102 protein-coding genes and 1 tRNA gene (2 of these 103 running past the window's edge) are annotated in these 115,343 nt (G+C 39.5%); 11 read left to right on the top strand and 92 right to left on the bottom strand.

Features of this window, described 5'->3' with window-relative positions:
• A protein-coding gene (locus tag FE005_RS10640; RefSeq protein ID WP_138371756.1) for an ABC transporter ATP-binding protein crosses the window boundary here: on the bottom strand, positions 1 to 559 show its start. 1,157 nt of this gene lie to the left of the window's left edge; 559 of the gene's 1,716 nt are visible here — the first part of the coding sequence; its start codon is at positions 557 to 559; its stop codon lies off the left edge, out of view.
• 247 nt (positions 560 to 806) lie between these two features.
• Here FE005_RS10640 and FE005_RS10635 point away from each other — a divergent pair, with 247 nt between their 5' ends.
• Positions 807 to 1,538 (top strand): HAD family hydrolase, encoded by a 732-nt coding sequence (locus FE005_RS10635; RefSeq protein WP_138371755.1) that lies wholly within the window; start codon positions 807 to 809, stop codon positions 1,536 to 1,538.
• 83 nt (positions 1,539 to 1,621) lie between these two features.
• Here FE005_RS10635 and FE005_RS10630 read toward each other — a convergent pair whose 3' ends face one another.
• Genes FE005_RS10630 through FE005_RS10620 form a run of 3 tightly spaced genes read right to left on the bottom strand, consistent with a single transcriptional unit; the run spans position 1,622 to position 9,106 of the window.
• The gene (locus tag FE005_RS10630; protein WP_138371754.1) at positions 1,622 to 4,786 is read right to left on the bottom strand and encodes a DEAD/DEAH box helicase; all 3,165 of its coding nucleotides are present in this window, start codon (positions 4,784 to 4,786) and stop codon (positions 1,622 to 1,624) included.
• Positions 4,787 to 4,808: 22 nt separating this feature from the next.
• On the bottom strand, positions 4,809 to 7,988 hold the full coding sequence (locus FE005_RS10625) for an AAA family ATPase (RefSeq protein WP_138371753.1): 3,180 nt from the start codon (positions 7,986 to 7,988) through the stop codon (positions 4,809 to 4,811).
• Positions 7,970 to 9,106, bottom strand: a complete 1,137-nt coding sequence (locus tag FE005_RS10620; RefSeq protein ID WP_113849884.1) for an exonuclease SbcCD subunit D — start codon at positions 9,104 to 9,106, stop codon at positions 7,970 to 7,972. The genes FE005_RS10625 and FE005_RS10620 overlap by 19 nt, the downstream gene beginning before the upstream one ends.
• A 287-nt stretch (positions 9,107 to 9,393) precedes the next feature.
• On the opposite strand from FE005_RS10620, the gene anmK reads away from it, so the two are divergent.
• On the top strand, positions 9,394 to 10,569 hold the full coding sequence (anmK, locus tag FE005_RS10615) for an anhydro-N-acetylmuramic acid kinase AnmK (protein ID WP_003127023.1): 1,176 nt from the start codon (positions 9,394 to 9,396) through the stop codon (positions 10,567 to 10,569).
• A gap of 45 nt (positions 10,570 to 10,614) precedes the next feature.
• Positions 10,615 to 11,910, top strand: a complete 1,296-nt coding sequence (locus FE005_RS10610) for a PTS sugar transporter subunit IIC (RefSeq protein WP_003127022.1) — start codon at positions 10,615 to 10,617, stop codon at positions 11,908 to 11,910.
• A 249-nt stretch (positions 11,911 to 12,159) separates the two neighbouring features.
• Here the strand turns inward: FE005_RS10610 and FE005_RS10605 are convergent, their stop codons facing one another.
• Positions 12,160 to 12,513 (bottom strand): nuclear transport factor 2 family protein, encoded by a 354-nt coding sequence (locus tag FE005_RS10605; RefSeq protein ID WP_003127021.1) that lies wholly within the window; start codon positions 12,511 to 12,513, stop codon positions 12,160 to 12,162.
• A 255-nt stretch (positions 12,514 to 12,768) separates the two neighbouring features.
• Positions 12,769 to 13,398 carry a 1-acyl-sn-glycerol-3-phosphate acyltransferase gene (locus FE005_RS10600; RefSeq protein WP_003127020.1) on the bottom strand — a complete coding sequence of 210 codons (630 nt, stop codon included), beginning with the start codon at positions 13,396 to 13,398 and terminating at the stop codon, positions 12,769 to 12,771.
• A 135-nt stretch (positions 13,399 to 13,533) separates the two neighbouring features.
• Between FE005_RS10600 and FE005_RS10595 the strand changes: the two genes are divergently transcribed.
• Both FE005_RS10595 and FE005_RS10590 read left to right on the top strand, forming a co-directional pair.
• Positions 13,534 to 14,268: a tRNA1(Val) (adenine(37)-N6)-methyltransferase gene (locus tag FE005_RS10595; RefSeq protein WP_021151099.1), complete on the top strand. Its 735-nt coding sequence runs from the start codon at positions 13,534 to 13,536 to the stop codon at positions 14,266 to 14,268.
• On the top strand, positions 14,258 to 14,578 hold the full coding sequence (locus FE005_RS10590) for a GIY-YIG nuclease family protein (RefSeq protein WP_103299926.1): 321 nt from the start codon (positions 14,258 to 14,260) through the stop codon (positions 14,576 to 14,578). The genes FE005_RS10595 and FE005_RS10590 overlap by 11 nt, the downstream gene beginning before the upstream one ends.
• A gap of 48 nt (positions 14,579 to 14,626) precedes the next feature.
• On the opposite strand, the gene FE005_RS10585 is transcribed toward FE005_RS10590, so the two are convergent.
• The 20 genes from FE005_RS10585 to parE all read right to left on the bottom strand — a co-directional run bounded on the left by FE005_RS10585 (position 14,627) and on the right by parE (position 39,272).
• Positions 14,627 to 15,310: a hypothetical protein gene (locus FE005_RS10585; RefSeq protein ID WP_138371752.1), complete on the bottom strand. Its 684-nt coding sequence runs from the start codon at positions 15,308 to 15,310 to the stop codon at positions 14,627 to 14,629.
• 13 nt (positions 15,311 to 15,323) lie between these two features.
• Positions 15,324 to 15,677 (bottom strand): CrcB family protein, encoded by a 354-nt coding sequence (locus FE005_RS10580; protein WP_005472325.1) that lies wholly within the window; start codon positions 15,675 to 15,677, stop codon positions 15,324 to 15,326.
• A 2-nt stretch (positions 15,678 to 15,679) separates the two neighbouring features.
• Positions 15,680 to 16,048: a fluoride efflux transporter CrcB gene (gene crcB / locus FE005_RS10575; protein ID WP_138371751.1), complete on the bottom strand. Its 369-nt coding sequence runs from the start codon at positions 16,046 to 16,048 to the stop codon at positions 15,680 to 15,682.
• A gap of 65 nt (positions 16,049 to 16,113) precedes the next feature.
• Positions 16,114 to 16,674, bottom strand: coding sequence for an elongation factor P (gene efp / locus FE005_RS10570; RefSeq protein ID WP_003127013.1), 561 nt, complete (start codon positions 16,672 to 16,674; stop codon positions 16,114 to 16,116).
• 73 nt (positions 16,675 to 16,747) lie between these two features.
• The gene (locus FE005_RS10565) at positions 16,748 to 17,707 is read right to left on the bottom strand and encodes a cation diffusion facilitator family transporter (RefSeq protein WP_113849890.1); all 960 of its coding nucleotides are present in this window, start codon (positions 17,705 to 17,707) and stop codon (positions 16,748 to 16,750) included.
• 78 nt (positions 17,708 to 17,785) lie between these two features.
• Positions 17,786 to 18,355 (bottom strand): DUF2179 domain-containing protein, encoded by a 570-nt coding sequence (locus FE005_RS10560; protein ID WP_003127011.1) that lies wholly within the window; start codon positions 18,353 to 18,355, stop codon positions 17,786 to 17,788.
• A gap of 401 nt (positions 18,356 to 18,756) precedes the next feature.
• Positions 18,757 to 19,518 (bottom strand): hypothetical protein, encoded by a 762-nt coding sequence (locus FE005_RS10555; protein ID WP_138372210.1) that lies wholly within the window; start codon positions 19,516 to 19,518, stop codon positions 18,757 to 18,759.
• A gap of 102 nt (positions 19,519 to 19,620) precedes the next feature.
• Positions 19,621 to 22,047, bottom strand: a complete 2,427-nt coding sequence (locus tag FE005_RS10550) for a glycogen/starch/alpha-glucan phosphorylase (RefSeq protein ID WP_138371750.1) — start codon at positions 22,045 to 22,047, stop codon at positions 19,621 to 19,623.
• A 130-nt stretch (positions 22,048 to 22,177) separates the two neighbouring features.
• Complete coding sequence (gene glgA / locus FE005_RS10545) at positions 22,178 to 23,608, bottom strand: glycogen synthase GlgA (protein ID WP_005472317.1); 1,431 nt, start codon at positions 23,606 to 23,608, stop codon at positions 22,178 to 22,180.
• Positions 23,605 to 24,756 (bottom strand): glucose-1-phosphate adenylyltransferase subunit GlgD, encoded by a 1,152-nt coding sequence (gene glgD, locus FE005_RS10540; RefSeq protein WP_005472316.1) that lies wholly within the window; start codon positions 24,754 to 24,756, stop codon positions 23,605 to 23,607. The genes glgA and glgD overlap by 4 nt, the downstream gene beginning before the upstream one ends.
• Positions 24,746 to 25,888 carry a glucose-1-phosphate adenylyltransferase gene (locus tag FE005_RS10535; RefSeq protein WP_003127006.1) on the bottom strand — a complete coding sequence of 381 codons (1,143 nt, stop codon included), beginning with the start codon at positions 25,886 to 25,888 and terminating at the stop codon, positions 24,746 to 24,748. The genes glgD and FE005_RS10535 overlap by 11 nt, the downstream gene beginning before the upstream one ends.
• A 146-nt stretch (positions 25,889 to 26,034) precedes the next feature.
• On the bottom strand, positions 26,035 to 27,912 hold the full coding sequence (glgB, locus tag FE005_RS10530; protein WP_029486951.1) for a 1,4-alpha-glucan branching protein GlgB: 1,878 nt from the start codon (positions 27,910 to 27,912) through the stop codon (positions 26,035 to 26,037).
• Positions 27,913 to 28,216: 304 nt separating this feature from the next.
• Positions 28,217 to 28,627, bottom strand: a complete 411-nt coding sequence (locus FE005_RS10525; RefSeq protein ID WP_005472313.1) for a hypothetical protein — start codon at positions 28,625 to 28,627, stop codon at positions 28,217 to 28,219.
• A gap of 69 nt (positions 28,628 to 28,696) precedes the next feature.
• Positions 28,697 to 29,140 carry a hypothetical protein gene (locus FE005_RS10520; protein ID WP_138371749.1) on the bottom strand — a complete coding sequence of 148 codons (444 nt, stop codon included), beginning with the start codon at positions 29,138 to 29,140 and terminating at the stop codon, positions 28,697 to 28,699.
• Positions 29,141 to 29,327: 187 nt separating this feature from the next.
• Entirely contained in the window at positions 29,328 to 30,134 is an 807-nt protein-coding gene (locus tag FE005_RS10515; protein ID WP_138371748.1) for a DUF1803 domain-containing protein, read from the bottom strand.
• Between the two features lie 181 nt (positions 30,135 to 30,315).
• The gene (locus FE005_RS10510; RefSeq protein ID WP_103299920.1) at positions 30,316 to 31,242 is read right to left on the bottom strand and encodes a manganese-dependent inorganic pyrophosphatase; all 927 of its coding nucleotides are present in this window, start codon (positions 31,240 to 31,242) and stop codon (positions 30,316 to 30,318) included.
• Between the two features lie 86 nt (positions 31,243 to 31,328).
• A complete protein-coding gene (gene pflA / locus FE005_RS10505; RefSeq protein WP_003126995.1) occupies positions 31,329 to 32,084 on the bottom strand; it encodes a pyruvate formate-lyase-activating protein in 756 nt (251 codons plus the stop codon).
• Between the two features lie 191 nt (positions 32,085 to 32,275).
• Positions 32,276 to 34,504, bottom strand: coding sequence for a formate C-acetyltransferase (gene pflB / locus FE005_RS10500; RefSeq protein WP_003126991.1), 2,229 nt, complete (start codon positions 34,502 to 34,504; stop codon positions 32,276 to 32,278).
• 269 nt (positions 34,505 to 34,773) lie between these two features.
• Positions 34,774 to 37,236, bottom strand: coding sequence for a DNA topoisomerase IV subunit A (parC, locus tag FE005_RS10495; protein ID WP_138371747.1), 2,463 nt, complete (start codon positions 37,234 to 37,236; stop codon positions 34,774 to 34,776).
• An 11-nt stretch (positions 37,237 to 37,247) separates the two neighbouring features.
• Complete coding sequence (gene parE, locus FE005_RS10490) at positions 37,248 to 39,272, bottom strand: DNA topoisomerase IV subunit B (protein ID WP_003126988.1); 2,025 nt, start codon at positions 39,270 to 39,272, stop codon at positions 37,248 to 37,250.
• 278 nt (positions 39,273 to 39,550) lie between these two features.
• Between parE and plsY the strand changes: the two genes are divergently transcribed.
• Positions 39,551 to 40,180 (top strand): glycerol-3-phosphate 1-O-acyltransferase PlsY, encoded by a 630-nt coding sequence (gene plsY, locus FE005_RS10485; RefSeq protein ID WP_138371746.1) that lies wholly within the window; start codon positions 39,551 to 39,553, stop codon positions 40,178 to 40,180.
• Between the two features lie 64 nt (positions 40,181 to 40,244).
• Here the strand turns inward: plsY and FE005_RS10480 are convergent, their stop codons facing one another.
• From FE005_RS10480 to FE005_RS10370, 23 genes are all read right to left on the bottom strand, one after another.
• Positions 40,245 to 41,120: an aldose 1-epimerase family protein gene (locus FE005_RS10480; protein WP_138371745.1), complete on the bottom strand. Its 876-nt coding sequence runs from the start codon at positions 41,118 to 41,120 to the stop codon at positions 40,245 to 40,247.
• A gap of 11 nt (positions 41,121 to 41,131) precedes the next feature.
• Positions 41,132 to 41,923 (bottom strand): GTP-sensing pleiotropic transcriptional regulator CodY, encoded by a 792-nt coding sequence (gene codY / locus FE005_RS10475; RefSeq protein ID WP_003126985.1) that lies wholly within the window; start codon positions 41,921 to 41,923, stop codon positions 41,132 to 41,134.
• Positions 41,924 to 41,936: 13 nt separating this feature from the next.
• Positions 41,937 to 43,334: an ATP-dependent protease ATPase subunit HslU gene (gene hslU, locus FE005_RS10470; RefSeq protein ID WP_103299918.1), complete on the bottom strand. Its 1,398-nt coding sequence runs from the start codon at positions 43,332 to 43,334 to the stop codon at positions 41,937 to 41,939.
• 14 nt (positions 43,335 to 43,348) lie between these two features.
• Positions 43,349 to 43,891, bottom strand: coding sequence for an ATP-dependent protease subunit HslV (gene hslV / locus FE005_RS10465; protein ID WP_003126982.1), 543 nt, complete (start codon positions 43,889 to 43,891; stop codon positions 43,349 to 43,351).
• A 25-nt stretch (positions 43,892 to 43,916) separates the two neighbouring features.
• Positions 43,917 to 44,834 (bottom strand): tyrosine recombinase XerC, encoded by a 918-nt coding sequence (gene xerC, locus FE005_RS10460; RefSeq protein WP_138372209.1) that lies wholly within the window; start codon positions 44,832 to 44,834, stop codon positions 43,917 to 43,919.
• Positions 44,835 to 45,320: 486 nt separating this feature from the next.
• Positions 45,321 to 46,772, bottom strand: a complete 1,452-nt coding sequence (locus FE005_RS10455; RefSeq protein ID WP_113849899.1) for a flotillin family protein — start codon at positions 46,770 to 46,772, stop codon at positions 45,321 to 45,323.
• A gap of 13 nt (positions 46,773 to 46,785) precedes the next feature.
• Positions 46,786 to 47,211 carry a hypothetical protein gene (locus tag FE005_RS10450; RefSeq protein WP_103300097.1) on the bottom strand — a complete coding sequence of 142 codons (426 nt, stop codon included), beginning with the start codon at positions 47,209 to 47,211 and terminating at the stop codon, positions 46,786 to 46,788.
• 112 nt (positions 47,212 to 47,323) lie between these two features.
• Positions 47,324 to 48,631 carry an FADH(2)-oxidizing methylenetetrahydrofolate--tRNA-(uracil(54)-C(5))-methyltransferase TrmFO gene (gene trmFO, locus FE005_RS10445; RefSeq protein ID WP_003126978.1) on the bottom strand — a complete coding sequence of 436 codons (1,308 nt, stop codon included), beginning with the start codon at positions 48,629 to 48,631 and terminating at the stop codon, positions 47,324 to 47,326.
• Positions 48,632 to 48,867: 236 nt separating this feature from the next.
• Entirely contained in the window at positions 48,868 to 50,946 is a 2,079-nt protein-coding gene (topA, locus tag FE005_RS10440; RefSeq protein ID WP_103299915.1) for a type I DNA topoisomerase, read from the bottom strand.
• 144 nt (positions 50,947 to 51,090) lie between these two features.
• Complete coding sequence (gene dprA / locus FE005_RS10435; RefSeq protein WP_138371744.1) at positions 51,091 to 51,963, bottom strand: DNA-processing protein DprA; 873 nt, start codon at positions 51,961 to 51,963, stop codon at positions 51,091 to 51,093.
• 64 nt (positions 51,964 to 52,027) lie between these two features.
• Entirely contained in the window at positions 52,028 to 52,792 is a 765-nt protein-coding gene (locus FE005_RS10430) for a ribonuclease HII (protein WP_117474599.1), read from the bottom strand.
• The gene (gene ylqF, locus FE005_RS10425; protein ID WP_003126974.1) at positions 52,776 to 53,645 is read right to left on the bottom strand and encodes a ribosome biogenesis GTPase YlqF; all 870 of its coding nucleotides are present in this window, start codon (positions 53,643 to 53,645) and stop codon (positions 52,776 to 52,778) included. Before ylqF ends, FE005_RS10430 begins: the two co-directional genes overlap by 17 nt.
• 968 nt (positions 53,646 to 54,613) lie before the next feature.
• Entirely contained in the window at positions 54,614 to 56,059 is a 1,446-nt protein-coding gene (locus tag FE005_RS10420) for a family 1 glycosylhydrolase (protein ID WP_103299913.1), read from the bottom strand.
• 34 nt (positions 56,060 to 56,093) lie between these two features.
• Positions 56,094 to 57,947 (bottom strand): PTS beta-glucoside transporter subunit IIBCA, encoded by a 1,854-nt coding sequence (locus tag FE005_RS10415; RefSeq protein ID WP_138371743.1) that lies wholly within the window; start codon positions 57,945 to 57,947, stop codon positions 56,094 to 56,096.
• Between the two features lies 1 nt (position 57,948).
• Positions 57,949 to 58,785: a PRD domain-containing protein gene (locus FE005_RS10410; RefSeq protein ID WP_138371742.1), complete on the bottom strand. Its 837-nt coding sequence runs from the start codon at positions 58,783 to 58,785 to the stop codon at positions 57,949 to 57,951.
• A gap of 442 nt (positions 58,786 to 59,227) precedes the next feature.
• Entirely contained in the window at positions 59,228 to 59,776 is a 549-nt protein-coding gene (lepB, locus tag FE005_RS10405) for a signal peptidase I (protein WP_138371741.1), read from the bottom strand.
• A gap of 26 nt (positions 59,777 to 59,802) precedes the next feature.
• Positions 59,803 to 61,224: a S41 family peptidase gene (locus FE005_RS10400; RefSeq protein ID WP_138371740.1), complete on the bottom strand. Its 1,422-nt coding sequence runs from the start codon at positions 61,222 to 61,224 to the stop codon at positions 59,803 to 59,805.
• A 75-nt stretch (positions 61,225 to 61,299) separates the two neighbouring features.
• Positions 61,300 to 61,521 carry a YozE family protein gene (locus FE005_RS10395; protein WP_003126967.1) on the bottom strand — a complete coding sequence of 74 codons (222 nt, stop codon included), beginning with the start codon at positions 61,519 to 61,521 and terminating at the stop codon, positions 61,300 to 61,302.
• The gene (gene msrA, locus FE005_RS10390) at positions 61,514 to 62,035 is read right to left on the bottom strand and encodes a peptide-methionine (S)-S-oxide reductase MsrA (protein ID WP_003126966.1); all 522 of its coding nucleotides are present in this window, start codon (positions 62,033 to 62,035) and stop codon (positions 61,514 to 61,516) included. Before msrA ends, FE005_RS10395 begins: the two co-directional genes overlap by 8 nt.
• Positions 62,035 to 62,673, bottom strand: a complete 639-nt coding sequence (locus FE005_RS10385) for a YpmS family protein (protein ID WP_005472266.1) — start codon at positions 62,671 to 62,673, stop codon at positions 62,035 to 62,037. Before FE005_RS10385 ends, msrA begins: the two co-directional genes overlap by 1 nt.
• On the bottom strand, positions 62,673 to 63,602 hold the full coding sequence (locus tag FE005_RS10380) for an SGNH/GDSL hydrolase family protein (protein ID WP_285603985.1): 930 nt from the start codon (positions 63,600 to 63,602) through the stop codon (positions 62,673 to 62,675). Before FE005_RS10380 ends, FE005_RS10385 begins: the two co-directional genes overlap by 1 nt.
• A 280-nt stretch (positions 63,603 to 63,882) precedes the next feature.
• Positions 63,883 to 64,083, bottom strand: a complete 201-nt coding sequence (locus tag FE005_RS16855) for a hypothetical protein (protein ID WP_175413544.1) — start codon at positions 64,081 to 64,083, stop codon at positions 63,883 to 63,885.
• Positions 64,084 to 64,088: 5 nt separating this feature from the next.
• Positions 64,089 to 64,931: a DegV family protein gene (locus tag FE005_RS10370; protein WP_034704768.1), complete on the bottom strand. Its 843-nt coding sequence runs from the start codon at positions 64,929 to 64,931 to the stop codon at positions 64,089 to 64,091.
• A 126-nt stretch (positions 64,932 to 65,057) separates the two neighbouring features.
• On the opposite strand from FE005_RS10370, the gene FE005_RS10365 reads away from it, so the two are divergent.
• Positions 65,058 to 65,711, top strand: a complete 654-nt coding sequence (locus FE005_RS10365) for a hemolysin III family protein (RefSeq protein ID WP_113849906.1) — start codon at positions 65,058 to 65,060, stop codon at positions 65,709 to 65,711.
• A 63-nt stretch (positions 65,712 to 65,774) separates the two neighbouring features.
• Here the strand turns inward: FE005_RS10365 and FE005_RS10360 are convergent, their stop codons facing one another.
• The 14 genes from FE005_RS10360 to FE005_RS10295 all read right to left on the bottom strand — a co-directional run bounded on the left by FE005_RS10360 (position 65,775) and on the right by FE005_RS10295 (position 80,606).
• Positions 65,775 to 66,269 carry a dihydrofolate reductase gene (locus FE005_RS10360; RefSeq protein ID WP_003126959.1) on the bottom strand — a complete coding sequence of 165 codons (495 nt, stop codon included), beginning with the start codon at positions 66,267 to 66,269 and terminating at the stop codon, positions 65,775 to 65,777.
• Positions 66,270 to 66,272: 3 nt separating this feature from the next.
• Positions 66,273 to 67,025, bottom strand: a complete 753-nt coding sequence (locus tag FE005_RS10355) for a hypothetical protein (RefSeq protein ID WP_138371738.1) — start codon at positions 67,023 to 67,025, stop codon at positions 66,273 to 66,275.
• A gap of 28 nt (positions 67,026 to 67,053) precedes the next feature.
• Positions 67,054 to 68,001: a thymidylate synthase gene (locus FE005_RS10350; RefSeq protein WP_003126957.1), complete on the bottom strand. Its 948-nt coding sequence runs from the start codon at positions 67,999 to 68,001 to the stop codon at positions 67,054 to 67,056.
• A 14-nt stretch (positions 68,002 to 68,015) separates the two neighbouring features.
• Complete coding sequence (locus tag FE005_RS10345) at positions 68,016 to 69,920, bottom strand: ABC-F family ATP-binding cassette domain-containing protein (protein WP_138371737.1); 1,905 nt, start codon at positions 69,918 to 69,920, stop codon at positions 68,016 to 68,018.
• A gap of 121 nt (positions 69,921 to 70,041) precedes the next feature.
• The gene (locus FE005_RS10340; RefSeq protein WP_029486972.1) at positions 70,042 to 72,078 is read right to left on the bottom strand and encodes a sodium:proton antiporter; all 2,037 of its coding nucleotides are present in this window, start codon (positions 72,076 to 72,078) and stop codon (positions 70,042 to 70,044) included.
• A 3-nt stretch (positions 72,079 to 72,081) separates the two neighbouring features.
• Positions 72,082 to 72,363 (bottom strand): hypothetical protein, encoded by a 282-nt coding sequence (locus FE005_RS10335; protein WP_003126954.1) that lies wholly within the window; start codon positions 72,361 to 72,363, stop codon positions 72,082 to 72,084.
• A 305-nt stretch (positions 72,364 to 72,668) separates the two neighbouring features.
• Positions 72,669 to 74,789 (bottom strand): penicillin-binding protein 2, encoded by a 2,121-nt coding sequence (locus tag FE005_RS10330; RefSeq protein WP_081131318.1) that lies wholly within the window; start codon positions 74,787 to 74,789, stop codon positions 72,669 to 72,671.
• 298 nt (positions 74,790 to 75,087) lie between these two features.
• Positions 75,088 to 76,185 carry an LCP family protein gene (locus FE005_RS10325; RefSeq protein ID WP_138371736.1) on the bottom strand — a complete coding sequence of 366 codons (1,098 nt, stop codon included), beginning with the start codon at positions 76,183 to 76,185 and terminating at the stop codon, positions 75,088 to 75,090.
• 279 nt (positions 76,186 to 76,464) lie between these two features.
• Entirely contained in the window at positions 76,465 to 77,274 is an 810-nt protein-coding gene (locus FE005_RS10320) for an ABC transporter permease (protein WP_003126950.1), read from the bottom strand.
• Between the two features lie 46 nt (positions 77,275 to 77,320).
• Entirely contained in the window at positions 77,321 to 78,376 is a 1,056-nt protein-coding gene (locus FE005_RS10315; RefSeq protein ID WP_003126949.1) for an ABC transporter ATP-binding protein, read from the bottom strand.
• 168 nt (positions 78,377 to 78,544) lie between these two features.
• Entirely contained in the window at positions 78,545 to 78,946 is a 402-nt protein-coding gene (gene tagD, locus FE005_RS10310) for a glycerol-3-phosphate cytidylyltransferase (protein WP_003126948.1), read from the bottom strand.
• A 105-nt stretch (positions 78,947 to 79,051) separates the two neighbouring features.
• On the bottom strand, positions 79,052 to 79,252 hold the full coding sequence (locus FE005_RS10305; RefSeq protein ID WP_003126947.1) for a cold-shock protein: 201 nt from the start codon (positions 79,250 to 79,252) through the stop codon (positions 79,052 to 79,054).
• 226 nt (positions 79,253 to 79,478) lie between these two features.
• Positions 79,479 to 80,087, bottom strand: coding sequence for a superoxide dismutase (locus tag FE005_RS10300; RefSeq protein ID WP_003126946.1), 609 nt, complete (start codon positions 80,085 to 80,087; stop codon positions 79,479 to 79,481).
• A gap of 75 nt (positions 80,088 to 80,162) precedes the next feature.
• Positions 80,163 to 80,606 (bottom strand): GtrA family protein, encoded by a 444-nt coding sequence (locus FE005_RS10295; protein ID WP_081131315.1) that lies wholly within the window; start codon positions 80,604 to 80,606, stop codon positions 80,163 to 80,165.
• A 134-nt stretch (positions 80,607 to 80,740) separates the two neighbouring features.
• Here FE005_RS10295 and FE005_RS10290 point away from each other — a divergent pair, with 134 nt between their 5' ends.
• Together FE005_RS10290 and FE005_RS10285 are read left to right on the top strand one after the other, a co-directional pair.
• On the top strand, positions 80,741 to 81,550 hold the full coding sequence (locus FE005_RS10290) for a DUF1189 domain-containing protein (RefSeq protein ID WP_138371735.1): 810 nt from the start codon (positions 80,741 to 80,743) through the stop codon (positions 81,548 to 81,550).
• A gap of 80 nt (positions 81,551 to 81,630) precedes the next feature.
• Complete coding sequence (locus FE005_RS10285; protein WP_003126942.1) at positions 81,631 to 82,581, top strand: phosphoglycerate dehydrogenase; 951 nt, start codon at positions 81,631 to 81,633, stop codon at positions 82,579 to 82,581.
• 34 nt (positions 82,582 to 82,615) lie between these two features.
• Here FE005_RS10285 and FE005_RS10280 read toward each other — a convergent pair whose 3' ends face one another.
• The 18 genes from FE005_RS10280 to FE005_RS10195 all read right to left on the bottom strand — a co-directional run bounded on the left by FE005_RS10280 (position 82,616) and on the right by FE005_RS10195 (position 105,345).
• Positions 82,616 to 83,548 (bottom strand): glycosyltransferase family 2 protein, encoded by a 933-nt coding sequence (locus tag FE005_RS10280; RefSeq protein WP_003126941.1) that lies wholly within the window; start codon positions 83,546 to 83,548, stop codon positions 82,616 to 82,618.
• Positions 83,549 to 83,651: 103 nt separating this feature from the next.
• The gene (locus FE005_RS10275) at positions 83,652 to 83,948 is read right to left on the bottom strand and encodes a HesB/YadR/YfhF family protein (protein ID WP_138371734.1); all 297 of its coding nucleotides are present in this window, start codon (positions 83,946 to 83,948) and stop codon (positions 83,652 to 83,654) included.
• A 12-nt stretch (positions 83,949 to 83,960) separates the two neighbouring features.
• Positions 83,961 to 84,626 (bottom strand): TrkA family potassium uptake protein, encoded by a 666-nt coding sequence (locus tag FE005_RS10270; RefSeq protein WP_003126939.1) that lies wholly within the window; start codon positions 84,624 to 84,626, stop codon positions 83,961 to 83,963.
• A gap of 90 nt (positions 84,627 to 84,716) precedes the next feature.
• Entirely contained in the window at positions 84,717 to 85,346 is a 630-nt protein-coding gene (locus FE005_RS10265; protein WP_003126938.1) for a response regulator transcription factor, read from the bottom strand.
• 2 nt (positions 85,347 to 85,348) lie between these two features.
• Entirely contained in the window at positions 85,349 to 86,416 is a 1,068-nt protein-coding gene (locus tag FE005_RS10260) for a sensor histidine kinase (protein ID WP_003126937.1), read from the bottom strand.
• The gene (gene liaF, locus FE005_RS10255) at positions 86,413 to 87,144 is read right to left on the bottom strand and encodes a cell wall-active antibiotics response protein LiaF (protein WP_103299900.1); all 732 of its coding nucleotides are present in this window, start codon (positions 87,142 to 87,144) and stop codon (positions 86,413 to 86,415) included. Before liaF ends, FE005_RS10260 begins: the two co-directional genes overlap by 4 nt.
• Positions 87,145 to 87,294: 150 nt before the next feature.
• Positions 87,295 to 87,774, bottom strand: a complete 480-nt coding sequence (greA, locus tag FE005_RS10250) for a transcription elongation factor GreA (RefSeq protein ID WP_003126935.1) — start codon at positions 87,772 to 87,774, stop codon at positions 87,295 to 87,297.
• A 111-nt stretch (positions 87,775 to 87,885) separates the two neighbouring features.
• Entirely contained in the window at positions 87,886 to 89,250 is a 1,365-nt protein-coding gene (mltG, locus tag FE005_RS10245) for an endolytic transglycosylase MltG (RefSeq protein ID WP_138371733.1), read from the bottom strand.
• 104 nt (positions 89,251 to 89,354) lie between these two features.
• The gene (locus FE005_RS10240; RefSeq protein ID WP_138371732.1) at positions 89,355 to 91,127 is read right to left on the bottom strand and encodes a hypothetical protein; all 1,773 of its coding nucleotides are present in this window, start codon (positions 91,125 to 91,127) and stop codon (positions 89,355 to 89,357) included.
• Between the two features lie 108 nt (positions 91,128 to 91,235).
• A complete protein-coding gene (locus tag FE005_RS10235; RefSeq protein WP_138371731.1) occupies positions 91,236 to 93,725 on the bottom strand; it encodes a glycosyltransferase in 2,490 nt (829 codons plus the stop codon).
• Entirely contained in the window at positions 93,725 to 94,834 is a 1,110-nt protein-coding gene (locus FE005_RS10230; protein ID WP_103299896.1) for an acyltransferase family protein, read from the bottom strand. The genes FE005_RS10235 and FE005_RS10230 overlap by 1 nt, the downstream gene beginning before the upstream one ends.
• A 163-nt stretch (positions 94,835 to 94,997) precedes the next feature.
• On the bottom strand, positions 94,998 to 97,370 hold the full coding sequence (locus FE005_RS10225) for a CDP-glycerol glycerophosphotransferase family protein (protein ID WP_242387714.1): 2,373 nt from the start codon (positions 97,368 to 97,370) through the stop codon (positions 94,998 to 95,000).
• On the bottom strand, positions 97,367 to 98,101 hold the full coding sequence (locus FE005_RS10220) for a WecB/TagA/CpsF family glycosyltransferase (protein ID WP_175413574.1): 735 nt from the start codon (positions 98,099 to 98,101) through the stop codon (positions 97,367 to 97,369). The genes FE005_RS10225 and FE005_RS10220 overlap by 4 nt, the downstream gene beginning before the upstream one ends.
• On the bottom strand, positions 98,091 to 99,248 hold the full coding sequence (locus FE005_RS10215) for a CDP-glycerol glycerophosphotransferase family protein (protein WP_138371729.1): 1,158 nt from the start codon (positions 99,246 to 99,248) through the stop codon (positions 98,091 to 98,093). Before FE005_RS10215 ends, FE005_RS10220 begins: the two co-directional genes overlap by 11 nt.
• 223 nt (positions 99,249 to 99,471) lie before the next feature.
• The gene (gene asnS, locus FE005_RS10210) at positions 99,472 to 100,770 is read right to left on the bottom strand and encodes an asparagine--tRNA ligase (RefSeq protein ID WP_005472233.1); all 1,299 of its coding nucleotides are present in this window, start codon (positions 100,768 to 100,770) and stop codon (positions 99,472 to 99,474) included.
• Between the two features lie 42 nt (positions 100,771 to 100,812).
• Positions 100,813 to 102,006, bottom strand: coding sequence for a pyridoxal phosphate-dependent aminotransferase (locus FE005_RS10205; RefSeq protein ID WP_138371728.1), 1,194 nt, complete (start codon positions 102,004 to 102,006; stop codon positions 100,813 to 100,815).
• A 21-nt stretch (positions 102,007 to 102,027) separates the two neighbouring features.
• Complete coding sequence (locus tag FE005_RS10200) at positions 102,028 to 102,528, bottom strand: DUF5590 domain-containing protein (protein WP_138371727.1); 501 nt, start codon at positions 102,526 to 102,528, stop codon at positions 102,028 to 102,030.
• 54 nt (positions 102,529 to 102,582) lie between these two features.
• Positions 102,583 to 105,345, bottom strand: coding sequence for a helicase C-terminal domain-containing protein (locus tag FE005_RS10195; protein WP_113849918.1), 2,763 nt, complete (start codon positions 105,343 to 105,345; stop codon positions 102,583 to 102,585).
• Between the two features lie 228 nt (positions 105,346 to 105,573).
• Between FE005_RS10195 and FE005_RS10190 the strand changes: the two genes are divergently transcribed.
• A complete protein-coding gene (locus FE005_RS10190; RefSeq protein WP_003126921.1) occupies positions 105,574 to 106,344 on the top strand; it encodes an SDR family NAD(P)-dependent oxidoreductase in 771 nt (256 codons plus the stop codon).
• A 134-nt stretch (positions 106,345 to 106,478) separates the two neighbouring features.
• Here the strand turns inward: FE005_RS10190 and FE005_RS10185 are convergent, their stop codons facing one another.
• The 3 genes from FE005_RS10185 to FE005_RS10175 all read right to left on the bottom strand — a co-directional run bounded on the left by FE005_RS10185 (position 106,479) and on the right by FE005_RS10175 (position 108,972).
• The gene (locus tag FE005_RS10185; protein ID WP_005472230.1) at positions 106,479 to 107,111 is read right to left on the bottom strand and encodes an HD domain-containing protein; all 633 of its coding nucleotides are present in this window, start codon (positions 107,109 to 107,111) and stop codon (positions 106,479 to 106,481) included.
• A gap of 119 nt (positions 107,112 to 107,230) precedes the next feature.
• The gene (locus tag FE005_RS10180) at positions 107,231 to 107,431 is read right to left on the bottom strand and encodes a cold-shock protein (protein WP_003126918.1); all 201 of its coding nucleotides are present in this window, start codon (positions 107,429 to 107,431) and stop codon (positions 107,231 to 107,233) included.
• Between the two features lie 416 nt (positions 107,432 to 107,847).
• Positions 107,848 to 108,972 carry a hypothetical protein gene (locus tag FE005_RS10175; protein WP_138371726.1) on the bottom strand — a complete coding sequence of 375 codons (1,125 nt, stop codon included), beginning with the start codon at positions 108,970 to 108,972 and terminating at the stop codon, positions 107,848 to 107,850.
• A 180-nt stretch (positions 108,973 to 109,152) separates the two neighbouring features.
• Here FE005_RS10175 and FE005_RS10170 point away from each other — a divergent pair.
• Positions 109,153 to 109,224 (top strand) — tRNA-Arg (locus tag FE005_RS10170).
• 226 nt (positions 109,225 to 109,450) lie between these two features.
• Here the strand turns inward: FE005_RS10170 and FE005_RS10165 are convergent.
• The 8 genes from FE005_RS10165 to FE005_RS10130 form a co-directional block, all read right to left on the bottom strand.
• Complete coding sequence (locus tag FE005_RS10165; RefSeq protein ID WP_113849920.1) at positions 109,451 to 110,632, bottom strand: enhanced intracellular survival protein Eis; 1,182 nt, start codon at positions 110,630 to 110,632, stop codon at positions 109,451 to 109,453.
• A gap of 56 nt (positions 110,633 to 110,688) precedes the next feature.
• Complete coding sequence (locus tag FE005_RS10160; RefSeq protein WP_003126911.1) at positions 110,689 to 111,102, bottom strand: DUF3284 domain-containing protein; 414 nt, start codon at positions 111,100 to 111,102, stop codon at positions 110,689 to 110,691.
• Positions 111,099 to 111,287 (bottom strand): DUF3188 domain-containing protein, encoded by a 189-nt coding sequence (locus FE005_RS10155; protein ID WP_003126909.1) that lies wholly within the window; start codon positions 111,285 to 111,287, stop codon positions 111,099 to 111,101. Before FE005_RS10155 ends, FE005_RS10160 begins: the two co-directional genes overlap by 4 nt.
• Positions 111,288 to 111,340: 53 nt before the next feature.
• Positions 111,341 to 111,562, bottom strand: a complete 222-nt coding sequence (locus FE005_RS10150) for a hypothetical protein (RefSeq protein ID WP_003126906.1) — start codon at positions 111,560 to 111,562, stop codon at positions 111,341 to 111,343.
• Between the two features lie 118 nt (positions 111,563 to 111,680).
• Positions 111,681 to 113,117 carry a PTS sugar transporter subunit IIC gene (locus FE005_RS10145; protein ID WP_003126904.1) on the bottom strand — a complete coding sequence of 479 codons (1,437 nt, stop codon included), beginning with the start codon at positions 113,115 to 113,117 and terminating at the stop codon, positions 111,681 to 111,683.
• Positions 113,118 to 113,205: 88 nt separating this feature from the next.
• Entirely contained in the window at positions 113,206 to 113,523 is a 318-nt protein-coding gene (locus FE005_RS10140; RefSeq protein ID WP_003126901.1) for a PTS lactose/cellobiose transporter subunit IIA, read from the bottom strand.
• Between the two features lie 24 nt (positions 113,524 to 113,547).
• Positions 113,548 to 113,865: a PTS sugar transporter subunit IIB gene (locus FE005_RS10135; protein ID WP_003126900.1), complete on the bottom strand. Its 318-nt coding sequence runs from the start codon at positions 113,863 to 113,865 to the stop codon at positions 113,548 to 113,550.
• A 135-nt stretch (positions 113,866 to 114,000) separates the two neighbouring features.
• Positions 114,001 to 115,343: the final stretch of a sigma 54-interacting transcriptional regulator gene (locus tag FE005_RS10130; protein WP_138371725.1), read on the bottom strand. The gene runs 1,369 nt beyond the window's last position; only the last 1,343 of its 2,712 coding nucleotides appear in the window; its start codon lies off the right edge, out of view; the stop codon is at positions 114,001 to 114,003.

Below are 115,343 nucleotides of genomic sequence, written 5' to 3'. Positions count from 1 at the left end.
CATAGATCTCTGTATTGACTTTCGTCATTTTCTTATTGAAGAAAACCAGTGCAATCGTAATCAATGGAATCAGTGCAAAAGTAGCAAGTGCAAGTTGAACATGCATATTGAGCATCAGCAAGAATGAACCGATCAATGTCATGATCGTAATAAAGACGTCCTCGGGACCATGGTGAGCAACTTCTGATATTTCAAACAAGTCAGTCGTTAGCCGACTGATCAAACGTCCAGTTTTTTGATTGTCATAATATTCAAAAGACTGTGTCTGTAAGTGTCGGAATAATTCTTGACGCATATCTGTCTCGATATTGACACCCAATTTATGGCCATAAAAGACCACGATATATTGCAAGATCGTATTGACCAGATAAAATAAAAATAGCCCCAAACAAGCGAGCAAAATCAGCCGAAAATTGTTCTGCGGCATAATCTTGTCGATCACTTGATTCACGGCAACTGGAAAAACCAATTCAAGCAGCCCTGCAAAGACAGCACAAGTAAAATCTAAGACAAACAATGACCGGTATGGCCGATAATAGCTAAAAAACCTTTTTAACACACTTCCTCCTCCTTTTCATTAATCTACATTATAAGCAAGTCTTTCTGGAAAAGCAAAATGAGAAATCGATTGAAAAGGGTAAAATTCACTCAAATTTGAAAAAGCGATGAGACCAAGGATTTCTAAAATTAGTAAATAAAACCTTTATTTATCAAGCTTTAAGCCCTTTTTTTCTCTCAAGATATCCGCTATTATATGTTCGAAAACAAAATGAAAATTTTCACTACATTTGAAAGGCGTGTCTCTTTTGCTTAATGCGGTAATCTTTGATGTCGATGATACTTTATACGATCAACAACAACCATTTCGAAATGCGGTTACAACCATCATACCTGAAGTAGCAACAACAGATCTCCATCCTCTTTATATTCGTTTTCGCGTACATAGCGATGACCATTTTGGAAAAGTCATCTCAAAAGAATGGACATTAGAAGAATTTCGTACCTTTAGACTATGTCAGTCGCTGATTGATTTAGGCTACTCTCCTTTATCAAATGATGCTAGCCGATTGTTTCAAGCGACTTACGAGACAGAGCTAGACAACATCCAACTTCATCCAGCCGTAGAAGAAACTCTCAATACCTTGGCTTCATTACCTATCAAGCTTGGAATCATTACCAATGGCCCAACAGATCACCAACAAAAGAAAATCGATCAATTGGAATTGACTCGCTGGATCCATCCAGAATACATGCTGATTTCTCAAGTAACAGGGTACCAAAAACCGGATATTGAACTTTTTCAGCTTGCTGAAGAACGGTTTGATTTAGATCCCTCACGGACATTATACGTGGGAGATAACTTTGACAATGATGTCTTTGGCTGTAAACAAGCGGGATGGCAAGCCCTTTGGCTGAATCATCGCCGACGCCAAGCTCCCGAAATCAAAAATTGTCACCCTGACTGTACGTTAACTGCTTTTGAAGAGCTGACAGAGGGTATCTTATCCTTTACAGATGCAGTTGTGATGGCTCGCTAAAAACTAAGAGACAGCTATAGATGCAAATCTTCGCATCCTAGCTGTCTCTTGCTTTCGTATCAAGGGTTTTGTTTTCGCTGAATCTATTCTTCACCAATGCTTAAAATCAAGCGAATATCTTCTTCCGTCATTTGGTTCAGCTGGGCTTCATTCCCTTGGATGACTTTTTGGAATAGTTCCCGCTTTTCTTGTTGCAAAGCATCCATTCGTTCTTCAATGGTTCCTTCAGCGATCATTCGCCAAACTTCCACAACCTTTTTCTGACCGATTCGATGTGCCCGACCAGCGGCTTGTTCTTCCACTGCAGGATTCCACCATAAGTCATATAAAATGACCGTATCCGCCCCTGTCAGATTCAATCCAGTTCCGCCGGCTTTTAATGAGATCAAAAAGACATCTTTTTCTCCACTATTGAAAGCATCGACCATACTCAAACGGTCTTGAGGAGGAGTGCTTCCTCGTAAATAGAAGGTTTCAATTCCTTCTTGAGCAAGTTCTTCTTCAATGATCGAAAGCATGCTTGTAAACTGTGAGAATAAGAGCACACGGCGGCCGTTTTCTTTTGCTGCTTGAATCAGGTCTTTGACCTGTTCTAGCTTGCCTGATGTGCCTTCGTAATCTTCCACAAACAATCGCGGATCGCAGCAGATTTGACGCAAACGAGTAAGGCCAGCCAAGATGCTGATACGATTTTTGCGAAATGCTGCTGTATCCATTTGTGCGATTTCTTCCCGCATTTGGCGCAAATACGCAAGGTAGATTTTTTTCTGCTCTTCTGTCAGTACACTATAATAATTCGTTTCTAACTTCTCTGGCAGATCTTGAAGAACGGATTTTTTATCGCGTCGCAATATGAATGGCTTGATCATTTTTGCGATCTCTTGTGTCGTCAATTCTTTGTAGCGTTGTTTATTTGGGAAAAATCCCGGCATGATCATCTCAAATAAGGACCACAACTCTTCAAGATTATTCTCGATGGGTGTTCCACTCAATGCAAATCGATGGGGAACATTTAAAGAACGCAATGCTTGTGCTGTTTTGGTTCCGCTGTTTTTGACCATTTGCGCCTCATCCAAGATCAAATACGCTAAACCTAATTCTTGGTACTGGTCGATGTCCTGCCGTAAGCTGGCATAAGATGTGATGCGGACATCTGCCGGCAGCTGTAATTGGCTGCCGCGTTCCTCCCGAGAACCACTGATCACCACCGACTGGATCGTTGGTGCAAAGCGTTTGATTTCTTGCTGCCAATTATACGTCAAACTCGCAGGTGCAACGATCAGAGCATTCAACTGTTGCTTCTCTTGCTTTTCGGACAACAAGTAGCTGATTGTTTGAACTGTCTTCCCTAATCCCATTTCGTCTGCAAGTATGCCGCCAAATTGATACTGACTCAGCATCTTCAGCCAACGAAATCCGACTTCCTGATAGTGTCTTAATTGCGCTTGGAGCTGATGAGGCAATGGTGCAGAAAATTTTTCTGGATGAATCAAATCTGTCGTCATTTGTTTGAATCCTTGACTAAAAGTTGCTTGGTCAGCTAGTTCTTCTTGCAAATACAATCCTTGATTCAACGGAACTTGTAACGTACCTGACTGAGATACAAAGGCTGTCCGTAATTTTTTCAGCGCGGCGCTTGCTTCTTGAAAGGCTTCTGTTTCCAGTGAAAGAACTTGCCCATTTTCTGTCGTGTAAAAACGATCAGCCTGCAACAAACTCCGCAAGACAGCATCGATCTCCGATTCAGCGATCCCGCTGACATCAAAGTGAATATCCAGCCAGGAACCATTTTCTTCAATTTCGATCGTTGGACGGTGCTGCTGTGCATCTAAGTAAAGTTCCCGCAATTTTTTGCCGATACGTACTTCTCCTAGTTGGCGCAGTAAAGGAATTTCACGAGTGAAAAAGGCAAACAATTCTTCCCCTTCCGGTAGCGCTTTGAACCAATTTTTGATACTTTTTTGATACTTCATTCTTTCAACTACTTGTTCGATCCGCTTTTCCTGTGGGTAATCCCTTAAAATCTCTGGATGGGCCTCAGGAATCACTTGATGCTTTTCGTCAGTCGAAAAAGTCACTTCGCCATAATTGAAATCAATTTGCAAATCGATCTGACCTTTGATTTTACGCAGTGAAAAAACAACGGCTAACGGACTCTCTTGGATCTCTGCTCCGACCTCTTTTGTGATCTCTACCGTGCCGATCTTGCGTAAATGAGGCAAAACTTGCATAAATAAGTTGGACAGTTCCGCTTTTGGATAAATGATTCTTGGTTCTTCAAAGCGTTTGAATAATTGCTGCATCGTCAAATAGACTTCTTTTTGGTCCATCGTCAATTCAACGATCGTATCGCCTTGAAGGCCCCAATTGTAATAGCTCAGCAAGTGATCAAAATCCCTCGTCAAAGATAACGGAAATTGACCGTGTTCTTTTTGAACACGAAAATGCAGCGGCTTGCCTTCAGAAAAAGTCACTTGACGAAGTTTAGCGTTGCCAATCGTTAACTGCATATAAGCAGCGTTCATTTTCTCTAATAGTTCTTTCCCGTATTCAACAGGCAATAGCAAATACTTTTTGTCTAGTTTGCCTTTCACTTGGATGCCAGCTTGTCCAATCAGCTGCTGTGTCTGAGCAATGCCTAGTAAGCGGATCAGAATATCATTGTTGGTTTGGTCAAATGCTTCACTCGTTAAAAGAAACTCTGTTTGTTTGTTCGCCAGATAGCTCTTTTTTTCTTGATAGACTTGCAAAAATTTATAGATATTTTTGACGACATATGTCTTTGAAGTTCCCCGTTGACCGACTTTTAGTGAAATCCCTAGAACATCCATCTCCTGGTGGTAAGGGTTCGTGGTCAGATTTTCGACACGATATTCAATTTGCAAAGGAGTGATCGTCCGCTGTCCAGACTGCAATCGATTGAATCCCTGAGAAAACATCTCCGAAGCCGAAAATGCGGCTTTTGCTGGCTTTTTTTCTTCTGTGATTTGTCTTGTTTTACCTTGCTTTCGTAAATAAAGTTCAACAGCTATAGTGTGTTTACAATAGTGATGTTCTTCCCAATAGGGGCATTGGCAATAATCGATCTCTTTAGCCGTCGCATCAAGATCGACTAAATATAGCTCACTTCCCAAGACTTCCGCATGCCATACCTTTCTCTCTGGATCTGGAATAACCGATAGGACGCGACCTTCATTTAGATAGGTCCGACCTCTTTCAATGACTTTTTCTGGAATACTCCATTTCATATGCTTCTGATTCCTCCTTTCTCTAAAGTTTTGTACGAATTTTGCTTTGTCCGCTGCCATCTGTTTGAACAACGACTTGCTGCAAGATTCGCTCTCTTAATTCTCTTACATGACTAATGATCCCAATCATCCGCCCTTCATTTTCAATCATTTCTAATGCTTCCATCGCCATTTCCAACGATTCTTCATCTAATGAGCCAAATCCTTCGTCAATAAACAACGCCTCGATCTCGATGCCTCCCGAACGATTTTGGATCACATCAGCTAATGAGATAGCCAATGCCAGTGCGGCAATAAAACTTTCACCACCCGATAAGGTATGTGCTCGCCGCAGACTGCCAGCATTATCATCATAGATATCGATCTCCAACCCTGTCGAGCTTCGATAGCTCCCCACTTTGTCTGCCAACTCGAATTGATAACGTCCTCTTGTCAACCGAGCTAGGCGAACATTCGCCACTTCTAAGATCTCAGTTAAAAATCGTTGCAGAACATAGCGTTCCAAACTGGTCTTCTTTTCATTTTCTCCATTGATGACTTCTGATAGTTGCTGTAAATGGCTGATTTTTTCTAATTGCTTGGTGTTTTGTTGATAGATTATCTGCAATTCTTCAAGTAATCGCTGATTTTGCTTGATTTGTTCTTTTCCTCGGATTACTTGTTCTTGTAATTGTTCTCCCGCTGCTTCAGACTGATCTACTTGTTCTTGCAAGACTTCCAAGTCAGGCACAGCATTGTTTTGCAAAAATTGTGCCAGTTCAAGCTGTCGCTGTTGAACAAAACGTTGTTGTTGTTCATAGGTTTTTATCGTACTGCGTAGCTCCTGGCGTTCCTCAAGATCATTGAGCAGACTGCGCATCTGTTGTTCGGTACATGCCGCAGGCAAGACTTCTTCCAAGCGTTCTTGCGCTAGCTGAGCAGCTTGTTGCTTGTCGGCTAGAAACTGTTGCAGATTCCGTTGCTGCTCTGTCAGGATCGTATACTGTTCCTTCAAACGTTGCTCTTCCAACTGATCCGCTTCAATCAGAGCTGCTAAACGAGACGATTGTGCTGCTAGTTGCTCCTGTTCCTCGTTCAACTGCTCCAGAGATACTCCCTCCGTTTGCTCTTTTAGTGAGGACAGTTTTCCTTCTTCCAAACGTAAAGCGTCACTAGCAGTCTTGAGACTTGCTTCAAGTGCTGTCAATTCTTCTGTAAGATGTTGGCTGTTTGCTTGGACCTCTGTCAATTTCTGACTGTCTAGAGCAAATTGCTCTTTCAACTGCTGATTGATTTGTTGGCATTTGAAATAGGTGGTGGCAATTTCCTTTTCAGTCAATCCTTCTGCCAGCAATGGATCAGCTGGTTCCTTGCCAACTCCTTCTTTCAGGACTGTTTGACCTAGCATATTTTCCATCAACGGCTGGAGGATTTCTCGCAGTGTCTGATACGTTGTCTGTTGTTTTTCCTTCAACGCGCTCATTTTTTGTTTAATTGTTTGAAACTGGTCATTGACTTGTTCTAGCAGCAGCAAGTTCGTCGAACGGTCTTCACCAACTTGTTGCAGCTGATTCTCCAAAGATTCAAGTTGCTGCTCGCTATCAATGATTTCTTCATTACTATACTCTGTATGTTTTTGAGCAGCGGGGTGTTCAAAAGAGCCACAGACCGGACAAGGTTCCCCCTCCACCAATAAGAGACTTAAACGAGCAATCTGCATCTTGGCATTTCGACTTTTTTCTTGCACCAATTTTTCAGTTAACTCATCATATTTACTTACTAACTGCTGCTGCTCCTCTTGCAATTTCCGCTGCTGGTCTGTTAGTTGCTGTTGGGTATCAGTCAGCTGCTGCTCCTCTTTTTTCAACATCTGCCATTGGTACAATAGATTTTCTCCACGAACCAGTTGGACTTCCTGTACTTGGTAGATCGAATGCTTTTGGATTTCTTCTTTTAATCCTTGCTCCTGCTTCATAGTAAGATTTTGCTGTTCTTTCAGATGCTGCGCTTGTTTTTCCTGTTGAGTCACCGTTTCCTGCAAAGAAGCGACCTGTTTTTCTTGTTGCTGAACTTGCTCGGCTAATGGTTTTAACTGTGCCAGTATTTGTAAACGTTGCTTAGCTGCCGTATGTTCGTCCTTTCGATCTATCTGAACTTCTCGGCTTTTGTCCCATATCTCTTGAGACTCTTGCCATTGTTCTAATGATTGCTGATTGAATGTAAGTTGTTGAATAGCCTGTGCTACTTCAGCTGTCCGCTCATCTTTTTGGCGTAAGATTTCTTGATGCTCACTCGCCCAGTCTAGCTGCTGCAGCCGCAGTTTATCGTCTAAAATTTGACTTTCTTTCGCAGCTAGATTCGCTGCCTGTTGGCTGAGTCCCTGTTGCTCGGCAAGTGCTTTATGGATTTCTTTTGCCAAATAAAAAGCTTCCTGTGCGGTCTTTTTCTCTTGCTCCGCTTGGAATTTTTTTGCTTCAATTGTTTGCTGATGACTTCGTTGTTTCTCAAGATCTGTCTGCCAGTACGCTAATGTCTCAACCAACGAAACCGGAGTTGCCGGTTCGGTCCACTCAAAGCGTGTGACCAAATGATCCGCTGCCGTTTGTTGTTTTTCAATTTGTTTGGTTTGTTTTTTGACCTGTTCTTTCAGCCATTCATTGAAGCGCTGATACATTTCCGTTCCAAAAATATTCCGCAAAACTTTTTCTTTCTCATTACTGCTGGCGATCAAAAAATTGCGAAATTCTCCTTGAGGCAGCAAAATGATTTGGAAGAATTGTTTGGCATCCAATTGCAGCAGATCTTTGATGAAGATATCTACTTCATTTTTTTTGCTGATTTGTTTGCGCTCTTTTCCTTGCTGATCATAGATCGTCAACCGTACCTTAGCTGCTTGATTCGTGACTCCATCGCCGCGTTTTTTGGCTAAGACTTGTTCGGGACGTCGTTCGATCTCATAGTGCAAATGTTGATGGTCAAAGGAAAAACGGACACTCGTCTCTTCTGTGGGGGAAGCGAATGTCGAACGCATTTCTTTACCGGACCGCAAATTTCCGGAAGTTTCTCCAAATAATGCAAATGTCATTCCATCAAAGATCGTCGTCTTGCCAGCCCCGGTTTTCCCGCTGACTAGAAACAAACCACCTTCTTGAAAGTCGCCAAAATCCAGTTCCTCATGAATGTAGGGACCAAAGTTTTTCATGATTAATTTTCTTGGCTGCATGACTGCTCTCGCTCCTTCTCTCCACCCGCTGTCAAACCTGTGAGCCATTTTTGCTGCTGCTCATTTAACGGTTCTCCAGTCATTTCTTTATAAAAATGGGCGATCACCCGTTGCGGATCCTCCTCATCGGCTAATGTCAAATTTTTCTTGCTGACGGTTCGCCCACTTTGCCGCTCCACAGATAAAATTCGAGGATAGACCCGCCGTAATTGATTCATCATATTAGGAATTACGGCTCGATCCGTTAACGTGAAGTGTAAGAAGGCCTCTCGATCCACTTGCCGATAAAAGGCAGGATCAAGCAATGTTTCAAAAGAAGCAGTGTATTGCTGAAGATCTCTTTTCGGCCGCAACGGATAAAAATGCCGCTGGTCCTTTTGAGTATCTACGATATAAACACCTTTCTCATTGGTTATTTCAGACAATGAAAATTTCAACGGAGACCCGCTATAACGGATTCGTTCATGATTTAGCGCAGTATTTGCATGCAGATGTCCTAAGGCGACATAGTCAAACCCTTCAAAAGCCGTTGTCGGTACACTATCCAATCCGCCTACTTGAATTTTGGTTTCCGAATCCGTCTGGCTTGAACCAGCTACAAAAAAGTGAGTCACCAGGACTTGTTTTTTCGTAGAATCAAAATACTGCTTCATCTCTTGAAGGACCCGAGTCACCCCTTCTGCGATCGTTGTGATTTTTTCATCAAAAAACAAACGCGCTTCGATCGGTTCAAAATAAGGTAACAAGAAAAACTGGGTGTCAGAAAATTCAATCGGCTCAATACTTTCTTCAATGGAGGTCGTTAGGTAAAATTGCGTATTTTTGAACCATGGACTTCCAGTTTCAAGTCGTGTCGGACTATCATGATTACCAGAAATCGCTAGTAAAGGAAACTTTTTTTCTAAATTGATTTTCGCTATTTTCTCATTTAAACATTTCACTGCGTCAACGGCTGGCACCGTGCGATCATAAAGATCCCCAGCAATGATAATTGCATCTACTGATTGTTCTTCCGCCAGATCAATTATCTGGTCAATAATGTAACTTTGATCTTCGAGAAGATCATAGCCGTGTAATTTTTTACCTATGTGCCAATCTGCTGTATGTAAAAAACGCATATACCCACCCTCTTAAAAATATCCTTCCCATCATTATACCACTTTACGATTATGAATTGAATGTATCAACGTGATCTTCTCGTTCCCAGACAGTTGAGTCCTTCTTTTTCCAAACGGGTTCTCACACTGATTTGTCAAATTAATGAAATTAAATTTCCTTTTACAAAAAAATCATTGAAATGCAATTACACATACACTACAATAAAGACGAGGTTGAAACCGAATACATTTCTGCCCAAGTTCATCTAATTTGGTTTCGACAAACACAAAAGAAAGGAGGAGAAACAATGCTTGGAATTGGACTCATGTCTGGAACTAGTTTAGATGGTGTTGATGCCGCATTAGTAGAAATCGATAATCATTCACAGCCATCTATTCGTCTGTTGCATCTGACGACTACTGCTTTTTCCCCCGAGCTGCGCCAAAGAATAAAACAAGCCTGTGACCCGGAGGACTCTTCTGTTTCCTTGATCTGTCAGTTAAATGTTGAGCTAGGCTATGCCTTTCTCGCTGCTTGTCGTCAGGTCTGCCAAGAAACAGCAGTAACCGAAACTAGCATTGACTTTGTTGCTAGCCACGGACAAACTATTTGGCATGCACCCTCGGAAAACCCGCTTGTTTCCAGTACGTTTCAAATTGGAGAGCCGTCAATCATTGCCTACGGACTCGGAACAACTGTGGTTGCCGATTTCCGCGCGATGGATATGGCTGCTGGTGGACAAGGAGCACCGCTTGTACCTTATACTGATTATCTCTTGTATCGTTCCCCTGATAAAACCCGCTTATTGCAAAATATCGGTGGGATTGGAAATGTGACGGTCCTGCCGAAAAATGGCACATTAAGTGATCTTGTCGCCTTCGATACTGGTCCTGGAAATATGATCATCGATGAACTGATGCATCAATTATTCCAACTTCCTTACGATGCTGAAGGAAGGATTGCTCAACAGGGAACCATTATTCCTAAATTGCAAACACAATTAAGAAATCATTCCTATTTCGATCAAGCACCCCCTAAGAGCACTGGACGGGAACTATTTGGTCAAGCATTCAGTGATCAACTATTAGCAGATTTTTCTGCAGAAAAACCAGCAGACTTAATAGCAACAGTGACCGATTTTACTGCCTACTCGATTGCCGAGAGCTATCGGCGCTTCGTTTTCCCACTTGTTGAAAGCGGACCCATTGAAGTGATTTTAGCAGGCGGCGGCGCGCATAATTCAACACTAAAAAAAATGCTGGTCAACTACTTACCCGTTGAGATTACAGTGATTACCCAAAATGATTTAGGTTGGTCCAATGATGCGAAAGAAGCTATGGCATTTGCCCTTTTAGGATACGAGACCTTACAGGGACATAAAAATAATGCTCCTGCCGCGACTGGTGCCAAACAATCCGTGATTCTGGGAAAGATCATCCCAAATCCATTTGGTCCCATAGGAGAGCGGAATCACCCAACATAACTTTATCAATTCAACCATATGAACGTTTTCACAGGAGGTTAAAAAATGTTAGATAAATTTACACAGTTCATTGAACGTCACCTGGCTGGACCAATGGAAAAACTGGGGAGTCAACGGCATTTACGGGCGGTCCGCGATGGGATCGTCTCTACTTTGCCACTGATTATCGTCAGCTCATTTTTTATGATTTTAGCTTTTCCTCCCCTGCCACAAGACTGGGGAATCTATCAATTTCTTTCGAGCCATGCGACCACGATCTTGCTTCCTTACCGCATGACGATGTACATTATGAGTTTATATGCCGCATTCGGGATCGGCTTTAGCTTAGCCCGTTCCTATAAACTCGATGGTCTCTCTGGTGGTATCTTAGCCACCACAGCTTTTTTATTGACTTTCACGCCAATAAATATTCCCCCCGAAGCTTTGGAGGCTGCTGGTACAGCCGGATTTGTTTTACCAATGGCAAACTTGGGCAGTGCCGGGATGTTCGTAGCGATCATTACATCGATTTTAGCTGTCGAGATTTATCGTTTGACGGATAAATCTAAATTTAAAATCACGATGCCGGAACAAGTCCCTCCTGCTGTTGCTCGATCTTTTGAAGCTTTAACGCCAACATTGATCATTATTTTAGGTATGGGGGCAATCACCTATTACATTGGCTTTGACTGGCATACCATCGTAGCAAAAGTTGTTGATCCTCTAGTTAGCGCAGCCGATAGCTTGCCAAGTGTCTTATTGATCACTTTCTTAACGACATTCTTTTGGTCCTTTGGGATCCATGGTGCCTCGATCGTTGGTTCACTGGCACGGCCGTTATGGCTGCAATTATTGGAAGGCAACACCACTGCGTTAGCTTCTGGCGATGTGATTCCCAACATTGCTGCTGAGCCATTCTACCAATGGTTCATTTGGATCGGCGGCGCTGGGTCAACCATCGGTCTGGCGATCTTGCTTGCTTTTCGTACAAAATCCGAATTCGGATCAAAACTAGGAAAAACCGCATTGATCCCTGCTATTTTCAATATCAATGAGCCGCTGATTTTTGGGACGCCTATCGTCTTGAATCCAATTTTGATTCCGCCATTTATCATTGCACCATTAGTCAATGGTGTAATTGCCTGGGTAGCCACCTCGGCTGGTTTAGTCAACAAAGTGACCGTCAATGCCCCTTGGACATTGCCAGGACCAATTGGTGCCTTTCTTGCAACAGGCGGTGACTGGCGAGCAATCGTCTTAAACATTCTTTTGATTGTACTTTCCATCCTCATTTATTATCCATTTGTAAAAATCTATGACAAAAATGAATTGGAAAAGGAAAATCAACCAGTCACTGAATAACTCTTGATGAGCTAAAAAAGGAGCCTCTGTCTAACAGAGACTCCTTTTTAAAATTTTTTTGAGCATATCAATAAGGTGCTGCTTTTCCTAGGTAAGAAGCACGAAGCAACCCTACTTTAGAAATTAGAAATAAGACTATGTTTTAACGCAGTGTTACTATTCTAACAATCATTAAGGGAAATTATTATCCTTCCCTTAATGCACCTTTTAAGAAATTTACAAACTATTTATATAAGATATCTATTCATTTTATTCAATAGGCAAATTGTGCTGTTTCAAGAAAGATAGCTTATCCCAGTAGCCTCTTTGAAATAAAATTTTATTATTTACTATTTGAAAAAAACCGCAACCTCTCAAACCTAATGGGTCACGCCACTCTAAAATTGCCCATTGTCCATCTTCGAAAATGTTTTCAACGATACAAACCATTTCTGCGTTAGAGAAGTCTTGTTCAAACATTTTCTTTATAGCCTCTTTTCCAATAACTGGCTCATTGGCAACCTGATGGTTTATTGCATTGTCATCATATAATTCTGAAATAATTTCTACATCCGCATGATTAAATGCGTCAACCCATTGGCAAAGTATTTCTTTTGGCTTCATATCATTTTACCTCCTCGATGTGTAAAAATCTTCATTTTAATTTGCACTATAAAACAAGTATCTAATTGTATTTATATATTCTACTTTCACAAATAATTTTTGAACATCTGAAATCAAAGAATTACTATTTGCCCTAATAGGCCCTCTAAACCTTTAACTAATCCCTTGTTATTGATTATCTTATAGCATATCCTCAAAAAATTATCAAGTTCAATATTTATTTAAAACACAGTCAAAAATAAAAGAAGAAACGCATCAACGTTTCTTCTCTTCTACTTCATAAACAAAATTCGGATCTATTTCTTGGTCGAGCTTTGTAAAAGCACCTTGAATGCGGCGTTCCACTTCTGCTAACCCTTCTTTATCCATTTTCTTGATATCACTGATATCGATCGCCTCCCCAAAACGAACGGTTACTCGTCGACGTTTAAATAAATCTTTTAGCGTTAAGGGACCTTGATAAACAGAAGGAACGATTTTTACCTTCGCCATTTTGGCGATCAGTGCCATGCCACCCTTCAGCGCGGTCGAATGTCTTGTTCCGCTAGGAAACATAATGAGACTCAGATCTGTATCTTTTAAGATTTTCACCGGTGTTTTGACAGCACTCGGCCCTGGTTTGTCACGCTTTACCGGAAAAGCATTCGCATGAATCAAAATAAAGCGCAAGATTGGATTCTTAAACAATTCTTCTTTTGCCATAAAGCTGAACTTTTTGGGACGAGCAGCCACCGCCAGATACAACGGATCCCACCAGGTACGGTGAGGTGCAACCAATATGTAATTTTCATTTTGCGGCAAAGCCTCTTTGTTTTGATATCGGGCGTTCCCGTTGATCAAAAACAAAATGACCCGAACCACGCCTCGCATAAAGCTAAAAAACATACTCACTTTCCTTTCCAGTTTCTTTTATAAGTATGCAAAAAAACGCTTCAAATGACAAGCCTTTTTTGTCGTTTCCGATTATTCTTAATCGTAGTATAATACAAAGGAAATGAATTAGAACAGGAGTATGCTTTCATGTTGCAATCAAACGAACGCATAGATCAATTATATGCGGAAGATATCAAAATCATCCAAAGCAGCGAGGTCTTTTCTTTCTCCCTCGATGCCGTTTTGCTAGCTAACTTCCCAACGATTCCCAAACGGGGACGAATCGTTGATCTGTGTGCTGGAAATGGTGCAGTCGGCTTGTTTATCAGCCGTAAAACTTCGGCTCATATTTACCAGATCGAGCTGCAGGATCGGCTGGCTGATATGGCCCAACGCAGTGTAAGCTTGAATGGGCTTGAGGAACAAATAACGGTTTACCCAATGGATTTAAAAAACATCTTTACCAAAATCAAACCGGATTCGGTGGATCTCTTGGTCTGTAATCCGCCCTATTTCAAAAATGTTCCCACTGCTGTTAAAAATCCCAATCCTTATCTGGCGATTGCTCGCCATGAAATCGAGACCACATTAGACGAGGTGGTCCACACAGCCAGTAAAGCGCTGAAAATGAATGGGCGCTTTGCTATGGTTCACCGACCTGATCGTTTTTTGGATATTTTAGACTGCATGAGAAAATATCGGATCGCCCCCAAACGTGTCCGTTTCGTCTATCCCAAAGCAGGGAAAGACGCGAATATCCTATTGATCGAGGGCATCAAGGATGGTAAAGCTGATGGTTTCAAGATTGCCTCACCGCTGATCACTTATCATGCGGATGGGAGCTACAGTGAGGAAGTGAGTCGGATGCTTTATGGCAGCTGATACGCATTACTTCTATGTATTGCTCTGTAAAGACAATACCTTTTACGGTGGTTATACCACAGATTTGATACGCCGCCTGCATCAACACAATCAAGGCATTGGAGCAAAGTACACTCATCCAGCTAGTCGTCGCCCCTTACAAATGATCCATGCGGAAAGTTTTGCTACCCGTAGTGAAGCCACAAAAGCGGAAGCTGCCTTTAAAAAACTGGTGCGCAAACACAAAGAACGTTATTTGACTGAACAGAAAGAAAAAAATGTTTTGAATGCTCAATCTTCAATGGGAAGTAAAGACATCACAAAAGGATAGATGAATCGGATGATTCACCTATCCTTTTGTCTCATGTAATGACATTTTTTATTGGTTTCCAGGGACTGCCCAAGCTGTTTGACTTTTGCCAAACTCTTTTGGCAAGATCCCATCAATGGATTCATAGACTAACTCTTTTTTGCTCTCAGGCAAAACGATGGCTGTTAAATAATTGTTTGTTTCTGTAAAAAAACCGATGTCTGCAAAAGCGGACTCAATCAGATGGTATTGGACACCTTGCAGCTCAGCTTGTTCTTGTTTCGCAAAGATTGGCTCTTGGCGCAAATAGTAATACTGTTCTCCTAGTTTGAAATACACAGAGTTGTGCGCAATACCCAGAAATTGGATTTCTCGGCTAACCGGTTCTGCTTGATAGATCCCCAGAGAAGGAATGGCTTCACTTTGGATTCGCTGATAAGCCGCCAACGTGCTCTGATCATAATATTTATATTCGATAAAGCGTTTTTCCCGATCGCGGATATTTGGCGTAATTTGTGCATTGTCATTTTTAAAGTCGTGAAAAAAATGATCTCCTAACAAGAAACCGCCGCCGCAAAGCAACAAAACTACGACAGGCAGCCAGATCAAACCCTGCCGCCGATTCTCCCGATACAACAAAAGGATCAGCAAAAGTAAAAGCGCCACTAATCCAACGACTAATAAAACCGGAACGATTGAATAATAAAAAAACTCACTTTTAAGCCACATTTCTGCTGACATGAATGCAATCATCGTCTACTCCTTTTCAGTTCAAATAAGCACCTATCATCAACCCAATAAAACTAGCCGTCAATCCTACAATGTACGTACTGAAAAAATAAAGATAAAAGTACTGGCGATTGGTCTTTAGCAATGTAAATAATTCAATCGTCATTGTTGAAAAAGTAGTATAACCGCCCATGATCCCTGTTCCAAGCAAAAGATACAAGTGTTGATCAATCTGAAGACCGGCAAGAATCCCTAGTATCAACGCACCAGATAAATTAATCAGCAAAGTGGCTTTGGGAAAAGGATGTGGTCTTCGTTCAAAATAACGATTGATACCATAACGCAGGACAGCGCCCATGGCTGCACCAATTCCTACAACGATATATGCCATACTTACACCTGCTTTCTAACGAGGGCTTCGCCTAACCAGACAAAAAATAACCCGCCGCAAATCGACAGGATCAAATACCCCGCCGCTAATCCATAGGCTTGCTTTTGCAGCAACTGCACCGTGTCAAGTGCAAAGGATGAAAAAGTCGTCAAAGCACCGCAAAATCCGGTCCCCATGCCCAAGATCAAACGTCCATTCAAGTGTCTTTTCGTCATGATCTGCTTGACTAAAAAGCTAAAAATAAAACAGCCAATAAAATTAGCCAGTAATGTGCTTAAAGGGAAGATGCCCCAAGACGGCAATTCCGAAGCAAGAAAATAACGTGCCATGCCGCCAAAAAATGCAAAAAATGCCACAACAAGTACATTCATGTTGATCCTTCTTTCTAAAAGAAAAAGAACCAAGTTCATAAAACCTTGGCTCTTCTAGAAAATGATTATTTCGCGCGTTTGATGTACGTACCTTCAGAAGTATTGATTTCTAGAGATTCGCCTTCTTCGATAAAGTCAGGTACGTTGACGACCAAACCTGTTTCCATCGTTGCTGGTTTACCTGAGCCAGTCACAGTCGCACCTTTGATCGACGGTTGTGTTTCAACAACTTTCAAGATGACTGATGATGGTAATTGAACCCCAATCACTTCACTGCCGAAGAATTGGATCTTCACTTCCATGTTTTCCAGAATGTATTTCATTTCTTCTTCTACAACTTCAACCGGAATTTCATATTGTTCATAGGTTTCCAAGTCCATGAAGAACGCTGTATCGTCCATTGTATACAAATATTGAACAGCTTTCGTATCAATATGAGCTTTTTCAAATTTTTCTTCTGGACGGAATGTTGTATCATAGGTTGAACCTGAACGAACATCGCGCAATTTCATACGCATGACTGTATTCCCTTTACCAGGTTTGTGATGGCTGGCTTCTAATACCTTGATTAGTTTGCCGTCTTGCACGAATGTCATTCCTGCTCTTAAATCACTTGCATTGATCATAATGGTTTATTCTCCTTCGTCTTAGATAATCCTTGTCTATTGTATCAAAAAAACTGGCTTTGTTCTACAAAAATCAGTCTTGTGATCGGACAAGTTTTCGCCGTTTCTCCATATAATGAGGATCATACTCATCCGTTTCAATATAAATATACATTTTTTTATCCGGCATGAAGCTGCGGATCTTTGCTTCGATCTCGTTAATGATTTGATAACCGATCTCCTCTTGTTTTGCTGTGATATCAATTTTGGCAGCGACTAAGATTTCCGCAGGACCTAAATGAACGGTTTTGATATCCAATAATCGATCGACATCTGGACGATCAAAGGCTTCTTTGATCAGTACAAGATCTCTTTTCGTCACGCTTTCGCCAATCAATAAACTGTAAAATTCTCGTGCCAAAAAGATAGCAGCAATCATCAACAAAATACCGATCAGCAAGCCACTGAAAGCATCAAAAAACGCATTGCCAGTGACCATTGTCAAGATCGTTCCACCCATTGCCAAAATCAAGCCAATCACTGCACAAAAGTCTTCGGTAAAGATAATCAAGATCTCACTATGGCGACTTTCTTTCAAAAACCGATAAATAGGCTGCTTTTCTACGTTCAAGGTCCGAATTTCTTTGATCGCGATCCACAAAGAACTACCTTCTACAACTAAACCGAAAAGCAAAATACCAATCACTAGCCAAGTATTACCAACTTCATGAGCAGGATGCAGCAGCTTTTCAAAAGCTTCCATTACACCTAGAGCGCCCCCACCAAAAAACAGCATCATCGCTACGATCGTACTAAAGAAGTATTTCGCGCGTCCTTCGCCAAATTGGTGAAGTTCACTTTGCCCTTTCGTTGCTCGTTTATCACCGATCAACAGAAAGATTTGATTGCTGCAATCGACCACGCTGTGAATACTTTCATTCAACATCGCCGCACTGCCGCTCAATGCGTAGCCGACAAACTTGCTGATGGCAACTAAAATATTCGAGATGAGTGCTGCTATCACCGCCATCATACCGTTTGCTTGTTTTTCCATTCAAATTCGCTTCCTTCCAAACCAAATTCTTGCCTATTATATCTCAAAAAAGGACCCTCGCACAGGAGAGAAAAAGAGCTATTCCTTTTTTTGTTCTTTTTTGACCCGAGCTTCTCTCCGACTGATTTTCTTCGTCCAAAAGCCGCCAGAAATATATTTGGGCTCATAGCTAATGATAAAGGCCCGTTCTTCGATTTGTTTGATTTTTTGAAACAGTTTCTTCTCGCTTTTGCGTTGTGAGAGAATTTCAAGGATCAATCGCGGACCTTCTAATCCTTCTCCGTAACTTTGAGTAACACCATATCCTTCTTGGCGTAAAATTTTTGGCAAATTCTTTTCTTCATCTGTATTCGTCGGTAAAATCACCGTGACCATCGTATAGCCTAAAGCTAGCTGATCTTCGATTTTGATTCCAACACTAACTCCTGCAGCGTAACCTAATGCATAAAACAGTAGGTTCAATGGATTGTCTAAGCGATCCAATACCATCGACAATCCTAATATATAAATCGTGATCTCGACCATACTGACCAGCGGTGCAATCAGCCGATACCCTTTCATCGTCAATAAAAAACGTATTGTATTCAATGTGACATAAGCCATATTGATAAAGAAGATCATCGCTAACATTTGCAAATCAATTTCCATCCCGTATCCCTCCTCTTTTAAGAATAGCAAATGCTTCTCAAAAGTGAAAATAATTGAGAAGTTGCCACTGTTAGTCACCGTTTTCTTTCAACAAATAAAAACAAGGAGGACAGCTGCCGCTTCTTTAACGGAAATTGTCGCTTCAGCTTTCTTGATATTTTTTGAAAAGACTAGCGGTATTCTGAAGCACAAAACAACTATCCAAATCACAGATGATAGCGACTGGTTTTGTCAGCTTACTTCATCCAGCAAGCTAGCGCCACAGCTTCATCTACAATTCAGATAGTTGCTTTCTTTGTTGTTTAAATCATTATCCTTGTTTTATTAACGAATAACTCCCAACTGCTTGTTGAGCGAGAGATTCTCACGAGTGCCTTTGCTTATTTCAGTTGTCCTACTCATCAAGAGCGAAAGTAGCCATTTTTATTGCTTTCTGACTGCCCCTCTTCGATCATTCCTTCTAAGGAACGATCCAGAACAGCTCGCTTATCGCCGTTTTTTTTGTTCATGCCGCGAAATTCCCGCCGTGTCATGCCTACAGATTGCGGTCGATTGAACTTTCTGACCGTGGGATCATCGCCTTCTTTTACTTGGTAGGCTGCTGGCTCAGTATCAAAGAGCAAATAGGATTCGCGGGGTTTCTCCATTGAATCCATCAGTTCTTGTGAAGTGATCTCTTCTTTTTCTTGTTCAGGGATGATCGATGCAGGAATGTATTTGGGAACAAAATAAGATCGCCCAGAATACTCTTTCTTGGTCGGTGTTGGCGTTTCAGCCCGTTCTGCTTTACTCGTCACTTTATAAGAAGCACGTCGTTGATCATTGCCAAAAAGATTTGTTTTGCCGGTAGGTGTACTTTCCTGCAAAGGTCGTTTTCCATAGCTTGGTAAATTTGCCCGATGTTGCGCTAATTCTTCTTTTTGCCGCACACTATGACCGTAATTGGGGTGACTGGAAGGAATTTTCCGACGCAATGAGTGAGCAGAATCCTTTTCTTTGCTGCTCGTGCTAGGTTGATCCTTGATTTCTGTCAAAATCCAATCATCAGACTGACTGAAAACTTCCTTGTGTTCGGACTGCAGCTTTACACCTTCTTGATCATCATATGCTGGAAAACGGAAATGTTTGCGTTTCACATCTAAATAATTTGCCAATTCACTCATCCTCTGGTTGCGATTTTTTATAATCATATCATATTTCAGTGAATAATTCACGAAAGCTGTGGTGCCTTTTGGGAATATTCAATGACCAAGTGCAATAGATTATTACGTCAGACTAGCTGAATTTGGCTCTTTGACATGTGCATACAATGGTTCGATCTGCCAAATGTCATCAGCATAATTTTGAACCGTATAATCTGCGGAAAATTTGCCGGCATTCGCAATATTCATCAAGCTGATCGCTTGCCAGCGCTGTTGGTCTTTATAAGCTAAATCCACGCGATATTGGGCATCGCAATAAGATTTAAAGTCTTTCAACAAGAAGTATTCATCATTATATTTTAATAGTGAATCAAACACTTCCCGACCTTCTCTTTCTATATTTGGGATCGTTCCGTCAATAAATGCATTCACAACTCGTTGCAGCACAGGATCTTCTTCATAAAACGCATACGCAGAATAGTTTTGTTGGGCATAATAAGCATAGACCTCTTCTTCTGTTAATCCAAAAATGGCAATGTTCTCATCTCCGATTGCATCTCGAATCTCAATGTTCGCGCCATCCAATGTCGCGATCGTGACTGCCCCATTCAACATCAGCTTCATGTTGCTAGTACCGGAAGCTTCTTTTGATGCTAAGGAAATTTGCTCACTGACATCTGCTGCGGGAATGATCCGCTCAGCCAATGTGACATTGTAGTTTTCCAAAAAGACGACTTTCAGCTTATCATTGATTGTCGGATCATGATTGATCAGGTTAGCTACTTCATTGATCACTTTAATAATGGCTTTCGCATAATGATAACTAGGTGCGGCCTTCGCTCCAAAAATAAATACCCGCGGATGAATCGGTGCCTGAGGGTCATCTTTCAAGTCAAAGTAAAGTTTCAAAATATGCATCACATTCAGCAATTGTCGTTTATACGCATGGAGCCGCTTGATTTGGACATCAAATATCGCGGTTGGATCAACTTCGATCCCGGTTGTCTGCTGAATATATTCAGCTAACGCTTGTTTGTTGGTCAGTTTTGCATCTGCTAGACGTTGCAATACTGTTGGATCTTCTTGGTAATTTTTCAATAATTGCAAGTCTTGCGGGTTATGGCGCCAACTTTTGCCGATAGTCATATCAAGCACCTTTGATAAAGGTTGGTTGGCTAACTGCATCCAACGACGTTGTGCGATCCCATTGGTTTTATTATTGAACCGTTCTGGGAATATCAAATAAAAATCATGTAGGACAACGGATTTCAACAGATCAGAATGGAGCTTTGCGACACCATTGACACTATGGCTGCCAATAATCGCTAAATGCGCCATATGGACTTGGCCATCAATAATAATACGCGTCCGATTAAGAAGGGCAGCTTCGTGAACCTCTGCATACTCTTCAAGATAACGACGATCGATTTCTTCAATGATTTGGTAATTCCGAGGAATAACTTCTTTGAATAGATCAATCGGCCATTTTTCTAAAGCTTCAGCCATAATCGTATGGTTGGTATAGCTCATGACTTTCACTGTGATTGACCATGCTTGTTCCCATGGCAAATCATGATCATCTAACAATAACCGCATCAATTCGGATACACATAATGCAGGGTGGGTATCATTGATATGGATAGCAATTTTTTCACTCATCATCGTTAGCGGATGATTCAATTTTAAATAGTAGCGAACAATACTTTGAATGCCTGCTGAGACAAAGAAATATTCTTGCATAAGTCGAGTCTTCTTGCCTCGTTCATTAGAATCATCTGGATACAAGACAGCGGTCAGATCTTCTAGAGAACGACGAGATTCAATGGTTGCATAGTTGGCTTCTTCCGCTGCAGGAACCTCAACGCTCCACAAACGTAATGTATTGATCATATCATTTTGATAGCCAACCATTCCGGTATCATAAGGAACCGCACGCCAAACATACCCACCATGCCGTTCAGGACGCAGCCTCCCATTCTCGTCTTCAATCAAGTACACTTCGCCGCCATATTGGATATCCACGGCTTTACTCTCCTTTCGAACCTCCCAGACATTTCCGGCACGTAACCAGTCGTCAGGCAGCTCTACTTGATGCCCATCTACAAACTTTTGTTTAAAAAGGCCATAATTATAACGGATGCCGTTCCCATTTCCTGGCAACCCTAATGAAGCCAAAGAATCCATGAAACAAGAAGCTAATCGTCCCAGTCCACCATTTCCTAATGCCATATCTTTTTCAACTTCAGCAACTTCATCTAATGAAAAGGATAACTCTTCGAAGAGCTCTTCCGCAGTATCCAGCAACCCTAAATTCAGTAGATTACTTTTCAACAGTTTTCCAGGTAAAAATTCGATTGAGAAATAATACGCCTGTTTCTGCTGTTCAACGAGCAGATTTTTTCGTGTCTGGCTCCAATCATTCGCGTAGCAGCTCTTGACCACGTTAGCTAAAGCTAAAAACAATTCTTGCGGTGAAGCTTCTGCGATCTCGATCGAAAAAATATCTTTCAACCGGGTTTCTAATAATTCTTGCAAGGTAGCTTTCTCCATTACAATTCACTCCTTTATGACTATCAATTTGTATGAAAAAGGACAGAAGCACCAATCGCCCTTGTCGCTAGGTCGTTCTGTCAAACCCGCTCTACTTTCAGACTAATGAATACTTCTGTCTTATACTTGATTATACTTTGATCGCTTGGTAGAGATCAATATATTGATTGGAACTAATGTCCCAGCTAAAATCTTTATTCATGGCTTGTGCTTGCAAAGATTTCCACGTCTGCTGGTCGTCTTGATAAAGCAGGATTCCTTGTTTCACTGCATTCATCAAATAAAATGACGTGAACTCTTGGAAACCAAATCCGGTGCCTTGATGAGTGATTGGATTGTATGAATCTACCGTATCTTTTAGACCGCCAATCTCATGCACGACTGGCAATGTCCCGTAACGCATGGCGATCATTTGTGAAAGCCCGCAAGGTTCAAAAGCAGAAGGCATCAAGAACAGATCCGCTCCGGCATACATTTTTTGCGCCAGTCCAATATCAAAAGAAATCACCGCAGCACATTTTTCTGGATATTTTGCAGCAAAGTAACGGAATCCTTCTTCAAATTCCGGTTCTCCCGTTCCTAACAGCGCAAATTGAACATCAAATTGCAATAAGTTTTCCATTTCCGGCATTACAAGATGAAAGCCTTTTTGTGTAGTCAAGCGGCTGACCACTGTGATAAGAGGAACATCACGCGCTGGCAGCCCCAGCATCTTTTGCAATTCTTGCTTGTTTGCAGCTTTACCGGACATTTCATCGGAAGTAAAATGATAGGGCAGCAATGGATCTGTTGCGGGATCGTTGGTTTCATAATCGATTCCGTTCAATATTCCTTGCAGTTTCCCAGATTCCATTCTTAGAATGACTTCAAGTCCGCAACCAAATTCTGGTGTTTTGATTTCCTCACTATAAGAAGGACTGACTGTTGTGATACGATCTGCGTATAAAATACCTGCTTTCATGAAATTCAAACAGTCATTTAATCGCAATGTCCCGTCATCGTAACGCTCTGTCCCCATGCCAAACAAGTCCGGTAAAATATCTTTGCTATACCATCCTTGAAAGCCAATATTATGAATCGTCAAAACGGTGCGGATATTCTGATAAGCATTGATCCAATGATATTTTTCTTTCAGAAGAAAAGGAATCATTGCTGTATGGTAATCATTCACATGAATCACGTCAGGAATAAAATCGATTCTCTCCATCATTTCGATAGTTGCTAGTTGAAAGAAGGCAAAACGTTCGCCATCATCATAATAATCGTATAAATTATCACGACCAAAATAGTACAGATTATCGATAAAATAGTAGGTAACACGATTGAGAACTAGTTTCTTCAACCCACAATATTGCTTACGCCAACCCACATTGACTTCAAATGAAAAACAATCTTCCAGCTGTTCTTGATAGTCGGCTGACATTTTAGTAAAGAATGGCAGAACCACGACTGTTTCTACCCCTTTTTTGACAAGTTCTTTGGGCAATGCACCCACGACATCCCCTAGTCCACCTGTCTTGAAAAATGGCGCGCATTCTGCTGCGGCAAATAGTACCTTCATGCCGTTGCTCCTCCAATTAGATCTTCAGTGACATGGGTATTTTTTTTGACGACGATCGGTGCGTCACTGGTTCCTCTAACTTTGACACCTTCTGCGATCACAACATTTTTATCGAGAATAGCATAGGAAACTTCAGCACCTTCCTTGATTTCATTATTCCCAAAAATGATCGTGTCTTTGACATGGGCATTCGGATGAATCGTTGTTCTGCGGGCAACAAGTGACCGTTCGACAGATCCTTCTACGATACAACCAGAAGCAAAGTGACTATTTTTGACATCCGAAGTCTCAGCGTAATAGGTTGGCACTTCATTCTTCAGCTTGGTGTAGATCTTTTGATTTGAGTAAAGCAATGAGGTAAATTTGTGGACATCTAACATATCCATGTTGGTTTGGTAATAGGATTGAATATCATAAATATTGCTTAAATAACCAGTATATTCATACAAGCTAGTATTTTCGATAGAGATTCGTTCCCGCAAGAAACGACCTAGGTCTGGAGTAGCACCTACAGCTTGTCCTTCTTTTAAAGCTTGGATCAGGCGGTCTGTTTTGATGATGAAAATATCAGTACAAAGATTGACCATACTTTCTGTCTCGCATTTCTTCGCTTGGACAGCTTCATTCAAATGGCCTTCTTCGTCAACTGAAAAGATCAAGTCATTGTCACTTACGTTATCACTGCTGATTCGTTTATAAACGACCGTCATTTCTTTATTCTGTAACTGGTGGATTTTCAGCAACGCCCGCAAATCGATGTTGCACAAAATATTGCTGCCCATATAAACCGTATGCTCTGATTTAGATTTTTCCAAATAATCGATCACGTTATAGTAATACTCTTGACCAGCAGCTTGCTGTTTTAATGAGTCTTGGAACAAATGAATGAAGAAACGGTTTTGAACACCATCTAGATTCCATTCTTTCCCGCCACCGATATGGTCAAATACGGATTGTGTTTCTCCTTCATTAAAAATCATATACACTTGTTTGATATTTGCATTTTCAATACTTGACAAGTTGAAATCAAGCAAACGATATTTACAATCAAACAATAGCGTCGACAACGGACGACTTTCCGTTAAGGGCATCAGTTCTTTGTAGCGGTGCAAATTGCCTAAAATGGCACACATTTTATTAGTTCTCATCAATCGTCACTCCTATCACTTCAGAATAACCAACAACAGCAATTTCATCTGTTCCGTCTATGACTGCATCATCACCGATCACTGCATTTTCTCCAATGATCGCGCGTTTTAGTGTTACATTTTTCCCAATGACTGCTCCAGGCATGACCACACTATCTGTGATCTTGGTTCCTTCTTTGACTTGAACATTTTCTGATAAAATACTATGTTCAATATCTCCAGCAACATAGCAACCATCCATGATCAACGAATTTTTTGCAGAACCTGTTTCTGTAATGAAATGAGGAGGAGCAATCGGATTTTTTGAGAAGACTTGCCAATTTTTATCACGGATTCCCAGTTCCATCTGTGGATCGATAAATTCCATATTAGCTTCCCAAAGAGAATCAATGGTACCCACGTCTTTCCAATAGCCTGAAAAACGATAAGCAAATACATTGTCGCCACTTTCCAAGTAAGATGGAATCACGTGTTTCCCAAAGTCGACCATTTCGCCGTCTTTTGTATAATTGCTTAACAGTACGCTGCGTAAGCGAGCCCAGTCAAAGATATAGATTCCCATTGAAGCTAAGTTACTTTTTGGCTCTGCTGGTTTTTCATCAAATTCAATGATCCGGTCATTTTTATCTGTGTTCATGATACCAAAGCGGGAAGCGTCTTTCATTGGCACTTCTAGCACTGCAACAGTAAGAGACGCATCGTTTTCTTTGTGTTTTTCCAGCATTTCTTCGTAATCCATCTTGTAGATATGGTCACCGGATAATACTAATACATATTGAGGGTCCATTTCATCAATGTAGGCAATGTTTTGATAGATCGCATGGGCTGTTCCCTCAAACCATTTTCCACCTTCAGAATTTGAGTAGGGTTGTAAAATCGTCACTCCGGTATTGATACCATCTAACCCCCAACTTGATCCGTTTCCAATGTGACTGTTCAATGCCAAAGGTTGATACTGTGTCACCACACCAACATTCTTAATCCCTGAATTGACACAATTACTTAATGTAAAATCGATAATACGATACCGACCACCAAAAGGTACTGCAGGTTTCGCAATATTTTTGGTCAACTTCCCTAAACGTGTGCCTTGTCCTCCTGCGAGGATCATCGCTAACATCTCTGTTTTCATTTTCTTGAGCCGCTAAAAAGCCAATCTCTTTCACGATGCCGGTGTTATTTTCGATATGAATGCTTTTCTTTCAAAAAACCTTCTTTTCGATATCACCTTTCACGTTGTCACTTCGATTGGACTTTCGAGCCAGCTCCTCCCCCCTTTCATTTTTTCCTGCGTTTGATTTGAATCTTTTCTGGTTTTATAATCAATGCCCCAAGTGCTGGCAAAATTGTTTTGATTTGATAAGGATATTCTTTGAATGGAATCGCTTCTGTTTGTTGGTCTTGATTATTCTGGGTCCAAGTCCCGCCAAAACTATCGCGTTCGGTATTCAATACTTCACGGTAGGTCCCTTCATACGGAACGCCAATGGCGAAATCGTGGCGTTCAACAGGTGTCAAATTCAATACAACGATCACGAAATCTTTTTTGGTTTTACCTTGTCGCAAATAGGTCAATGTTGTTTCCGCTAAGTTATCAGCATCAATGACTACTAGCGATTCTTCTTTATCTTCGATTTCCCACAATGAGCGCTCCTGTTTATACAGTTCATTTAGTGTCTTTGTAAATTGCTGCATACGCTGATTTAGTTCATCTGATAAATCGACCCATTCAAGCCCGTGATCATATTTCCATTCCAAAAATTGTCCCCACTCACTGCCCATAAACAGCAGTTTCTTCCCTGGATGGGTCATCATGTAGGTATACAAATTTCTTAATTGTGAAAATTGCTTGTAACGATCTCCCCACATTTTGTGCATTAAGCTACGTTTGCCATGGACGACTTCGTCATGGGAAAGGGGTAATATATAGTTCTCATTCATGCGGTACATGAATGAAAACGACAACAAACTCAAATGATCCTTACGGAAGATTGGATCCATTTGGTAAAAACGCAGGACATCGTTCATCCAGCCCAGATTCCATTTGTAATCAAATCCAAGAGCCCCTTCTTCAATCAGGCCTGTAACTTTCGTTTCTGAGGTACTTTCCTCAGCGATCATCATCACTTCTGGATGCGCCAGTTTCACGACTGCATTTAGTTTCTGCAAGAAGTAATAACCTTCATAATTTCGATTGCCCCCCTCATGATTTGGTTGCCAAACACCCTGGTCGTAGTCTCGGTAGATCATGTTCGAAACCGCATCCACGCGAATCCCATCGATGTGATAAAATTCGATCCAAAAAAGGGCACTGGATAGCAAGAAACTTTGTACTTGTGGTTTGCCTAAATCAAAATTGATTGCTCCCCAACGAACATTTTTTGCACGATCGGCATCTTGATATTCAAATGTCGGCGTTCCATCATAGTAAGCCAAACAATCATCATTGACACAAAAATGGCCCGGCACCCAGTCAACTAGGACACCGATATTTTCCAAGTGACAGGCTTCAACAAAATCTTGAAATTCTTCTGGTGTGCCGTAATAAGCGCTGAGCGCAAAATAGCCAATCAATTGATAACCCCACGATGTGCCTAATGGATGTTCCATCAATGGCATAAATTCAATATGGGTGTAGCCCATTTGTTTGAGGTAAGGAATGAGTTCATCTTTTAATTCAGAAAAACGATAAGGGGTTCCATCTGCGTGGTGTTTCCAAGAACTTGCATGGACTTCATAAATATTAAGTGGTCGTTTAAATTGATTTTGACGCTTTTTGCGGCCTTGCCACAAACCATCACGCCATTTTTTTGCCGGCACGGTGTACAAGACAGCAGCCGTTCCAGGACGTTCTTCGAAATAAATTGCATATGGATCAATTTTCATGATTTCACGGCCGTCGGCTTGCTTGACCTTGAATTTATAATGCTGTCCTTCTTGAGGCTGATTGGTGGTAATTTCCCAAATCCCCGATTCGGAGCGTTTCGTCATCGGCAAAGAGTCATCCCATTGATTGAAGTCACCTACTAGCCAGACATTTTGCGCATTTGGCGCCCAGACACGAAAAACATAGCCTGCTTTCATACGATGTGCACCTAAAAGATGCTGTGAATAAAAATTTTCACCGGTCGTAAACTGCTTCTCTGCTGTAATCATTTGCTCATTTTCCACTCGTATGTCAAACCTCCTCTTAGATCAACCCTATTTTTTCAGCCAATCAATCTTCCATCTAAAAACAGAATATTAGGAAGATCACTGGGAAAATAGTTCAGGGCAGATGGCTTTAATTTAGCATTGCTGCTCCTATATGTAGAATAGCATAAATTAAAGATCTCGTAACGTAAAAGCCTTGGCGATTGCCGGAATAGAACAATTCCTATTCCTGATTCGTTGTATTTCGATCCTCTGCTTATAATCAAAAGATTTAAGGCAGAAAAAAAACAGCTTGAACACGATTGGTTCAACCTGTTTCAGTGCTGCTTCTTTTTTTGGAAACAAAAGCGACATAAGAAGCGACACTTACTTGAAACAAACCGACGATCAAAAATAAAGCAAACAAAAATGGATGGAATTGAACTTTCATCTGGAAAGCCGTTATGACCGCAGCGATCCCAATTCCGGCTGAAAGATAAGGCCAAGAACGAAAAGACCAGAAGCTGGCAACTGTTGTATATAAACTACAGATGCCCAATAAAAAAAGCCTTGTGACCACATCAAAGACTGTGTCTGAAAAATGTATATTCTCTGAAAAAATTTGATTTGCATTAAATGTGTTAGGAACTTTTAAAATAAATAAAAGTGCCGACACCATACTAAGAATAAAAATAAACACATGGCTACTTGCAAAGACGATTCTTTGATTTGATTTCACCTGAGACTCACAACCTTTGATTAATCCATTCAGAGACAGGCATGACCTTTCTCTCGATCCTAAAAAGAATCATGCCCGCCAAAGTTCTTTCACTTGTCCATCTGTATATACTTTATACACTTTTTCATATTGCTTATTCATTGATTGACAGGCAATCAAAAAGTATTTTCCATTCCCGTCAAACTCAAGATCTCCTAATGCTTTCAAAGATACTGATTCTGTCTGTCCTAATTTATTCGTCAAAAAACGAACAGCTTGGGCCGGAGTCAATAAATAGTTTTTCATTAACAACCAGTCGATCACGATTGGTACGATTGTATTTGCTTGACATTCATTTTTTTGTTTAAGTGCAAAAATTAATTCTCCATCAGAAAAGCGGCTTTCTTCAATACCGGCTTCGCAAAGTTCTTTTCGTGCATGCTCAATTTCCGCCATCGAAACAAAAGTGATCATCTCTGCTTTGCTTCTTGTTTCTTCAATCACTTCTGTATGAAATGCTTTGATTCCTTCCAATTTTTACGCCCCCTTTCAAAATTCTAAAATTATCATACCACCTCAAATGAGAACAATCAATTAATACGCTCGTTATTTTCTAATCATTTTCAAATAATAAAAAATGCAAAAAAAGAAAGAAAACGTTATCCCGAAGAGGGTTTTAACGAATTCTTTCTTTTTTATCTTTTGTGTTTCTGAACGTTTATTAAAATTTTATCATTTCCGTGATGAGAATTGTTTGCGGATTAGATGTTTTTCCAAGATAATCTGCTAAAAATGTGCGCCGATCAAATTCGGACAATCCTTCCATCGATGACCCATTCTGCTCAGTGAGAAACGCAGGATCAACAACAGGAAGATCAAAACCCTGTTCTGACTGAAGAATATTTCCTTCTATGAGTGATGTCAGAAAAATACTTGGTCGGATTTTTCGCTGTTTTGCCACCCGTTCAAAGATGACACTGATTTGATCCAAGTAATAGGCCTCATCAACATCCCCTAGCAAATACAAAAGCTTCTGATAGATTGGCAATGACAGTAGTTGTCGATTTGCTGCAAAAAAAGCGGGAATCGTTGCCGGCCATTTTTCTTGGGAAAGAGAAATAAGCTGGAATGACTCATGGATTAGCCGATAAATGAATCCTTGTACCACCCCTTCCTTACAAGCATAGAAAAAGCGTTGGTCACTCATGAGTTCCGCTTGTAAAATGAACGCCAACTGTTCTGAAATTATCGTATTAGGTAGTTGCCAACGTTCACGACTCTTCTGCTGATCTTGTGTGGAATAGATAGGAAATGCCACTTGATAGCGACGATCCTTTCGGTTAATGATCCCAGCATCGATCAACTGATCAAGTATTTTTTCAAAATTTTTCTCTGGAAAATTTTGTTTTAATTCTCTTAAGATTGGTGGTTTTTGTTTTTTTTTCAAGAAAAGAATCAGTTTTAAGAACAACTCTGAATCAATAATTTTCTGAATTCCTTGATAATGACTACTATAAAAAAATTCCATGTCTTTCGCTCTCTTTCCATTCCCACTAGAAGGGCCGTCTTCCCATTCAAAAATAGCCGGACAATCTTAAGCTTCCCTGCTAGCCAAAAACCTTTCATTATTACAGTGAAAGGACTGCAGTTGCTGATTGTCCGACAAATTCAAATGTTCATCTTTTTTGCCCGTATTATCCTGTCAGCTATTAGTTATTAAAGCTTTCAGTTAATTGCGGCACAACTTGTTTTTTACGAGAAACAACCCCAGGTAAGAATGCACGATTTGCTGTCAAGACAACGTTAAACGCCGCTTCAACCGGTGCAGTTGGCTCTCCAATCACTAGCAATTCAGAATTGCTGTTCAAAATATCAGTAACGACTAATAAGTACAAGTCATAGCCTTTTGCCTGATTTTCGGCCTTCATTGCTGTTTCTAGCTCTTCTTGGCGGCTAAACACTTCATTCAAATCCACTGTATTTACTTGACCGATACGAATGTTTTTTCCACCCATCGGAAAACTTTTTGCATCTAGATCCAACAACTCAGCAGCCGTTTTGGTTGTTAAATTTGTTCCAGCTTTCAACATATCCAGACCGTACGCATCTAAATCCACATTAGCAATTGCTGCTAACTCTTTTGCAGCGGCGATATCTTCCTCAGTACATGTAGGTGACTTGAACAACAATGTATCTGAAACGATCGCTGACAACATGATTCCGGCAATAGCTGCGGGAATCTCTACATTTGCCTCACGGTATAATTTCAACACGATCGTACTCGTACAGCCAACAGGTTCTGCACGGTAGTAGAGAGGGTTTGCAGTTTCAAAATTGGCGATACGATGATGGTCAACTACAGCTAAAATGGCAGCTTCTGCTATCCCTTCTGCACTTTGTTGAAACTCATTATGATCCACAAGCATCACTTCTGAACCAGCCTCAATCTGCTCAATCACACGCGGGGCTTCAAGTTCAAAATGAGACAAAGCAAATTGCGTTTCTTCGTTTGGTGTTCCCAGAGCAACTGCTTCGGTATCTTTTCCTAATTCCTTTTGCAAGTGCGCAAAAGCAATCGCTGCTCCAATAGCATCTGTATCAGGATTTTGGTGTCCAAATACTAATATTTTCGACATAATGATCGCTCCTAATTCATTCATTTTCCACTTTCTAATGATAGCAAAAAATAGGAAAGAATCAATAGTTATCTTCTCTACGCTTGTTAACGGGTAAGATAACCTTTATAGTCATCGACATGAAGCAACTCTTTTGCATTTTTCACGCGATCTTGTGTTGGCGGCTCAATTCCTTCCAGTGGATACTTCAGCCCTAATTCATCCCATTTATATTTACCCATTGTGTGATAAGGTAAAATCTCTACTTTATCTACATTATTCAACGTCTTGATAAACGCATCTAAACGGATCAAAAACTCATCATAATCACTTCTGAATGGCACCAGCACGTGGCGGATCCAGACTGGCTTATTGATTTCTGAAAGGTATTTTGCCATTTCTAAGATGTTGTCGTTGGATTGTGTGGTCAGCTTCTTATGAGCATCATTATCAATATGCTTGATATCAAATAATAGCAAATCAGTGACAGTCATCAACTCTTGAAATTTGCTAAAAAAAGGTTCTTCCCGAGTAAAAGGTTTTCCGCACGTATCTAAGGTGGTGTTCACCCCTGCAGCTTTGGCTTTCCGGAAAAGATCGATCAAGAAGTCCAACTGAAGCAATGGTTCTCCGCCACTCACAGTCAGCCCACCTTTTTCTCCCCAAAATTCTCGATATTTGAGTGCTTCTTCCAGTACGTCATCTGTCGTCCGTTCGATACCGGCACCGATTTTCCAAGTATCTGGATTATGACAAAACTCACAACGCATCCGGCATCCTTGCATAAAGACAATAAAGCGAATACCTGGTCCGTCCACTGATCCGAAACTTTCTGTTGAATGAATATGTCCTGTTACTGACATGTTGCTCTTCCTTTCTTGAAGAAACTAAAAATAAAGTTGCATCGTTTTATTCCATTGATTCCTCGCCCGTACTCGCAGTGAGGCAATAGTTTGATGAACAAACTACGCTTGTCATCATCTGCTCTGCTTCGCAGTCGCAGTGATTCATAACAATAGCGGCGGAATGTTCCATCCGCCGCCTTTTTTTGCTATTACATTGCTTCGTGCATAGTACGAGCGATAACGTCATCTTGTTGTTCTTTTGTCAACTTGATGAAGTTAACTGCATAACCTGATACACGAATTGTTAATTGTGGGTATTTTTCTGGATGCGCTTGTGCATCAAGCAATGTGTCGCGGTTGAATACGTTGATATTCAAGTGGTGACCACCTTTTGCTGCATAACCATCCAACATAGTTGCTAGGTTTTCTTGCTGTGTTTCGTCGTCACGTCCTAATGCTTTAGGTACGATTGAGAATGTATTTGAAATACCATCTAATGAATAGTCATATGGCAATTTCGCAACAGATGAAAGACTAGCCAACGCACCGTGTGTATCGCGGCCGTGCATTGGGTTCGCACCTGGGGCAAATGGCGCACCAGCGCGGCGTCCGTCAGGAGTGTTCCCTGTTTTCTTACCATAAACGACGTTTGAAGTGATCGTTAAGATCGATGTTGTATGTTTTGAGTTACGGTAAGTTTTTGTGCGTTTTACTTTCTTCATGAAAGTTTTCAATAGGTTAACAGCAATATCGTCTACGCGATCATCGTTGTTTCCATATTTAGGATAGTCGCCTTCGATTTCGTAATCTTCAACGATGCCGTTTTCGTCACGAATTGTGCGGACTTTCGCATATTTGATAGCAGATAATGAGTCAACTGCTACAGAGAATCCTGCGATACCAGTCGCCATCGTACGCAAGATATCTGTATCTTGTAAGGCCATTTCAATTCGTTCATAAGAATATTTATCATGCATGTAGTGGATAATGTTCAATGTATTGACATACAAATCACAAATCCAGTCCATCATTGTGTCATATTTTTCCATTACTTCATTGTAATCAAGATATTCTGAAGTGATTGGTTGGAATTTAGGTCCCACTTGCGCTTTTGATTTTTCGTCGACCCCGCCATTGATTGCATACAACAACGTTTTCGCCAAGTTCGCACGAGCACCGAAGAATTGCATTTGTTTACCAATGCGCATAGCAGATACACAACATGCGATTCCATAGTCATCGCCCCAATGTCCACGCATTACATCATCGTTTTCATATTGGATTGCTGATGTTTGGATAGACATTTTCGCACAGAATGTTTTGAAGTTGTGTGGCAAGCGTGTTGACCACAAAACAGTCAAGTTTGGTTCTGGAGCTGGTCCCAAGTTTGCTAGTGTGTGCAAGAAACGGAAGCTGTTTTTAGTTACCATGTGGCGTCCGTCTTCACCCATCCCGGCGATTGATTCTGTAACCCATGTTGGGTCACCAGAGAATAATGCATTGTATTCAGGTGTACGAGCAAATTTCACTAGACGAAGTTTCATTACGAAATGGTCAACGATTTCTTGTGCTTCTTCTTCTGTGATCACGCCATTTTTAAGGTCGCGTTCTACATAGATATCCAAGAAAGTTGACGTACGTCCTAGAGACATTGCTGCTCCGTTTTGTTCTTTGATGGCTGCTAGATAGCCTAAATATAACCATTGGAATGCTTCTCTTGCAGTTTGTGCAGGTTGAGAAATATCAAACCCGTAGATTGTACCAAGTTCTTTCAATTCGCTTAATGCGCGAATTTGTTCACTTAATTCTTCACGTTGGCGAATGATATCGTCTGACATCGTGCCATTGCCGCAATACAACAAGTCTTGTTGTTTTTCTTTGATCAAGTAATCCACACCATACAATGCTACGCGACGGTAGTCACCGATGATACGACCACGACCATAAGCATCAGGAAGTCCAGTGATAACACCAGAACGGCGTGCAGCTCTGATTTCAGGAGTGTACGCATCAAATACACCTTGGTTGTGTGTTTTACGGTAGTCACGGAAGATGTGAGAAACTTCAGAATCAATTTCATACCCATAAGATTCTGCTGATTGTTCTGACATTCGGATACCGCCGAACGGTTGCAAGCTGCGTTTGAAAGGTTTGTCTGTTTGGAACCCGACAACTGTTTCTAACTCTTTGTTCAAATAGCCCGGGCCGTGAGAAGTAATCGTTGAAACGATTTTAGTATCCATGTCTAAAACGCCGCCAGCGTCACGTTCTTGCTTGTTCAAGTCCATAACTTGATCCCAAAGCTTTGTAGTTGCTTCAGTTGGGCCAGCTAAAAATTCGTCTGTTCCGTCATAAGGTGTGTAGTTTTCTTGGATGAAGTCGCGTACGTTAACTTCTTCTTTCCAAGTTTTTCCTTTAAATCCATTCCATTGTTCCATTTGATGGACCTCCTTAAATTTTCTGTTCACTAAGTGTAACAGCTTTACGTGAATAGTATAACACAAAGCGTTTGCATTGCAAGCATTTACAAGAATTATTTTTAACAAAATTAGCTATTAAAACATAAAACGCAACGAAACAGCTTTTAAATCAACGTTTTTTAAATGTGAATTTTTTATTAAAGTCCATTTTTTGAAAATGTGAAAAATTAATTATATAGAAAAAAACACGCGTCTGTATTGGTACAGATGCGTGTTTTACATTTAACTTATAGTACAGAATCTTCTTGAATCGCAGGATCAATCACTCGAGCAACTTCATGGATCAAGCCACCGGATTTTTCATCGGTAACAAAGGACCCATTCGATGTCCGGTCATTGATGGGGATTTGATTCGTCTCGATCTCGATCATTTGCCCCTTTTGAGTAGTCAAAATCAGGGATTGGTTTTCACCGCTTCCCATATAAACAATCCGATGAGGATTTTTCTTTAACTCTCTGAGAACCATCAGTCCTCGTTTCGCTCGTCCTAACTGACTGATTTCTTGAGCCAGCATTCGTTTGACCGCCCCTCGCTGAGTGACCATGATTACAGGCGTATCTCCTTCCGAGTAAACCAATAATCCATTGACGATCTGATCATCTTCTTTAAGATTCATCGCTTTGACTCCAGCAGCTTTTGGTCCTACAACAGGCACTTCGGCTAATGGATAGCGTAGGCCAAAAGCACGATAACTAACTAGAAAGACATCCAACGGCTCATTTTGATCCGCTAAATACACGTTGACAAGTTCATCGGCCTCATCTTTTAGTTTCATCATAGTCAATGGCCGACTCTTGTACGTACGCCAAGGTTCAAATTCTGTCATTCTTGTTTGTTTAATCATACCGTTTTTGCTAATCAGCACGAAATTCTTTTGCGGATCAAGTTCTTGATAGGTGAATACAGCTAAAATGGTTTCTTCGGTCGCTAGATTCATTACCGTTTGCGAAATATGTTCCCCTAGATCTTTCCATTTGAGATCCGGCAACTCATGAATGGGGCGATAAATGACGTTCCCTTTATTGGTCACCAGCAACAAATGATCCAATGTGCTTGCTTGCCCGCTATAAAGCAGTGCATCGCCTTCTTTCATGCCTAACTCTTCTGGCTTAGAAGCGCCATAAGACCGCAAGCTGCTGCGTTTGACATAGCCATCTGTCGTAACAGTTACCACAACATCTTCTTGGGCGACAAGTACTTGGGTCTCGATTTTGATTTCTTGGATCTCTGCTTCAATCTCGGTCATCCGATCAGAGTGGTATTTCTTCTTGATTTCTCTTAGCTCTTTTTTGATGACTTTTAATAATTCCGTTTCTTCATTCAAAATTTTCGTCAATTCGCGAATCGTTTCTGCTAATTCTTGGGCTTCTGCCTGTAATTGCGTGATATCTGTATTAGTCAAGCGATACAATTGCAATGTTACAATGGCTTCTGCCTGTTCTTCTGTAAACCCATGCTGAACGACCAGATTATTTTTTGCATCTTTTTTGTCTTTACTGCTGCGGATTGTCGCGATCACTTCATCGAGGATCGAAAGAGCCTTCATCAACCCATCAACGATGTGCTGACGTTTCTGCGCTTTCTTCAGCTCATAGCGGCTCCGCTTAGCAATGACTTCCCGACGGTGTTTCACATAACTTTCTAAGATATGTTTCAACCCGACTTGCTGCGGCCGCATTTCATCGATGGCTACCATGTTGAAATTGTAGTTGATTTGCAGTTCCGTATTTTTAAATAGATAGTTCAAAATTCCTTGAGCATTGGCATCTTTTTTCAGCTCAACCACAATTTGCAAACCGGAACGGTCCGTTTCGTCCCGGACCTCGGCAATCCCATCGATTTTTTTGTTTAAACGAATCTCATCCATTTTTTTGACCAGATTCGCTTTATTGACTTCGTAAGGAATCTCATTGATGACAATTTGCTGTTTGCCGCCTTTGATATCTTCGATTCTAGTCTTTGAACGTAAGATCACTTTCCCACGACCTGTTTCATATGCCTTCTTGATTTCTTCTTTTCCTTGTAAGATGCCGCCAGTTGGGAAATCTGGACCTGGAATGAATTCCATCAATTTATCCAATGAGGCGTTCGGGTGATCAATCAAATAAATCGTTCCGTCAATGACTTCACTTAAATTGTGTGTGGGAATTTCAGTTGCATAACCGGCAGAGATCCCTGTCGACCCGTTGACCAGCAGATTGGGATATTTTGCTGGCAAAACAGTTGGTTCCTTTTCGGTATCGTCAAAATTCCAAACTAACTCAACGGTATCTTTTTCAATATCCTTCAATAATTCTCCGCTTAATTCAGACAAACGGGCTTCTGTATAACGCATAGCTGCTGGCGGATCACCATCCATACTCCCGTTGTTCCCGTGCATTTCGATCAGGATTTGTCTTAATTTCCAGTCTTGACTCATACGGACCATGGCTTCATAAATACTGGAATCTCCATGGGGATGAAAATTCCCCATGATATTCCCTACAGATTTTGCGGACTTACGAAATCCTTTGTCATAAGTATTTCCATCTTGATTCATGGCAAACAAAATTCGTCGCTGAACGGGCTTTAGGCCATCTCGAATATCCGGTAATGCCCGTTCTTGGATAATATATTTAGAGTATCTGCCGAAACGGTCCCCCATCACTTCTTCTAATGTTAATTCTTGTATATTATTTTTATGTTCCAAGAGATCCCCTCCTAATCCTCAGACAAGCTGATTGCTGAAATTTGCTCAGCTTCTTGTAATTTTTCTTCGACCAATCCAGGGATCGTCTCTTCTTTTTTCTCTAAAATACTGCCGTCTTCTTCCAAGCTGAATTGGACATGGCTTTCGATCCACTTCCGCCGCGGTTCTACTTTATCACCCATCAATGTAGTAACCCGTCGTTCCGCTTGTGCCGCATCATCGATTCGAACACGGATCAATGTTCTTGTTTCTGGGTCCATCGTTGTCTCCCAAAGTTGATCTGCATTCATCTCACCTAACCCTTTGTACCGTTGCAGCATATAGCCTTTACCAATTTTTTTGGTCACCGCGTTTAATTCGTCATCTGTCCAGGCATATTCAACTACGGCTTTTTTGCCTAGGCCTTTTGAAACTTTGTACAAAGGCGGCAATGCAATATAAACTTTGCCAGCTTCGATCAATGGTTTCATATAGCGATAAAAGAAGGTCAGCAACAAGACTTGGATATGGGCACCATCTGTATCTGCATCGGTCATGATGATCACTTTGTCATAATTGCAGTCTTCGATCGAAAATTCTGGACCAACACCTGCGCCGATCGTGTAGATCATAGTATTGATTTCTTCATTTTTCAAAATGTCTTGCATTTTGGCTTTCTCGGTATTGATGACTTTTCCGCGTAACGGAAGAATTGCTTGAAACTTACGGTCTCGGCCTTGTTTGGCTGATCCACCAGCCGAGTCTCCTTCGACTAAGTACAACTCATTTTTTTTCGGATTACGAGACTGGGCTGGTGTCAATTTTCCAGATAACAACGATTCGCCCTTTTTGCGTTTTTTCCCACTGCGGCTTTCTTCTCGTGCTTTCCGAGCAGCTTCCCGCGCTTCCCGAGCCTTAATGGCTTTACGGACAAGCATTTGGCTCATCTCGCTATTTTCTTGCAAGTAATAACCCAGTTGTTCACCAATCACATTGTCTACCGCATTTCGTGCGATCGGCGTTCCTAGTTTTTCTTTTGTTTGACCTTCAAATTGAAGCAGATTCTCTGGTACCCGAATCGACAGAACTGCCGCTAAACCTTCCCGAAAATCACTGCCTTCCAGATTTTTGTCCTTTTCTTTCAGCAGGCCGACCTTTCGAGCATATTCATTGAAAGCTTTAGTCATAGAGATCTTCATTCCCACTTCATGGGTACCGCCGTCTTTCGTACGCACGTTATTTACAAATGACAGGACATTTTCGGAATACCCATCATTATATTGGAAAGCAACTTCCACTTCGATTGCTTCTTTTGTGCCAGAAAAATACACAACAGGCGTCAATGTATCTTTTTCTTCGTTTAAATAATCAACAAACTCTTTGATTCCTTCTTCAAATAAAAAGACCTCTTGCTGCAATTCAGCCCGCTCATCTGTTAGGGTGATTTTCACTCCTCTTAATAAGAAAGCTGATTCTCGCAATCGTTCTGCTAACGTGTCATAAGAAAATTTCGTTGTTGTAAAAATCGTGTCATCCGGCTTGAAACGTACGGTTGTTCCAGTTGCTTTCCGCGTCTTTCCGATTTTTTTCAATGTACCGTCAGGTTTGCCACCATCTTTGAATTTCTCTTGGTATTCGATACCATCTCGTACGATAGAAACTTCTAGCCAGCTTGATAGCGCATTTACGACACTGGCACCCACTCCGTGGAGTCCGCCTGATGTCTTATAGCCCCCTTGGCCAAATTTGCCGCCAGCATGCAGTACAGTAAAGATGACTTCGACTGTTGGGATTCCTGAAGCATGCATTCCCACCGGCATTCCACGACCATTGTCTCGCACACTGATACTATTGTCTTTGTGGATAGTGACATCAATTTCATTCCCGAATCCTGATAGTGCTTCGTCGACCGCATTATCAACGATTTCGTAGACCAAATGGTGCAAGCCTCGGCCGTCAGTCGATCCGATATACATACCAGGTCGCTTTCTCACTGCCTCCAAGCCTTCTAGGACTTGTATCGAGGCATCATTATACTCTGTGGTTTTCTTTGCCAAAGCCACCGCTCCTTTAACTAAATTAAGTGGGTTTCCGCGGAAACCCAACATGAATGATTCGCAAAAAAAATCTTAACATAAAATCAGCTTTTTTCAAGCGAACATTTTTCTAAACTATCTTATCCTTTTTCCTACCGTTCGACAAGGCAAAGTCACTTTTAGCTTTTGGATGATCCATCTATCATTGCTCGTTTATCCATAGCTTCAGTATTTTCTTATTGTTGCTGCGACGGTTTCATGCTAAAATTGCTCTAGACTTTCAAGGAAAGTGGGTTATCATGAAGACGATTCTGTTACTATTTATTGCTTATTTGCTCGGTTCTATTCCCTCTGGTGTCTGGATCGGTCAGCTATTCTTCAAAAAAGACATTCGCCAATTTGGCAGCGGGAATACAGGAACTACGAATACCTTTCGTGTTCTTGGCAAATCAGCTGGCGTCATTGTTTTATTGATGGATATTCTGAAAGGTACCTTGGCTACTTGTTTGCCGGCGATCTTTTCAGTCACAGCAATCAATCCTCTTTGGTTTGGTGTTTGTGCTATTCTAGGTCACACGTTTCCAATTTTTGCCAAGTTCAAAGGCGGGAAAGCGGTGGCGACCAGCGCAGGCATGCTTTTAGGCTACAATCCAATTTTCTTCATTTATTCAGCGCTTATTTTTGTGATTTGTTTGTTCATAACCAGCATGGTCAGCCTGACAAGTATGATTGCAGCCTGCTTGATCACTTTGTCGACAATCCTATTGCCTTATGTCGCACCAATGATTTTACCAAAACAAAATTGGTTATTGACGTGTATCGCAATTGGTGTCACCTGTTTTATTTTTATCCGTCATCGTGAAAATATCAAGCGGATCAAAGACGGCACAGAGAGCCGTATCTCTTTTGGTCTTAATAAAAAAGAATAGGAGAAGCTGGGAAAAGTCATTCATGACTTTCGTCCCAGCTTCTTTTTTTCTTATTCACATAGGCTTACTTAACTGTGATCGAATATTTCGTTTCAAATTGCTCGTTGGCTGCCAAGCATTGGATTCCTGTTTTTTCATGTAGTTCGCCACTAGTCTCTAAGGTATCTGCAATACCTACCCATGGCTCAATACATAAAAAAGGAGATTCTACTGGATAAGTCGTCCAAAAGCCAACGTAAGGCATATTATTATAGCTCAATGTCACACTGTGAGGAGATTTTTCACTGCGGATCGAAAATGAATTCAACCCTTTCGTTTCATAAATCATGGCATCGTTCTTAAACATCTCATGAGTCAACCGTAGATCAGTGTTCGTTTGTCCCAATGTCCGCTGCTCCAGATCGATATAATTGCCTACCAACGGCAATTTTACACGAGATTTCTTAGGTGAGAATGTGAGATAAAAATCTTCAAATACATTATCCTCTCCTAACGGTACATTGAATGCAGGATGACCACCGATAGAGAAGAACATGTCTTCCTGACTATCATTTACGACTTGATACTTGACTACAAGACCGTCTCCACCTAATTCGTAACTAACAAACAACTGAAAATCAAAGGGATAGTTGCTCTTTGTCTCCTCACTGCTAGCTAGTAGTAAACGAACATAATCTACTTTGTGCTCCACGACTTCAAACATCATGTCTCGAGCAAAACCATGCCGTGGCAGATGATACGTTTCACCTTTGTAGCGGTATTGATTGTCCTTCAACGCACCCACTATCGGAAATAAGATTGGTGCATGCTTTCCCCAATGTGCAGGATCAGCTTGCCAAATATATTCTAAGTTGGTATTCACATCAATCAAACTTTGCAGTTCGGCTCCTTTTTCGGCAATTGTTGCCTGCAAATGCCCTGCGCTGATCGTAACTGTCATATCGCCATCTCCTAATATTGATGTTTGTTCAATTCCTCTTTGAAACGACTATTCAACACTTTTAAATAAGTTCCTTTCATTCCCAAGGAACGTGACTCAATAATACCTGCTGATTCCAGTTTGCGCAATGCATTTACAATAACAGAACGTGTAATACCGATTCGATCCGCAATACTAGAAGCGGTCAAACGTCCTTCATCCCCTTCTAATGCTTCAAAAATCGCTTGGACAGCTTTCAATTCGCTGTATGACAGTGTATTGATCGCCATTTGTACGGCAGTCGCACTACGAACGTCTTCTTCGATATTGCGGGATTTTTGATAAAGAAACTGCATGCCAACTACAGTTGCACTGTATTCTGCTAAGACTAGATCATCGTCATCGAACGTTTTTTCGATCCGAGACAAAATGATCGTGCCCAACCGTTCGCCTGCACCATAAATGGGCACGATTGTTGTTAAACCATTCGGATATAACTCCCGCATCTCAATAGGAAAAGCAGTCATATCGTTGCTGATGGGAACATTTGCTTCTGTCGAAGATAAATTATCTACTAAACTTGTATAATTTTTAGGAAACTGTTTTTCTACAAACATCTTTTTGATACGTTCATTGTTGACATCATGCGTCTCAACGAATCCCAACACACTACCGTCACTACTGATAATATAAGCATTGCTATCGAGTATGTCACCTAAAATAACCGCCATTTTATCATAAGGCAAATCAGATGCCAGATTGAAGGTATTTTTTTGTTGCAGTAATTCATTGATTTGACGTGTCTTTTCTAAAAGTGTTTTCATTGGTTCTCTCCCTTTATAAAATATACCGGCTTAGGTCTTCATCTTTGGCAATAGAAGCAAGTTTGTCTTCAACGTACGCTTCTGTAATAGTGATTTCTCCCATTTGCATGTCGGATGCTTCAAACAATAAGTCTTCAAGTAACTTTTCTAGAATTGTGTGTAAGCGACGGGCGCCAATGTTATCTGTATCGCGATTCACTTGAAAGGCAATTTCCGCAATTTTTTGGATTGCTTCCAGCGTAAAAGTGACTGTCACATTCTCTGTTCCCAACAAGGCAATATACTGCTTGATCAAAGCATTGTTTGGCTCCGTCAGGATCTTGACAAAGTCTTCTTTCGTTAAATCATCAAGTTCTACACGAATCGGGAAGCGTCCTTGTAATTCAGGGATCAAATCACTTGGTTTTGACAAATGAAAGGCACCTGAAGCAATGAATAGGATATGGTCGGTTTGTAAAGGGCCGTATTTCGTGTTGACTTGTGACCCTTCCACGATCGGTAAAATATCCCGTTGCACACCTTCACGAGAAACTTCGCCTGATTGTTGCGATTTTGATGTGATCTTATCGATTTCATCAAGGAAGATGATCCCGCTCGATTCGGCTAAACGCAATGCCGCACTATGGATATCCGCATCATTCACTAATTTTGAAGATTCCTCTTGGATCAATAATTCTCGAGCTTCTTTTACCGTTACTGTCCGTTCGATTTTCTTTTGCGGTTTCAATGCACCTAATGTTTCATTCAAATCGATCCCCATTTGTTCCAATCCATTGTTCATCATTGGTGACTGTGTTTTTGGTTCATCCACCTGGATCGTTACTTCACGATTGTCCAATAAGCCTTTTTCTAATTGCTCATAAATGGCTTGACGGTTGCTGCGGATTTCGTCCGTCAGTTCTTCTTTTGGTTCTTCTGCCTGCTGCCCAGGATTGAACATATTCATCATTTGTTCATATGGATTCGTGGATTTCTTTTGCTCTTTTTTGATTCCAGGTACCAGTACTTTAACCAGTCGACGATTGGCTTTCTTTTCTGCCTGCAGCCGAACGTTTTTGTATTGCTCTTTTTTTACGATCTGGATGGCATTTTCCACAAGATCCCGAATCATTGATTCCACGTCACGTCCGACATAACCGACTTCGGTGAACTTAGTTGCTTCTAATTTAACGAAAGGCGCATCAACGATCTTCGCTAATCGGCGAGCAATTTCTGTTTTTCCGACACCAGTCGGTCCGATCATTAAAATATTCTTCGGCGTCACATCTTGCTGCATTTTCTCATCCAACTGGAGACGACGGTAGCGATTACGTAAAGCTACTGCAACAGATTTCTTGGCACTAGTTTGGCCAACAATGTATTGATCTAATTCTTTGACGATTTCTTTTGGTGATATATTTTGATTTGTCATAGCTTCATCCCTCTTTAAAACTCTTCAACAATAATGTTGTGATTGGTAAAGACACAAATATCAGCGGCGATATTCAATGCTCCTTCAGCAATTTCTTTTGCAGAAAGATCACCGCCGTAACGTTTCATCGCTCTAGCTGCAGCGAGTGCATAATTGCCGCCAGAACCGATAGCCAAAATCCCTTCATCTGGTGAAATGACTTCTCCTGTCCCAGAAACCAAGAGCATTTCTTCCTGATTCATCACGATCAGCATTGCTTCTAGTTTCTGCATCGATTGCTGTGTCCGCCATTCTTGTGCTAACTCAACAGCAGCACGTTGTAAGTTGCCGTTGTATTCATTGAGTTTTCCTTCAAATTTTTCTTCCAGTGTGAAAGCATCTGCCACACTTCCAGCAAATCCAACTACGACTTCACCGTTATAGATTCGGCGTACTTTGCGTGCCGTCCCCTTCATGACGACTTGTTCTCCCATTGTTACTTGACCATCTCCGGCCATTGCGAATTTGCCATCTTTTTCAACAGCACAAATCGTTGTTGAATGAAAAGGTGATTTCATAATTCTTTCCTCCTGTCGCCAATTTTTAAGCTCTTGGATGAAATTGGCGGTAATTTTTTTGCAAGCTATCTTTTGTGACATGGGCATAGATCTGCGTCGTAGATAAGTTGGCATGGCCTAACAATTCTTGAACGGTCCGCATATCAGCCCCGTGATTTAATAAGTGAGTGGCAAATGTGTGCCTCAACATGTGGGGGTGGATCTTGCTGTCCAAACTACTTTTGCGAATGATTTGATTCAACACATACTCAATCCCCGTCGCTGTGATTCCGTCACCTAAATGATTGACGAAAACAATCTCATGCCGTTTGTGGTGTTTCTCCATCAACTGTTGGCGTCCAGCTGAGACATAGTCTCGCAACGCTTCTTGCGCATAGCTGCCAAAAGGAACATAACGATCCTTGTTTCCTTTCCCATGGATCAACAATACACCATTCTCCCAATCAACGTCTGACAAGGTTAGGTTGCTGCATTCGCTGACCCGCAGTCCGGATCCATACAGGATCTCCAACAAAGCTCGATTTCGTTGCTGCAAAGATTCGTGCCCTTTTACACTTTCAAAAAGTGCCTCCATTTCTTTTTCATAAAAAAAACGCGGTAATTTTGCGTTCTTTTTCTTTAAGTGAATATAAGCGAATGGATTTTCTTTAATGACTTCGTGTTTCGTTAAAAAGTGATAGAACGACCGCAAACTGGCCATTTTACGGCTGATCGAATTGCGACTGTAATTGCGCTCATTCAAAAAACTAAGGTATACTCTGACGTCACGGTGATCAATGGCAAGAAAGTCTTCATTGCCAGACTCTTTTAAAAAACGAAAGAAATCCTCCATGTCTTCTTGGTAAGCAGACTTGGTCTTATCAGAATAGCCTCGTTCAACAATTAGATAACGAAAAAAATCATTTTGAAGTTCGTTCTCCGGCAAACTAATCCCCCATTTCATGACTCGAAATAACTGTATCATAGAGTTTTAAAAAAAACAAACGAATTGTCAGAATTTAACCAATATTTCAAAGTTTAGACATAATTATGAAAATTCTTTAAGGGAGAATTTAGAAAAGATCCGCAGGTTTCTCGAAGCTTTTTTTGATTGTTATGATTTACACGAAAACTTGCGAAGGACTTGCCCCAAATTCAACTTGGCATATGCTTTGCCTACAGTAGCTTCTCACTGTGAACTAAGTAGAACTTGCGTTCCACTCTTTCCAGAGTCAGCCGTAGAAAATTCTTTCAAGGTTGCTACCCTCGCTTTGCTCCCCGCTGCTCATCATCTGCTCTGCCGCTCTTTCGAGTGTCAGTCGCAGTGATTCATACGAAGGTTACTACGCTCGCTTTGCTCGTCGCTGCTCATCATCAACTCTGCCTTGCTTCGCAAGCCACTCGTTGTGATTCGCAGCAAAAACGCACTCGTTTGAGTGCGTTGTTTGAGTTATTCGATTGGTTGGGTGTCATTGTCTGTGTTTGGTTGATTTTCTACTGGCTTTTGGCTTTCGATGGCTGCTACTAACTCTTTGTTTCCTTGTTTAGTAGACATGGTTTGATTAATGAGATTGACTAAATCGAGGCCAGTTGTTTCTTTGATAGTATCAAATGTCCGTGCCAAGCCGGCTTCTCCCATGTCGTGGAGTCCGTCGTTGCCTCCAAAGCTGACCACTTTATCGATGTTGCTAAGTGGCGCATTAACTTCTTTGGCAATTTCAGGCAATACTTTGATGAATTCCATCAAAATACCTGCTTCATTCAGTTTAGTTAAAGCAATCGCCATTTTTTCGCGACTTTCGGCTTCTGCTTGACCGACTTTAGCGATTCTTTCAGCATCTGCCGAACCGAGTTTTTCGATTCTCTCTGCTTCTGCTTGGGCAGCTAGTTTCACTTTTTCAGCCTCTGCTTGGGCACGAGCAATTTCTCTTGCTTTATCTGCCAAGGCATTTTGTTCTACAACATATTTATCGGCTTCTGCTTTTTTACGGACTGTAGCATTCAATTCTTTTTCCGTCAGTTCAGCTTGCTTTTCTTGGATCTCGATGTTCTTTTCTTGTTCGATCAATTGGACTTTCATTTTTTCGCCCACAGCAATCTGTTCTGCTTTAGCATCTGCTACTTCCCGTTCTTGTTTGTATTGTGCTTGTTTCAATGCCATATCTTTCGTTGCTTCTGCGATTTCCGTTTGGCGACGAATTTCCTCGTGCTGTGCCAACTGTTCATTTTCGGCTTGCTTGATTCGTGTTTCTCTTAATGCATTTGACTCTGCAACTTCTGCATTCTTCTTCACTTCAGCAATCTGCGGTCGTCCTAAGGCATCTAAGTAGCCGTTACTGTCACTAACATCTTTGATCGTAAATGAAACGATCTCTAATCCCATTTTTTTCAAGTCGGTAGATGCGACTTCTTGCACTTGTTCCGCAAAATCATCTCGATTTTTGTAAATTGCTTCAACGGTCATTGTCCCTAGAATCGCCCGCAAGTGGCCTTCCAGTACTTCTTGTGCTTCATCTTCCAACTCGCCGGTTGATTTGCCTAAGTATTGTTCTGCAGCTGTTTTGATCGATTCCGTACTGTTACCAACTTTAACTAAAACCGTCGCACTTGCTTTGATCGGTACCCCTTGTTCGGTATAAACTTCTGGTGTGCCAATTTCAAGTTTATGCGTCAGTAAACTCAATTTATGTGCTTTTTGAACAATTGGGATCACGAATGTTCCGCTATTTTTTAAAATCTTGATGCCTTCTTTACCTAAAAATGACCCCGTTACGATCAACGCTTCATCTGGCTTGCCGATTCGGTAACGAATCATTAAAAATGCGATCAATAACACGACTAAAACGATGATCCATAAAATTGGATTACTTAAAAAATCTAATGCATTCCCTGTATCTAACATTTTCCAACACTCCCTATTCAATAAAATTGTGGTTTTCTACCACTAAAGCAATACCTTTTTTGTCAAAATCAACAATAATCACTTTGGTTCCGACTGGTAATTCTCGCTTTTCCCGAATATCCTCTTCTTTATAGAACCTTGCCGGATAAACAGAACGCGCTGTCTTACTGCCAATCTCCATCACTTCACCGAGGGTATTTCCGACGATCTTTTCTGTCAATTCACCAATCAAAAAATCTTCATGACCAAGAACATTGCTACGATTTTTATCTGTCAAGCGATTGAAAAGCCACATAAACGGGCCTAGCAACAAACTGAAAAGCAGAAAAACGGCAAATATCAAAACAAATAGTACAATCAGCCAGCCCACTATTTGAATATAAGATGGAAACTGCTGCAGATACTCTTGAAGCAATGTGACCCATTCCCCAATCACGATCGTCACCACCTTCGCTATTGTTACTGTTAATCATATGATAACCGCTACCAAGTTTCAAGACAATTCAAAAAAAAACTTTCTCAACAATTTCTCGTGAGAAAGTTTTCGACATTTAATTTGCAACTGTTTCTTTGGCAGCCTCTAAAGCTGTAAGCGCACGATTAGCCAATGCCTCATAACGGGATTTTTTATCTTTGATTCGTTCGGGCAGTTCAGGAAGCAAGCCAAAATTGGCATTCATTGGTTGGAAATGTTTGCCTTCTGCATGCGTAATGTAATACGCCATGCTGCCGATTGTTGTTTCCTGCGGAAAGATGATTGGTTCTTCCCCTTTTGCAAGTTTTGCTGCATTGATTCCAGCTACTAGACCGCTAGCCGCACTTTCAACATACCCTTCTACTCCTGTCATTTGACCAGCAAAAAACAAGTCATCACGTTTGCGAGATTGATAGGTTTGTTGCAGAAGTTCTGGCGAGTTCATGAAACTATTCCGATGCATTACACCATAGCGGACAAATTCAGCTTGCTCTAATCCAGGGATCATCCGAAAGACCCGTTTTTGTTCTCCCCATTTTAGATGCGTTTGGAAACCTACAATGTTGTACAACGAGGCAGCAGCGTTATCTTGACGCAATTGGATCACTGCATAAGGCCGTTTGCCTGTCTTAGGATCTTCCAAACCAACAGGTTTCATTGGTCCAAACAACATCGTCTTTGGACCACGAGAGGCCATCACTTCAATTGGCATACAGCCTTCAAAGAATTTCTCTTTTTCAAACTCTTTCAAAGGAGCGACTTCGGCATTTACCAAAGCTTCACGAAAGGCATAAAATTCTTCTTCGTTCATCGGACAATTCAGGTATGCTGCTTCTCCTTTGTCGTATCGTGATTTCAAGTAAACTTTATCCATATCAATAGTTGATTTATCAATGATTGGCGCTGCGGCATCATAGAAATAGAAGCCTTCCGACCCATTGAATGCTTGAATCGCCTTGGATAACGGTTCTGAAGTCAATGGTCCAGTAGCGATTACCGTAATTCCTTCTGGGATTTCGGTGATCTCTTCTTCGATCACTGTTACCAACGGATGTTCTTTCACCCGCTTTGTAACTAATTCAGAAAAATCGTCCCGATCAACGGCTAGTGCACCACCAGCCGGAACCGCTGTCTGATCGGCCGAAGAGATAATAACCGAATTCAAGCGGCGCATTTCTTCTTTCAAAACACCTACTGCATTGGTTAAATTGTTTCCTCTAAGAGAATTTGTACAAACAAGTTCCGCAAAATTATTCGTATGATGGGCTTCTGTCGTTTTCTTAGGACGCATTTCATACAAATTGACAGCCACTCCTGCCTCAGCAGCTTGCCAAGCAGCTTCGCTTCCTGCTAATCCAGCACCAATTACATTGATTTTTTTCATACTTCGTCTCCTTTATAGTAAAAGAGTCTGTGCCAAAAGTCATCAAAACAAAAAATAACCCTTACATTGGCAGATGCTGATCTTCAGATCACCGTTTGTCTCTGCTTATTTTTTATTCTATTCCTTGTGTCACAGCTCTGTTTTTTGAAAAGGAACGCAGAAGTCTGCTGTCTCTCAGCAGATACTTCTTGCGCTCACTTCATTTTTTTATTGAGAGGTCAAAAACGATCGATAGCTTACTTTTGAACATCTTCCTCATAATCACCTTTGATACAAACGACTTGCTTGCCGCCTTTGACTTTCTTTTCAACCAAATAGTTGTCACATTTTGGACAGTTTCTGCCTACTGGTTTATCCCATGACGTAAAGTCACATTCTGGATAGCGTGTGCAGCCAAAGAAAATTCGGTTCTTCTTGGATTTTCTTTCAACAACTTGTCCTTGGTGACAAACTGGACATTCCACTCCGATTTCTTTGACGATCGGTTTTGTATTTCGACAATCTGGAAAATTGCTACAAGCATAAAATTTTCCATAACGACCTAGCTTGATGACCATTGGATGACCGCAAATATCGCAATCGAAGCCAGCGGGTTCATCTTTTATCTGGATTTTCTCAATATTTTCTTCCGCATTGGATAATTCTTTTTCAAATGGTCGATAGAATTGGTCCACGACTTTGATCCATTCTTGTTTGCCCGCTTCAATACTATCTAAGCTGCTTTCCATCTCGGCTGTGAAATGGGTATCGACGATTTGAGGGAAGAATTCCTCGATCAACGAATTAACAATTTCTCCCAATTCAGTTGGTTCAAAACGTTTTTGAGTTAATTTAACGTAATAGCGCCGTTGGATCGTTTCTAAAGTTGGTGCATAAGTCGATGGACGCCCTACACCATTTTCTTCTAAAGTTTTGATCAACGTTGCTTCGCTAAAACGAGCAGGTGGTTGTGTGAAGTGTTGTTTTGGTTCGATAGAGATCGACTGAACAACGTCCCCTTCATTTAATTCCGGTAAAATATTCTCTTTGTCTTCTTTGCCGTCATCTCGTCCCTCAACATACACTTGCATGAATCCTTTAAATTTGATTTTGGATCCGTTAGCTATGAATATGACGCCATTCTGCTGTAGCGTCACTTTCATTGTATCCAAAATCGCAGGGGTCATTTGGCTGGCTACAAAACGAGACCAAATCAAGCGATAGAGTTTCAACTGATCTTTGTCCAAGTACTTTTCCATTTCTTCTGGTGTACGCATGACGCTTGTAGGACGTACAGCCTCGTGGGCATCTTGCGCCCCTTGCGCATTCTTGATTTTCTTGCCACCATGAGCTGAAAAAGCTGAGCCATAGGTTGTTTCGATGAATTCCGCCGCTTCTCCTTTAGCTGTATCCGCGATCCGTGTAGAATCGGTACGCATATAGGTGATCAACCCCACCGTTCCTTGCTTGCCTAATGGGATTCCTTCATAAAGCTGTTGGGCTACCATCATTGTTTTACGTGTACGGAAATTCAATTTGCGGGCTGCCTCTTGTTGAAGACTGCTGGTTGTAAAAGGAGCCGAAGGATTGCGTTTTCGTTCTTTCTTTTCTACCTTGGTCACTTGGTAATCTTTGCCATCTAAACGATCGGTCACTTCTTTGATGCTTTCAGCGTTTGGCAGTTTTTTCTTTTTACCATCTAGCCCCCAGAAAGCCGCCTTGAACTTTTTCGTTGCTTTTTTAAAGTTGCCATCGATACTCCAGTATTCTTCAGGTATAAACTCGCGGATTTCTTTTTCGCGATCAATGATGATTTTCAATGCTACTGACTGAACACGGCCCGCACTCAATCCTTTTTTGACTTTGCGCCATAAAATTGGACTGATCGAATAACCTACCAGACGGTCCAACACCCGACGAGCTTGCTGCGCATCTACTAAATCGACATCAATCGTACGAGGTTCTTTGAACGCAGCTTTAACTGCATCTTTTGTGATTTCATTAAAAACGACCCGGTTCTTTTCTTTTAAATCTAGTCCTAGCAAGAAAGCTAAATGCCAAGCAATAGCTTCCCCTTCTCTATCCGGGTCACTTGCGAGATAAACTTTTTCTGCTTTTTTAGCTGCAGAACGAAGGCTCTTGATGACATCGCCTTTGCCGCGAATCGAGATGTAATGAGGTTCATAGTCATTTTCGACATCAATGCCCATTTTGCTTTTCGGCAAATCACGAATATGTCCAACACTCGCAACAACTTTATAGTTGCGCCCGAGGTATTTTTCAATGGTTTTCGCCTTTGCTGGCGACTCCACGATCACTAGATATTTATATGCCATATAAAAAATGGCTCCTTCCTTCATTTTTTCCTACTATAATATATTCGGCAAACAATCCACTTGCTTTCCAAACATCCAAATCGTAGCTTATCATAGCTTTCAGAAAAAGTTTTGTCAAGAAAGGATCATCATAAGTTCAAAAGCCTAAGGCAATTCTTCTAAGATATCTTCTGCTGTCAGCGTGCATTTTGCTCCATCTTGAATCAACTGATGACACCCCTTTGATCGATCGGTCAAAGCTTCTCCAGGCACGGCAAATACATCCTTCCCATTTTCTAAAGCCAACTGTGCAGTAATCAAAGAGCCACTCTTTTCTTTGGCTTCAATCACACAAACTGCCTGTGCGATTCCCGCAATCAGTCGATTCCGCATGGGAAAATGATGTTTATGCGGCAATGTTCCTCGCGAATATTCGCTAACCAGCAAATGTTCCTGCTTGATCTGAGAATAAAGACGTTGCGAACTCTTAGGATAACACTGATCCAGTCCCGTTCCTATAACTGCAATGGTTTGTCCACCACTTTCAATCGCTGCTTCATGGGCGAAACTATCTAATCCCTGGGCAAGGCCGCTAATGATCAAGTACTTCTTTTTCACTAGTTCCGGAATGATTTTTCTACAAATCTGCTGACCGTAGCTTGTCGCTTGTCTAGCACCGACAACAGCCAGTGAAGGCTTTTGGAGTAATGACAGATTCCCTTCGTAAAAGAGGATCAATGGTGGATCAGCGATTTTTCTAAGTGCAGGTGGGTAGTCTTTTGAAAAAAAGGTGATAAATGACTGGTCGGCCATTTTTTCCGCTAAGTCACTCTCTGTCAACTGATGCCACGACTGTTGAAAACGACGAATATTGCGTGTGATCCCTGTCATTTGAATAACTTCTTCAGCCGTTATAGTCCAATTTTCTTGTGCGAGGCAGCCTTTGACCACCCGCCACTGACTTTGAATACCGACTCCTTGTACAAATGACAAGCGAAGGAGGATTTTATCGAAGGGCGTACATTCCTGATAGTACATAAAACAACCTCATTTCTAAAGAATCTCACTAATAAGATTCGTAAAAATGAGGCTGTTTGATGAATTATTTTACATACTGTTTTACTGGTGCAAACGTTTTGCGATGGATAGGACAAATCCCATGGGCAGCTAATCCTTCTAAATGGGTTTTCGTACCGTAACCAGCATTTTGATCAAATCCATAATGAGGAAAAACACCATGATAATCTTTCATTAAATTATCCCGAAATACCTTAGCCATGATACTTGCAGCAGCGATAGTGATCGACCGGGCATCCCCTTTGATCAGACTGGTCTGAGGAATATCGGTATCAAGCGTCATAGCGTCCACCAATAAATGCTCTGGTGTAATCGATAAGTCAGCTAGCGCTCGTTTCATCGCATTCTTACTGGCTTGATAAATGTTCACACGATCAATTTCCTCATGATCTGCAATACCGATGCCAATCGCTACCGCTTTATTTTGGATCTCAATAAATAATTCTTCTCTTTTTTTCGCAGAAAGTTGTTTCGAATCATTCAAGCCAATGATCCCGCAATTCTTCGGTAAAACCACTGCCGCGGCAACTACGGGCCCAGCTAACGGTCCCCGGCCGACTTCATCTAAACCGGCAACAAACCGAAGCCCTTTCTGATAGAGTTCTTGTTCAAATACAGACATTTCTGCATATTTTTCTTGCATTTGTCGCTGTTTACGCTGCTGATTTTGATACTTGGTAATCAGCTTTTGGACACCAGAGCGTTCGTCTGCCATCAGTTGAGCCACATAAGCCGGGTCAACCTCCTCGGCAAATAGTCGCTCTTTGATAGTTTTAATCGGCTCTTTCATCTTTTTCACCTAACTCCTCGTAACGATCTAATGTGTACCTTCCCAGCTTCCCTTGTCGAATATCAAAAACGACTAATTCACTACCGCGATCATAATTGTCTTTGTAGCCACGTTTTTCAGTGATCTTCATCAATAGTTCTGGTGCTAGACATTGTTCTTCTTCCGCAGAAAGTGAATAACGCTGAGCAATTCTTCCTTCATAGTAGCGAGCAAAAAAGTCTAACCCAAACAAAGCAATATCATCTAAATGGATGAGTTGATCTTTGATAGCGCCAGTCAAAGCTAATTTTTTGCCAATCTCAGGATCTTCAAATTTAGGCCAGAGAATTCCTGGTGTATCCAGCAATTCCAATTCTGTACCAAAACGCAACCATTGTTGCCCTTTGGTAACGCCTGGTTTATTCCCAGTCTGAGCAATTTTTTTGCCGACTAAGCGATTCATCAATGTTGATTTTCCTACATTAGGAATCCCAATGACCATTGCTCTTATCGGACGTGGTTTGAGCCCACGAGCTTTGTCACGAGCAATTTTTTCTTGCAGAACTTCCTTTGCTTTAGGAACGATCATTTTGATTCCTTGACTATCCTGAGCATTGATCGCCATGGCTAAGAAACCTTGTTTTCTAAAATAGCCTTCCCAGAGTTTTGTTTGCTGAGGGTCAGCCAAGTCTGCTTTATTGATCAAGATCAAGCGTGGCTTTTGTTGTAAAATTTGATCCAGCATGGGGTTTCTTGAAGAAATGGGGAGACGAGCATCTACAAGTTCAAACACGATGTCGACAAATTTTAGTTTTTCGCTTACTTCACGTTTTGCTTTGGCCATGTGGCCTGGAAACCATTGAATGGTACTCATAATTAATTTCCTTTCATACCAGTCTTTTTCAGACATTGTTTTGGCTTTCTCTTAAAAGTATCGGACGAATCGAGAAAATTTCCTGATTGCCGAGTATCCTACGCATTTTAACACGAATTGGTTTAATTGGAAATACTACCTGCCAATCACCTGCAACTATACCTATGAGACGCGTATTGTAGAGATGATTTGCTCATTCAACCTGCTCTTACAGTCCAACAAATTTCCAAAGAATGGCCAAAAACTGCCAAACTACGCTGACTATTCTGTTATATGCCATTATTTGGCTGATTCCACAGCCTTTCCTTGTTAATTCATTCACTAGAATCACTTGGCAGACTAATTTAAAAATGCCATTAGGGGATTTGGCCCACGGCTCAATTCATTCTGTCACTCAGTGTCAGTCCAAGAGAACTTGCTGGCTTGTGAAAGTAGCTAAAATTAGGAAAAAGTAGCTAAAATTAGGAAAAAGTAGCTAAAAGTAGCTAGCTGAGTGTCAGGATGTAGGAAGCCAACTTTTTTTGAGAAAAAGACCAATTTTCAGCCTAGTTAAAATTATACTTCATTTTACGTCTTTTACTCAAATCATCTTATCAATTTTGAAGAAAAAATGCCAAAAGTCTGACAGAATTACAACACTGTAAAAAATTTTATCGTTATTTCTAGAACATTTTTTTCACATTTGCTCAAGCAAGCGGCTACCTCGTTTGAATATATAAGTAATAGAAATAAAACGAAATGCAGCTATGTATCGTAGCTAAGTACTAAGATCAACAAAATCGAAAAGATCAAACTTTTTTGAAACCAAGAGGTTCCCATCGCTCATACTGATTTATGAAAACAATGAAAACAAAAAAATCTAGAAAGAATTTACTTCTTTCTAGATCGCCATCATTTCTTATTAAAGTGCGTATCGATACAAGTTTTGATGAAAAAAAATACAAATGAAATGAATAGAAAACTAATTTTTACTCATGATTCTCCCTTTTGATACTCTCACCGTTGGAGTTAATGACTTGCCGATACCACTCAAAGGAATCTTTTTTCTTACGCATATAGGACCCTGTTCCATCATCTTGTTTGTCGACATAGATAAATCCATAGCGTTTTTTCATCTCACCTGTCGTAGCACTGACTAAATCGATCGGCGCCCACGTTAGATAACCGATACAGTCTACCTGATCCTCTTCAACTGACAGCAACAATTGCTCGACATGTCTGTGCAAGTAATCAATGCGATACGCATCGTGAACATGCCCATCTTCTGCGATTTCATCCACTGCACCTAGTCCGTTTTCAGTAATCATGATTGGTAATCCGTATTTTCGATAAGTGTAATTTAACAAATACCGCATGCCAATCGGATCAATCGTCCATCCCCACTTACTGCTTTCCAAATAAGGATTTTGCAGACCGCCAAATAAAGCACTTTTTCCTTCCGATGCACCTTCATATTCTGCGACAGAAGACGCATAGTAATTCATGCCAATAAAATCAATTTTGCCCTCAGCAAACACTTTTTTATCTGACTCAGAGATCACGATTTTTATGCCTTGATCTGCATATTCTTCCAGTTTGTATTGGGGAAACAGACCATTGCACATTGCATCGATCTGATAGAAGTCACGATCCATTTGTTTATAGGCATTTAGAACATTGACGGGATCACAATTTGCTGGATAGACTGGCTCGATACCAAAAACACAGCCAATTTGGAAGTTTTCATCAATTTCATGTCCCATTTTGACAGCAGCACAACTTGCAAGCGTCATATTGTAGCCAATCATGGCTAATGTCTGGGCCTTAGCATCGATTTCAGAGTACTTTAATCCGGCAATGATATAGGTAAAGATATCACTAGCCTCACTTTGAGGATCGATATGGTTCATCTCATTAAATGTGGCCCAGTATCTGACTTTTCCTTTGAATGCTTCAAACATCGTGCGACAAAAGCGCAAATAGAAATCAACGACTTTGCGATTTGTCCATGAACCATATTCTGTCACTAGATGAATCGGCATTTCGAAGTGATAGAGCGTAATGATCGGTTCGATACCATGTTTTAATAGTGTGTCAACGACTCGATGGTAAAAATCGATACCGGCTTGATTTGGTTCTGCTTCGTCCCCTTTTGGATAAATTCTTGACCAATCGATAGAAATCCGTAATGCCTTGAATCCCATTTCTGCAAACAAAGCAATATCTTCTTGATAACGATGATAAAAATCGATGCCTGTATGAGAAGGATAAACCTTGTTAGCAAGAAGTTCTTTATCGATCTCACGAGGCTGTTCATAGCTGCCTACTGTGACATAGTCCATAATAGCTGGGCCTTTGCCATCTTCCTGCCAAGCACCTTCACATTGATGAGCGGCAATGCTGCCGCCCCATAAAAAATCATTTCTTAACTTCATCTGCTCACCTTTTCTATCTTCTTCATTACGGTTTCTATTGCAAGACAATATTTAGTAAATCATCCGACTTTACCAACTGGTTATTGGATGTTGGGATCACATCAAGAAAATCATTCGTATTCGTAATGACCACAATAGTCGTTGGATCATACCCGGCTTCACGAACTTTTTCAAAATCTACTTCACCGATTGGTTGTCCTGTCCTCACACGATCACCTTGCTTCACATTCATCGTAAAATACTTGCCTTCTAACGAAACAGTGTCGATACCAATATGGATCAAGACCTCAACGCCTTGGTCACTGCGAAGACCAATCGCGTGTTTGGTAGGAAAGACTGTTAGCACTTCCCCATCGATTGGCGAATGAATCACATGACTTATAGGTTTGATACCGATTCCTTTCCCTAAAGCACCAGTTGAAAAAGCTTGGTCATTGATTTCATTGAGGGGAACCACTTCTCCTTCCACTACACTTTTTAAAGCAGTAGAACGAATCATTTCAGAAGATACAGGTTGTTCTTTCTCTTTAACCGCCGGTACTTCATCACTTTCTACTGGAATCCCTAACATATAGGCTGCGATAGTCGCACCAATAAAACTGATCGCAACCGCTGCCACCATTAACCAAAGATTCATGAAGTCGCCTTCGCCAATATAGGCAGGTAATCCAAATAATCCCCAAGCAATTGAATAAGCTTTGACACCTGTTAAACCGGCGAACAGTCCCCCTAAACCTCCACCGATCATCACAGCAATAAACGGACGACGGAATTTAACGAATACACCATAGATGGCTGGTTCGGTAACTCCTAAAATGGCGGATAAAGTCACGGTCCCAAATAGTTGTTTTTGTTTCAAGTTGCGAGCACGCAAGAAGTATCCAAGCATTGCTCCGCCGACAGCGATGTCAGAGATTGTACATGATGAGATAAACGCTGGATCATATCCATTCGCTGCAATCAATGAAGCCACAACAGGCATAATGAAATTGCCGGCGCCTAACATAATGATGAATGGCTGTAATGCAGAATAGAGCATCATCACAAACCAGCTACCTATCGTGTCCATCAATAGATTGAAGAAGCCAATGATGCCTTCCCCAATATAAAACCCTAATGGACCAAAAACCAGGAGTGTGGCTGGCAAAGTAATCAGCATGATCACTAAAGGAGACATAAAGTACTGCAAACTTTTAGGAATGACTTTTTTGGCAAACTTTGTTACATAGCCCATGAACCATACTGCTAATAAAATCGGGATAAAGCTATTTGAATAAGTGATCTGTGGTAACCCAATACCAAATAAACTCAATCCCGAAACATTGTTGATCGGTTCAGATAAAATGGTTGCTGCTAAAGCCACTGCTAGATAAGGGCTGGCGCCTAATCGTTTGGCACAGCTCATCGCCATTAAAATAGGTAAGAAATAAAAAACAGCCGACCGTAATGCATCAAAAATTTGATACGTTGAGCTATCTGTCGAAATCAAACCGGTTAATGAAATAATTGAAAGAAATGCGGCTAATAAACCTGCACAGATGATTGGTTCTAAAATGGGATTCATTGATTCCGAAATCACATCTAGCATCGCCTTGATCGGATTTTTCTTCGTTTTTGGCTGGTCTGCTTCGTCTCCTGACATTCCCAGTTGGTCAACTAAATCTTTGTAAACATCGTTTACATGGGTTCCTACGATAATTTGATAAGCAACATTATTGCTTACCACATCAATAACCCCTTCCAGCTCTTGCAATTTTTTTGTATCTGCTTTTGAGCGATCTTTTAAAGTAAAACGAAGACGAGTCATGCAGTGCACAACAGCTTGAATATTGGCTTTTCCGCCAACTAATTTGATGATTTGCTCGTTGAAATCATGGTATTGATTCATGTCATTCTCCTCTTTCTGTTACACGATTGATGTGGATCATTAAGTAGGTGTACTCTTCTTGTGTCAGGTAACTGTTGAACTTTCCTTTGACATAGATCTCAATTTTTTCAACCGCGGCAAATGCTTCCGGATACATTGCTTTCACTTGTTTATAAAGTTGAGACTCATTGTCGGAATAGGTCTGGTTGTTCCGCAATCGTCCGATGAAATACTGGAGATGGGTCACAAGACGCATATAATTCATGCTGTTTTCATCTAAAGTAATCGTAAAATGATATTTGATAATATTCAGCATATCCCGCAACGTTTCCATATCAGCTAATTGTTCATCAAACTTTGCTTTCGTTTCCTGCAAGTTAACAAAATGTAAGGCAATGGCAACGGCTTCATCTTCAGGAAAATCGACTTGAAAGGTTTGATTGATCCTTTCCAAGGCTTCTAACCCAATTTTGTAATAACTGGGATAGAATTTTTTTACCTCCCAAGTCAATGGACTCCTCAAATATTGATCTTTTTTTGCCCGTTTCAATGCAAAGGATAAATGATCTAACAAAGCTAAATAAAGATAATCATTGGCACTTTTGCCGATTTCTTTTTCTCCATATTGTACGAGCTCGTTTACAAGCAGGATCAATTGATCATCGGCGCGAGATAAGAGGTAGCTAAAATGCTCTAATCGATCTTGGCTATCTAAGACAAAGGTCTTCTCTACTTCAGAGTCAGAAATATGTTGGCCAACTTTTTTCTTGAATGCGACTCCTGTTAAGTAGATGATCGACTCATGCCCTCCTCTATCCACTAAGGCAACATTATTATTGATAATCTTTTTAACTTTCATTCGTTTCTCCTTTCCAGAAAAAAGAACTCAGAATAAATATCAAATAAACTTTACAAAAGAAAGTGTACTTGATATATATTCTGAGTTCTGCCTGATCGTCTCAGTAACATAACTCAAGAAACAGCTGCGGCGCTATTTCTCGTTCCTTTTTCTAACTTACAGCCAAAGTATATCAGCTTAAAATGGCACTGTCAACGCTTACTTATAAAATTATTTCTTGCTTGTTCGTTTCAATAGAATAACGAAAAACAACAAAGTAAGTGTTAAATAATTATGTAAAGGACATGACACAACAACAGCATTTTATTATCAAGCAAAGGATCCAACAATATTGATTTCTGCAGAAAAATACTAGCTGCTATTAAAAACATCATCTACTCATATATTTTGAAAGTAGCGATACCTACGCAAAAATATGAATAAATGATGTTTTTGTTTTTCATTATATAAAGCGCATATGGGTTAGTGGGTAATAAACAAAACGGGCATTTCCTAAAATCGCATCTCCAGAAATGGCACCAAATGATCGGCTGTCTTTAGAGGCACGACGATTGTCACCTATCACGAAATAGCTGTCTTTCCCCAGCTTTTCAACGCCCAACAATGACTGTAGATCAAAGTCATTCGTATAAGAGACATTTTCGTGATCATTCTTTCGATTTTTCACTAGGAAATTCTCATCTACCGGCTGATCATTAACATATAGTTGATCATTTTCGTAACGAATGGATTCACCAGGCAATCCAATCACTCGCTTAATATAGGTGGAACCATCCGGCATTTGAAAAACGACGACATCAAATCGCTTGATGGGTGAGATTTTTTCGATCAAAACTATATCCCCCTGTCTTAAGGTACCTTCCATTGAATTTCCGCCTACCGGTACAGGGATCAGCAAGAATGCACGAATCAGGAATGCAGAGGCCAATGCAATAATCGCGTATTTAATGATGAACCAAAAGCGATCGATCCAGATTTTTCTTCGCTGCATGATGTCCCTCCTCTTTTACTTTGTTACTACTTTGATAATAAATCGACAGCTTTCAAATAAGCATGATCTTCTTGTTTTAATTGATCCGTCACAGCTTTCTCAATTGCTTGTGCTGTTTCTGCATTCACTTTCCCTGTCACTTCCAGCTCAGCTTTTTGCTGAACGGCTTGAACGGCTGATACGGTGGTTTGGTCAAATGTATCTCCGGTGGTCCGATAACCTAGTGCAGAAAGAAACTGATTCAACCGATCAACTGCTTCTGAGCTTTGCCCTTCTTTCAATTCTTTGTCTCTTGGTAATGGAGCTAAATAGGCATACTCAGGAAAATCTGCTTGATGATCTGGCATTACACCTTGCTCATTGACCCATTCTTCATTTGGCGTCAGCCACTTCATGACCGTCATCTTTAGCTCACTATTGTCTCCTAATTCTTTTACATTTTGTACAGTTCCTTTACCAAAGGTTTCTGTACCGACAACTGGTATATCTGCGGATTCTTGCAACGCAGCTGCAAAAATTTCTGCGGCCGATGCACTGCCGCCATCAACCAAAACGACAACCGGTTCTGTGACTTTGAATCCTTCATCAAGAGCAGCACTTGCCTTCGTTTCACTTATGACACCACTATCATCTGCAAACTTAACGATCGTTTTTCCATCTTCTAAAAACATGCTAGCCATGATCTGTACTTGATCTAAAAGTCCACCAGGATTTTGCCGGACATCCAGAATAAATGATTTTGCTCCTTTCTTTCTCAGTGACTCAATTCCTTCTTTTAATTCGGAGGCAGTACTTTCACCAAAAGTCGTAATTTCGATTTTCCCGATTTTTTTCTCACTATCAAGGTCTGTATGAACAGTATCCACTGGAATCGTATCTCGTGTAATCGATACGTCAAAGGTCTCTTTTTCCCGTTGGATCGTCAACTTGACTGTGGTCCCTTTTTTGCCACGAATGTTGTTTACGACCTCTGTTAATGACAGGCCTTTCGTTTCTTTCCCATCCACTTTCAAAATACGATCGTTTAGACGCAAACCGTTTTTCTCAGCTGGGGAGTTCTTGATAGGGGCTTGTGCCACTTCTGGATAGTCGTTGACAAGGGTAAGGGTGGCGCCAATTCCTTCAAAACTGCTTGATAAAGACTGATCCAATTCATTGGCTGCTGATTCACTAAGATACGTTGTATAAGGATCACCTAATGCATCGGTCATTCCTTTTAATGCCCCTTCGACCAAGACATCCTCATCTACTTCTTGGTAATAATTGGCACGAATTTGGTCAAAAAGCGTTTGAACTTTTTCCAGTTCATTTGATGTCGCCACTGTGGGCTGATTCTGTGGGGATTGTGTTGCAGCCGTACTTTTTTGCCAAATGTAGACACCGCCTCCCGAGAGGATCGCGACACAAATCAGTGAGATCACATAACGGTGAAAAGAAACATTTTTCATAGAAAGACACCTTTCTGTCCATTAATTTTTTAGCCTCTAGTGTAAAAAGAGAGGAAGTTTCCACTCCACTCTCTCTTATTTATTATCCTCCACATACTGTTCCCAAATACGATCAAAAATATCCATAGAAGGCAAATAATCGACGTTCAATTCTAAATAAGAAGAAACTTCATCATAATCGTCGGTATGTTTTGGGAATTGAATATCATGACTTGCATGTGTCGCAAAGATCTGTGCCTCATCAGTATGACTAGGCCCTTTGATGGCCATTAAATAAGTATAAAAACTTTTACGCATGCGTATTCTCCCAGTGATCCTCAAGAAAAGCTGCTCGTCTCGCATGATTGCGAGCAAAATTTTCAGGATGCTTTTTGTAGTATTCTTGATGCTCTTCTTCTGCCAAATAAAAAGGTTGTGCAGGTTCGATACTCGTTACGATTGGGGCATTAAAGCGACCCGATGCTTGCAAAGCGGCTTTGCTTGCTTCTGCTTTTTGTTTTTGTTCCTCATTGAAATAGAAGATGACTGGTCGGTAATTGTCTCCTCGATCTTCAAACTGCCCAAAAGCATCCGTGGGATCCGTCTGTTGCCAATAAATAGTCAATAATTCCTCAAAACTGATTTTTTCTGGATCAAAAATGATCTCAACAGCCTCTGTATGACCGGTTTTATGACTTTTTACTTCCTCGTAGGTCGGGTCAACCGTGTGTCCAGCCGTATACCCGGAAAAGATGGACTGTACTCCTTCTAACTCATCAAAAGGCTGAATCATACACCAGAAACACCCTCCCGCAAAAATTGCTCGTTCCATTATTTGTCCTCCGTTTCTGCTGGCAGATAGAGACTCATTTGGATCTCATCATCTACTAGATTGATTTTATTCGCTTTGATAAACAAGCCGTTTTGCATGCGGAATTGATCCAAGCGAATCAAAATAATTTGTTCATCCGCATTGACCTCGATCCACTCTGGAAACTTGAAGCTGCGCTTGATCATTTTTAACACTTCACTGGTCGGCAGATCTAAAGTACCAATTGATAAACTTTTGGCTTTTAACTGAACATTGCCTTCTTCGGTGACATAAGGATCAAAGTATAAGTAAAATGTGATTGGAAAGTTCAGCACTTTAAATTGACCTGTCAGTAGTGCCTCATTTCTCAACTCGAAATTGTATTTTACTTCTTGATCTTTCTGAAAATCAGTTAAATAGAAATCGATCAATTGATTGACTTGACTCTTATTACTGTTGATGGTCAAAACAGGATTACCGTCTCGTTTGACTAGTTCTGCACTTTCTGAGATCCCAGATTCACGTTGTTGAAACACCCGTGAAGCAAAAAAGACAGTTGTTCCCAACAGAATGCCTACTAAAACTAGAAAAGCAATTTTCCAGTAATTCATTTTTTTGATTGGACTTTTTTTATCCACATCATTAGTTTCTTGTTTCATTATTTTTCCTCCTTCATCAGCCAAACATTTTGGGTTTTGATTAATTCATCACGAACAGCATTCGCCATTAGCTGATACCCTAGATTGTTTGGATGGAAACGATCCCCATCATACAGTACATTGTTGGTCACTTTTGTTCCCCCAGTTTCTGAAGTACCGGTCATACCATTGGTGGTGGAAGTTGTGGTATCCGAAGTTTCTGCTGATCCTGAAGCGCCTGCTTCAGAAGAATCCGTATCTGCGATCCCTACTTCGTCACTTAGCCCTTGGTACAGCAAATCATTGATTGGGATAAAATAAGCATTGTGCTGTTTTTTGACAAATGTTTCTGTTGCTTTGTTCCAATTATCAATAATCGTTTGCATATCAGTAATTTCTGGAAAATTTAAATAAAAAGGATTATATATCCCTAACACATAAATGGGTGCTGTTTCATTCAGTTGACGAATCTGCTCAAACATCTCTACTAATCGTTCTTGATAGTCGGCCATTGGTTTGGTAAAAGAATCGACACTCAAACCAAAAAAATTAGTTTGAATCACTTTTAATACATCATTCCCGCCGACGGTCAATGTAATCAAGTCAGCCTTCTTTAGGTCACTGCGCAATTCTTTGTCTTTGTTCACTCGTTTCAGGATTTGATCGCTGCGCTCTCCAGCAATTCCATAGTTCGTCGTCACAACATTTGCTAAATGATACCGATCTTGCAAATCGGCTGCAACGATGGGCACAAATCCTCCTTGTTGCGTCTCATCACCGACTCCTTCAGTCAGCGAATCGCCTAAGGCCATGTAATTGATCACATTTTTGGTCTTTCCCTCTTCTGCCGTTCTCGCAACTGGTGTGAGCAATGGTTGCGCTTTTGGAATCAAAAAATGACCGAGCATTCCAGTACCTAAAGCTACGATCAATACAACTGAAAGATAAATTGCTACTTTTTTCCACTTCACGGATCTTCAATCTCCTAACCTATAATCTAAGCTATTTTATCAAAATTCTCATTAAATTCATAGTCGAAATGTTTTGATTGACGAGAAACTCAATCAACGAAGAGCAGCGAAGCATGAAGCAATTTCTACCCATCTGCTTGATTCGGGTCCCGCTTCATCAACTGCTCGGCTACTCATTGTTTCGTCTGCAGTTGCTTCTAAACTTACATTAAAAAGAATGTAAAAGTCATTTTTCGAGTGACAACCATAATGATTCTTTTCAAGGTCGCGCTCGCTTGGCTCGCCGTTGCTCATCATCTGCTCTGTCACTCTTCGTGTGCCAGTCTTTGTGATTCTTTTCAAGGTCACGCTCGTTTGGCTCGCCGTTGCTCACCATCAATTCTGTCTTGCTTCGCAAGCCAATCATTGTGATTCGCAGCAAAAAGCGATTCGTGTTTACGAATCGCTTGGATACTGTCATTAAAATTATTCGGTGTAATACGTAATGGCGAATGCGCCTTTGCCGGTATGGGTAGCGATGATTGGGGTGGTATGAAGTAGTGGAATATTCATTTCTGGGAAGAGTTGTTGCAATTCTTTTTTGAATTGTTCTGTGATCTCTAACCCCTCTGCATGAGAGATCCCTATTTGTTTCACATTCGGCATGCGTTTCAATTCGTCTTTCAATTCTTCAAACCACTTATTAAATGTTTTTACACCGCGTCCTTTTACGATTGGAATCAATTCTGAATGGTCGAAATCCATAATCACTTTCATATTTAATAAACTGGATAATAACCCTTTGGCACGACTGATTCGACCGCCTTTTACCAGATTTTCTAATGTAGAGACACCAATAAATAATTTGGTATTTTCTCGAACTTTGTCAACTTCCGGCAAAACTTCAGCTAATGTCTTACCTTCTTGTGCTAATTGAGCTGCCCGAATCACTTGGAACGACAATGCTTGATCTGTCGTATCACTATCGATCACTGTCACATTTGCTTTCGACAAATTACTTGCTTGTCTGGCAGCTTCGACAGTTCCACTCAGACCCTTTGTCATATGTATCGATAAAACGTCACTACCATCTTTTCCTAATTCATCGAACAGTTCCACAAAATGGCCAATCGGTGGTTGGCTCGTTTTTGGAAGTTCTTTTGCTTGTGCCATCATTTGCATGAATCGTTCTCCGGGCAATGAATCATCATCTGGATAAACCATCCCATCGATCATTACAGATAACGGAACTACATGGATATTCAATTGGTCTCGAACGGTTGGCTCCATCGTACAGGAGGAATCCGTTACAACTTTAAGCTTTGCCATCATACATTCACTCTCTCTTTAAATCAAGTCTCTTTTCGTGGTAAAATAACCATAGACCATTTATAATCAGTATAACAGAGAGAAAAAATTTTTTCATCTTATTTAAATTCGAAGGGAAGGTGCTTGATGGATCATATGAAATTTACACGACGCTACTTGATTCTGAATGAGGTACTCAATGCGGTGACCCATGGTATCGGATTTGGATTAAGTATAGCTGGACTCGTTATTCTTTTGATTAAAGGGGCTCGATTAGATTCCCCTATTCACATCATTTCCTATGCGATTTATGGCTCTATGATGATTTTGTTATTCTTATTCTCTACGCTCTTCCATAGTTTGATGTTCACACGAGCAAAAAAAGTTTTCCAAGTCTTTGATCACGCCTCGATTTTTTTATTGATCGCAGGCAGTTATACGCCGTTTTGCTTGCTGAGTATTCAAGGTTGGTTGGGCTGGACACTTTTCATTTTGATTTGGTTGTTAGCCATCAGCGGGATCGTTTATAAGTCACTCACACTGCATAAAAAAGAGACGGTTTCAAAAATATCCACACTAATTTATATTATTATGGGCTGGCTCTGCGTGATTGCATTTAAACCATTGATTGCTTCGCTGGGTTTTTGGGGTACCTTTCTGTTAGCAAGCGGTGGTGTCTCTTATACCGTCGGCGCATTATTCTACAGTATCAAATCCGTACGCTTCATGCATGTGGTTTGGCATTTGTTTGTTATGCTCGGAGCTGGACTTATGTATTTTTCCGTTCTTTGGTTTACATGATCCAACCCACTTTTACTTAAATAAGGCAGCTGCTACAACCATATGTTGTAACAGCTGCCTTATTTATTTTTTCTGCTTACTATAAAACTCAAACCGGTGCGGATAGATGTTCTTTTCATCCACTACGCCTTCTATGACTTTATCCAAATGCCAGTTTGACCAATCGATCTCAGGAAAGTAGACATCTCCGGTAAATGTCTCGTCGATCACTGTTCGATACAACTGATCGCAATCTTCGATCATCGATTCGAAAACTCCAGAACCCCCAGTTAGAAACACAGGATGATCTTGCTGTGCAGTATAATCCAAGACTTCTTGTCGATCATGCATAACTAATACGCCTTCTGCTTCATATGCTGTGTCACTGGTCAAAACGATTGTTGTTCGATTTGGCAATGCTTTTTTCTTCATGCCCTCAAACGTTTTTCGCCCCATAATGAGCGAATTTCCAGTAGTTTGTTCTTTGAAGAATTTCAGATCGTTTGGCAAATGCCATGGCAATGTGCCGTTTTCTCCAATCAAACCATTTTTGTCTTGTGCCCAAAGTGCAATCAACATGTTTCAAAACTCCCTTTCTAGATAAAGTGAATCTGCAATAGCCGCTGCAATCTGCAGCCTTCTCATTAATTGATAAGCAGGCTGTGCTTGCAGATGATCGGTATTTTTTTCTTTATAACACAAGCCTTCGCACGCTTGATAAAAAATATGCCCTCCATGATGCTTCACTTTGGTTGGCCATTCGCCATCTGTCCATCTTGAAGAATCTGCGGATACTAGTAAAGGAATCAATTCCGCAGAAAACAAGACACTGCCGGCGGTAATATCAAGACCTTTGATATGAAAAACTTCCGCTGCAATTTCATTGACCAGCTTTTCCGTCCGCTGCCAAGCAGTTGGATGGCTTAGGAAGGCTTTCTTTGTACGTCCTAATATACAGAAAGTGTTCGTAGGAAATGGCTGACAGCTCAAAGCTGACAGTTCATCTGGGTATTCCTCACACCAAGTGATCAAACGATCAAAATCACATAATTGAAAGGAAGCGAGTTGCGGAAATGTCTTTCCAGCGCGTGCCACAGCTTGTCGACGTGCTGGACCAGCACCGACTGCTGGCAATTCAAAGAGATAGATCTGGGGCGGCAGCTGCCATAAATACCGCTTGATTTCAGGTTTCGTTACTTCAGAAACTGCTAAAATGACTTGCGAAAAATAAGAACGAAGGATCGTAATTGTTTTTTCTACATCTGATAATGAAATGGTATCTTTTGACGTAATATGCAGCGTTGCGACGATTCCCCGCTGTAAATCGTTTATCATCTATCTTCTCACTCCCAACTGTAATAAGTTAGACAGCGATCGGTGCCTTGATCGTGGGATGCGGATCATAGCCTTCAATCGTGATATCTCCCATCTCAAAGTCAAAAATCGATTGTTTCTCAGGATTTAAGTGCAACGTAGGTGCAGAACGAATTGTTCGGGAAAGCTGCTCTTTCATTTGTTCCATATGATTGCTATACAGATGGGCATCCCCTAAAGTATGGATAAATTCGCCGACTTGGAGTCCTGTCTCGTGAGCGATCAAGTGAGTCAATAACGCATAGCTAGCAATATTGAAAGGCACACCCAAAAAAACATCGGCACTTCGTTGATAAAGCTGACAACTTAGTCGACCTTCATGAACATAAAACTGAAACATGGTATGGCAAGGAGGCAGCGCCATCGTCGGCACATCTTCTGGATTCCATGCGGAAACAATCAAGCGCCGAGAATCTGGCGTTGTTTTGATCATTTCAATCACTTCTTTGATCTGATCAATAAATTCCCCTTTAGTAGTTTCCCAATGACGCCATTGATACCCGTAAACATGACCTAGATCACCAAATTTTTCTGCAAATGCTTCGTCATTTAAAATACGTTCACAAAATTTTTGCAATTCCTCTTGATAGCTGGCATTGAATTCTTCATCAATTAATGAGCGACGGCCAAAATCAGTCATATCAGGACCTGTATAGTCCTCACTTTTAATATACCGCTCAAAAGCCCATTCATCCCAAATGTGATTCTTATGTTGCAGTAAGAATCGAATATTGGTATCTCCTTTAAGAAACCAGAGTAACTCGCTTTTGATCAGACCAAAAGGTACGCGCTTGGTTGTCAATAATGGAAATCCTTGAGAGAGGTCAAATCGCATTTGATGACCAAAAATACTTTTGGTTCCAGTCCCTGTGCGATCCCCTTTGACATTTCCCGTTTCTAAAATTTTTTTCCCTAAGTCAAGATATGCTTGTTCCATAATGGGCCTCCTTATTAGTCGTCTGAAAACTCGCTTAAATATTCCCAGCGTGTCATTTTTTCTTCTAACAATTGTTCTGTTTCTGTAACTTCTGCTTGGAGCTGCTGTAATTTCGTAAAGTCATCCCCCTGCTGATTCATCGCTTCAGTTAGTGCGTCGACTCGTTCTTCTAACAGAGCAATCTCATCTTCGATCGTTGCCCATTCTTTTTGTTCCATGTAGCTTAGTTTCTTTTTGACTGGCTTTTCGGAAACAAATTTGCTTTGTAGCCCTTTGTCAGGTTGTGAGGCTGCAGTTTTCTTTGTGCCCTGTTTCGTTGCTGCCTTTTGTAAATATTCGTTTATCGAACCATAGAAGCGAACAATTTGCGCATTGCCTTCAAAAATAAGTAATTTTTCAGCAACTTTATCTAAAAAGTAACGGTCATGAGAAACTGTAATTACGGCACCAGGAAATGATTCAAGATAGTTCTCCAAAACAGTTAATGTATCAATATCCAAATCATTCGTTGGCTCATCCAACAATAGAACATTTGGTTGACCAATCAATAATTTCAATAAGAATAGGCGGCGTTTTTCACCACCAGATAATTTACCGATCTTTGTTCCATGCATGAAACGGGGGAACAAAAATTGTTCCAGCATTTCCGCTACACTGACATGGGCACCATCTGTTTTTTCTACTTCTTCTGCTGCCTCTTGTAAATAAGCAATCATTCGCTGTTCCGGATCCATCGTCTCATTGGTTTGCGTATAATAAGCTAATTTGACGGTTGAGCCAATAATCCGTGTTCCTGAATCTAATGAGAGACGTCCCGCCAACACATTCAGCAAGGTTGATTTACCTGCACCATTCTCACCAGTAATGCCTAAACGTTCTCGCGACTGAATCAATAAATCAAATTGAGATAGAATTGGTTTGCCTTCAATTGCATAACTACCTTCTTTGATTTCCAGCACTTGCTTACCTAAACGTGAGGTCGCAACATCAATCTGCACTTCTCCATTCCGCTTGACTTGGTTCATATTCTCTTTCAAATCGTCGAAACGATCAATTCGCGCTTGTTGCTTAGTCGTTCTCGCTTTGGCGCCTGTCCGAATCCATGCCAGCTCGTGCTTATATAACTGTTGCCGTTTTTCTTCTTGGGTTTCTTCAATACGTTCTCTTTCTGCTCTGGCTAATAAATAGTCCTCATAATTTCCTTGATATTCATAAAGTTTACCAAAAGAGAGTTCAAACACGCGATTGGCTACCCGGTCAAGAAAATAGCGATCATGAGTGACCATCATCAGTGCGCCGCGATAGTTTTTCAAATAGCCTTCTAGCCATTGGATAGCTTCATAGTCAAGATGGTTCGTCGGCTCATCCAACAATAGTAAATCCGGTTCATCGATCAACACTTGCGCTAACCCCACCCGTTTTTTTTGCCCACCTGAAAGTTCATTGACTGGTTGTTTTAAATCTGAAATCCCTAATTTCTGCAAAATAATTTTTGCCGTTGTATCCGTATTCCAAGCATCTGTTTTATTCATAGCTTCTTCTGCTCTGCTGTAGGCAGCTTGCACTGTAGGATCTGAGCCATTTTGTTCCAGCTGAATCAAAGCTTTCTCATAGTCACGAACGGTTTTGATTAATGGACTTGTTCCTTGGAAGACCGCATCAACAACCGATAATTCTTCTTTTAATTGACTTTCTTGCGCCAAAAAGCCGATTCGATAATCTTGTGGTTTAAAAACAGAGGGACGGTCGCCATCTCCGGCTTCAATTCCAGCCAAGATCGTCAGTAAACTTGATTTGCCTGTCCCATTGACACCAATCAAGCCAATCCGGTCTTTCTCATGTATCAGAAAAGAAAGCTGATCAAATAATGTTTTATCGCCGTAAGTTTTTGTAAGCTCACTTACTTTTAATTCTTTCACAGAATCCCTCCTGAGATCTATTTTTCTTCGCCCATTGTACCACATAAGCATGACAGGGTCTTTAAGAAAAAAGAAAAAAACAACCGCTCCATCTCAAACCTGAGACGAAGAAGTTGTTGTTTTATCTACGAAACATTCGCTGTTTCGGCTGTTCATCTGCGCGAGCCATCGCATAAGATTCCAAGAGATTTACGTTGCGTCGATATTCGTTTGCAGAGATTGTTGGAATTTTTTCGGCTACCTCATATTCATCGATCGTTTTTCGTTCTAAATAATAGCCTCGTAAAACTTTTTTGACAAAAATCGGTTCTTGTTCAATCATGATGGTCTCAATGAAGTTATTATGCTCAAAACGCTTTAAGCTCATTTCCCTTTGACGTATAAAGAAGTTGATCAAAGATGAATCGTAGACATCTTCTAAGTTGCTTAAACTATGAAAAATATAATCACTGTTTTTGATATAGATTTTTTGTACTTCTGATATATCTCTTTGTTTCAATGCATCCTTCAGCTGCTGCTGGCGCTGCCAAAACAGCTTGGGATGAAAAATGATCCGTACAAAACGTTGAATGATCAAAAGCCAAAAACTGAAAAAAGACAAGAACTGTTTTGCTAACGAATGCTGCTGCTGCGAAATGAACCGGGAATAAAAGCGATACCCATTGGAGCTAACCTCACCTTTTCGGTAGGCTTCATCCAAACCATCCTGTTCAATGGATAGAATCAATCCTTGAATTTCCTGTATCTCTTGCTTTTCAGAATCAGTTAAACTATTGCGATACAATTCCCAGCGTCGATTTTCATAAGTATTGATTACTGCATCTGTCGCTAAGCGCTCTTTGGCATCCGTAGTTTCTTTCTCTTCTTCTTCCAAGATCTGGATGACTTCTTCTAAAATCAGCAACTGATTGAAATCAACAGATTCGGCAGCTTCACCATCTGCCAAATAGGGCAAGACAAGTACACTGATCACTAAAGTCGCTAAGATGACACAAGCCGTCAAAAATAAGAGCAAACTGCGGGCTTCAAATTGGTCACCGTTGATCGTTACAGGCAAGATAAAAATTGCCGCTAAGCTGACCGTTCCTTTGACCCCTCCAAAGGTCAACAAAGCTACTTGCTTCAAGTCCACGATTTTTTTTGATTGTAAAAACTGATAATAAAAAAGAAGGAATAAGAAACGAATGAAGAAGATAACGAGTGTTACTACTACGATGGTCAAGACTAAATGACCATTTGCATAAGAATTGCTTTCCCAAATGGGTGAAAATACTTGCGAAAGTTCAATCCCTAAAAATAAAAAAACAAGGGCGTTCAACGTAAATACAATTGTTGACCACGTACTTTCAGAGATATTGGCTAGTTCCGCATCGAACAAAGAGACTCGTCGTCTTCTTTGTGCTTGCGCTACACCGGCAACAACTGCCGCAATGATACCAGATACTCCAACCATTTCTGCAATCAAGTAGGCTGCAAAAGGCAATAGTAGTTCGATCAACAGATAAACAGTGACATCTTGGGCAGATATTTTTTCAATAAAGCGAATGATCCGCCGTTTTAACCAAACGATCAAGTAACCAATCAAGCCGCCGCCAATACTCGAAAAAAGCAATTGAAAGCCAGCCCCCATAACAGAAAAGCTACCAGTGACTAAAGCAACGATAGCAAATTGGAGCGCTGTTACCCCGGAAGCATCATTCAAAAGACCTTCGCCTTCTAAAATATGCATGATGTTCTTGGAAATTTTTAAGCGTTTCGCTAAAGATGAGACGGCTACCGCATCTGTTGGTCCTAAGGCAGCGCCAAAAGCATAACAAGCAGCCAAAGGAATCGATGGCATCAGCCAATGCAGTGTCGTTCCCACTGCAAATAAGGTCAGCAAAACACCGCCAAAGGCCAGAAACAAAACGATCTTACTGTTCTTCAAGATTTCCGGAACATCGGCTCGTTCTCCTTCTCGAAACAATAGCGGTCCAATGATCATCACTAGAAACATCTCTGGTTCAAATGCGATTTCTTGTCCCATTTCAGTCAATCCTAGCAGAATGCCTAAGATAATCTGAATGAAGAAAATCGGTACTGATGGCAGTATTTTGCTGACAATATTTGAAAAGGTCACGAGGATCGCGATGATGATGATAAGTTCAATAAATTCCATCCATTATCCTCTTTTCTTTCGAATTGCGATTAATAACTCAAGAAAATGTTCTTTTTTCATGAGAATCTTATGATCGAGCTGATTCAACTCCTTTTCATTTTTTTCGATTTCACATTGAATCCGTCTTGATTCTAGACGAAATAATTCATGTTTCATGCGTTCAAATTTGCGAAACAGCAATGGATTCTTCCGTTGCAAATATTCGCGGATTTCTTTTTTTTCTGCTGGTGAGAACTCCCCTAGGCGTTCCATCAATTCTTGTTTCGTTAAACATTGCTTCGTCATGATAGCCCCCTGCAATTCTAGTCAATTATAATAGAAGTCAGTTAAAATGAAAAATGATTGAAACCAATCCTGCTTTTTCATTTCTTGTTGACCGAGAGTATTCTATGCCATTCAACCAAAAATAGCAAGACCCACTTACTAAAAAAGAGGTTTCTCTCCGAATTATTGATAATCTCTTAATAATTCCGATAGAAAGTATTTTGCTATAAAAAAAGTTGATGAACCGTCCTTCACTGATTTGGAAAATCATCAGCGAACGAACCGTTCATCAACTCCCTCTTACTCATTCAACGATTATGCCTTGCTTATTTCATATATAAATCATAGTAAGCATCCATGATTTCTTTCACGATTTTTACGTTTGGATGCGAAGTAGTTGAAGATTTAACCTGTGGTAAAACCACTGCAACTGCTATATCTGCATCATCACTTGGTCCATAAGCAACAATATTTAGGTTGACCAGATTGATGGTTTTGCCATTTTCATCGACAATCGGTGTCTCCGCAGTACCCGTTTTCGCAGAAAGTTCCATTTTAGCAGAAGCTAGTCCTGTTGCTGTAGCCCAAGCATCTGTTCCATGAACGGCATCATAAAATCCATTTTGAATGATTTTCATCTGATCAGTAGTTAAACCAACTTCGTTCAAAACGGTAGGTTCTACCGCTGATTTCAAGCTTCCTAAACCACCGGTTTCATCATTCCCATAGATACCCGAAACGATATGTGGCTGCAATCGTTGGCCGCCATTGGCCACAGTTGCTGCATATTGAGCCAATTGTAATGTCGTATAGGTATCAAACTGTCCGAAGGCTAAGTCCAGGATCTTACCGCCATCACTGACCGTATCTAATTTGTCGACAGGTGTGCTGATCCCTGTTGCTTCGCCAGGAAGATCGATCCCTGTTTTCGTCCCCATCCCAAAAGAGGCAAAGGCTGTACGCAGCTTACTGTAGGCTTCTGTTTGACGATCAACTGTTGGAATTGAAATTCCAGGCTGATACTCAATGCCCATCAAGCGTAAAGCAACCTGCATCATGTAGGAGTTGGAAGAAACTTCTAAGGCTTGTTCAGCTGACAAATTGCGATTGTTTGCTCCTGTCGGGTTAAAGATCGAAGCTTTGACATCAGAGCCGATGCGGATTGGTTGGTCATATAAGACTTCATTCCCATTCAAGACACCATTTTCCCAACCAGCTGCTAACGTACCACCTTTGACTACAGACCCTGGAACAAAAGCATTGATGAAGGTTCCGATTGCATTCTCTTGCAATTTGCTTGATTCTGCCTCATGTTGATAACCTGACATTGCCAAAATCCCGCCAGTTTTAGGATTGATCGCAACAGCATAGACTCCAGGCGAGTATTCTGCAGCTCCTGAATCCATCAAAGACTTAAAGTTATCTTGTAAGATTTCATCAACTTCTTTTTGGAACTTGGCATCTAGCGTCAGTACAAGATTATCTCCCTTAGAGCCCGCATAGATTTCTTTTTGGCTTTCAATATTATTGCTATTGTCTAATGTGATTTGAGACTTTGATTTTGATCCTTGAAGGACTTCTTCATATTGCTTCTCTAAATAGCTTCGTCCTACACGATCATTACGAGCATACCCTTTCGCTAGATATTCATCCAAGTTTTCTTCAGGGATCCCTTGTTCTTCTGTTGTCACAGTTCCGATCAAACTTGCCAATGAACTGCCTTCAACAATTTTTCTAGTCCAGTCTGTGCCGGTCGAAACTCCGGGAAGTTCGGTCATATTCTCAGCCACAATTGCTAGTTCTTCATCAGATACATCAGAATTTTTTAAATAAACAGTGCTTAAAGATTGTGCACTATTCATTCGTTTAAAAATGGAAGCTACTTTTAACTGATCATCATTAAAGGCAATATCCTCATCCGTTACTTTATCGACAGTTGCCGCATACTGTTCAGAAGCCCCGAGCGCTTTTTGCTTGGAACTTAATTGATCTTGCGCTTTCTTCAAATTTTCAGGATCTGCCAACCAAAAATCTTTCAGGTCCCGCTCTGTCAGATTCTTATCGATTGGAATATCGATCAATGTAGCTAGTTTTTGTGCAGTCTTCAATAAATCTTCAGCTGTCATCTTATTTCCTCTTGTAAAGGTAATGGCTGCATTGGCTTGATTTTTGACAAGCGGTTTGCCAGATGCATCATAAATCATTCCTCGTGGAGAGCTGCCATTGACTTCTACCACGGATGAAGCTTTCAATTGCTTCTCAATATTATCACCATTCACGATTTGTAAATAACCTAATTGCACGATCAACGCAACAAAAAGACCAAAAATCACAAAAAAGAGAAAATTCAATCGAAAGGGAACATGGGATTTGCGATAAGATTTTGTCTTAGGCTCCTCAGGCCCTTTTCGTATATTCTTAATGACTTTATCTTTTAGATTCTTCATCTCTTCTATCCTCTCATTACAAACTGCTTACCGTCTTATTTTACCAAAAATTTTCAATATAAACAGAAGAAATCAAAATTATCCAAGTATCCTTAGAGAAAATTATAAGAATTCGTTCTCATCCACTGTAATGTTTCACAGTTACGCAAAAAGATTTTTTTGTTGAGAAAAAATCTGCTACACTTTAAGCTTTCTTAATCTTTTCCAATTTTAATCCCGTGAAACACATTTTTCTAACTTCCATCTGTGGAAAAGTAAAAAGCAAACGATCAATGACCGTTTGCTTTGGTTTTCATTATTAATATCCAGAGTAATCGCCAGTATCTTCCTGATACCCGGCTCCATCATCATAAATGTCTGACGGTTCACCTAGATTCTCATTTGAGTTTTCTTCACTATTGTAATTCGTATCGTCGTACAATTGATAGTTTGTATAACCATCAGTATGTTCATCTCCTTGAGACAAAGTCTCGCTGGTAGGAAGATTCAGTTGTTCTTTCAATTTATTTTGCATTTCCAGCAATTGATTGATACCTAATAATTGGTAATAGACCCCATTCATCATTTGGCCTTCACCTTGCAATTGTTCTTGATCGATTGTCGTGAACGCAGGCAAATAATTGGTAGCGATATCCATCATGTCATCCCAAGTCAAATCTGTTTTTGAATTCTTTTCAACAGCTTTTAATATTTTTTGATAATTGCTGACGCCATCCAAGCTCATTACTTTTTTAACGATCTTAGTGACAACTTCTCTTTGCCGTTTTTGACGTCCAATGTCGCCTTCCGGATCTTGTTTTCGCATGCGTGCATAGGCAAGACCGGTTTTCCCATCTAAAGTAATGGTTCCTTTAGGCACATGCACCCCTTCCAGAGTAAAATCGATTTTATTAGTGACTTCGATACCTCCAACTGCATCGATCAAATCTCGCATACCTTGCATGTTAATCGTAACATAATGGTCAATAGGAATGTCTAACAGATTTTCAACGGAATCCATCGACATTGCTTCGCCACCAAAGGCATATGCATGGTTCAGCTTATCCAACGTGCCATACCCAACAATTTGAGTGTAGATATCACGGTCAAGACTAACGATCGTTGATTGTTTCTTGGCAGGATTAACCGTAACGACCATCATACTATCTGAACGCCCTTGTTCGGTTCTCCCCAACGCTCCAGTATCAATCCCAAGCAAAAGAATCGAAAAGGGTTCTCTATCTTCAATACTTACTGCCGTTTCACGTTTTTTCGTCTTACGATCCGCACTTTGCGTAATATTATTGAACGTTTTATTCGTATCATCGTATACTTTCATTCCATAGACAGTGACACCGACAACACTTACTGCCACCAAGCCCAACAATCCTAAAATTACTTTTTGATATAAACGCATCCTACACCTCTATCACAACATTATTAGGTAATCGTTTAAATTTTGCCACAATTTTACAAATTCAGCAATCTTGCTTCTGTTTTATTACAGAATCTTAACACGTTTGCAACAAAAATGAAACGATAAAGAATTTGTTATTTTAACTTTTAACGGCGTACATCCCTATTCATTAACACATCTAAAAAAACTATCCTAAGGAAAGTAAGAGACTCGCTTTAACAGACCCCTTCATTCCTTCGGATAGTTTTTTGTATTAATTGAAAAATAGTTTTTTTATACTTAAATATAATCCACAAATCGCGCTCTAAACTTCATGTGTAGATGACTACCTATTATCAATAGTGTTAAAGTCATTCCCCAAAAAATTAAGGTGTAGGTCGTTTTTTCCCAAACCCAACCACGTGATAAAAAGGCATCTCTAAAGCCTTCAATCAAATAATAAAAGGGATTTAAACGTAATAGCTTAATTAACCATTCCGGCATATTTCGATTATTGATATCCCAAATTGGTCCTGAAACATAAAACAACAAACGCAATACTGATTGTAAGAAAATATGATAGTCACGTATCAATACTGTAATGGTCGCATTTAATAATCCGAAAGCAAATAAGAAAATAACCATCGCAATAAAGTAATAAATAAATTGCAACCAATAAACGGACGGCGTTACTCCCGCCCATAAGAGCGAGCCAATCACAATAGCTACCATAGGGATATAAGATGACAAGTTACTGATAATATTGATTGACGGCAAGATACTTACTGGAAATTTCATTTTGGCTACCATACCAACTTGTCGGTGAATACTATTGGACGCTCCAAGTACCGAAGAATTGATATAAAACCAAGCTGTGATCCCAATCAACATCCAAATAATAAATGGTACGCCATCTACTTTCCGATTACCATTGACGCCTAGCCCAAAGACTAAATAATAGATGCCAATTTGAATCGCAGGGTTCAAGATTTGCCATGCAAGACCAAGATAGTGGCTTTGATAGGTTGCTTTGTCCTCGTATCGAGACATACGGAAAATAATTCCCGCATGATTAAATTGTTCTTTTATTACTGCAGCAATTTCTTTCACTAAACTCTTCCTTTTCTATCTAAACTAAATAAAGAAATAGTTATCTTTACTTGAAAACTTGTACAATTGCATCAACTGGATGCTTGAGCGCATAGCTAATGGATCTGCCACTGAAAGAAACAAGAGAGCAAAACAGTGTTCCTACTATCGCAAGAGTCAAAAGTCCTTTAGTTGGAATCGTCATCTTCTCACCTAAAGGAGTTCGTTTAAGGTTCTTCTGAATCATTTGTTCAGATAGATGCTGCTCTTTCAGCAAGCTATCATCTTGGCTTTTTTCAGCTAATTTTTCTAGATTAAATGCCTTTTGATTTTCTTTGTATTTATCTTGGTAAGCTTTTTGTTCTTTTTTCGGTTGCTTCTTGAACCAGTCGATAAATTTGCGATATTCCGCCATTACTTCCTCAGTCGGACCGAACATGCGCAAATCGCCGTAATGCATCCAGATTGTACGGTCACATAATTTTTCAACTTGTCCTAAAGCATGGCTGACAAAGAAAATAGTCTTGCCGGACTCTTTGAATTCCATGATTTTATCCACACATTTTTGATAAAAAGTTTCGTCTCCAACAGATAAAGCTTCATCAATGATCAAAATATCTGGATCATTATGAACAGCAATGGCAAACCCTAAACGTGACTTCATCCCACTGGAATAGCTTTTTACAGGTTGATTAATAAAATCACCTAAATCGGCAAATGCCACGATTTCATCCATTTTTTTATCGATTTCTTTATTGGTCATTCCAGACATCAATGCTTTTAGACGAATATTTTCTAAACCTGTCAATTGATATTTTAATCCGGCTCCAATTGCGATAATCGACGTATCGCCATTGACTTCCATTGTGCCTGATGTTGGAGGAATAATGCCACTGATCACATTTGAAAGCGTTGATTTTCCAGAACCATTTATCCCAATGATCCCTACAGACTCTCCTGCACGCACTTCAAAACTAACGCCTTTTAATGCCCAAAAACGCGGAACATTTCGATGATAAAATTTGAATAATGCTTTCACTTTGTCTGATTTCTTTTTGTATAGGTCATATTCCTTTGTAACCAAAGTACTACGAACTTTTATTTCTTTTTCCACTTTCTTCATCCATTCTCAAAGAAATTCTATTCATTTGCTACAACTCAAGCTACATCATATCATATTTTCCTCTAAGACAAAATAAACAACGAAAAACATCTAATAAATTTTAAGAAAAAAACGGAAATAGTGTACAAAAAAAGGCACCATTTAAAGATACCTTTTATGCTTTAAGTATTAATTATTTATTTTTAAGTCTTTTTTGATCTGTGTCGTTGATATTTCAGGCGTTCTAGCTAAATAAACAACTTCGGCATCTGTTTCTTCTTGAATGAAATCAAATTTACCAGCCCAATCATCACCCATGACAAAAGTATCCACGTGGTACTCTTTGACGTCAGAAACTTTTTGTTCCCAGTTTTTTTCAGGAATAACTAAATCAACATAGCGAATAGCCTCTAATAACTGTTTACGTTTTTCATAAGAAAAGTAGCATTTCTTCTGTTTTTCATCCCAATTGAACTCGTCCGTAGACAATGCCACGATCAAATAGTCTCCTTGTTCTTTTGCTCGGCGCAATAAATTGATATGACCATAATGGAGCAAATCAAATGTTCCATAAGTAATTACTCGTTTCATCAAATATCCCTCATTTTTAATCTATTTATAATACACTGAAGATAACAAATTTGGCCGAAAATAGCAAATCAAAAAAAGCTGAGGTCCCCCTCAGCTTGTTCTAGTTTAGATTTTCGTGACTTCTGCCGCTTGCGGTCCTCGGGCGCCTTCGACAATCGAAAACTCGACTTCTTGACCTTCTTCTAAAGACTTAAAGCCATCTCCTTGGATCGCAGAAAAATGAACAAAGACATCATCTCCGCCATCAACTGTAATAAACCCAAAACCTTTTTCATTATTGAACCATTTTACTTTTCCATGTTCCATGCGTGTAAATCCTCCAGTAATTAAAATAAGACGCTTCCGTCTTCAATATTATAGCTGAAAATGAAAGCGTTAGCAATATGTTTCAAAAAATAAAACTACCCCCAACGAATCAAAGGTAGCAGTTAGAACTTATGGTTAACACGAAGCTGATGCTAAGATGCAACGTGCTTTCTTTTATCGTTGGGATAGTTTTATTCTGATTAAAAATAATTCCCTTACTTAATGATTATTTTGCTTTCGCATAAAAATCATTTACTTTATCCCAATTAACAACACTCCAGAAAGCATTGATATAATCAGGGCGTACATTTTTGTATTTCAAGTAGTAGGCATGTTCCCAAACATCTAAGCCTAAAACTGGCGTTTGACCGTCCATTAATGGTGAATCTTGGTTCGCAGTTGAAGTGATCGCTAATTTACCATCTTTGATGACTAACCAAGCCCAGCCAGAACCAAAGCGGCCAGTTGCTGCTGTTTTGAATTCTTCTTTGAAATCAGCAAAGCTGCCAAATGTTTCTTCGATGGCTTCTTTGATGGCTCCTGTTGGTTCACCACCAGCATTTGGTGCCAAGATTTCCCAGAAAAAGCTGTGATTTGCATGACCACCACCGTTATTACGGACAGCTGTTTTGATGTCTTCAGGCACCGAATCAAAATCAGCAAGTAATTCTTCAACTGATTTTTCACCTAATTCAGGATGTTTTTCAATTGCTGCATTCAAATTTGTGACGTAAGTATTGTGATGCTTGTCATGATGCAAATGCATCGTTTCTTCATCAATGTAAGGTTCTAATGCATCATAAGCATAAGGTAAATCTGGTAATGTGTAAGACATAAAAAATTCCTCCTCAGTGATAGTGATTACATAAGTAACATTATCAGATAAAAAGTGGTTCATCAAAACATATGCTTACTTTTTATCAACTTTTTTTGGTGCAAAAATCAGAAACTTGCTGAAAACATAGTTTGCTAGGACGACAACGATTTGTGTAACAAGCTTAGCGATAAAATCGCCGGTTCCTAGTACGCTGATCAATAGATACATACAAGCCATATCCAATCCCAGCGAAAGGACCCTAAAGAAAAGAAACTTCCAAAAGGCAAGCCATGATTCTTTTTTTGTTTCACTTTTTGCTTCAAAGACCCAAATCTTATTCGTGAAGAATGCGAACAACACAGAAGCTGCCCAAGAAATCACATTGGCAATCATATAATGAAAATCAAAGATTTCTCTAAAGAGAAAATAAACAACTAAATTGACTAAAGTAGTTAATCCACCAAAAATTAAATACGTTAACGGCTCCCATAATTTTTTTTCTTGTAGTTTATTTTTCACATTTTTTAAACTTTCCATACTCGATCTCCAATTCTACTCATTAATCAGCAAAGAACACTTTAGAGATAATCGGACTTTTCTGTCATAAGTCCTTGTGTTCTGTTGCTGCCTTCGTTACAATTATTTTTAGTTACATAAAAGGAGTTAAACAAATGACAATCATACAAATGCTAAAAAGTGCATTTATTCGAATCCCAAATCTCAAATATGTAAAAGACGCTGCTTTTTCAAAAGTGATTCTTTTTCTACTTGGAGCTACCGTTATTTTAGCCGTACCAATCACTTTGCAAGTCAATGATATCTTTCAGGATTTCCAGCGAGATAGTCAAAAAATTGCGCAAAAAATCCCCAATTTTTCGATTGAAAATGGGCAATTAACAACGAAAGGACAAGGAGAAGGGTTTATCTATCAAACCGACTCTATCATTTTTACTTTCGACCCTGAAGGAAAGCGCAACGCTACCGATATTGCTTCAGATGCCACTGCAAATGTGTTGAGTGTGGGACTATTAAAAAAAGAAATTGTTGTCAGTTTCCCTGGAACAGGACTTTCCACATCATTCTTAGATACAAATCAATTAAAATTTTCTTATAATGAACCAGCATTTAAAAATTTAGATGGCAAAAAGATTCGGGAAACTCTGAGCAGCAATCAAATTCCTTGGTGGCTACAACTTATTGTTTTCTTAGTAGCGCTCTACCCTACATTTTTAAATTTATTAATCACATTGATCATGGGTACATTTATTGCAACTATCTATACAAAACTAAAACTTTTTTCTTACAGCTTTTTTGAAAACCTTAAGATACTAATCGTTAGTGCTGCTTTACCAACAATTTTGAGTGTGCTGATCCAACTATTCGTACCAAATTTTGATGGGACAACATTTATCTTATTCGCAGCACTGTTTCTATTCACTCAAGGCGTCAAAGGTTCGCCTAAAATCCAATTAAAAAGCTAGTAACTATCCAACCATGCATAGATCTTTGCGCATGGTTTTTTCTTCGTTCTTTGATACACTAAAATAAAGGAGGAACAAATATGACTAAATATATTTTATCTAGCAGAGAATTTCGTGATGAATTTATCACACAAATTCATGAAATCAGTGATGAATATCAGTTTATCCACTATGATGAAGCAACTTCCATCGACTGGTCAAATGTTGCAATCACGATTGGTTGGAAAGAAGAATGGGCCGGAAAGTTACTGGCTAATGCTTCTCTTGAATGGGTCCAAGCCATTTCAGCCGGTGTGGATACGCTACCTCTAGCACAGTTTGCCCAAAAGAACATCTTACTTTCTAATGGTAGCGGCATTCATGCACAATCGATCACTGATCATTTAATTGCTTTATTATTCATGGAATCCAGAGGAATTTTTACCGCCATCAAAAAACAGGCTGAAAGACAATGGCAGCCCAATGGTATTCCTTATTCATTATTATCTGATAAAGAAATACTGATCGCAGGTACAGGTAAAATTGGGCAGGCTTTAGCAAAGGCCTTAAATTTTTTTGGCACCCAACCTGTCGGCATAAATACAACGGGGCATGCCGTTGATGGTTTCAAGGAAACTTATCCACTTGAAGAGTTGATTGAACAAAGTCAGAAAGCTGATTGTGTGATTAATATCTTACCATTGACACCTGAAACTACAAGAATCTATAATAGCCATTTTTTTAATAGTATGAAATCATCCGCTTCTTTTTATAATGTTGGGCGTGGACCTAGTGTAGATACTGTAGCGTTGACAGAAGCCCTCCGCCAAAAAGAAATCGCATTTGCGGCTCTTGATGTTTTTGAAGAAGAACCTTTACCCGCAAATGATCCGCTATGGACACTGGAAAATGTGTTGATCACCCCGCATATTTCCGGGTTGACCCCACATTTTCAAAAAGCATTCATGGCCATCTTTATGGATAACTTCCGCAATTTTATCCACGAGAAAAAATTGGTTCGAAATCAAGTCGATGTAACAAAAGGGTATTGATCATCAACCAGCGCTGCTTTTTTATTCCCAAAAATTATTTTTGATCTTTTTCTGTCTCCTTTAAAATGTAAAGGGGACGTTTTTTTGTTTCCAGAAAAATTTTTCCAATATATTTTCCAATAATACCTAGACAAAGCAATTGCAAACCACCAACAAACAATACGATACAAACTAAAGAAGGCCAGCCTGAGGTAGGATCACCAAAAATAAAAGTACGAATAATTATGAATAGCAGTGCAATTCCAGAAGCTAGACAAGACAACGCGCCAACAAAAGAAGCAATATTTAATGGCGTATCAGAAAAATTGACGATGCCATCAATCGAGTACTTGAATAAGCTCCAGAATGACCAAGAAGTTTCTCCAGCTACTCTTTCACGATTTTCGTAGGCAATGTATTCTGTATCAAAACCTACCCAACTAAAGATTCCTTTGGAGAACCGATTGTATTCAGAAAGTTCTAAAACTGCATCCACCATATTCCGACGCATTAAACGGAAATCTCGTGCGCCATTGACCATATGTGCCTCACCAATTTTGTTGATCAATGCATAAAAGGCTTCTGAAAAGAAACTACGAACTTTAGGCTCCCCTTTGCGATCGGCTCTGCGCGTTCCAACACAGTCTAATTGTTTTGTGTTGAGCAAGTCAAACATCTGAGGCAAAAGGCTTGGAGGATCTTGTAAATCTGCATCCATTACGGTAACAAAATCCCCTTTTGCTGCTTTTAAGCCAGCATACAAGGCTGCTTCTTTTCCAAAATTACGTGAAAACGAAAGGTACCGCACACTTTCTGGATGCTCTTGATGCAGCTTGCGCATCACTGCGAGTGTTTGATCGGATGACCCATCATTGATAAACAAATATTCAAAAGGCATGCCTACCTGATCTTTTACTTTTTCAGTCTCTTCAAAAAAAAGTGGTAAGCTACTCTCTTCATTAAAGCAAGGTACGATAATTGATAACATGGTTTCATCTCCTAACGAACAGGTCTATGATCAAAGCTAGCGATATGGAATCCACTAAACTTCAGTCATAGACTCATACTGTTACATTGTATCTTTATTTTAGTTAATTGTTTTCAGTAAAACTATATTTAGGTCCATCTAGCTTTTCATCGTAGTCGACTTGCAGATCATACCCTTTGAAGAACCACTCATCGGCCTCCTCAATAAAAAAAAGCATGTCTGAAACTGTCTTTTGAACGATAGGATTTTCAGGTTTATCTACTGACATTCCTACTGAAAAACCATCATGGATCTGAGTTTTCCCATAGATTTTACCAAAAAAGCGAACGCCGCTTCCTTGGTCGACTGACAGTTCTTTTTTGAACCAATCAATTGCGGCTTCTGTAATAGTTATATTCATCATTTTTCACTCCTAATCATTCATATGTTCATCAAGAATATCCACATCATCCGTGTTCCCAATCACGAGTAGATTATCATTCTCACGCACGATCGAATCAGCTGCGGGAGACACGATCACTTGTCCAGGTCCTCGACGAATAGCAACAACGGTCAATCCATATTTTTGACGAAAATTCAAATCAAGTAAGGACCTATTAAAGAAACGCGGATTTGAGACACGAATCTCCGCCAGCGAAAATTCATCTGAAAGCTCAATATAATCCAAGATATTTTTTGATACTAGATTGTGAGCGATACGAATCCCCATATCCCGTTCTGGGTGGACAACTCGATCAGCACCAAGCTTCTCAAGAACCCGAGCATGATATTCATTTTGCGCCTTTGCTAAAACGTTCGGTACTCCCATCTCTTTGACCATCAAAGTCACAAGAATACTTGCTTGGATATCTTCACCGATTGCTACGATCACATGGTCGAAATTACGAATTCCTAATGAGCGCAACGTCATTTCATCCTGTGCATTGCCCACCACCGCGTGGGTAGCAATATTCATATACTCATTGACCCGATCCTCATTGCTGTCAATGGCTAATACTTCTTGTCCGGATTCTATCAATGTTCGACAAATACTGCCGCCGAACCTTCCAAGACCAATAATCGCGTAATTCTGCTTCACATTAAACGCTCCTTTACCTTACAAATCCTACTCTAGTATATCAAAAACCTCCTCAACTGACTATGAGGAGGTACCCTTATGATGAGATTCTTATTTTGTCAAGCCATGCTTAAAGGCATAAATGGTTGCTTGTGTTCGATCTTCCACTTCTAGTTTCGACAATATATTTGATACATGAGTTTTAACCGTTTTGAGTGTAATAAACAACTCATCTGCGATCTCCTGATTACTTTTCCCTTCAGCAATCAAAAGCAGCACTTCTTTTTCCCGATTTGTCAGATCATCATGTAAAATCGGCGTGCGATTTGTTAAACGATCCATCATTTTCGTTGTTACTTCCGGTTCCAACACCCGCTCGCCTCTTTGAGTCGCACGAATGGCATCCGCAATTTCATGTGCAGTGGATGTTTTTAACAAATAACCGGCAGCACCAGCTTCAATTGCAGGATATACTTTCTCGTCATCAATAAAACTAGTAACTATGATGATTTTTGCTTCCGGCCAATCTGCTAGAATGGCTTTGGTTGCCTCAATGCCATCCATTTCATCCATCACTAAATCCATCAAGATGACATCGGGACGTAAAGACAATGCCTTTTCGTAGCCGATTTTGCCATTTTCAGCTTCTCCAATCACCTCTATATCTTCTTGAATGGATAAGTAGGAAGAAACCCCCAAACGTACCATTTCGTGGTCATCTACTAACAAAACGTTGATCATTTTTATGCCTCCTTAAGCAGCGGGATTTTTATTTCAATACTTGTTCCTTGATTTTTAAAACTGATAATCTTTAATGTGCCGCCAACGGCACTGATTCGCTCACGGATATTCATCAGCCCATAACTGCCAGCTTTTTGATTGTCGACATCGAATCCTACACCATCGTCGATCACGCGCAACAGCACGTTGTGTTCAATATGATTCAAGTAGACTTCAAGTTCATCCGCTTTGGCATGACGCAGTGTATTCGATAGTAATTCTTGAATCACTCGAAATAATTGGTCTTCTATAGAGCTTGGCATAGTAAACTCTTCGATATCCCATTTCAAGGATATCTTGATTTTTGTTTCCAATTCTTTTAATAATTGCTCGATTCCTTGTTTGAGGCTTTTCCCTTCCAATGTGACCGGACGCAGATGTAACAATAACGCTCGCATCTCAGACTGCGAAGCATTGATGATGTCCGTTACCATAGCCAACTGCTTCTTTTGCATTTCCGGGGCATCGTCCCGGATGGCTTGTTCGTTCAATGCGGACATCATCATCATTGCGGCAAATAATTGTTGTGAAACTGAATCATGCAATTCTCGGGCCAAACGATGTCGTTCGGCTTCAAGGATTTCTTCTTTTGTACTGCCATCCACTAGCTGCGGCCGAGCATTTAATTGTTGAAGCTCACTTGACATATCTTTCATTTTGACCTGTAATTTCCTGATGTCTCGATCGACATCTTCAATCAACCGATTTTCTTGCGCATGAGGGATAGGTGTGTCAAGTAGTGGACTATCAATATCTCCATTTGAAAGCAATCGCAGCTTCTCTTCGATTGGCCCGTATTGGCGGTTTCTGAAAAGAGAAATCAATAGAAAGACAGCCAGGCCCACCATCAGCGAAACAACTAATAAATGAAAAATGATCGGTATAAAGAATAGTTTGATCTGAAAGACTTCTAGCAGCCAATTCTTCTTTCCACTAGCATAAAGATACGAAAAAAGAATCAAGATCATCATCAAAAAACTAGTGACCGCACTATAAAAAGCGATCATTCCTCGAGAAAATTTAGCAATCATACCCGAATCACCTCGATATCCCCAATCAAAGTGTTCGTTAAAATTTTTAGTCGGCGGGTGTTTTCCTCATAATCCGGACTGTAGATCGTAACTTTCTCATTCTTCAGACCTGTTGCCTCGCCTTCGAAAATCACTGTCCCGATAAAGGTGCTATGTTCCATTTTGATAGCAACTCCAGCAGGGACTAAAATTCTCGTACGGCCGAATCCCTTACGAACAATCACGACATTCTCTTTTTTCGGCAATAATGTGTTTCCCAAATCAATGATCGTATCTCCAGAAAAGATGTCGATATTGATATCATCCCATTCATACACTTGATTCCCGATCCGCTCATTGCCGATCCATTGTTGTTTCGTTTTATGAGGATGAAACTGCTTTGGTTCTTCTGTTTCTAAAATGATCATTTGTTTTTTGCGCCAAAATGTGTTTTTTGTAAAATCTACACCAGTGATTTCCACACCTTTCAATCCAATAAAAAGGATCGCAAAAATCAACATCAGCCACAAAGCCGGACTATTTAAAAGACTGATAAAGATGGCGATACCACCGGTAACCATCAAAAAATTATTAAAATTTGTTTTACGTTCTCTGCGAGAAACAAAGTAGATCGTCACAACACCTAAAATCAATAAAATCAATAACGGTGGATTCGATAAAATTTGCCAGACCGCAAATAGAAATAATAATGCTTCTACGACAAAGAAAAAACGCCAAGGGCTTTTCATGTAAGCTCCTCCTCCCAATGATTCTATTTTATCATAACGGATTCTTCGATGGCATACATCCGTCGCGAGTCCGAAAAAAGATCCTGATTGGTCCTTTTCTCTTTGAGAAAGTGATCATCAGGATCTTCTGCTTAGACTTTTACGAAAAAATCAGCTTTTTTTCACTTCTGTGATTTTCACCAGCATATCTCCGCCTGGTGTTGAAATTGTTACTTCATCATTGATTTTTTTACCAATCAATGCACGAGCGATCGGTGAATCGTTTGAGATTTTACCAGAAAATGGATCCGCTTCTGCACTCCCAACAATTGTATATTCTTCTTCATCTCCATCAGGTAATTCAATGAACGTGACGGTTTTTCCGATCGATACTTCATCATTGTCTACGCCTTCATTATCAATGATCTCAGCAAAACGGATCATATTTTCTAATGTTGTGATACGACCTTCTACAAAGGCTTGTTCATCTTTTGCGGATTCGTATTCAGAGTTCTCAGAAAGATCTCCAAAGCTGCGGGCAACTTTGATTCTTTCAATGATTTCTCCACGTTTGACTGTCTTTAATTCTTCTAATTCCTGCTCTAATTTTTCTTTTCCTTCTAATGTCATTGGGTATACTTTTTCTACCATTTTAATTTCTCCTTTTAACTTCGTATCAACTGCAAAAGGTAATCTTTTGCGAATAGTCCACAAAAGATTACCATGGTTTTTTTTAAATGTAAACTAATATCCTAATAAAAATTAATTCGAAGTATTGTTTACATATTTTTCAACTAAACGCATATGTTCATCATAGGTTTCAGCAAAATAGACTTCTTGCGTATTGATGTCTGCCACAAAATAATAGTAATTATTTGGTGTTGGTTCCAACACTGCTTTGATAGATTGCTCACTTGGATTATTGAATGGTCCTGGACCATATCCTGTGTTGACATACAAATTGTATGGTGAGTCTACTTGAGTATCTTCGTAAGTTACCAACTCTTTATGCTCGCCTAACGCATAGAGAATAGAAATATCTGACTGCAATGGCATATCCACTGCCAGACGGTTAAAGAAGACTTGGGCAATGTTCTTACGGTCATCTTCTTTACTACCTTCTTTTTCGACAAGAGAAGCCAAGGTCAACACTTCTTGCACTGTCATTTCTTTTTCTGCGATCTGATCGTAATATTTAGACATAACAGTATTTGTTTTATCAATCATTTGGGTCACAACTTCTTCTAAAGTGTTTCCTTTATAATAGTCATAAGTTGCCGGGAAGAGATATCCTTCTAACTTGTATCGAACGCCTTCTGCTTTTGCTGCGCTATCCAACAACTCTGGATATGCTTCATGCATTTTATTAAAGAAGGTGTCATCTTTCATTAAAGCTAAGAAATCATCTTTCGAGATACTTGTTGCTTTGGCAAGCGCATCTCCGATTTGGTCTATATCATACCCTTCAGGAATCGTCACTTTCGCATCTGATGTCACTGACCCTTCTCCTTGCTGTAACTGGGCACTAATTTCATCCAGAGTCATACTTGGAGAAAACTGATAATTACCAGCTTGGAAACCAGTCAGATTATTAAATTTCGTATAATAATTAAAGATCATACCACTTTTGATGATCTTATCTTTTTCTAAAATCTCGCCAATCATTTTATTTGATGATCCGCTTGGAATCTCAACAGCAACTTTTTCTGTTTTTTCTGGATCTAACGGCTGCAATCCTGAAGTAACATATCGATAGACTGAAAAACCAAGGACGCCGCCAATAACGATTAATGCGATTACAACAATTGTGACGATACGATTGACGATACGGTCTTCTCTTTTCCGCTGTAACTTACGAACGGTATCTGACTTTTCATCTAAACCAGCTTCTTCCCTTTTAGGAGCTGAGCGCTTCGCTTTTTGAGCGTTTTTTTGAACAGTTTTATTTTTGGCTTGGCCCTTTTGGGTACTGCTCTGCTTTTTTGTACTGCGGGTCGCAGAGCGACTTTCTATAGGTTCCTCAACAGATGATCGTTTTTGTTCAGACGATTCGTTGGTTTGAGGTTTTTTCAAAGCACCTAAAACTTCGTCTTTGAAGGACTTCTCTTCTGGATGTTGTTTACTCAAAACAACTCCTCCTAACTTTCGTAATACTGACTTGTACCATTATACACGAAAGTTAGGAGGATGGAAATGATTAATAAAGTTTTAATTTCCTCCCTTATTTCAAGCTACTTACCTAGTAATTTCTTAAAAGCGATGTAACCTATTACTATTAAAATAGATACCATAGAAATAATTATAGAAATAGATATGACCTTGGGAGTTGTATATGAAACAGTGATTTGATTCATACCTTTCTTTGATAGAATTTTTAATGTTCCAATATCAGTAAGCTCAGGTGACAGTTTTTTTCCATCCTTCTTAATGATTGTATCTTTGTACGTTACAATTGGAACGTTGATTTTTTCATTCTGATTTGAGTTCCACGAAACAATGAGTGATCCATCTACAGTTTTCTTAGTGAACTGTTTATTTGGAGTAATTATATATTGCCAGTATTTTTCATAAGGTGAAAATTTTTCAAAATCTGCGTTTGCCAATTTCTGTTTTAAAGGGAGATAGTCGGAAGTTCCTTTTTGTACCACTTCTAAAACTTTTCCGACATCAGGACTTTTTATTAATTCTCTTAGTTGATTCGAAGATACTTCTTCAGGTTTTTTATTGGGAGCGACTAGAACATTTTCACTTTTCCAAACGTCCATACTATTGTAAATTTTGTTCTGCTGTATAGATACAGCAATTACTGAAAAAATTGCAAAGATTACTAATAAATTTTTATTTTCCAGTTCATATGCAGTAGCACTTAAAGAAGACAGAAGAAGTATAATTGCGATTACTGCAATTCTTGATGGAAATTGGATACTGCTTTCGAATAATGGAAACATATTCCCGATTATTTCCCACGGGAAAAACCTACTAGAAACAAAAAGAAAAACTAGTCCTACGACTGTCATAAAGATTATATGTTTATTCATCGATTTCCATGAAAAAAATGTGATGAATATTTGAGATAAGACAAGAATAGTCAATATAACGCCAATATTAGATTGACTGTTTGATTCTGTTGTTGAGAAAAAAATAGCGGCTCTCATTAAATCTCTTGGTGCTGTTTGAATTAAAATATTTCTTCCCATTAAGTGAAATAAACTAAACCAAACATTCAAACTGCATAAAATTGCTATAGTCACCGCACTAATCATTCTTCTGAAGAAAGCCCATTTAGATAAGGTTTGAATAAAACTATATATTACAAATGGAGCTAAAGCGAGTGTTGCTAAAAGTGAAGAAAATAGATGGGTTTGTAATAGTAATCCCATACTGAGTCCCAATCCTATAAAAGAAAAATAGTGATCTTCATTGACTAACATCTCTATTCCGTAATACAAAACAAATGGAATCATCATACTGCCAATTCCTGTAAATGATCCAGAGATATTCCAAGATGCCAGTGTCGATGTGGTCATATATATACAACCGCACAGGATACTAGCCAAACTTTTCTTAGACAATTTAAAGGCAATTCTATAGATACCTACAGCCCCAAAGACGTTAACCAAAAATGATGTAACGATTTGAAACTTGATCCAACTATTTGTAACAAGAAGAATGAAACCCATAACATACGCCATTCCCGGCCCATAAACAGCATTAATGATTCTTGCAGACTGTTGAAAGCCGAAGATAGAAATAAAGTAGCTAAAGTCACCAGTTTTTAATTGCATCATTGTTTCATAAAATCTATTCATATGAAAAATAGAATCAACACCAAGAATATATCCTCGTGAGAAAATTTGAGGTCCTTGAATAACCAAAGACAACAGTGAGAAAATCAGAAAAACCATTAAGTAGTGCCATAAATTTTTTTTAAATGTCTTTACTCTTTTTTGTATTTGAAACACATCCTTTTCGACGATTTTGTTATACAAACAAAACTGTACCATTTATTTCACTTATTACAAATAAAAAATCCCCTTCATTCTTCTTAAAATAAATAAGTTTATTAAGGAGAATGAAGGGAAGATAAATTTTATAGGTGGAAAGAATTCTTGTTAAGAATTCAGCATACTATAAAACCTTTCAAGAGCTTCCTGATTATATATATCAACATCAATAAATGATTTTATCTCTTGTCCGTTAAGATATGCCTTTATCCCGTTAACTAGACCTTCAACACTGTTCTCAACCACTAAACCATTTTCATTACCTAATACAGAAATATTTCCCGGAATATTTGTAGCTACAACAGGAATATTTAATGCAAGGCACTCAAGCAACGTCATGGGCTGCCCTTCATGATTGGATGGAAAAATAAATAAGTCGCATTTATCTAAAAGTTCCATTGCATGCTTAGTTTGACCAACAAATATGACATTCTCTTGAAGATTTAATCCATAGGCTGTTGCTTTAAGTTTTTGTTCATATTCTCCAGATCCAACTATATATAATTGATGATCCTGTTGCGTACTTTCGAGAATTTGTTTAAAGGCAAACAATAATTTTTCTTGGTCTTTCTCTGGAGACAAGCGACCTATTGTAATAAAATTTTTCCCTTCATTTGTCGGAATAGATATACCGACAATTTCATTTCTACCAAAATCACTAATTTCATCTATAATTAATTTTTCTTCATTCATTATAGATTTAACTTTTAATTGTGGGTTAATCTTATGATCAAACAAATACTCTTTATCCAAAAGATTTGGAACATACGTAAATTTCTTTTCATCTACCATATCTTTTAGAGAATCTTTATTTTGTATCATGGTCAATTTACCTACAGAAGCAATATGATCAAAGAATTTATATAATTGAAATATTAATGTTAAGTTTTTCTTGTGGACGTATCTACCGGCGACATTTTTTTCCATTTCTTTCATCATATCATTGTGTTGATAGATAATTTTAGTTTTCGCTTTAGAGAAAGCCATCATGTAACTCCAAAAAGGAGCATATCCACCAAAATCGATCGCAATATCTATCCTTGTATCTCCTAGAATTCTTTGCCATTCACGAGAAACAAAACTTTTTTGCTGATCTATGTCTTCAACTATAGAACGATTAAATAAACGATGATATTTAATCCATTCAGGATAAGTTAAGTCCATTCCGTTATTTCGATATATAACATGAGCTTTATCAGATAGTCGTTTTACATTGTCATTAAATTGCGCATTTGCTGCGTTCTTGTCAACGACAATTAAATTATACTTATCATAATCTAAATTTTTACTCAAATTTATCAGCGAAGAAGTGATACCATTATTCAGCAAGGCTCCCCCATAAATAATAATATTCTTCTTGTCATTTTTGAAAGAAAGGACTTTTGCAACTGAATCTTCTTCACCTATAATTTTATTAACGTATTGTTCAGTTACATTTCCATGATCGTAGGGTATAAACTGTTTTTTAAAGTTTTGTATATTTTCTATTAGTCCAACATCGGTAAAAGAGTCATCTAATATTGCACTAACCAACTCTTCGTTTGTCACACAAATTTCACCAGGCAAATCATCTAAATTAAAATATAAACCTCTGGTTTTTTGATATTCTTCTTTATCATACATAAAAAAGATTATAGGTTTATTTGTTACTAAAAAATCAAAAAATATACTACTGTAATCCGTAATTAGTATGTCAACAAAATACAATAATTCATTTGCGTCTACCCAATCTGGTATAAATAATATACCATCAAAACTTTCATTTTTAATAAATTGATACATCAAAGGATGGACTTTCACTAAGAGCTGTTTGTCACTAGACTTGATTTGCGCAGAAATATAAGATAATCGTTTGTACAAATCTTCAAAAGTATCTTGTACACGACCGGTTGCTCCCCTCCATGTAGGAGCGTATAACAACACCTCTTTAGTTAAATCAATACCTTCTTTTTCTAAAAATGATTCTAAAACATCACTTTTATTAAATATACTATCAATTCTAGGATATCCGTTTTCTAAAACCTCTCCCGTATAAATTCCGTCGATGTCATATGAATTGATCAACTTATCAGTTGTAAATGTATTTGGAGAAAGTAAATAATCAGTTTGTAAAAAGTTTCTTTGAACATTATAATTTTGAGTAACATTTCCTTCCATTTCTTTACCTAAAGTTTTTAAAGGAGTACCATGCCAAGTATTCGTATAAACTTGCTCTTTTTTCTTAATAAAGAAAGGTGGCAAAGTCACATTATGAAATAAATACTTTGCACTGGCCAAATAATAATAATAATCTTTACTATATGGTTTTATAAATTTCACATTCTGATACTTTGAGTAATAAGAAACATATTTGTTATCTTCCCAGTCATTCAATGACCAAACATGAATATAGTGTTTATACTTATTAGATTCCACCAAATATTTGAAAATGGCAAAAGGATTATCATTCATAGCTTTACCATGAAATGACTCATAAAAAATAACGTTGTCCTTAACTTTAGTTTTCAAAAAGTATTTAGTATAAGTTGTTCTCCTTGAGAACTGTGTATTAAGCATATTCTTACTATAATTTTTAATGACTCCCTTAAAATCAAACATTACTTCTCTCCCTTTTCTTTGTAGAAAACTTTTTCTAAATCATTATATTTATTATTTAACAAAAAATGAATAAAATTTATAACTGGATAAATCAAAGAATAGAGGATTATTCCCGCTATCATTATTAACGCAGTACAAAAAAAGCCATATATTAAAATAAGCAATCCATTGTCTAATCTGGAGGCATTTACTAAGACAGGCCATAGATAATTGACACTAAACCAAGGTGCACTTTGCATCAAATAAACGCCGAATGATGCTCTGGCAAGATAAGAATATGCTTTTCTAGATTTTATATCAGCTTTTAGAAAAATAACGAAAATTAGAACTGCCATTATCAAAAGTAAAGGACTACTATCCTTTGTATAAAATATTGTTTCTGACCATCCGAAAAATTTCAATAATTTAGTAATTTTTAATTCCGTGTTTGAAAATAATATTTGTAAGATAATATTAATTATAATCCCCACAAAAAATAAACAACTCAAGCTCACAAAAAGTTTCCTATAAGGAATTTTTCTTAATTCTAGTTCAAAAATCTTAATTGATGCTCCAATGAGATACAAAAAGGCAAACCAAATAGGGAAAGCAAAAGTCAGACCCTTATCATAATAAATAAACGGATAAATCGATAGTACAAGAAACCCTAAGATAATCCCATACTTCAGTAGCCTTTTTGATAAACTATTAATTAACTTATTTAGAAATGGAATACCTAGATACAAAAGACAGTATGATGTAACAAACCAATATTGTCCGAAAACAATCGGGAACAATCGCCGTATAAAAGTTAGTATCTCAAAATTAACTTTTATATGAGAATTTAATACTAAAAAGAAGTATATGATCAATGAAATAATTGTTGTTTCTAACCAAATCTGAACAATGCTCTTTAATTTGACAGAGGAATGAATCATAAAATAACCTGTTATCATAACAAAGATGTTTACACCTAGTTTTCCTCCGATTAACATTGTTTGTACAGTTAATTTATCTAAAGAAAAACCAGAAGGAAAATTCCATTTTGTCCACAAAGCATAATGATGAATAACAATAAAAAAAATTGATACTATTTTTAAAATATCTAAACTCGCAACTCGATTGCGCATTGCTCTATCAGCCCCTATATTCAAATCATTGTTTCTTATTTTAAAATCAACTTACTTTAAGACCATACCAAAAGATATCTTAAAAATTTTAACTCCTCTTCATTATGAAGATTTTATTCTTGAAATTACAATTACTAATCTGACAATTTAATTATGCTTATTTTCAATAATCATTAAAAATATTTTGTAAAATTTTCTCATCAGAGTTCGAAGAGTCGAAGTTCAACATCTTTTTAACAATGTTTTTATTATACTGGTTATCATCATCTTCCAAGATTTTTTTTACTACCTGTTCAGCGGAGTATGCTTGTCCGGATATTCCGATAGTTTCTTCCAAATCAAAGTACCAACCAATTTTCTCCGAATAACTCTGCTTATCTTCTTGTAAAACAATAATTTTTTTGTTTAAGTGGGCGAAGTCAAACATTGAAGAGGAATAATCCGTAATAAGCACATCAGAAATAAGAAATAATTCTTGAATATCAGTTAACTCATTGAAGTAAGCATGTATTCTATCATGCAACTGATTATATTTCTTGTACATATGCGATTCTAGAGGATGGAGTTTGACAATTATTTCATAATTGTCAGGCAGTTGTTCTATCACTGAAACCCAATCTATTTTAGTTAGTTCCTGTCTTTTTTTTCCACGCCAAGTTGGACAATACAAAATTATTTTTTGCTCTTCGTGATATGGACGATTTAAATACTTCTCTGTTACTCTAATTTTCTCAGATAAATTCATTTTGTTTTTAATCAGATAAGCATTCCTACCTACCCCAGTTTCTAAAACTTTTAACCTACTATTTTCAGATAATTTAAATGCACTGTAAAAAAGATTTTTATTCCACTGAGAACTAACAGGAATATAATCCCATTTCTTCATTCTTGGAATAAATGCTTCAGTTTCCAATATCCTTTGTTCTTCATCCATTAAGTCTGCTACCATTTTTTTTAATGGAAATCCATGCCAAGTTTCTAGAAAAATTTGTTTTGAACTCTTCCCAACTTTATCAAGTGAGTTGCCATTTATAATAATCAGTTTTGAAGTTTTAAACTTTTGAATATACTCTCTACTGCCTAACCGAACTGGAATCATACCATAAGAATAAATTTCTTGATCAACAAGTTCATTTATAGAACTGACAAAAAAATAATATCCTGGTTTTTTTTCTTGTAATGATAAAGCCAAATATTTTGGATCTCCAGCAAAAGATTTCCCATGAAAAGATTCAATAAAAATAAAATCATCTCTCAAATCAGCAACTCTTGTAGGAGAGATCTCACTATGGTTCCTATTAAATAGAATGTTTCTAATAGTTTTTTTGGTTTTTTCTGAAGAAAGTAACTTTTTTAGAAATGGAATTTTTTTCAAAAAAGTGTAGAAAGCTGATAGATATTTCTTATTAGAAACATTGTTCTGTTCAAATAATACTTTCATAATTTTTGATTCGTTTACATTGCATCTGTTAGAATTCCTAATAGGTGCTTCTAAGACAGCCTCTTCATATGATTTACCATAATTTCTAATCGGGCTAATTGACGAGAGTCGTTCAAAATCACTTCGAGCTAATTTGTTTTTTAATTCCAAAGGCATACTAAGAAAATCTTCTATAATTGCACTGTCTGATACTATTGAGCCTTCTAACCAGCAGAAACTCTGAAATTCTCCGTAAATTTCGGCAAGAGACTTATCATCACCAGAAAACAATATCATTTGTCGGCCATCAATAAATGCTTCAAGTATGGAATAACCTAGCGTTTCATACCTTGCAGTTGAAAGATAGATTGCATCACTTGGAATTTCTTGATTAATTAGAACGTTCTCTTGGAGATTGTAAAATAATATCAGCTTCTCATATACAAGTTTCCCAGGACCTTTTCCATTAATGTATAATTTATAAGTTTTTTTCCCCAAATGATTCACAAAATAATCCATTAATTTGATTGAATAGGCAATGTCTTTTTGCGATTCATCGAAACGTGAATAAACATAAAAACTCACATTTTCTTTGACTTGACGAACATTTGAAATTTCCCGGCAACGCAAATGTCTAATACTCACAGGAAAATGAACAATATTATTATTAGTGTATTTTTCACAAAGATATTTGTGCGCACTTTGCAGTCCAACCCGATAAGTATCTATTGCTTCAGGAGCAAAGTCTACTGTTGGATCTATCAATGGTAGCGGAGTATGCACTTCACCAATAATTTTTGAATTTGGAAATTTTTTTTTGATAACTTTAGCAAAAATAAAAAGACTCTCTCTTGTAATGATATAGACATCTTTGCTATCAACATTTTCCCATTTTCTAATTAAGTGAAAATCAATATGTTCTTTTTCTTGAAGCAATTCTTTTGTTCTTTTAACTTTTCCTTTTGAAAAAGGCAGGAGATTAAAATAGGTAATTTGATGACCATTGGATAATAGATCATTAATTAAATTTATATTGCTTCTAGTTGTTCCTCCTGTACCAAAAATGTCATATCCGATAATTCCAATTTTCATAATCCAACGTGACTGCACAGTCACTTACTCCCCTCATTAAGTTTCCACCACAAGCTTTTCGCCATAAATACTGGCAACTGTAGAATTCTTCCAATCCTCTTTGGATTGCTCAAAGAACGGTACAACCATTCTAAATGACAATTAATAAAAAAAGCAGGAGCTCTTTTTACGTGACCGCTTAAAACATCAAAACTCCCCCCAACATCTTGAAAAACTGATGCTTCAAGCGCATTTGTATTTTTAGCCAACCATTTCTCTTGCCGAGGAAACCCCAACGCTACAAAAAGAAAATCAGGTTGAGCAGCATTTATTTGATCAACTAAGATTCCATCGTCCATCTTAGTATATCCGTCCACTGCGCCTGCAACAATCAGGTCTGGGTATCGCTGATTGATGTTCTTAACTGCATCAGACAGGACTTCTGGCTTTGCTCCATAAAAAAAAGCACTTTTCTTATGAGTATTTGCGTAATCCAATAATTTCAACATTAAATCGTAACCAGTGACTCTTTCCTTGATTTTTCCACCAGTTAATTTCGAAACTAAGACTACGCCAATCCCGTCAGGTATGCGATGTGTACTATGATTGATAAATCGCACGATTTCAGGAAATTTATTGCTTTCAGTGATGATTTGCGGGTTTACACTTACAATAGTCATTTTACGATTACTATTGATATAATTTGGTAAATCATTGATTACATCCTCATAGGTAACTTGATCCACAAAAATTCCCATTATCTCTTCAGTTTTCATATTGTTCATCAATCCATTCAAATAAATAGTTCATTGCATTTCCAGAAACAAACGTATTCCACTTCGCATTAAAATCCACTAAGTCCTGTTTTTCGGAGGACATTATTTCTTCAAATAATCCAGCTGGCGTTTTCACGATTGAAGAATCCAGAGTATCTTTGAAGGCCTCTTGTATCCCCACAAGATCATCATATAATTCATAGTCATAACAAAAATAAATTATTTTTCCATTTGGATTCGCTAAAGAAAATTCAAATGGAACTGAGGAATAATCCGTGATCAGACAATCTGCAACAATAAGTAAATTTTTTAGATCATGTTGCATTTCATCAATAAAATAAGATGGATATTTCTTAGCCAAGTTTTTTAATTTTTTATCATGGGGATGGGCATGGATATAGAATACCCATTCATCACCAATTTGTTCTTCAATTTGCTCGAAGTCCAGCGGAAGCTCATAGTCGTTTTCTCTATAGGTTGGAACATAGAGAGCAATTTTTTTATTAGTCCCTTTTGATAAAATATTCTTTTCTTTAAGAATGTTTTTTTCGTTCCGATTGAAATAATAATCCGTCATGGGATAACCGAATTTTAAAAAGATAGGATCGATATTGTAACTTTCAGCAAAAATTTCAGCCATTGTCGGAGAACTTACTACAAAATGCGTAAACGTATCATATACTTTTTGATAACGTTGTTGATCCTTAGCAGTTGCTTTCTTAGCATATTGGGCTTGCAAACCAAATTTTTTGATTGCCCCATTTGCATGCCATATTTGAACAACTTTTGTTTGTTCATCAAAAGACATCCCCCCCAGAAAGGCGAAATAATTATCACATATAATCATTTGCGACGCTTTAATAATCGGGATGATTCTAGTACACAAGATATAAAATGACTGCAGAGGATAGCAGTCGATTCTTTCTTGATTAAATCGTTTAATCGTTTCTTGCGCATTGCTGGTATAACAAATAACCAAACGATTACCGTATCTTTCAACTAAAGCATCCAAAACATAGGTACTTGTGGATGGAAAACTTAACAAAAAGACGATTTTATTGTTTTTAGGACGTCTCCTTAGTGAAAAAAGTTTAACTAAGGACAAGTAAACGATTTTTGAAAACGAAATTGCAATTTGTTTAATCATAAATAACCTCTATTTATTTACATTAGTTCTTATTTTACCTGATAATAAGCAAAAAGAAAATAAATGTAACAAAACCGTTATATTTCAATAAAAGTTACACCTTCCGGCATATGGTGATCTTTTGATAAATCCAAAAACTCGCACCTTCATTCCCCTAAGATTCCTTGCTTCCTTTTACCAAAAAAAGCCAGCTTCCTACCCAGAAGCTGGCTTTTAATATCCCCTATGGATAAATACGATTCAATAAGCGTGGGAATGGAATGGCTTCACGCACGTGTTCGATACCTGATAGCCATGTAACGGTCCGTTCAAGACCTAGACCAAAACCGGTATGTGGAACTGAGCCATACTTGCGAAGATCTAAATACCAAGAGTATTCATTTTCATCTAATCCGTGGTTACGGATTTGTTCTAGCAAGAATTCATAATCTGTAGCCCGTTCTGAGCCACCGATGATCTCCCCATAGCCTTCTGGTGCAATCATATCTGCACAGATCACGACATCATCTCTTGTTGGATGTGGTTTCATATAGAAAGGTTTGATGGCTTTTGGATAGTTAAGAATAAAGACTGGTTGATCAAATGAGTTTGCAATAAATGTTTCGTGTGGCGAACCAAAATCGTCACCCCATTGAATGTCCTCAAAGCCATTTTTTTGCAATAGTTCTACGGCATCATCATAAGAAATACGAGGGAATGGTAATTTCGTATACTTTTCAAGAATGGCACGATCTCTGCCTAAAACATCTAATGCATAATCACAGTTGTCCAAAACGCTTTGTACAAGGAAAGCAACGTATTGTTCTTGTACTTCCAAGCTTTCTTCTTGATGCATGAAAGCCATTTCCGGTTCGATCATCCAGAATTCGATTAGATGACGACGCGTTTTAGACTTTTCTGCACGGAAAGTCGGTCCGAATGAAAAGACTTTACCAAATGCCATCGCTGCAGCTTCCATATATAATTGACCAGATTGAGATAGGTATGCTTTTTGATCAAAATAGTTGGTTTCAAAAAGATCCGTTGTTCCTTCCGGTGCAGACCCTGTCAAAATTGGTGGATCAATTTTGATAAAGCCATTATTATTGAAAAATTCATAGGTAGCACGAATCACTTCGTTACGGATCTGCATGATGGCATGTTGTTTTGAAGAACGTAGCCATAAATGGCGATGATCCATCAAGAAGTCGGTGCCGTGCTCTTTCGGTGTGATTGGGTATTCATGGCTTTCGCCCACTACTTCAATGCCGCTGATGCCGATTTCGTAGCCAAATTTCGAACGGCTATCTTCACGAATCTCACCAGTTACTAGAACTGCCGTTTCTTGATTTAAATTTTTGGCAAGCTGAAAGACTTCTTCGCCCACTTCGGTTTTTACCACGATACCTTGAAAATATGCGGTACCGTCACGTAATTGCAGAAAGGCAATTTTTCCACTTGATCGTTTGTTTGCGACCCAAGCACCAATCTGTACTGTTTCGCCAACATGTTTTTTTGCATCTAAAATTTGAATAGATTCCACACGTTTCTCTCCAATCTGATAATAAGGGTTCCATAAAGCATTTTAAGCTTTTCGGCTTTTCTTTTCAACAAAATCCTGCAAACGTTTTGCGGCTTCTTCCAAGGTTGCCCAATCGGTTGCATAGCTGATCCGTAAATTGTCTGGTGCACCAAACCCAGCACCAGTAACGACTGCTACTCCGGTCTCTTCCAGAATTGCTTCCACAAAATTATTGATGTCTTCATATCCGCACATATTCATTGCTTCCCTGACGTTTGGGAAAAGGTAAAAAGCGCCTTGCGGTTTTACTAATTGAAAACCTGGAATGGCTGCAACAATCGGATAGATTTTATTTAATCGGTCTTCGAATTGCTGACGCATGATTTCAATGGAGTCTTGATTCCCTGACAGTGCTTCAACAGCAGCATATTGACTGACAGCTGTAGGATTGCTAGTTGCTTGAGAAGCAATATCCGTCATCGCTTGAATGATTGTCTGATCGCCAACGGCAAATCCAATCCGCCAACCAGTCATGGCATATGTTTTTGAGACACCATTAATGATGATCGTTTGCTTACGAATAGCCTCAGACAAGCTAGCAATCGGCGTAAAGGAGTGCCCATTGTAAATCAGACGACCATAGATATCATCAGAAACAATCAAGATATGATGTTCAACTGCCCACTCTCCGATAGCCTGTAGTTCTTCTTTCGAATAAATTGCCCCCGTTGGATTGGAGGGCGAATTCAAAATAATGGCTTTGGTCTTGGCTGTTCTAACAGCTTCTAGTTGAGAAACCCTTACTTTAAATTGCTCGGTTTCCGCAGCATAGACGAAGACTGGATGCCCTCCTGCTAGTTTCACTTGCTCTGCATAGCTCACCCAATATGGCACAGGAATAATCACCTCATCTGCTGGATCGATCACTGCTTGAAACAACGCATAAAGCGCAAATTTAGCGCCATCTGTTACGATCACTTGGTTGGTGTCATACGTTACGCCATAAAACTCCTGCAGATAGCGTAGGATGGCTTCTTTTAGCTCAGGGATCCCAGCTGTCGGGGTATAAAAACTTGCCTTCCCATTTTCAATGGCTTGGATAGCGGCTTGACGAATATTCTCAGGAGTAATAAAGTCGGGTTCTCCTACCGTCAAACTCAATACGTCAACGCCTTGCGCTTTTAACGCCTTAGCCTTGGCAGCTGCAGCTAATGTAACTGAGGGCTCTACTTGATACGCTCGTTTGGAGAGTGTCATGTCAACCATCCTTTCTCTAAATCAAATATTATTGATGGCATTGATTTCCTTGCCGTCTTTAAAACCTAGCAAATAATAATGAAGTTCGCCAGAAGCATCTTTCGTCATGATTTCCCAAGCAGCTTGCTCTTTAAACAATCCTAAAGTAGCTTTCTGGATCGTTTCTTCTGGATGCTTTTCGGCAACCAATTGACGAGCGGCTTCTTCCGCTAGACCATCTGATTGTTTAAAAACTGACACTTTTTCACCGCTTTTAGGAATAATGACGATGATTTTATTTTCTTTATCATCTGTACCAACTAAACTAAAAGAAGAGGCTTGACGATTAAACCAATAAAATTGATCGACCTCTTTCAAATCCGTATACTTTTGAGCAATTTCGATTGCTTCATTGCGTGCCTGTCGCATCGGACGAGTCGAACGGATGTAGAAAATCGATGAGAATATGATAACGATCAATAAAAAAACGATCGCACCCAGTAAAATCATCACACGGCGTTGTTCTTTGTCTTTCGTTTTCACTCGTTATCCTCCATAAAAATAATATGCTCTATTATAGCAGATTTCAGCTATCTTTTAAGAAAAATGTTTTTTTGGTGTTTCTTCTGCTCCAGAATCAAAAAACGCCCGTATGTCCTCGGTCATTTCTTGTGGTGTAGCTTCTTTGACCGGCAGATTTTTTGGCAAACCTTTAAGTATTCGCTTGCCATACTTCGTAGAAAGAATCCGACGATCAAGAACCACCATTACTCCTTGATCATTTTCCGACCGAATCAGACGTCCCAACGCTTGACGCATTCGGATAATTGCTTTTGGCAATGCATCTTCCTTGAAAGGATCAATGCCTTCCGATGCTAAAAAAGCATGACGTGCTTGAACAAGCGGTCGTTTGGGATTCTCAAATGGTAAGCGCGTCACAACCGCGATTTTGAGCGCTTGACCGGGTAAATCGATGCCTTCCCAAAAACTATCTGTTCCAAAAAGAATCCCATTTTCCGCCAGTAAAAAGCGCTTGATGATTTTCTCGCGACTACCGCCAGTCCCTTGTGCTACAAGTTCTCGTCCTTGTTCCAAGGCTTTTTTATGCAGTTTTTCATAGACCCGTTTCAATGTTTCATGAGCAGTGAATAATACAAGTGTTGGCTGCAAATTTTCAAATAGCAACGGTGTTAATGCATCGGCCAAATATTGCGCGTATTCTTCATTCGTTGCTTGTTGAATCGAGATTCCTTGTTTGACAATAAACAGGCGTGCTTGCTTTTCATAATCATAAAATGCCGGAATCGTTTTGACCGTCACTTCAGGAATGCCTAATCGGTGAGCAAAGTAAGATTTGTTACCAGGAATTTTCAATGTACCGCCTAAATAAAGAATATGTTTGTACCTTGAATACCATTTGCTTTCGATAATTTGATTTCCCTGCAGGTCTGCCACTTCAATAATCGCTGCAGCAGTCCCTGCTTTTTTCTTGATCCAATGGACATACCGAGGTTGCCAATTCATCAGCCACGATTGAACCGTCGCTGCCTGTACCTCCATATCATGGAAATAATCGAACAAGCGGGCAATCAGGATGCGCTCCCGAGCCAATCGCCGTTCTTCTGTCGCCATGAATGTTGTCTGCAATCGCTGTTGGATTTCTAAAATTTCTTTATAATACAAATGAATTTTTTGATGGAGACGATCTTGCTGCAAGCTGCCATCGTAAAGATCCTTGCGTTGGACAAGTGTCAGTTCTTCCCCATCGATCACGAGTGTTTCAAAATAGGCTTCTAGCGTATCGATAATCAATTTGATGGCATCGATATACAATGAAAATAAATGGGAAAGATCGAATTCTTCAGCGACGAGTTGCTTGATCTCTTCAAACAAACCTTCTTCATTCAATTGCAAAAATTGTCGTTTGAACTGTTGGGAATCAAAGGAATTTTGCGAATATCTTTCGGCAATCTCCGGCAAATGCTGGACTTCATCGATCAGCAGAAAGTCACTCGTTGGTAGTAGTGGATACTGTCGCCGATTTTCCTGCATCAAAAATGCATGGTTGACAATCAGCACATTGCTTTGTGTCATCTTATTATAGAGATGGCGCACAAAATCCTGCTCATAAAAAGCTTGATTCTTTGCCAAAAAATCCACCCCTCGATGACGGATTTCCAAAAACAGCGGATGATCAAGACGCACAAGATTCAATTCATCAAAATCTCCGGTCTCAGTTTTGGTCAGCCAAACTAAAAGTCCCATCTGGTACTGGGCATACTGTTTTTGTTCAAGCGGTTGTTCTAATGTTGCTTTGAACCGCTGGAGATCAATGTAGTGTTGATGGCTTTTCACAACAGTTGCCTGCAACGGTTGTTCCAGTACTTGATTGACTAATGGGATGTCTTTAGCCAATATCTGATTCTGTAGCAAAATCGACGTGGTACTGACGATTAATGGATTTTTTGGAGTAGCTAAGTAGCTTGCAGGAAATAAGTACCCGATGGTTTTTCCCATGCCGGTTTCTGCCTCAATGATCAGATTTTTTTCTTCATGAGAAAAGTGATCATAAACAGCATTCATCAACCGCGCTTGTTGTTTTCGATAACTGAGGCGACCATCAAAACATTTGATCTTATCCGCTTTAACTTTAGGATACTCTCCTTGAAAATAGCTTGATTCAAACAATGGCACACTCTTTTTTCGCAGAACCAATCCATCGATTTCTTCCAAATGTTCAGGAAGCGGCTCTTCGGTACGTTCACTGACGATCCGCTGAATATACTGACTGGTCTGCATCCCCATTTGACCGCTCAACTGGGCGATTTGCTTTAAAGTCACCCATGGCAGTTCACGCATGATCGATTCGATGTACAGCAATAATGCCGCGGTCACTTCCGCATCGCTATCCGCCTGATGTGGATTCTCATGAACAAATCCGATACTTTCAGCCAGATCTCCCAAACGAAAGCTGCTTTCTGTCGGCAAAAAAACTTGCGCCAATTCCACGGTATCGATTCCTGGAATCTCAAGGGGCGGCATCCCGCATCGGATTAATTCTTGACTTAAGAAATGATAGTCAAAATAAATATTATGAGCCACAAAGACTGTTTGTGTTAACAAATTATAAATCGTATGAGCAACATCTTCGAAATACGGTGCTCGTTTCACTTGTTGATTGGTGATATGAGTCAAATTCTGGATCTGCTTTGATATTCTTCGATCCGGATTGATATCTGTCGCAAATCGATTAATGACCTGACCATCTTGGATCAAAACACAGCCAAATTGGATGATTCGATCAATGGCAGGATCAGTCCCCGTTGTTTCAAGGTCGACCACAGCGTATATGGGTTTCATTTCGCTTCCTCCTTACGCACTTCTTGCATTATACTACAAAATCTTTGCCTCTTACATCTGTTTTAGCCAATAACGAGGAAATCAAATTTTGAGATCAATCAGACGAGAAGCTTGATTTTAGGACTAAAGTCCTCATACGTTCATCCTATCAAAAATCAATGGACCATCCGTATCTTTCGACAAAGGTCAGGAACTTTTTTATAATTTAATTAAGAAGGAGGCGTTTAAATGAAACGGTTTGAAAATAAAAGGGTTATCGTGACGGGTGCAGCATCCGGCATTGGCAAAGCAGTTGCCCAGCAATTTCTGGATCAAGGAGCAGTCGTTGGTCTATTAGACATTGATGAAACAGAATTGAAGGCATTTGTAGAAGCCACTGAAGGTCAATCGATTTATCGTGTGGTTGATGTATCAAAAGGAGAAGAGCTCTTACAGGCAGTCACAGCGTTGGCACAAGAGTTGGGTGGTGTCGATATTCTCCACGTTAATGCAGGGATCAATGGAACCTGGACCCCTATCGAAGAGCTTTCACTAGATGATTGGGATACGACCATTACAACGAATCTTCGCAGTACTTTTGTCACAGTTAAAGCAGCAATTCCTTTTTTAAAAATCAACGGCGGCAGTATCGTGATCACAAGTTCGGTTAACGGCAACCGAATTTTCAAAAATTTCGGCGCTAGTGCCTACAGCACATCTAAGGCTGGTCAAGTTGCTTTCATGAAAATGGCGGCACTCGAGCTTTCCGGCTACAACATCCGAGTCAATGCGATTTGTCCAGGAGCGATTTCAACAAATATTGATGAGAATACGGCTATCGAAGAGGCTGTTGAAAAAATCAAAATCCCAATCGTCTTTCCGGAACGGGAACGTCCTTTGCGTCAGGAGACTGGTATTCCAGAACAAGTAGCTAACCTCGTGCTGTTTCTTTCCTCTGAAGATGCAGGAAACATTTCGGGTACAGAAGTCTATGTTGATGGAGCAGAATCATTGTTATAATAAAAATAGCCTGTGAAACAAGTCTTCAAAAACATACAAGATACTAAGAGCAGAGGAGGAACTAATCGACGGATGAGTTTCTCCTCTGCTCTTAGTATGTTTTTTTCATAGGTAAACTTGTTTCACAGACCATTTCAATTTTTGATTAGGTTTGCGATTTCTTCTAGAAAATTTTCTTTTCCATAGAAATCTGCATTCAATAGTTCTGGAAAGACCGCTTCAAAGAAGTAAGACACACTAGGACGGTGATTAAAATTTTTGACCGTCATTACTGCTTCGCGAAACATTTCTTTGTAGACTTTATCTGGATTGCTTTTTGAAATTTCTTCAAAAGATTCATAAAGCAAATCAATTTTATCTGCGATCGCCAACAATTGGCCTTCCAGGGAATCATCTTTACCATCCGCTAATCTACGACGATAAATCGGCTGAAATGATTCTGGAATCTCTTCTTCGATGAATGTATCTGTCATCTTTTCTTCTACTGTCGAAAGCATTTGCCGCAATTCTTTATTTGCATATTTGACAGGCGTTTTGATGTCTCCAATGAATCGTTCAGTATAATCATGATTTAATGCTTTTTCATAGAGAATCTGCCAATCGATCGTATTTCCCGCCTGCTCTTCAATATCAGCCAATGTCTGGGCAATCATTGCGACTCGAAAAGAATGCGCCGCGACGCTATGTTCTGTAAACTTAAAGAACCCCGGCGCCCGTTGAATCTTTTCCAAATTCGCCAGTCCCAAAATAAATTCATTCAGTCCCATCCTGAGTCCCCCTTTTTTCAAGTATAACAAATACAGAAAATGCAAACAAATTTAGACTCTACCTTCTTTTGAATGAAAGCACAAAAAAAGAGCAGCTAGGCTGCTCTGATAGGCAATAATTAAGCTTTGTTTACGTTAGTAGCTTGTGGTCCACGTTGTCCGTCTTCGATATCGAAAGTAACAGCTTGACCTTCTTCTAAAGTTTTGAAGCCTTCACCTTGGATAGCTGAAAAGTGAACGAATACGTCGTTTCCGTTTTCTGCAGTGATGAAACCAAAACCTTTGTCTGAGTTAAACCATTTTACTGTACCTGTTTCCATAATAAAAATCCTCCTTGTGTTAAAACACATATTTTGCAATTACTTGTATATGGTGAAAATGTGGGAGATGTTTTAAAATGAAACAAGCTACCATAAATTACCGTAACAAAAACTACACTTCGTATTATAGCACAGTTTTTGCTTCTTGACTATCGCAAACTTTAAAAAAATGAAAACGCAATTATTTCTTAACTTTCTCCACAAAGAAGGCACTTTTTTAGAGAAAAAGCCTGTGACATATGTTCTACAACAAAGGGACTAATCCGAAAAATTCTACGATTGCTCCTACAGTTTGTAAGTTCTAGAAGCAACTATACAAGGGATACGCAATCCTGATAAATCGTTCAGATTATTCTTCTTGTTGTTTATGTCACAGGCTAATTTATTCAACTGGTGCTTTACGGATATTTAGGAAACTAGTACCGCAAGATCGCAGTCAAACTTTTCTCATCCGGCGCATCTTTTTGCTCCAATATAGAGACTTCTCCACTGTTTTCCAACACATTTTTGGCCAATGTATTCAGCACTTGCCGACGATCATACTCAGTATCCGGGTCTTCTCCGAAGCCATCCACTAAATTTGAAGTGGCGATAAAGAGCTGCGCGATCCGTCCTTCTTTCGCTGCTGGTACGATGTCCACTAATTGATCCATAAATTTGCGGTCAAGCAGTTTGTTGTAAGAAGCTACTTCATTCTGCATCAGATCGTCCATCAATTTTTGCGCACACTCGGCAATTTGTTGTGGGGATAATGAAGCAGGCGATGACGCAATACAAGCATCTTTTTTGAAGTAACTTGTTTTTGCAATCTTCTTAAATAATGTTTGATTTTCAGGGAGTGCAAAAAGATAAAGCGGTAAATTTTCCTCATTTGGAAATTCATTTTTAAAATAATTGTCTACAGCTTGGTAGTAATTGACATGATCGATCTCAACCTCTTCGTCTTTAGCACTGAAGCCGTGGTAGGCAACGCCTTCACCAGAACTGTTTGGTGCACCTTGTGCACTGTAATTGAAATCTCCACCACCGCTGATTTCTTCACCAAGAGCAGTCTCAATGTCAACAGGAGCGTCTTCAGGCAATGCCACTTCAGTGACTTGCTTGTTTTCAACATGGTATACTTTCATGGAATCCCGATTCAATGCAAGTAAATAAAAGGCATAATTGAATTGGGCATTTTTGATGATCGCCAACAGGTAAGGTGTATCTCCGACATAGTATTGATCATCCACGGGAATACTCAAGCGATGGATCAATGTTTCTTCTGCTGTTAAGATCACTGCCACACTTTTGGTGCTGCTGCGCCAAAATGCCTGATCAGCAAGCAGAGTCTCAATTTTTTCCTGGAATTTGTTCCATGAGTGGTCGGGATATCTCTTCTCAAATCGGCGTTTTGCTTCTTTAGCAAAATTTTTGAATTTGATTTGATCTTTCTCAACATTTTGGTGACCTACGTGAGTATTTAGCATGATCGTGACAAATGGTCCATTGATTCCGTCAGTTGTTAATTGCGACAAAAAAGCTTTCCCAAATTTTACCATTCAACATTACCTCCTACTTGATCGGTTACACCTAAAGTGTACCATGCCTATTTTTATCCATAAAGCAAAACGATTGCATAAATCGGGTTTCTATTCCTCATCTTCCCTTATCCCGCAACAAAAATAACTATGACTTAGGGTTGCAGGAAGATGAATTTACAGGTAAAATGGGATTGTTGTGTTCCCTTAGTTAAATGGATATAACAAGTCCCTCCTAAGGATTAGTTGCTGGTTCGATTCCGGCAGGGAACGTTGAAAGAACCTGTTAAACTCTTGCTGGACAAGAGTTTTTTTGCTTATCAGATAAAAAAATCTTAGTTGCAACAGAACACTTGTCTAAGAAGCAAGTTAAAACCAAAGATGATAAAACAGATCTGATCCATCAGCTGTCCGTATCACTGCTCTCATTTCTTAAAGGATTCCTACCTAAAACGCGAGGGGACCATCAGGTATTTTGCTGATTGGACGACTCGATAAATCAGAAATAGTCTTCTAATATTGGTTTTCCTATTGGAAGATTAGACTTGATGCAGTTTATTGCTGCATCATCTGCCACTAATTGTTCCAAGAAAACCATTGTATCAACTGTTTGGTATCCCATAAATAACTGGACAAAACGCTGCACGGTTGTTTTTACTATTGGTTGTTGCGTCTGCGTTACTTTTTCGATTGAATGCTGACCGTCCTTGATAGAGATTTCATAAATCCCATTGTTCCAAGGCGCATATTTATCTTCTTGGATCTCAATAGCAAAAGCTCCATTTAGCTGATAAGTAAAGGGATATTGCGTCAAAAAGCGATGAACATCGACTACTCGCGCCATCATATCCGGTCTCACCTGATAGTGTGCTATTGGTTTGGCAGCAATTGCCTGGCGAATATCATTGTCATAACCTGGTTGATAAATGATTCGGGCAACAGAATCGGCATGAGAGACAATCAATCGATTCAATCCGTGATAAGCCTCAATATTTAAGTAACCCCACTCTTCAATGATGAATTTGCCTTCTTGAATCGTATAAACTAGATAACCGGTATTATTCCCAGCTTCATCGCGGTAAATGGCAAATGTATACGGCTTACGATACGTAAATTTGATCGTTTCCCACCAATCTGCTCGCAGCAATCCACCTTTTTTATGTCTTGGCATAGCATGATAAATATCGTGGATCACACTTTTAGCCTCTGACCATGGCAGACGCTGAATCGAACCTGTTACTTTGGGACTATCGGCCCATTCATGAGCAGCAACGTCATAGACCATACGTTCAAAGACGTATTCATACCCATAGCGACGATAAAAGGGAAAAGAAAAAGGTGCTAAATAGGAAAGGACAATTCCCTGCTCATAACAATCTTCCAAGATGCGGCGCATGATGCGGTCGATTCTTCCCTGACTTCGATATTCTGGATATGACGCAACAAAACCGATTCCTGCCATCGGATAGCTTGTTCCATGAAAATCAATGGCAAAAGGTGTGGCCATGATTTGACTAGCCAACTTTCCTTGATCATCATACGAACCATAGTTCCATGAATTCTCTGCTAGTAAGCGATAACGCTCCTTATTTTTCTCACTTAATTCCCATTGGAAAGCATAAGCCACTAAATCCAAAACTTCTTGTGGGCCTGCTTCATCCATTCTACGTACATCACTCATCCGATTTCCTCCTATTACCTACCTGGAAAACACAAAAAAGGCGTCACAGGACCCCTTTAATATGATTCTTCCATCATAACCAGCATTTTTTTGAATTGTTTTCGTTTAAAATAACCTAGAATCGTTCCAAGCAGCATATCATTCATTTGTTGCAAAATACCGAATGACTTCATCGTTTCCGTATAAATTACCTTTGTCTGCTTTTCATTTATCGTTTCCAGCTCATAGCGAACGACAAACTCATTTTTGGTTGTCTCTGTCCGAAACTGATAGACTTGATTCTCAATGACTTCTTCAATTTTGATTTTTGCACGGCTGGAAGCTGAAAATTCCTTGACGTACTCATATCCGGCTAACTGTTTGCGGGAAACCGTTTTGCCTGTTGCCTTGCGGATATCAAATATCACTGAGTCGATTATTTTATCGAAAAAGACTGGACTTGGAACGTTCAATGTTTTTTCAATTTTCATTTAGACTGTCCTCCATTTGATTGATCAGCTTTTTTCTTGCCTTTCATAAACAACAAACCGCCGCCTATCAGCAAAGCAATTCCAGTAGTAAAACTGAAAATGTCTAAACGCATATTGCTTGGGTTCATGCTATACAAAATCACAAGCAACCCGATACTGCACAAAAATAAGCCGTTTTTTATCATTTTGATTCATCCCTATCTATTTAATCGTCCCTGACATCAGTTGTATTACGACATCAAACAGCGGTTGCTTGAAAGTATAGCACAGATCCCCATGGTTGGGCCTTAATCAATTCTTTCGCTTTTTTAGCTGCTGCTTCTGCATCGTCAGCTGTGGTAGTAAAAATCAATTTGATCCCTTGTTTTTCTTTAAATGTGTAAGACACACCGTCTTCATTGTATCCTTCTAATAATTCTTTGATTGCATCTTGTTGCATAGCACTTGCGATTGAGATCATTTTTTATTCCTCCTTGAGCAGTTTTCTTGCTGCTGTTTTCTATCTGTATTCTTAATGAATGAAAAGAAGAACTGCTACCTCAACTATGAAGCGATAGCAGTTCCTCTCGATTAAAGGGCTATTCGCCTAATTTTGGATCAATTTTATTTGCTGAGATAACAAATGGCGCCCAGATGAAGAAGGTGACCACCATACATACTAAAGTGACGATTGGCGCACGCCAGTCTGCACCGGTTGCTAAGAATGATAATAACATTGGCGGCACAACCCAAGTTACTTGTTGAGAAACTGGTGAGACTAATCCCCAGTAAGTAGCTAACCAACCAATTGTTGTAGCAACAAGCGGTGCAATAATGAATGGAATGAACATGATCGCATTCAACACGATTGGCAAACCAAACATGACTGGTTCGTTGATATTGAAGATACCAGGTCCAATTGATAATTTGGCAACTGTCAGATAGTCTGCACGTTTAGAGAAAACTAAGATGGCGATCAAAAGAACGATCGTTCCACCTGAACCACCAAACCATGCAAATGCATCGAATGATCCACGAACCCACATATACGCTTTTCCATCTTCAATGGCTGCTAATACCGCGCTTGTTCCAGTTTTTCCATCATATCCTTTTTGGAAAATATCAATATTGATCAACTGTGCTTGTCCCCAGATACCTTCCAAAACTGGTGCCAATACGTTTGGACCATGGATACCAAAGAACCAGAAGATTTGCACAAAAACAGTAACGATCAAGACTGCGCCTATTCCTTGAGAAAGACCCAAGAATGGTTCAGCAATATATTTCTGAACAAGGTCGATAATCAATTGTCCATCCGTCAATTGTCCAACAATAAAGTTAATAATAGCAATAACATACAAAGCGATCGTTGCCGGTAAGATTGCGGCAAAAGCTTTCGAAACTGCTGGTGGAACGGAATCCGGCATTTTGATTGTAATATTGGCTAACATTAATTTACAGAAAATGATGACTGAGATTGCTCCCATGATCATTACTGTAAAGTATGCATTCCCATTTAGATGGTTCAAATTCAACCAGCCCCAGCCGCCAGCTGTAATTCCTTCAGCTGTTGCTGACCAACCAGTTGTTGCTGTACCAGCATTGATTTCATCCATCAAATTTGCAGGAACTGTCGTCGCAACAGATGTGCTATATGAAAAAGCGATTCCTTGGATCAGTGTCGCCATTCCGACGATCCCGCCGGCAAGGTCATTGACGCGGTATGCTCGGGCTAAGTTATACCCCCAAGAAAAAGCAAAAACCAATCCAGCTACAGCTAGTGTACCATTCCAAACAAACCCATTAATACTAATAATTTCACGTATAACTGGAATTGTACTTGCATCATAACTAGGCCAAAACTGTGGCGGCAGATCGCGAATGATCGCATTGATCATTACAGCGATCGAACCAGCCATTGTCGCGGGCATTGTTCCAATAAACGCATCACGCAACGCTACTAAGTGCTTTTGAGCACCGATCTTCGCTGCTACGGGGAGAATGTATTTCTCCATCCAACTCGTTAATCCATCCATTTTTATGTCCTCCTATAAGTTCTATTCGCCAAAGAAGATTTTTCTAAGAGATAAAATCAACAAATAACTACTTCTATCCGTTCAAAGATTATTCGTTACTCATACGTCGATAAATATCAATGATTTCTTTCGCTAGATCTGTAAATGCGATTGATGTCATTAGATGGTCTTGCGAATGAACCGTCAACAAGGTCACTGTCATATGGTTGCCTTGTGCTTCTTGTGTCAACAAACCAGTTTGTGAGTGGTGTGCTTCTACTAAAGATGCTTCAGCATCCGCAATCTTTTGGTCTGCCAATTCAAAATTTCCTTCTTTGGCTGCCGCAATTGCCTCCATTGCATCACTTTTCGCATTTCCGCCATACATGATCAAACCCATAATGGCTTCCAAATTTTGCTCGTCCATCAAAAAAATCCTCCTCTTACTTCACTACTTCATTAAGCTTTCTGCTTGTGCTAAAACTTTTTCGCCATTCATCATGCCATAATCAGCCATGTTGATGACTTCTAAAGGAATCCCTTTAGGTGCTAATTTTTGTTCAAACTGTGATTTCATAAAACGTACTTGTGGGCCTAACAATAGAACATCCACCGGTTTTGATTCTAAATGTTGGTCTGCTTCTGAAGCGGAAACTGCAAAAATATCTGCGTCCATTCCTTTTGCTTCAGCTGCTTTTTGCATTTTTGTTACCAACAAACTAGTACTCATGCCAGCAGAACATACGAGCATAATCGTTTTTTTCGCCATCATTGTCGCTCCTTTCTAAATTATTATTTACACTTAACTATAAAGCAAAAAGCGTGCCAAAATAAAAAAAGTGCAAACCTTGATTTAACAATGGTCTGCACCAATTTAACGCTTACACACTTTTACTTTTTCTCATTACACACTAATATTGTGTGCGGATTCATGATGTTTTTTTATTTCATTTTCTAAGAACATCTGTGTGAGATACGCAATCTCATCTTCAGAGATCTTGATTTGATAATTTTTTTCGATTTGCATCAAGTTCGTTCGCAACACATCGGTCTCGATTCGATACCGCTTTTGGAAGTTTGCTAAATCCTTAAATGCTCGGGAAGGTTCCTTTTTCAAATTGCTCTCCACAAGAAAAGCAAGGTGGATCACTAACCCGGCATCTACAGTCGGTTCTAGTGTCACATGCAGCTGATTCTGAACCTGATGGACGATTCGTTGCAAGCTCTCGATCAAATGGTAGACAGACCCGACATGCGTAAGGGTATTTTCAAGAGAGCGTACAATTTTCTCGATGGGAACTTCATCAGAAACGATTCGCTTCAGCACATTCAACCGTTCGTCATCAAAGACATCATAAGCCGAAAAGAAAGGAATATTTTGATAATCGATATCTACTGTGCCAGCGATGGCTTTGATCTCATATTCTTCTAGCAACCCATCGATGTGTTTCTTGAAGGTTTCTTTCTCAATAAATTGCATTTGAATAATTTCGACCTTCTCTTGGTCGACGACCGGATAGATGCGCTGATACAGCTTGGCAGCGACACCTTCTCCCGTAAAGCACGTAACGATTACTGCCTTTTTATTGCCTTTGGCTTCCCGAACCGTGCGGAATTGCTCTTGAACGATCGTCTCAAAGGAACGCTGGATGTTTTGATAGATATCCTCGAGACTGCGTCCACTCTCTGCCATGCGCAAAGCTTCCAGCACGATCATCGTACTGGACATGGAGATTGCTTTCGTCCGAATGCCCGTTTCTTCATAAATAAGTGTTGCAAAAGAGTTCAATGATCCCATATCAGTGAGAAGCAATAGACCATTACTTAATTTATCTTTATTCTTAGAAACATAGGCCAGTAACTTTTCGTACATTGCGCCCACTTCTGTATCCAATGACATATTCATTGCATAACCGCTAGTGGTTTCCAATAGCTCCTGTGCGGTTTCCAGCATGCTGCTAGCTGTTGCTCTTCCATGCATCAAGACGACGACTTCTACCTTCTCAAGCGGCATGATCTGTTTTTTCACCTGAATAGCTAGAAACATACTAATAAAGCCAATTTCATCGAAGGGAATCTCCACGTGTCGTTCCTCTTCAATAATAGTTGATAGATCCATCGCCACCTGAAACTCTGATTTCAGATTTTTCCGAATCGTATTTAAGTCTGGATGAACGATCATGTGGCCTTCTTTTACGCGTTCTAATGTACTTTGAAGATGAAGTGCAAAGGCAAAACGTGCTTTTT

Source organism: Enterococcus sp. M190262, assembly GCF_005843965.1.
Lineage (GTDB): Bacteria > Bacillota > Bacilli > Lactobacillales > Enterococcaceae > Enterococcus_D > Enterococcus_D gallinarum.
The sequence above is the reverse complement of the archived record's forward strand: the minus strand, read 5'-3'. Positions and strand labels throughout refer to the sequence as shown.

Excerpts from the sequence above, each read along its gene's own strand:
- FE005_RS10630 (WP_138371754.1), bottom strand. The coding sequence starts at position 4,786 with ATGAAATGGAGTATTCCAGAAAAAGTCATTGAAAGAGGTCGGACCTAT.
- FE005_RS10625 (WP_138371753.1), bottom strand. The coding sequence starts at position 7,988 with ATGCAGCCAAGAAAATTAATCATGAAAAACTTTGGTCCCTACATTCAT.
- FE005_RS10620 (WP_113849884.1), bottom strand. The coding sequence starts at position 9,106 with ATGCGTTTTTTACATACAGCAGATTGGCACATAGGTAAAAAATTACAC.
- anmK (WP_003127023.1), top strand. The coding sequence starts at position 9,394 with ATGCTTGGAATTGGACTCATGTCTGGAACTAGTTTAGATGGTGTTGAT.
- FE005_RS10610 (WP_003127022.1), top strand. The coding sequence starts at position 10,615 with ATGTTAGATAAATTTACACAGTTCATTGAACGTCACCTGGCTGGACCA.
- FE005_RS10605 (WP_003127021.1), bottom strand. The coding sequence starts at position 12,513 with ATGAAGCCAAAAGAAATACTTTGCCAATGGGTTGACGCATTTAATCAT.
- FE005_RS10600 (WP_003127020.1), bottom strand. The coding sequence starts at position 13,398 with ATGTTTTTTAGCTTTATGCGAGGCGTGGTTCGGGTCATTTTGTTTTTG.
- FE005_RS10595 (WP_021151099.1), top strand. The coding sequence starts at position 13,534 with ATGTTGCAATCAAACGAACGCATAGATCAATTATATGCGGAAGATATC.
- FE005_RS10590 (WP_103299926.1), top strand. The coding sequence starts at position 14,258 with ATGGCAGCTGATACGCATTACTTCTATGTATTGCTCTGTAAAGACAAT.
- FE005_RS10585 (WP_138371752.1), bottom strand. The coding sequence starts at position 15,310 with ATGATTGCATTCATGTCAGCAGAAATGTGGCTTAAAAGTGAGTTTTTT.
- FE005_RS10580 (WP_005472325.1), bottom strand. The coding sequence starts at position 15,677 with ATGGCATATATCGTTGTAGGAATTGGTGCAGCCATGGGCGCTGTCCTG.
- crcB (WP_138371751.1), bottom strand. The coding sequence starts at position 16,048 with ATGAATGTACTTGTTGTGGCATTTTTTGCATTTTTTGGCGGCATGGCA.
- efp (WP_003127013.1), bottom strand. The coding sequence starts at position 16,674 with ATGATCAATGCAAGTGATTTAAGAGCAGGAATGACATTCGTGCAAGAC.
- FE005_RS10565 (WP_113849890.1), bottom strand. The coding sequence starts at position 17,707 with ATGGAAAAACAAGCAAACGGTATGATGGCGGTGATAGCAGCACTCATC.
- FE005_RS10560 (WP_003127011.1), bottom strand. The coding sequence starts at position 18,355 with ATGGAAATTGATTTGCAAATGTTAGCGATGATCTTCTTTATCAATATG.
- FE005_RS10555 (WP_138372210.1), bottom strand. The coding sequence starts at position 19,518 with ATGAGTGAATTGGCAAATTATTTAGATGTGAAACGCAAACATTTCCGT.
- FE005_RS10550 (WP_138371750.1), bottom strand. The coding sequence starts at position 22,047 with ATGGAGAAAGCTACCTTGCAAGAATTATTAGAAACCCGGTTGAAAGAT.
- glgA (WP_005472317.1), bottom strand. The coding sequence starts at position 23,608 with ATGAAGGTACTATTTGCCGCAGCAGAATGCGCGCCATTTTTCAAGACA.
- glgD (WP_005472316.1), bottom strand. The coding sequence starts at position 24,756 with ATGAGAACTAATAAAATGTGTGCCATTTTAGGCAATTTGCACCGCTAC.
- FE005_RS10535 (WP_003127006.1), bottom strand. The coding sequence starts at position 25,888 with ATGAAAACAGAGATGTTAGCGATGATCCTCGCAGGAGGACAAGGCACA.
- glgB (WP_029486951.1), bottom strand. The coding sequence starts at position 27,912 with ATGATTACAGCAGAGAAGCAGTTTACGACCGGTGAAAATTTTTATTCA.
- FE005_RS10515 (WP_138371748.1), bottom strand. The coding sequence starts at position 30,134 with ATGGAATTTTTTTATAGTAGTCATTATCAAGGAATTCAGAAAATTATT.
- FE005_RS10510 (WP_103299920.1), bottom strand. The coding sequence starts at position 31,242 with ATGTCGAAAATATTAGTATTTGGACACCAAAATCCTGATACAGATGCT.
- pflA (WP_003126995.1), bottom strand. The coding sequence starts at position 32,084 with ATGTCAGTAACAGGACATATTCATTCAACAGAAAGTTTCGGATCAGTG.
- pflB (WP_003126991.1), bottom strand. The coding sequence starts at position 34,504 with ATGGAACAATGGAATGGATTTAAAGGAAAAACTTGGAAAGAAGAAGTT.
- plsY (WP_138371746.1), top strand. The coding sequence starts at position 39,551 with ATGAAGACGATTCTGTTACTATTTATTGCTTATTTGCTCGGTTCTATT.
- FE005_RS10480 (WP_138371745.1), bottom strand. The coding sequence starts at position 41,120 with ATGACAGTTACGATCAGCGCAGGGCATTTGCAGGCAACAATTGCCGAA.
- codY (WP_003126985.1), bottom strand. The coding sequence starts at position 41,923 with ATGAAAACACTTTTAGAAAAGACACGTCAAATCAATGAATTACTGCAA.
- hslU (WP_103299918.1), bottom strand. The coding sequence starts at position 43,334 with ATGACAAATCAAAATATATCACCAAAAGAAATCGTCAAAGAATTAGAT.
- hslV (WP_003126982.1), bottom strand. The coding sequence starts at position 43,891 with ATGAAATCACCTTTTCATTCAACAACGATTTGTGCTGTTGAAAAAGAT.
- xerC (WP_138372209.1), bottom strand. The coding sequence starts at position 44,834 with ATGAAATGGGGGATTAGTTTGCCGGAGAACGAACTTCAAAATGATTTT.
- FE005_RS10455 (WP_113849899.1), bottom strand. The coding sequence starts at position 46,772 with ATGTTAGATACAGGGAATGCATTAGATTTTTTAAGTAATCCAATTTTA.
- trmFO (WP_003126978.1), bottom strand. The coding sequence starts at position 48,631 with ATGAAAAAAATCAATGTAATTGGTGCTGGATTAGCAGGAAGCGAAGCT.
- topA (WP_103299915.1), bottom strand. The coding sequence starts at position 50,946 with ATGGCATATAAATATCTAGTGATCGTGGAGTCGCCAGCAAAGGCGAAA.
- dprA (WP_138371744.1), bottom strand. The coding sequence starts at position 51,963 with ATGTACTATCAGGAATGTACGCCCTTCGATAAAATCCTCCTTCGCTTG.
- FE005_RS10430 (WP_117474599.1), bottom strand. The coding sequence starts at position 52,792 with ATGAAAGAGCCGATTAAAACTATCAAAGAGCGACTATTTGCCGAGGAG.
- ylqF (WP_003126974.1), bottom strand. The coding sequence starts at position 53,645 with ATGAGTACCATTCAATGGTTTCCAGGCCACATGGCCAAAGCAAAACGT.
- FE005_RS10420 (WP_103299913.1), bottom strand. The coding sequence starts at position 56,059 with ATGAAGTTAAGAAATGATTTTTTATGGGGCGGCAGCATTGCCGCTCAT.
- FE005_RS10415 (WP_138371743.1), bottom strand. The coding sequence starts at position 57,947 with ATGAATCAATACCATGATTTCAACGAGCAAATCATCAAATTAGTTGGC.
- FE005_RS10410 (WP_138371742.1), bottom strand. The coding sequence starts at position 58,785 with ATGAAAGTTAAAAAGATTATCAATAATAATGTTGCCTTAGTGGATAGA.
- lepB (WP_138371741.1), bottom strand. The coding sequence starts at position 59,776 with ATGCAGCGAAGAAAAATCTGGATCGATCGCTTTTGGTTCATCATTAAA.
- FE005_RS10400 (WP_138371740.1), bottom strand. The coding sequence starts at position 61,224 with ATGAAAAATGTTTCTTTTCACCGTTATGTGATCTCACTGATTTGTGTC.
- FE005_RS10395 (WP_003126967.1), bottom strand. The coding sequence starts at position 61,521 with ATGCGTAAAAGTTTTTATACTTATTTAATGGCCATCAAAGGGCCTAGT.
- msrA (WP_003126966.1), bottom strand. The coding sequence starts at position 62,035 with ATGGAACGAGCAATTTTTGCGGGAGGGTGTTTCTGGTGTATGATTCAG.
- FE005_RS10385 (WP_005472266.1), bottom strand. The coding sequence starts at position 62,673 with ATGAAACAAGAAACTAATGATGTGGATAAAAAAAGTCCAATCAAAAAA.
- FE005_RS16855 (WP_175413544.1), bottom strand. The coding sequence starts at position 64,083 with ATGACAGTATCCAAGCGATTCGTAAACACGAATCGCTTTTTGCTGCGA.
- FE005_RS10370 (WP_034704768.1), bottom strand. The coding sequence starts at position 64,931 with ATGGCAAAGCTTAAAGTTGTAACGGATTCCTCCTGTACGATGGAGCCA.
- FE005_RS10365 (WP_113849906.1), top strand. The coding sequence starts at position 65,058 with ATGGATCATATGAAATTTACACGACGCTACTTGATTCTGAATGAGGTA.
- FE005_RS10360 (WP_003126959.1), bottom strand. The coding sequence starts at position 66,269 with ATGTTGATTGCACTTTGGGCACAAGACAAAAATGGTTTGATTGGAGAA.
- FE005_RS10355 (WP_138371738.1), bottom strand. The coding sequence starts at position 67,025 with ATGATAAACGATTTACAGCGGGGAATCGTCGCAACGCTGCATATTACG.
- FE005_RS10350 (WP_003126957.1), bottom strand. The coding sequence starts at position 68,001 with ATGGAACAAGCATATCTTGACTTAGGGAAAAAAATTTTAGAAACGGGA.
- FE005_RS10340 (WP_029486972.1), bottom strand. The coding sequence starts at position 72,078 with ATGGAATTTATTGAACTTATCATCATCATCGCGATCCTCGTGACCTTT.
- FE005_RS10335 (WP_003126954.1), bottom strand. The coding sequence starts at position 72,363 with ATGACGAAGCAATGTTTAACGAAACAAGAATTGATGGAACGCCTAGGG.
- FE005_RS10330 (WP_081131318.1), bottom strand. The coding sequence starts at position 74,789 with ATGAAGAATCTAAAAGATAAAGTCATTAAGAATATACGAAAAGGGCCT.
- FE005_RS10325 (WP_138371736.1), bottom strand. The coding sequence starts at position 76,185 with ATGCGTTTATATCAAAAAGTAATTTTAGGATTGTTGGGCTTGGTGGCA.
- FE005_RS10315 (WP_003126949.1), bottom strand. The coding sequence starts at position 78,376 with ATGAAGAAAGTGGAAAAAGAAATAAAAGTTCGTAGTACTTTGGTTACA.
- tagD (WP_003126948.1), bottom strand. The coding sequence starts at position 78,946 with ATGAAACGAGTAATTACTTATGGAACATTTGATTTGCTCCATTATGGT.
- FE005_RS10305 (WP_003126947.1), bottom strand. The coding sequence starts at position 79,252 with ATGGAACATGGAAAAGTAAAATGGTTCAATAATGAAAAAGGTTTTGGG.
- FE005_RS10300 (WP_003126946.1), bottom strand. The coding sequence starts at position 80,087 with ATGTCTTACACATTACCAGATTTACCTTATGCTTATGATGCATTAGAA.
- FE005_RS10295 (WP_081131315.1), bottom strand. The coding sequence starts at position 80,606 with ATGGAAAGTTTAAAAAATGTGAAAAATAAACTACAAGAAAAAAAATTA.
- FE005_RS10290 (WP_138371735.1), top strand. The coding sequence starts at position 80,741 with ATGACAATCATACAAATGCTAAAAAGTGCATTTATTCGAATCCCAAAT.
- FE005_RS10285 (WP_003126942.1), top strand. The coding sequence starts at position 81,631 with ATGACTAAATATATTTTATCTAGCAGAGAATTTCGTGATGAATTTATC.
- FE005_RS10280 (WP_003126941.1), bottom strand. The coding sequence starts at position 83,548 with ATGTTATCAATTATCGTACCTTGCTTTAATGAAGAGAGTAGCTTACCA.
- FE005_RS10275 (WP_138371734.1), bottom strand. The coding sequence starts at position 83,948 with ATGAATATAACTATTACAGAAGCCGCAATTGATTGGTTCAAAAAAGAA.
- FE005_RS10265 (WP_003126938.1), bottom strand. The coding sequence starts at position 85,346 with ATGATCAACGTTTTGTTAGTAGATGACCACGAAATGGTACGTTTGGGG.
- FE005_RS10260 (WP_003126937.1), bottom strand. The coding sequence starts at position 86,416 with ATGATTGCTAAATTTTCTCGAGGAATGATCGCTTTTTATAGTGCGGTC.
- liaF (WP_103299900.1), bottom strand. The coding sequence starts at position 87,144 with ATGAAAAGCCCTTGGCGTTTTTTCTTTGTCGTAGAAGCATTATTATTT.
- greA (WP_003126935.1), bottom strand. The coding sequence starts at position 87,774 with ATGGTAGAAAAAGTATACCCAATGACATTAGAAGGAAAAGAAAAATTA.
- FE005_RS10240 (WP_138371732.1), bottom strand. The coding sequence starts at position 91,127 with ATGGTACAGTTTTGTTTGTATAACAAAATCGTCGAAAAGGATGTGTTT.
- FE005_RS10235 (WP_138371731.1), bottom strand. The coding sequence starts at position 93,725 with ATGTTTGATTTTAAGGGAGTCATTAAAAATTATAGTAAGAATATGCTT.
- FE005_RS10230 (WP_103299896.1), bottom strand. The coding sequence starts at position 94,834 with ATGCGCAATCGAGTTGCGAGTTTAGATATTTTAAAAATAGTATCAATT.
- FE005_RS10220 (WP_175413574.1), bottom strand. The coding sequence starts at position 98,101 with ATGAAAACTGAAGAGATAATGGGAATTTTTGTGGATCAAGTTACCTAT.
- FE005_RS10215 (WP_138371729.1), bottom strand. The coding sequence starts at position 99,248 with ATGATTAAACAAATTGCAATTTCGTTTTCAAAAATCGTTTACTTGTCC.
- FE005_RS10205 (WP_138371728.1), bottom strand. The coding sequence starts at position 102,006 with ATGACACTCTCCAAACGAGCGTATCAAGTAGAGCCCTCAGTTACATTA.
- FE005_RS10195 (WP_113849918.1), bottom strand. The coding sequence starts at position 105,345 with ATGAAACCCATATACGCTGTGGTCGACCTTGAAACAACGGGGACTGAT.
- FE005_RS10190 (WP_003126921.1), top strand. The coding sequence starts at position 105,574 with ATGAAACGGTTTGAAAATAAAAGGGTTATCGTGACGGGTGCAGCATCC.
- FE005_RS10185 (WP_005472230.1), bottom strand. The coding sequence starts at position 107,111 with ATGGGACTGAATGAATTTATTTTGGGACTGGCGAATTTGGAAAAGATT.
- FE005_RS10180 (WP_003126918.1), bottom strand. The coding sequence starts at position 107,431 with ATGGAAACAGGTACAGTAAAATGGTTTAACTCAGACAAAGGTTTTGGT.
- FE005_RS10175 (WP_138371726.1), bottom strand. The coding sequence starts at position 108,972 with ATGGTAAAATTTGGGAAAGCTTTTTTGTCGCAATTAACAACTGACGGA.
- FE005_RS10165 (WP_113849920.1), bottom strand. The coding sequence starts at position 110,632 with ATGAGTGATGTACGTAGAATGGATGAAGCAGGCCCACAAGAAGTTTTG.
- FE005_RS10160 (WP_003126911.1), bottom strand. The coding sequence starts at position 111,102 with ATGAAAATTGAAAAAACATTGAACGTTCCAAGTCCAGTCTTTTTCGAT.
- FE005_RS10155 (WP_003126909.1), bottom strand. The coding sequence starts at position 111,287 with ATGATAAAAAACGGCTTATTTTTGTGCAGTATCGGGTTGCTTGTGATT.
- FE005_RS10150 (WP_003126906.1), bottom strand. The coding sequence starts at position 111,562 with ATGATCTCAATCGCAAGTGCTATGCAACAAGATGCAATCAAAGAATTA.
- FE005_RS10145 (WP_003126904.1), bottom strand. The coding sequence starts at position 113,117 with ATGGATGGATTAACGAGTTGGATGGAGAAATACATTCTCCCCGTAGCA.
- FE005_RS10140 (WP_003126901.1), bottom strand. The coding sequence starts at position 113,523 with ATGGACGAGCAAAATTTGGAAGCCATTATGGGTTTGATCATGTATGGC.
- FE005_RS10135 (WP_003126900.1), bottom strand. The coding sequence starts at position 113,865 with ATGGCGAAAAAAACGATTATGCTCGTATGTTCTGCTGGCATGAGTACT.